The organism is Cytobacillus luteolus, from assembly GCF_017873715.1.
GTDB classification, from domain to species: Bacteria; Bacillota; Bacilli; order Bacillales; family Bacillaceae_L; genus Bacillus_BV; species Bacillus_BV luteola.
In genome coordinates this window covers 173,015-288,357 of sequence record NZ_JAGGKM010000002.1, presented here as the reverse complement: position 1 = coordinate 288,357, position 115,343 = coordinate 173,015, and the positions used below count along the sequence as shown (strand labels likewise).

The following is a 115,343-nucleotide window of genomic DNA, read 5'->3' as shown; positions in this document are numbered from 1 at the left end:
CCAGCTGAACCTATTTATCGAGGGAACCCAAAAAAGAAGATGGTTTCATTTATTATTAATGTTGCTTGGGGAAATGAGTATATACCAAGCATGCTTGAGACTCTAAAAAAGCACAATGTAAAAGCATCTTTTTTCCTTGAAGGTAGATGGGTTAAGGAAAATCCTGAAATTGCTAAAATGATTAGTGATGCTGGTCATGAAGTAGGTAATCACTCCTATACCCATCCTGATTTAAAAACGCTTCCATCAGAACAAGTTCGTGAACAATTAACGAAAACAAATAAAGTTATTGAAGCAACGATTGGAAAGCAACCTACCTTATTCGGACCACCAAGTGGGAGCTTTCGACCCGAGGTCGTTAAAATCGCATCTGAGTCAAATATGAGGACAATCCTCTGGAGTGTTGATACAATAGATTGGCAAAGGCCGCAGCCAAGTGTAATTATAAATCGAGTGACAGGGAAAATTCATCCTGGAGCACTCGTGCTAATGCATCCAACTGAATCTACTGCATCAGCTCTAGAGACATTGATTCTAGCACTTAAAAAGAAGGAATACTCTATTAGTAATGTATCCACTTTGCTGAGTGAAGAGAGATTAAGCGAATAACATTTGAATTAAAAATAGAAGGTCTATGTCAGGAGGCAATACATTGATAAAAAAGTACACATGCAATAATGGCGTTCGTATTGTATTAGAAAATATCCCTACCGTTCGTTCAGTCGCAATCGGTGTTTGGATTGGAACTGGATCAAGAAATGAAACGAGCCAAAATAATGGAATTTCACATTTTCTAGAGCATATGTTCTTCAAAGGAACCAGCACACGTTCTGCTAGGGAGATTGCTGAGTCCTTTGATAGTATTGGTGGACAAGTAAATGCTTTCACATCAAAGGAATATACATGCTATTATGCAAAGGTTCTTGATGAACATTCTAGCTATGCCTTAGAAGTGCTTGCTGATATGTTTTTCAACTCAACATTTGACGAAGAAGAGCTTAAAAAGGAAAAGAATGTAGTTTATGAAGAAATTAAAATGTATGAAGATACACCTGATGATATTGTGCATGACTTATTAAGCAAGGCGACTTATGAGCAGCATCCACTAGGATATCCAATTCTGGGAACAGACTCTACACTTGAAACTTTTAATGGTGATTCTTTAAGGCAATATATGAAAGAAACATACATTCCGGAGAATGTCGTTGTTTCAGTTGCTGGTAATATTGATGAAGGTTTTATAAAGGAAATTGAAAACTACTTTGGTACGTTTACTTCTAATCATAAGAAACAAGTGTTTGAAAAGCCAAGTTTTCATTCGAATCGTGTTGCAAGGAAAAAGGATACAGAACAAGCCCACTTATGTATTGGCTTTGATGGGCTTCAAGTTGGAGACAAAGACATCTATAATTTAATTGTGTTAAATAATATCTTAGGCGGTAGTATGAGCAGCCGTTTATTCCAAGAAGTTCGTGAGCAACGTGGATTAGCTTATTCGGTTTTCTCCTATCATTCCTCTTACCAAGACAGCGGAATGCTTACGGTCTATGGAGGTACTGGAAGCAATCAATTAGATTTATTGTTTGAAACAATCCAGTCGACACTAGATAAACTAAAAAAAGATGGTATCACGACGAAAGAGCTTAAAAACAGCAAGGAGCAAATGAAGGGTAATCTAATGCTTAGTCTAGAGAGCACTAATAGTAGGATGAGTCGTAATGGAAAGAATGAATTGTTACTAAAACAACATAGAACCCTTGATGAAATCATTGAAAAGCTAAACTTAGTTAATGAAGATAGCGTGAATGAACTATCTAATCGCATCTTTACAGATAATTATTCTGCTGCCTTAGTTGGTCCAAATGATCAATTACCAAAAGGAATGTAAATCTCTCCATTTACTTCTAAAAATTGGACTACTTCGATAGTATATAGTAATGACTATCGAGGAGGAAACAATATGAGGCTTAGTGAATTAAGTGGCAAGGAAATAGTTGATGTTAAGAGAGCAGAACGCCTTGGGGTATTAGGGCAAACTGATCTAGAAATTAACGAGCAAACGGGCCAAATAAACGCGTTAATTATCCCATCATTAAAGTGGTTTGGTTTTCGAAAACATGGGAATGAAGTAAGAGTCCCTTGGAAACATATTAAAAAAATTGGTACAGACATGATTATTATTGATATTCCTGATGAATACACGGCAAATAAAAACTTTAGTGAATAGATTCTTATAAGTTGACCCTTAGGGGTCAATTTTTTTTGTCCTCTTTTAATTCTCCTAACACCTCGACTTTCTATTCACCGATTATGTGCGTTTCTCATAAGATGTTTAAGTAAATGAATTTGATTAGGAAGATTTTTATAAAAGAGAAGGTGAAAACATGTTAACTGGTATGCACATTGCTGTTATTGGCGGGGATGCAAGGCAGTTAGAAGTTATTCGCAAATTATTAGAATTAGATGCGAAGATTTCGTTAATCGGCTTTGATCAATTAGATCATGGTTTCACAGGTGCTTCGAAAGAGCAAATTGATGAAGTTGATTTTTCAGATATAAATGCTATGATTCTGCCTGTTCCTGGAACGAACGGTGAGGGGCAAGTTGAAACGATATTTTCTAATGAAAAAGTAATTCTGACAGAGGAAATTATTGCAAAGACACCTGAAGATTGTGTTATTTTTTCCGGCATTAGTAACAGTTATCTAGATTCCATTGTAAGTAAGAACAATCGAAAGCTTGTTAAATTATTTGAGCGGGACGATGTTGCAATCTATAATTCCATCCCGACAGTTGAAGGAACCATAATGATGGTTATTCAGCATACCGATATAACAATTCATAATTCAAAGGTGGTTGTACTCGGTCTTGGAAGAGTTGGAATGAGTGTTGCACGTACATTTAGCGCACTAGGAGCAAAAGTAAAAGTTGGAGCTAGAAAGTCAGAACATATCGCTCGAATCACTGAGATGGGGTTAGAGCCTTTTCACTTAGATGATTTATCGGAAATTGTTTCGGATGCTGATGTGTGTATAAATACAATCCCACACCTTATTGTAACAGCCAGTGTTATCTCAAAAATGCCGGCTCATACCCTTATCGTCGACCTTGCTTCTAAGCCAGGTGGAACAGATTTTAGGTATGCAGAAAAACGTGGGATCAAGGCATTATTAGCACCAGGTCTTCCTGGTATCGTTGCACCTAAAACGGCTGGTCAAATTGTTGCCAATGTTTTGTCACAAATCCTTTTAGAGCACCATAAAAGAGAGGAGAAATAATATGAAATTTAAGGGAAAACGTATTGGTTTTGGTTTAACAGGTTCTCATTGTACGTATGATGAAGTAATGCCAGAGATAGAGAAGCTTGTAAAAGAAGGTGCAGATGTATTACCTGTTGTTTCAAATACAGTTAAAACGACGACAACACGTTTTGGAAAAGGCGAAGATTGGATTAAACGGGTAGAAGAGATTACCGGGAATAAAGTGATTGATTCAATCGTTGCAGCCGAACCACTTGGTCCAAAAATCCCTCTAGATTGTATGGTCATTGCACCATTTACTGGGAATTCAATGAGCAAGTTCGCAAATGCAATGACAGACTCTCCTGTCTTAATGGCTGCTAAAGCAACCCTAAGAAATCTAAGTCCAGTTGTACTTGGAATATCTACAAACGATGCACTAGGGTTAAACGGTGTAAATTTAATGCGTTTGATGGCTACGAAAAATATCTATTTTATCCCTTACGGCCAAGATGCACCAATGAAAAAGCCAAACTCGATGGTCGCGCGTATGGGATTGCTTCAAGACACTGTACTTGCTGCAATGGAAGGTAAGCAACTGCAGCCTGTTATTATTGAGAAATTTCGAGATAGCGAATAAGAAATTGAACTGTTACAATAAGAAGAGAAGAATGATTTTATTTATGTAGTAAAATTCTTCTCTTCTTTACTACGTGAATATGATAAAATATATTTTACTGGTAAAAAATGAACAACGTTTATTTTTGATTTTTGGAGGGGTAATAATAATGGCACAACCGAATGGGTTACATGTAGCAGTAGTTGGAGCAACCGGTGCAGTAGGTACACAAATGATTCAAACTCTGGAAAGCCGCGACTTCCCTATTGCAAAACTTACACTTTTATCATCAGAACGCTCCGCAGGAAAAACAGTACGATTCAAAGGCAAAGACCTAGTTGTGGAAGCAGCCACTCCGGAAAGCTTCGAAGGGGTAGATATTGCTTTATTTAGTGCTGGAGGAAGTGTATCAAAAGAATTAGCACCTGAGGCTGTAAAGCATGGTGCTATTGTTATAGATAATACAAGTGCGTTTAGAATGGATAAGGATGTACCTTTAATCGTACCTGAAGTAAATGAAGCAGAGCTTAAAAATCATAATGGAATAATTGCTAATCCAAATTGTTCAACAATTCAAATGGTTGTAGCACTTGAACCAATTAGACAAAAATTCGGATTAAAAAACATAATTGTGTCCACATATCAAGCAGTGTCAGGTGCCGGAGATGCAGCTATTACAGAATTAAAAGATCAGGCTCAAGCAATATTAGAGGGAAGAGAGTTTACTCCTCAAGTATTACCTGTTAAGTCTGACAAAAAGCATTACCAAATTGCCTTTAATGCTATTCCTCAAATTGATAAATTTGAAGACAATGGTTTTACAACAGAAGAAATGAAAATGATTAATGAGACTAAAAAGATTATGACTTATCCTGAGTTGCACGTAGCAGCTACTTGTGTACGACTACCAGTTGTAACAGGACACTCTGAGTCTGTTTATATTGAAATAGATGAAGAAAATGTGTCAGCAGTTGATATTAAGGAATTACTAAGCAAAGCTCCTGGAGTTGTATTACAGGATGATCCTTCGCAACAGCTTTACCCAATGCCTGCTGATTGTGTAGGGAAAAATGATGTGTTTGTCGGTAGAATTCGTAAAGACTTAGACCGTCCTACTGGTTTTCACATGTGGATTGTATCTGATAACCTTTTAAAAGGTGCTGCGTGGAATTCAGTCCAAATTGCAGAAAGCTTAGTAAAACTCGGTTTAGTAAAATAAATAATTAGTAGTGTCCTATAGACTTATTAATTATATGGGGTGTAAATATGAACATCATCGTCCAAAAATTTGGTGGAACATCTGTAAAGGATGAGAAAACAAGACATTTAGCTAGAAAGCATATACAAAATGCACTGGACGAAGGAAACAAAGTTGTTGTTGTTGTATCGGCTATGGGTCGCTTAGGTGATCCTTATTCAACGGATACCTTACTTGGGTTAATTGACAACAATCTTGCAAAAGTTAGTAACCGTGAAATAGATATGCTTTTATCTTGTGGAGAAATTATTTCAAGTGTTGTGTTCTCCGAAATGCTAAATAGTCATGGGATTAAAGCTACAGCTCTAACAGGAGCGCAAGCTGGTTTCCGCACATCAGATGACTATACAAATGCGAAAATTATTGATATGAAATGTGATCGTCTCCAAAATGAACTGGAGCAACACGACGTTGTTGTTGTGACTGGTTTTCAGGGAGTGGCTAAGAATGGGGATGTTACTACGATAGGCAGGGGTGGAAGTGATACTTCGGCTGCTGCGCTGGGGGCAGCGTTAAATGCAAAATGGATTGACATTTTTACAGATGTTGAGGGAGTAATGACTGCAGACCCTCGAATCGTAGAAGATGCCAGACCGCTATCTGTTGTAACATATACTGAGATCTGTAACATGGCCTATCAAGGAGCAAAAGTTATTCACCCAAGAGCTGTGGAAATTGCAATGCAAGCGAATGTTCCTATTCGTGTAAGATCAACCTATTCCGATTTGCCTGGGACGCTTGTCACTTCTATTGAAAAAGGAAGTAAAGGTAGAGATGTGAAGGAAAGGTTAATTACTGGAATTGCGCATGTTTCAGGTGTAACACAAATAAAGGTTCAAGCAAGCAAAGGTCAATATGATTTACAAACGAAAGTGTTTAAAGCTATGGCTAATGCAAAAATAAGCGTTGATTTCTTTAATATCACGCCAAATGGTGTTGTGTATACAGTATCTGGTGAGATGACTGAAAAGGCGATTGATGTATTGGAAAACCTTGGGTACGAACCTCTGGTTACAAGAAATTGTGCTAAGGTCTCGACTGTTGGAGCAGGCATGAACGGTGTTCCAGGAGTTACATCTAAAATTGTAACTGCTTTGTCAGATCAAGGAATTCAAATACTACAATCCGCAGACAGCCATACGACTATTTGGGTTTTAGTAAAACAAGAGGATATGACAAAAGCTGTAAATGCATTGCATAAAGCTTTCCAACTATCAGAGGAGACTCAAAATAGAAGTAGTACTGGAATTTAAAAGGGGGCAGGGTAAACGAATGATTAATTTTGGAAAAGTATCAACAGCAATGGTTACACCATTTGACAAAAAAGGAAATATTGACTTTAATAAGACAACTCAACTCGTTAACCATTTAATTCAGAATGGGAGTGACTCATTAGTAGTAGCAGGTACTACAGGTGAATCGCCAACTTTATCTTCTGAAGAAAAGGTTGCACTCTTTAAACATGTTGTAAAAGTAGTAGATGGAAGAATTCCAGTAGTTGCTGGTACAGGAAGTAATAACACGTATGCTTCTGTTGAATTAACAAAAAAAGCTCAGGAAGCTGGAGTAGACGCAATTATGATCGTTGCTCCGTACTACAATAAACCTAATCAAGAAGGCCTTTATCAGCATTTCAAGGTAATTGCAGAGAGCACAACGCTTCCTGTTATGCTTTATAACATCCCAGGACGTTCTGTAGTAAATATGTCTGTAGATACAATTGTAAAGATTTCAAAATTACCTAATGTGGTTGCAGTTAAAGAAGCAAGTGGTAATTTAGACGCTATGACTGAAATTATTGCAAATACAGATGAGGATTTTATGCTTTATAGTGGAGATGACGGTTTAACGCTACCAGTACTATCTGTTGGAGGTAACGGTGTAGTTTCTGTTGCATCACACATTGTAGGTCAGGAGATGCAAGAAATGATCGCTGCTTTTGAAACAGGAGATGTGTCTAAGGCTGCGAAAATCCATCAAGCTCTATTACCCCTAATTAAAGGATTATTTTCTGCGCCAAGCCCTTCACCTGTAAAAACTGCTTTACAATTAAAAGGCTTAGATGTAGGTTCAGTACGTTTACCAATGGTTCCACTAACAGAGCAAGAGCGTACACAACTTCAAGGTTTATTAAAGTAATGAAATGTTTAGAAGAGACACCTTTGTAGGTGTCTTTTTAATATTGTTTGAACTTTTTAGATTTCTGCTTTAAGAATGAAAATCGCGTTCTCGTTTCATACTACAAGTAACCTTGCTTGAAAGGAGAATGCTACATGACCGACAAATACATACAATCAGGTGATCAACCTGGTGGAGACGAAACTGATAAAAACGAAACTAAAGGATCAAGCCTTGTTGAGAAAATTCAACAATTGGGACAAACAAATATACCTCAAATGGCAAACGATACTAAAATACATTGCCTAACCATAGTAGGGCAAATCGAAGGCCATATGCAGCTTCCTCCACAGAACAAAACAACTAAGTATGAACATGTTATCCCACAAATAGTTGCAATTGAACAAAATCCTAAAATTGAAGGGCTACTCGTCATCTTAAATACCGTGGGTGGAGATGTAGAGGCTGGGTTGGCTATTTCAGAGATGCTTGCATCATTATCTAAACCATCTGTATCTATTGTGCTAGGAGGAGGGCACTCTATAGGTGTACCAATTGCAGTATCCTGTTCACATTCTTTTATTGCCGAAACAGCAACAATGACCATCCATCCTGTTCGATTAACAGGACTCGTAATTGGTGTACCCCAAACTTTCGAATATTTAGATAAGATGCAGGAGCGTGTTATCAACTTCGTTACCAAAAACTCTAATATATCAGAGGAAAAGTTTAAAGAATTAATGTTTTCAAAAGGGAATTTAACACGTGATATCGGTACCAATGTTGTTGGTGCTGATGCTGTAAAATATGGTTTGATAGACGAAGTAGGTGGAGTTGGTCAAGCCATCAAGAAGCTAAATGAGTTAATAGAAGAACGAAATAAATTAAGTGGAAGCGAGCAGATGTTACAATGATTCTTTACACCATGATGCCTGAGGAGCTAGTTTTTCCTATAAATGAAAATGACTTTGGAAAGCAAAGATATGTCGAACTCAATGGTGTTTCTATGCTTGTAAATGAACTTAGCCCACAGTGTTGTGAAATCGTAAGAATTGTAAGCACTGACCCGCAACACTATCTAGATGCACAATATTCACCAGGACAACGATTGATGGTTTCTTTTTCATGAAGATTGAAAAAGACAAGTCAGTATGCCACATGACGGAATAATATGTGATATAATTTAATATGCAATCCTAATAGCAGCCACGTAAGCATGGGCTGCTTTTCTTTATACTAGGCTTGTCCTATTTATTATCCGGTGGGGTGTCTATGGCGAAACAAAAAAGACGTACAAAGAACAAGACTGAGTGGAAAAAAACCTTTAAGTTTGAATTGATAGGTTTAACCCTATTAGCGTTAACCTGCATTGGAATTGCCAATCTAGGAGTCGTAGGAAATACGATTGTTGCCTTGTTTCGATTTTTTACTGGTGAATGGTTTATGCTTTGTTTACTTGGCCTTTTACTTTTATCTTTTTATGTCATCTGGAAACGAACTTGGCCGAACTTTTTTACCAGACCCTTAATCGGTACATATTTAATAACGATATCCGTTTTGCTGCTGAGTCACGTAACATTATTTAAGCTATTATCTAATGAAGGCGCATTTGCAAAACCAAGTGTTATTTTGAATACCTGGGAGTTATACTGGTTGGAACAAGCCGGTCAAATCAGTTCTTCTGATTTAGGTGGAGGGATGATTGGTGCCGTTGTTTTTGCTGCCTCATACTTCTTATTCGATGAGCCTGGAACGAAAATTATAGCTGTTTTTCTTATAGTATGCGGTGTTATTTTAGTAACAGGAAAATCACTTAATGAAACACTTATTAAAATTTTAAGACCAATTGGAACCTTCCTTAAAGGACAATGGATTGCCTTTATTGAAGATGTTAAAGAATGGTCAATTAATTTAAAGAGTAAGAAGAAGTCACCCAAAAGTGCAAAGAAGAAAACACCTATAAAAACATCGTCTCAAACAAATATAGTCGATGATGAAGATGAGCTAAAAGAAATCATTGAAATTGAGGTGGGTGAACCAGCACAACCACCTATCATTTCAAATTTTGCGGACAGAGCTTATGAACCAAAAACAAACACTGCGGAGAGTAAAAAACAAATAGTTGAAGATGTAGTTGATGAGAAAGTTCCACCTATTACTTTTACTGAAATAGAAAATGTGGATTATGAATTACCTCCTGTTCACTTATTAAATTCTCCCAAGCCCACTGACCAGAGTTCAGAGCATGAGAATATTTATGCGAATGCTAGAAAACTAGAAAGAACGTTCCAAAGTTTTGGAGTAAAAGCAAAAGTGACAAAAGTGCATTTAGGTCCAGCTGTAACGAAGTACGAGGTATATCCGGATGTAGGAGTGAAAGTTAGTAAGATTGTAAACCTAAATGATGACCTAGCTCTTGCGTTGGCTGCAAAGGATATTCGTATTGAAGCGCCTATTCCGGGAAAGTCAGCAGTAGGTATAGAGGTTCCAAACTCAGAAGTTGCGACTGTATCTCTTCGTGAAGTTCTTGAGGCGAAGGAAAATGATAAACCTGAAGCCAAGCTGCTGATTGGACTCGGAAGAGATATCTCAGGAGACGCAGTGTTAGCTGAATTAAATAAGATGCCACACTTACTTGTTGCAGGTGCTACAGGAAGTGGGAAAAGTGTATGCATAAATGGTATAATTACTAGTATCCTAATGAGAGCAAAACCTCATGAAGTAAAAATGATGATGATTGATCCAAAGATGGTTGAATTAAATGTATACAATGGTATACCTCATTTACTCGCACCTGTTGTAACAGACCCTAAAAAGGCGTCTCAAGCATTAAAAAAGGTAGTAAATGAAATGGAAAGAAGATATGAACTTTTCTCTCATACAGGTACAAGGAACATTGAAGGTTATAATGAGCATATCAAAAGACATAATGATGGAGAAGAAGCGAAGCAACCTTCACTACCCTATATTGTCGTTATAGTGGACGAGCTTGCAGATTTAATGATGGTCGCTTCATCAGATGTTGAGGATTCAATTACCCGTCTGGCGCAAATGGCTAGGGCTGCAGGTATTCACTTAATTATTGCAACCCAAAGGCCGTCAGTGGACGTAATAACAGGTGTAATTAAAGCTAATATCCCGTCAAGAATAGCCTTTAGTGTTTCCTCTCAAACAGATTCTAGAACGATTTTAGACATGGGTGGAGCGGAAAAGTTGCTAGGAAGAGGAGATATGCTATTCCTTCCTGTTGGGGCAAATAAACCTGTTCGTGTTCAAGGAGCTTTTCTTTCAGACGATGAGGTTGAAGAAGTTGTAGACTTTGTCATCTCACAGCAAAAGGCGCAGTATCAGCAGAATATGATTCCGCAAGAAGTATCAGAGGTTATCGAAGATGTAGAGGATGATCTATATGATGAGGCTGTCCAACTAATTCTTGAAATGCAGACCGCATCCGTATCCATGCTCCAAAGGCGTTTTAGAATCGGATATACAAGAGCTGCAAGGCTTATTGATGCAATGGAAGCTAGAGGTGTGGTTGGCCCTTATGAAGGTAGTAAACCAAGGGCAGTTCTTATTACAGCTCCAAAGGAAGAACTCGGTAGTTAAAAAGTAAGGGGAGCTTCCCTTACTTTTTTTACGATATTATGAAACTTTACAAATAACCCTTTCAAATTTCGACAATAATTTTATTTCTTATTTATTTCTTGGGTAAAAAGTGGTATAGTATTGACGATTGACTACCACTTGTCTAACATCAGACATCTGATTGTTAACTTATAGTTATACCTATTCTTTGGGGGTAAAGTCGTGTCTATTAAAAGTGATGCTCGTCATTTGTATTTACAAGTGATTGATAAAATAAAAAAAGATATAGAAATTGGGTATTACAAAGAAAAAGAAAAGCTACCATCAGAATTTTTATTAGCTAAGCAGCTTGGTGTAAGTCGTGCAACGCTAAGAGAGGCACTGAGGATACTTGAGGAAGAAAATGTCGTTATAAGAAGGCATGGAGTTGGAACGTTTGTAAGTAGTAGACCTTTATTTTCTTCAGGAATTGAGCAGTTAAATACGGTTACAGATATGATTATTGATGCTGGTATGAAGCCTGGGACGATCTTCTTAACATCCATGACACAGGCTGCTACCGAGGAAGATATTAAGCGGTTTCAATGCTCTGAAGAAGACGAGTTTATCTTAATGGAGCGTGTGCGAACAGCTAATGGTGACCCAGTGATATATTGTATTGATAAGATTCCAAGTAGTATTATGAATTCTGATTTTTCTCATCAAGAGGAATCTTTATTAGATTATATACATAAGAGAACCGGTAAACATATATCCTATGCAGTTACTCATATTGAACCACTCGGATATCACGAGAAGATTTCTCCGATTTTGGAGTGCGATCCTGAAACTGCATTATTGGTTCTTAAGCAAATGCATTTTGATGAAAATGATGAAGCAATCCTTCATTCAATAAACTATTTTAAAGCTGATAAATTTGACTTTTATGTAGTTAGAAAAAGAATATAATATTTTTTAATATTATTGAGCATTTTATTTAAGGAGGTGAAGTTTACTTCGTTCGTTGCACTTTTATATAACTAGCAAGGACAAGCTGTTTCTTTTGAACTATGTTTTTCAAAAAAAAATTATCAAATTGGGGGTACAATTATGAAAAAAGCTTTAATAATCCTACTTACTTTATCTTTAGTTAGCTTTCTAGCGGCTTGCGGTGGCGGCGGCGGAGCGAAGGATGGATTGAAAGTTGGAATGGTTACAGACGCAGGTACAATTGATGACAAATCATTTAACCAAGGTACATGGGAAGGTATTCTTCAAGCTAAAGAAGAATTAAACATTCAAGAAAAATATCTTAAGCCAGCAGGTACAACTGAAGCTGATTACTTAAAAGAAATCGGTAACCTATACGATGCAGGTTACAAGTTCATCGTTACTCCTGGTTTCAAATTCGAAACTGCTGTATTCCAAGCACAATCTAGATATGAAGATGCTAAATTCGTAATTATTGATGGTGCACCTCACTCTGGAGATTATAATCCAGTTGTAAATGAAAATACTGTTTCAGTATTTTTTACTGAACATGAGTCAGGTTTCTTAGCAGGTGTTGCTACTGCACTTGAACTAAATGAAGGTGAAGCTGGATTCATCGGTGGTATGGAAATTCCAGCTGTACAAAAGTTTAACTGGGGCTTCCAACAAGGTGTTCAATATGCTAATGAGAACTTAGGAACAAACATAAGCATTAAAGCTGAAAACGTTTTATATCAAGGTTCATTTGATAATGTTGCAGCAGGTGGACAAATTGCTGCTCAAATGTTTGACCGTGGTGTAAACGTAATCTTTACTGCTGCAGGTGGAGTTGGAGTTGGAGCTATCAACGAAGCTAAAAACCGCGCATTAGGTGGAGAACAAGTTTGGATCGTTGGTGTAGACGTTGACCAATATGCTGACGGAATTTATGAAGGCGATAAATCAATCATTTTAACTTCTGCAATGAAAAAGTTAGACCAAGTTGCTTTTGACATGGTTAAAGCTGAAATTGATGGAGAATTCCCTGGTGGAGAAACATTAACATTTGACGTAACAAATAACGGTGTAGGGATTCCAGAAGAAAATCCAAACTTAAGTGAAGACACAATAACTCAGGTTAAAGATGTTTTAGAAAAAATTAAATCTGGTGATATCACTGTCTCCGCTGAACAAGGAAATTTATTGAAGTAAAACGAGTGTAGACAAAAGAGACGGTTTCTACCGTCTCTTTTGTAATATTGGATAGACAAAATTTTACTTTAATAGGAATTTACTTTTTAAAAAAGGTGAGTGCTACGATGGATTATGTTGTTGAGATGCTAAATATCCGTAAGGAATTCCCTGGGATTGTTGCGAATGATAATATCACCCTAACATTAAGAAAAGGTGAAATTCATGCATTATTAGGTGAAAATGGTGCTGGAAAATCTACTTTAATGGGTGTTCTGTTTGGTATGTATCAACCAGAGCAGGGAGTTGTAAAGGTAAATGGTAAAGAAGTTCGTATCACCAGTCCAAATGTCGCTAACCGATTAGGAATTGGGATGGTTCATCAGCATTTTAAGTTGGTTGAGAACTTTACTGTAACTGAAAATATTATTTTAGGTAGTGAACCGTTAAAAGGCGGACTTGTACTTAATATTGATAAGGCTGCAAAAAGAATCGAAGAGTTATCTAAACATTATGGATTAAATGTGGATCCTCATGCGAAAATTCAAGATATTTCTGTTGGAATGCAACAAAGGGTAGAAATCATTAAAATGCTCTATCGTGAAGCGGATGTACTTATCCTTGACGAGCCTACAGCCGTACTAACCCCAAATGAAATTGATGAGTTAATGAATATCATGCGCAACCTCATAAAAGAAGGTAAATCCATTATTATCATTACCCATAAATTAAAGGAAATTAAAGCGGTAGCAGACCGTTGTACTGTTATTAGACGTGGAAAAGGAATTGGTACGGTCAGTGTTGCTGAATCTAGCGAAGCAACTCTTGCTGAAATGATGGTAGGAAGACACGTATCTTTTAAAGTTGAGAAAGAAGAGAGCAAGCCAGGAAATGTTGTTCTTGAAATAGATTCTTTATTTGTTAAGAATGCACGAAAAGTAATGGGACTTAAAAACTTTTCTCTAGAAGTAAGAGCAGGTGAAATCGTCGGTATTGCAGGTGTAGAAGGAAATGGACAGTCCGATTTAGTTGAGGGAATTACAGGACTTAGAAAAGTAGAATCTGGAAAAATTCTCTTAAATGGTGAGGACATTACAAATATTCCTATCCGTCAACGAATTGACAAAGGCATTGGTCACATTCCAGAGGATAGACAAAAACGAGGGTTGGTATTGGACTATACACTTCAGTCAAATATGGTACTAGAAGTATATAATAAACCACCTTTTTCAAAGTTTGGATTGTTAAATGAAAACGCTATGAAAGAGTATGCCAAGAAAATCCTTGAAAACTTTGATGTCCGTTCAGGGGAGGGAGCCATTTCTATTGCCCGAACTTTATCTGGAGGAAACCAACAAAAAGCAATTATCGGAAGGGAATTAGAGCTTGATCCCAATTTATTAATAGCTGTTCAACCTACACGTGGATTAGACGTTGGTTCGATTGAATATATTCATAAGCGTTTAATTGAGCATCGAGATAATGGTAAGGCAGTACTCTTAATATCATTAGAACTTGATGAAGTTCTTCAGCTATCAGATCGAATTGCCATTGTAAATAATGGTGAACTTGTCGGAATAGTGAATGCTTCTGAAACAGATGAAAATGAAGTAGGTTTAATGATGGCCGGAGTAAGTAAGGAGAGAAGTATATGAGACACACTATAATTTCACTCGTTGCCGTTTTGTTAGGTCTCCTAGCCGGTGCTATTCTTATGTTGGTTATAGGAAGTAATCCAATCGAAGGATACATGTATCTTTTTCAAGGCGGTTTAAGAAACATTGAACGAATTGGCAATACACTGGCAACGGCAACACCTTTAATATTCACTGGATTATCGGTTGCTTTTGCATTTAGAACAGGATTATTCAATATTGGTGCATCTGGTCAAATGTTAATCGGTGGATTATTTGCAACTGCTATAGGATTAAGTTTAGATTTATCTAGACCTATATTACTATTGGTAATGGTCATAGCAGGATTTTTAGGAGGAGCTCTTTGGGCTTTTGTTCCAGGCTTACTTAAGGCTAAATTTAATGTTCACGAAGTTGTATCCACGATCATGATGAACTGGATTGCATATTGGACTGTATATTACGTAATTCCAGGCTACTTTAAAGGTGAATTTCTGGAGACTGAATCGCGTAAACTATCGGCAGACGCAACATTACAAGTTCCATTTTTATCAGAAATGTTTGGCGGGTCATATGTAAATTTAGGACTATTTCTTGCTGTAATAGCAGTTATTGTTATTGGATTTATTATTAATAAAACTACTTTAGGCTTCGAGTTAAAGGCGGTTGGATTTAACAGACATGCAGCAGAATATGCAGGTATGAAAGTAAACCGAAATATCATCTTATCAATGGTTATATCAGGTGGATTAGCAGGACTTGGTGGAGTTGCGTTGTATACAGGTAATGCAACTAGTATGCAAATAGGTATTTTACCAACTCAGGGGTATGATGGAATAGCAGTAGCATTACTTGGAGCAAATGCTCCTATTGGGGTATTTTTTGCAGCACTTTTCTTTGGAATTCTGTATTCAGGTACTGGCTTTATGAATGCTATGATTGACATTCCACCAGAAATCGCGAATACAATTATTGCTATCATTATCTATTTTGCTGCTACCAGTGTTTTAATTGAGCGTTTAATTAAAAAGTTCTCTGGTCGCCGTTCAAATAAAGAAAACATCAATGGACCTGTTGCTAAGAAGGAGGAATCCTAAAATGTGGACGGTAATACAACAAATTTTTCCTTATGCAATAATATTTACGATCCCTCTTCTTATTACTGCATTAGGTGGTCTTTTTAGTGAACGAAGCGGAGTCGTCAATATTGCTCTTGAAGGATTAATGGTAATAGGTGCATTTTCTGGTGCTTTGACCATTTACTTTTTACAGGGCAGTATGCCAAATACTTGGGCTTTATGGATTGGGCTATTAGTAGCAGCACTTGTAGGTATGTTATTTTCAATACTACATGCTTTTGCAAGCATCAATTTAAGTGCTAATCAAATTATTAGTGGTACAGCAATTAATATGATTGCCACTGCATTAACTGTCTTTTTAGCAAGAAATATTACAGGTAGTGGGAATGTTAGGATAACGACTGGTTTCTTACCAAAAGATGCTACAATTTTTGGTATTAATCTTTCAAACATACCTATCTTAGGTGATTTGTTTTTTTCAAAGAGCGTACCTACAACTTGGTTCGTATTAGCAATTCTTTTAATAAGTACATTTGTATTATATAAAACGAAGTTTGGTCTTCGATTGCGTTCATGTGGAGAGTTCCCTCAAGCTGCTGAGGCGGCTGGTATAAATGTAAGACGTGTAAGATACAGCGGTGTATTAATTTCTGGAGCATTTGCTGGTCTAGGTGGTGGCTTAATCATTGTTACGTATGCTGGAGAATTTACAGGCACTGTATCAGGTTTAGGATTCTTGGCACTGGCTGCCTTAATCTTTGGACAATGGAAGCCGTTAGGGGTTTTAGCAGCTACGTTATTCTTTGGTCTTGCAAGTACGATTGCAAACGTGTCACAGGTTATCCCTGAATTGGCTGTGTTTCCGCCAATTATCTTAAAGATTTTCCCATATGTAGTGACATTGATTGCATTAGTGCTTTTCTCTAAATCTTCTCAAGCACCAAAAGCTGCTGGAGAACCATTTGACTCAGGTAAACGATAATCGCATTATGTAAACTTACTAAAGAGATGACAAGAGTCATCTCTTTTTTCAATACTCCTAAGACTTGAAAATATTGCTAATTTAAGGTTATATTGTTTTTAAGATTAAATCACGCAACTTAGTTGAAAACTAGTATGAGACCTAATTAATAAGGTGTATGTTTATTGATTCCGTTAAAGGAGGAATTCGGAGATGATGCTTTCTAAGGAAACACAACAGAGCATAAACGGTCTAACCCTTCATACGATAGAAAGTGATAAATACAAAACAAACACAATTGTATTAAAGCTTAAAGCACCGTTAGAAGCAGACTACGTTACACAAAGGGCACTATTACCTTACGTATTGCAAAGTGAGACTTCTAAACATCCTACATCTACACAATTACGAAGTTATTTAGATGAATTATATGGTGCAACATTACAGGTCGATTTATCAAAGAAGGGTGAATACCATATTATTACACTTCGTATGGAGATTGCGAACGAGAAATTTTTATCTGATCAAACCCCTTTATTGAATAAGGCACTTGAACTATTAAGTGAGATTATTTTCTCTCCAGTAGTTGAAAACGGATCTTTCTCTACCACTACATTAGATAAAGAAAAGAGAACTTTACGCCAAAGAATAGAAGCTGTATTCGATGATAAGATGAGATATTCAAACTTGCGATTGATACAGGAAATGTGCAAGGATGAACCTTATGAGTTACACGTCAACGGTCGAATTGAAGATATCGACGCAATTTCTCCCACTTCGCTATATGAGTATTATCAAAAAGTGTTACGGGAAGATCAAGTTGATTTATATGTAGTTGGTAATATCCAGTCAAGTGAAGTTGCTGAGGTTATTGAAAAACGGTTCCCTTTTGATAAGCGAGAATCCTATCAGGAGTTAAAACTAACCACAAAAACGATTGAAAAAGTAAATGAAGTTATTGAGGCTGATGATGTAAAGCAAGGAAAGTTAAATATCGGATATCGAACAAATGTATACTATGGAGACGATGATTATAATGCATTACAGGTTTTTAATGGATTATTTGGAGGATTCTCCCACTCGAAACTATTTGTAAATGTACGTGAGAAAGAAAGCCTAGCTTATTATGCAGCTTCAAGAGTTGAAAGTCATAAAGGTTTACTTATGGTTATGTCAGGAATTGAATTCAAAAATTATGAAAGAGCCGTTACAATTATAAATGAACAAATGGATGCAATGTGTCAAGGTGAATTCACAGACCAGGATATTGATCAGACAAAAGCTGTAATTAAAAATCAGCTACTTGAAACAATTGATACAGCAAGAGGTATGGTTGAAGTTTTCTATCAAAATGCTGTTACAGGAAAATCAAATCCAATCAATGAATGGTTAGAAGGTATTGATTCAGTATCGAAGAAACAAATAATAGAGGTTGCTAATAAAATACAACAGGATACAATTTATTTCCTAAAAGGATCGGAGGTTGCCGATTAATGGAAAAAATAACATTTGATCAATTAAAAGAAGAATTATTTCATGAAAAGTTACCAAATGGTTTAGAAGTTTATGTTTTGCCGAAAAAAGGTTTTAATAAAACATATGCAACATTTACTACAAAATATGGTTCCATTGATAATCAGTTTGTTCCTCTTAATCAAAACGAGATGACTAAAGTCCCAGACGGAATAGCACATTTTCTTGAGCATAAGTTATTTGAAAAAGAAGATGGAGATGTCTTTGGAGAATTTAGTAAACAAGGGGCATCTGCCAATGCGTTTACTTCCTTTACACGTACGGCATACTTATTTTCAGCTACATCTAATGTAGAAAAAAATCTTGAGACATTGATCGATTTTGTACAAAGTCCATATTTTACAGAAAAAACGGTCGACAAAGAAAAAGGGATAATTGGGCAAGAAATTACGATGTACGATGATAATCCAGATTGGCGCTTATATTTTGGAGTAATTCAAAATATGTTTCAGAACCATCCGGTTAAAATAGATATTGCAGGAACAATAGAGTCAATCAGTAACATTACAAAAGATATGCTTTATACTTGTTACGAGACTTTTTATCATCCGAGCAATATGCTTTTGTTTGTCGTAGGTCCAGTTGATCCAGAAAAAATATTAGATCAAATTCGTAGTAACCAAGCTAATAAAGATTATAAGGATCAGCCTGAAATTCAAAGACATTTTGATGAGGAGCCTCAGCAGGTTTCTGAAAAAAAACAGGTACTTCAAATGAATGTTCAATCCTCAAAATGTTTAGTCGGGGTAAAAGCAATAGATGCTACGCGTTCTGGTAACGAGTTATTGAAGAATGAGCTAACTTTAAATATAATTCTAGACCTCCTATTTGGTAAAAGCTCAGATCATTATGAAACACTCTACAATGATGGCCTAATTGATGAAACTTTTTCTTTTGATTATACTGAAGAAAGCGGTTTTGGGTTCGCTATTATAGGTGGAGATACTCATGACCCAGATCAATTAGCCGATCGGATTCAAAAGGTATTACTTGATGCAAGAAATATGACTTTTACCCAAGAACAGTTAGAACGAATTAAGAAAAAGAAAATTGGTGGTTTCCTAAGGTCTCTTAATTCACCTGAATATATTGCAAATCAATTTACTCGGTATGCATTTAATGATATGAACTTATTCGATGTAGTGCCAGTAATGGAGCAAATAACGACCGAGGATATGAAAGAGACCATTTCCTCATTCATAAATGAAGATTGCTTTACTGTTTGTCAGGTCGTTCCAAAACAAAAATAAGATAACGGGGTTATCCAAAGAGATCATATCCCTTTGGGTAGCCCTCTTTTTTAGGAAGTGGACTAAATGGAAAAATATGCGTTAATTACTGGAGCAAGTGGAGGAATTGGAAAGGCAATTGCTAGAAGGTTAGCTGCTGACGGTTACTCGCTTTATCTGCATTATAATAATAATGAAACAGAGATTATAGAATTACAAAAGGAACTTGTAAATGACTCTACATATGTTTATTTAGTCAAATCAGATCTTTCAGACCCTATTGGTGTCTCAGTTTTACTTAAACAGATTCATAATAAAATTGACACTATTATTTATTCATCTGGGACTAGTTATTATGGTTTAGTTACAGAGACTAATGAAGAAACGGTTGATAAACTTACACAACTGCATTTGAAAAGTCCATTTACTTTGATAAAAAGCTTATTGCCTAATTTAGTGTCAAATAAGAACGGTAGTATTGTCATGATTTCATCTATATGGGGATTAACAGGAGGTTCCTGCGAGGTATTATACTCCATGGTTAAAGGTGGTCAAATTGCGTATGTAAAAGCACTTGCAAAGGAAGTAGCTTTAAGTAATATTCGTGTTAACGCAATTGCTCCTGGTGCCATTAATACACCTATGCTACTAAATGATTTTACAGAAGAAGAGTTATCTCATCTAAGCGAACAAATTCCGATGGGACGGCCTGGGGAAGCTGAAGAAGTAGCAGAAGCAGTTGCTTTCTTAGTTTCCAGTAAGTCGTCCTATATTACTGGTCAAGTCTTGTCAGTTAATGGTGGATGGTATTGCTAATTAATGTTAAATATACAAATTAAATGTGCATAAATCCTTTCGAAATAGACAAACTAACCTTGTACTAATCATTATAGGAGGGGTAAATATGTCTGTATTAGACAACTGGGAACAATGGAAAGACTTTTTAGGAGATCGTCTTCACCAAGCTACTGCTGAAGGTATGAGCCAACAAGTTGTTTCAGATGTAGCTTATTCAGTGGGTGACTATCTTGCAAAGCAGGTTGAACCTAAAAATGCTCAAGAAAAAGTATTAGCTGACCTATGGAGTGTAGCATCAACAGAAGAACAGCATGCAATTGCTAATATGATGGTTAAATTAGTTCAAAACGATGGCAATATGCAGTAAAAAGGGAGAGGTACATACCTCTTCTTTTTCTGTTTTTTTATAAACCCCTTTAGAGAAAATAAAATTTCTTTCCATGTTTTTCTTCTTTTGGTTAAATTCCCTTTCTTATTAGATTAAAATCATTTATTATTAATTTATAGGTAGAATAATGAAGGAACTTGTCATTTTTTATCCTTTTTATCCTTTAAGAGGTTACCTAGTTTTTGTCAGAACCTTACTAGAGGGGGATGTATCTAGATATGGAAAAGAAAGAATGGTACTTAGAATATGAAATATCGAAAAACCGGCCAGGTTTATTAGGAGATATTTCCTCATTATTGGGAATGCTATCCATTAACATTGTTACCATTAATGGGGTAGACGATATGCGCAGAGGAATGTTATTACTTTGTGATAATAATGAACAAATTGAAAGACTTGAATCAATTTTAAACACGATGGATAATATAACAGTTACAAAGCTTCGTGAGCCTAAACTACGTGATCGCTTGGCTGTTAGGCATGGTCGTTATATTCAAAGAGATGCTGATGATAAAAAGACATTCCGATTTGTAAGAGATGAACTTGGTTTGTTAGTTGACTTTATGGCTGAACTCTTTAAGCAAGAAGGACATAAGTTGATTGGAATTCGAGGAATGCCACGTGTTGGTAAAACTGAATCAATTGTAGCATCAAGTGTTTGTGCAAATAAGAGGTGGTTGTTTGTGTCTTCAACTTTATTAAAACAAACAATTCGAAGTCAGCTTATTGAGGATGAGTATAGTGATAACAATCTCTTCATTATCGATGGGATTGTATCTACGAAAAGAGCGTCCGAAAAACATTTGCAGTTAGTTCGTGAAATTATGAGATTACCTGCTTGTAAAGTTGTTGAGCATCCTGATATCTTTGTTAGAAATACAGAATATACACTCGATGATTTTGACTATATCATTGAGATAAGAAATGACCCTGATGAGGAGATAACCTATGAGGTTGTTGATGAACCACAAATGTTTAATGGGTCGGACTTTTCGACGTTTGATTTTTAATTGGTAGGTGTTCTTATTGACTGATTTAGGATTGAGGCTAAAAGAGGCCAGAGAGGCAAAAAATATTAGTTTAGATGAATTACAATCTTTGACTAAAATTCAGAAACGATACTTAAAAGGAATCGAAGAAGGTAACTATTCAGTAATGCCCGGAAAGTTTTATGTTCGTGCATTTATTAAGCAGTACTGTGAAGCAATTGGATTAGACTCAGAGGAAATCTTTGAAGAATATAAACAAGATATTCCTGTCTCACATACTGAAGAACTGCCTTCACAGCTATCACGTGTTCGATCGAAAAAACAAATTTCGACGAAGGGTTCAAAGGTATTGGATGTAATACCTATGATCCTACTTACTGTTTTTATAGTAGGTGGGTTGGTTGCAATTTGGTTCTTTTGGCAAACAAAAGATATTGCAGACGAACCGTCGACGAATAGTCCTAACGAGCAAACTGAATTTGAGCAACCTGAAGATTCTAAGTTGAACAAGGAAGATGAGTCTCCAACTGGTACCGAAACAGATGAAACAGATATAGCTACAGATGAGGTAGCTAAAGAAGAAGAAACACCAGTAGAAGAACCTGAACCTGTGACAGAGATTATACTTAAAGAGAAGAGTGGAATGTCAGGAGTGTATGAGTTAAAAACCACGGATGTTTTTACTTTAGATATTTCTGCAATTCCAAATGGTGAAACTTGGGTTGGGATTAAAAATGCCAAGGGCAAAACGTTTTACTCTGGATTGATGAAAGATGGCCTTTCCCAACAGTTTGACTTCTCAAAAGAAACAGACATACGACTTAATATTGGTCGAACATTAGACACCGTAGTAAAAATAAATGGGCAAGTACTAGAATTTCCATTTGATCCAAATGAGAAGGTTCAGCAACGGATAACAATTTTATTTAGCCCAACGGTTCAGTAATTCAAAGTCATCAAATGATGGCTTTTTTTTTCGTATAAGTGTATCATCACTATTGTAAATAGTTTATAGTAATACTTAAATGACTTTTTTCTAGGTCAACCTTATTTCATTATTATCCTAGTTTCTTGGAGGTTTCAAAAGTGAATATACCTAATAAAATTACAGTTGCAAGGATCTTGTTAATTCCCTTATTTTTGTTTATCATGCTAGCACCATTAAATCTAGGAGGTTTAGTCATCGGCACGATGGTACTACCAGTCTCCCACTTAATCGGAGCATTGCTATTTATAGTGGCAGCATCTACTGATTGGGTTGATGGTTATTATGCAAGAAAATATAATTTAGTTACAAACCTGGGGAAATTCTTAGATCCCTTAGCTGATAAATTATTAGTCTCTGCAGCATTGGTAACACTAGTACAGTTTGATTTGGCTCCTGCTTGGATGGTTGTAGTAATTATAAGTAGAGAATTTGCTGTTACTGGTTTACGTTTGCTTCTGGCTGAGGGTGGAGAAGTGTCAGCAGCAAAGATGTTAGGTAAAATTAAGATGTGGGCACAGGTGGTTGCTATTTCAGCCTTACTACTGCACAACTTTCCTTTCGAATTTATTGGAATTCCCTTTGATATGATTTCACTATGGGTTGCAGTTATATTTACTGTAGTTTCAGGTTGGGATTATTTTGCAAAAAACAAGCAAGTTTTTGCACAATCAAAATAGACAATAACCAAAGGTGTAAATTTTGCACACTTTAAAACTAAAGCAGGTGGTCAAAATGAATGCAGAGATTATTGCTGTTGGTTCAGAATTACTTTTAGGTCAAATTGTAAACAGCAATGCACAGTTCCTATCAAAGCAGTTGGCTGAAATGGGGATAAATGTCTATTATCATACTGTAGTTGGCGATAATCCAAAGAGATTAAAGGATGCGATTTTAACCGCCAAACAAAGGTCAAACCTTCTAATTTTTACCGGAGGTCTAGGACCAACAAAGGATGATTTGACAAAGGAAACGATTGCTGAAGTGGTTAATAAATCTCTCGTGATGGACGAGGATGCTCTAAATAGCATAGAGGAATATTTCCGTAAAACAATGAGAACGATGACAGAAAATAATAAAAAACAAGCCTTAGTCCTTGAGGGTTCAACAATACTCAAAAATGATTTTGGTATGGCACCAGGAATGGCAACTGAAGCGGAAGGTTGTACGTATATGCTTTTACCTGGTCCCCCAAAAGAGATGAATCCAATGTTTATGACTTATGGCATTAAATACCTTTTAAAACAATTTGGTACTTTAGAAAAAATTGAATCAAGAGTTTTGCGGTTCTTCGGAATTGGTGAATCTCAACTTGAGACCGAAATAGAGGATCTTATTGACAAACAAAGTAACCCTACTATAGCTCCACTTGCTTCAGACGGTGAGGTTACTTTACGATTAACAGCAAAGCACCAATCAACAGAAATTGCCTATGAATTACTAGATGAAGTTGAAAAAGAAATTCTAACAAGGGTTGGGCAATATTTATATGGATACGATACTGATTCTTTATTTGGTCAGGTTTTAAAAAAGCTTAAAGCTTTGGAATATACAATAGCAAGTGCTGAAAGTTTAACGGGTGGATTATTCCAGGAGCAACTAACGAGTATCAGTGGAGCCTCTTCAGTTGTTCAGGGAGGAGTTGTTTGTTACTCGAATGAGATAAAAGAAAAGATTCTTCATGTAAAACCACAAACACTTATACAATCTGGTGCTGTAAGTGAAGAGTGTGCAAAAGAGCTGGCCGAAAATGTAAGGTCCATATTTAATACAGATATAGGAATAAGCTTTACTGGTGTAGCTGGGCCGAACGAATTAGATGGGCATCCAGTAGGTACAGTATATATAGGAATATCTTTGGAGAATGGGAAAACTACCGTTTATAAACACGTATTTGCAGGTTCTCGACAGGGAATTAGACAACGGTCTGTTAAATATGGTTGTTTCTATATACTTAATACACTTCAAACAGTTGATTAATATTTTCAACTGTTTTATCTTTTGTCTAATTTTAAATTTTTGAGTTGGAAATTTTATTGGAAAATGAATTTTGTGTAGGGGAAAATTGGATTTTACACCAATAAATATCATTAAAAATAAACGAATGAATGTTCGATTTTTTACTTGGCAAATAAGAAAAAACACGGTATAGTATAAATAGGGTTTTTAATAGAGGAGGAATATTAGGTGAGTGATCGTCAAGCTGCATTAGATATGGCACTAAAACAAATAGAGAAACAATTTGGTAAAGGTTCTATCATGAAATTAGGGGAACAAACAGATCGTAAAATCTCGACATCTCCAAGTGGTTCACTGGCACTGGACGTTGCATTAGGTGTAGGTGGATATCCTCGAGGCAGAATAGTTGAAATATATGGACCTGAAAGTTCGGGTAAAACAACTGTGGCTCTTCACGCAATTGCTGAAGTTCAACAAAATGGTGGACAAGCTGCATTTATTGATGCTGAGCATGCTCTTGATCCTGATTATGCTCAAAAGCTAGGGGTAAACATTGATGAATTGTTATTATCACAACCTGATACTGGTGAACAAGCATTAGAAATTGCTGAAGCACTAGTACGAAGTGGTGCAATTGATATTCTTGTTATTGACTCAGTAGCTGCATTAGTACCAAAAGCAGAAATTGAAGGGGAAATGGGAGACTCACACGTAGGGTTACAAGCACGTTTAATGTCTCAAGCTCTTAGAAAACTTTCTGGTGCTATTAATAAATCGAAAACAATTGCTATCTTCATTAACCAGATTCGTGAGAAGGTCGGTGTAATGTTTGGTAATCCGGAAACTACACCTGGTGGTAGAGCATTAAAATTCTATTCTTCTGTTCGATTAGAAGTTCGTCGTGCTGAGCAGTTAAAGCAAGGAAACGATCTTGTTGGTAATAAAACGAAAATTAAAGTTGTTAAAAATAAAGTAGCGCCACCATTTAGAACGGCTGAAGTCGACATCATGTACGGTGAAGGTATTTCTAGAGAAGGTGAAATCATTGATATTGGTTCTGAGCTTGATATTGTTCAAAAGAGTGGTTCTTGGTACTCTTACAATGAAGAGCGTCTAGGTCAAGGACGTGAGAATGCAAAGGTATTCTTAAAAGAAAACCTTGCTTTACGCAAAGAAATACAAGAAAAAATCCGTGCTCATTATGGATTAGACAAAGATATAACAATTCCTGATGCATCTCAAGAGGAATTAGATTTCTTAGAATAGATTAATATAGTTTCGGAGAAAGGGGCATTCTGTGCCTCTTTTTTGTATAAGAAATCAAATGAATATGAAAAAATAGTCGGAATTTCCATATTCATGTAAAGAATTAAGTGGACAGGTCTTGACAATAAAATTTCTCACATTTAAAATTAGTATGTATATCTTTTTAAATTAAGACTTTGTTAGAATTGAAACTGTTTTATGATGCCTTTTTTGCTGTATATTGAAACTATTGTAACAATGTACATGCCGACATTTTGATCTAGCAAGAAAAAAGTTCATAGCAAGAGGAGGTGAAACGATGGATCCATTACAAATAATCATCTCCGCTTTGCTTGGCCTAATCGTCGGTGCAGTTGTTGGCTTTTTTGTTCGTAAATCCATAGCAGAAACGAAAATTGCTGGTGCTAGAAGTGTAGCAGAGCAAATCGTAGAAGATGGAAAACGTGAAGCAGATTCCTCGAAAAAGGAAGCGCTATTAGAAGCGAAGGATGAAATTCACAAACTTCGTACTGAAGCAGAACGAGATATTCGTGATCGAAGAAGCGAACTGCAAAAACAAGAAAATCGTTTAATGCAAAAAGAAGAGAATCTTGATCGTAAGAATGAATCCTTGGATAAACGTGATTTAATGTTAGAAAAGAAAGAGGATTCTCTAAACGGAAGACAACAGCATATTGAAGAGATGGAAAGCAAAGTTGAAGAGATGGTTCGTAAACAGCAAACAGAACTAGAACGCATTTCTGGCTTAACACGTGATGAAGCTAAACAAATCATCCTTGAACGTGTCGAAAATGAACTGTCTCATGATGTAGCCTATATGGTGAAGGACTCTGAAAATCGTGCGAAGGAAGAAGCAGATAAACGAGCTAAAGAAATCCTATCACTAGCCATTCAACGATGTGCGGCTGATCATGTAGCAGAGACCACCGTTTCAGTTGTTAACCTACCTAATGATGAGATGAAAGGTCGAATTATTGGTAGAGAAGGAAGAAACATTAGGACACTTGAGACATTAACAGGAATCGATTTGATTATTGACGACACGCCAGAGGCAGTAATTCTTTCCGGCTTTGATCCGATTCGACGTGAAACTGCAAGAATCGCCCTTGATAAACTTGTTCAAGATGGACGAATCCACCCAGCTCGTATTGAAGAGATGGTTGAAAAGTCTAGAAGAGAAGTTGACGAGTATATCCGTGAAATGGGTGAACAAACAACGTTTGAAGTTGGTGTTCATGGACTACATCCTGACTTAATTAAGATTCTAGGTAGATTGAAATTTAGAACAAGTTATGGTCAAAATGTTTTAAAACATTCAACGGAAGTAGCTTACTTAGCAGGATTAATGGCTGCTGAACTAGGTGAGGATGAAACATTGGCTCGTCGCGCTGGTTTATTACACGATATTGGAAAAGCAATTGACCACGAAGTAGAAGGAAGCCATGTTGAAATCGGTGTAGAGCTAGCGACCAAGTACAAGGAACACCCTGTCGTTATTAACAGCATTGCAGCTCACCATGGTGATACGGAACCAACGTCAATAATTGCAGTATTAGTGGCTGCTGCAGATGCATTATCTGCTGCAAGACCAGGAGCTAGAAGTGAAACACTGGAAAACTATATTCGAAGACTTGAGAAGCTTGAAGAGATTTCAGAGTCTTACGAAGGTGTTGAAAAATCCTTTGCAATTCAAGCGGGGAGAGAGGTCCGTATCATGGTTAAACCTGATACTATTGATGACCTTGAAGCCCACCGTTTAGCGAGGGATATCCGTAAACGTATTGAAGAAGAACTGGATTATCCAGGACATATTAAAGTTACTGTTATACGTGAAACAAGAGCAGTTGAATATGCAAAATAAAGCGGTCAATTTTGACCGCTTTATTTTTTTATTTTTTGTATATTCATTTGCCCAATCCCGTTTTTTGTGACAAACTAAGATATAAAATGATTGAAAGATAATGAAGGTGTGAAAAATGAATATTTTATTTATTGGTGATGTGGTAGGTTCTCCTGGGAGAGACATGGTATCAGAGTACCTACCGAAATTAAGAGCAAAATATAGACCTACTCTTACTATCGTGAATGGTGAGAATGCGGCTAATGGTAAAGGTATAACAGAGAAAATCTATCGTAGTTTTCTCGAATCAGGGGCTCAGGTTGTAACACTAGGAAATCATACTTGGGATAATAAAGAGATTTTTGAGTTTATAGATTCTGCTAAGAAATTAATACGACCAGCAAACTTTCCTGATGAAACTCCTGGGACAGGGATTGTTTATATTAACTGCAATGGTCAAGAGGTTGCTGTTATAAATTTACAGGGAAGAACATTTCTTCCGCCAATAGACTGTCCTTTTAAAAAAGTGGATGAGTTGATAGAAGAAGCTAAGAAACGAACTTCATTTATCTTTGTCGATTTTCATGCAGAAGCAACAAGTGAGAAACAAGCAATGGGATGGTATTTAGATGGACGGGTTTCAGCAGTTGTAGGCACGCATACACATGTACAAACAGCTGATAACCGGATATTACCTAAGGGAACTGCCTATATAACGGATGTGGGAATGACTGGCCCGTATGATGGGATTCTAGGTGTGGAACGTGAAGCTGTATTGAAAAGATTTAAAACTACATTGCCAGTTCGCTTTGAGGTAACTGGAGGTCGCACTCAGCTTAATGGTGTTATAGTTGAACTAGATAAAACCTCTGGAGAAGCAAAAAAAATAGAACGAATTTTAATTAACGAAGATCATCCATTTTTTGACTAATGTGTTAATGTTTGAATTTTTAGATAAAAGAATTTGAACAAGCAGGAATACCTTGAACTCCTCGTGAATATAGTATCAGTGGAATCATTATTTTACTGACTGTTCTAATGAACACTCATGATACATTGTAGAGAACAAGGAGGAAACGAGGAATGGAAATATTAAAAGTTTCAGCAAAATCTAATCCTAACTCTGTAGCCGGTGCACTTGCTGGTGTATTACGTGAAAGGGGAGCGGCAGAAATTCAAGCAATTGGGGCTGGTGCCTTAAATCAAGCGGTAAAGGCAGTTGCGATTGCAAGAGGCTTTGTTGCACCAAGTGGCGTAGACCTTATTTGCATTCCTGCTTTTACAGATATTATTATTGATGGTGAAGAGCGAACAGCTATTAAGTTAATTATTGAGCCGCGTTAATAAAATAAGTTCCATCAGGAATAGCTACAATGTCATAATACCTGTTTGCAGATAATGGCGAACAGGTGTTTTTATGTCTTGATATCAGAAGGAGGAAGTAGGTTGAAAATCTTTGATGCACATAGCGATGTTTTATATAAAATGTGGTTAGACCCATCAATTTCCTTTGTGAGTTCGGATCATTTACATATCTCTTTAGATAAATTAATAAATACAAACAGTAAGGTGCAATGTTTTGCAATATATATACCTGAAACGGTAAAACACGAGCAAAGGTTTGATGTTGCCCTTGAGATGATTCAAATTTTTTATGCTAAGGTAATACCATGTTCTCCAAAATTAAAATTAGTGAGAAATAGATCGGATATTGAAGCATTATCTGATGATGAAATTGGTGCGATGCTAACTTTAGAAGGCTGTGATGCAATCGGGGCGAATATGGTAAAGCTTCAAACTTTAATCCGTTTAGGAGTTGCTTCAGTTGGATTAACCTGGAATTATGCGAATGCAGTGGCTGATGGCATACTGGAAGGGCGAGGGGCTGGGCTCTCCAGTTTTGGACATGAGGTAGTTCATGAGAATAATAAGCATTTCATAATGACTGACGTTTCTCACATTTCAATAAAGGGTTTTTGGGATGTAATAGAGCATGCTGATTATCCAATTGCTTCACATTCTAACGCATTTGCAATATGTAAGAATCCTAGAAATTTGGATGATGAACAAATCAGAAGTTTGATTTCTGTAGACGGAATGATAGGTGTAACTTTTGTACCACAATTTTTATCTGACAAAGGTACAGCCACGATATCTGATGTATTGAAGCATGTTGATCATATTTGCGGATTGGGTGGTGAATATAACCTGGGATTCGGATCTGATTTCGATGGTATAACACAAACGGTAAACGGGTTAGAAAACTACAATGGCTATGAAGGTTTGATTAATACTTTACTAAAGTATTATAAAGAAAACCAAGTAAAAAGGTTTCTTTTTGAAAACTATCTGAACCACCTTCCTATATAGAATTCGATAGTTTTTTATAATTATAAAAAAATATTCTCTTTTTCGTCATAATTTGACTTCTAAGGGTTGCAATTTTTGCTTTATAGGTCTAGAATTGAAAGCGTTTAGTACATATCCAACCACATTTTATTCAATGAATATTTCATATTAAATATAATGGACAAGTCATCTTTTACTAACAAAGGATAACTATTTACAGTTTATTCGATTTTTATATGTTAATTTCTAGTGATTTAGTTGGAAAAGTGCTACACTATTATACGTAATTACTTTCATAATAACGAACGTATTCCAAAGGGGTGTAAGACATGATCAATCAACTTTCATGGAAAGTTGGCGGACAACAAGGGGAAGGAATCGAAAGTACAGGGGAAATTTTCTCTATTGCACTAAATCGATTAGGTTACTATTTATACGGTTATCGCCACTTTTCATCTCGTATTAAAGGTGGACATACTAATAATAAAATTCGTGTAAGTACAACACAAGTTCGCTCAATTTCTGATGACCTTGATATATTAGTAGCTTTTGACCAAGAAACAATTGATGTGAACTATAGTGAATTACGTGAAGGTGGCATTGTAATCGCTGATGCGAAATTTAATCCAACTTTAGCTGCGGATTCAAAAGGTACATTATATGCAGTACCATTTACTGATATTGCAACTGACTTAGGTACTTCTTTAATGAAAAACATGGTAGCGGTAGGTGCTTCTAGTGCATTACTTGACCTTGATATTAAAGTATATCAAGAAGTAGTTGAAGAAATCTTTGGTAAAAAAGGTGAACAAGTTGTCGCTAAAAACATGGAAGCTGTGAAAGCTGGAGCAGATTTCATGAGAGAACAACTTGGTGAAAACGTTGGTGCGATGCAGCTTGAAAAAGCTGATGGCAAAAAACGTATGTTTATGATTGGTAATGATGCAATTGCTATGGGTGCTTTAGCAGGTGGAGCACGTTTTATGCCAGCTTACCCTATTACTCCGGCATCAGAAATCATGGAATACTTAATAGTAAAATTACCTCAATTTGGTGGAACTGTTATTCAAACAGAAGACGAAATTGCTGCTTGTACAATGGCAATTGGTGGTAACTATGCTGGTGTAAGAACTTTAACTGCTTCAGCAGGTCCTGGTCTATCACTTATGATGGAAGCAATCGGTCTTTCTGGTATTACTGAAACACCACTTGTTATTGTTGATACACAACGTGGAGGTCCAAGTACTGGATTACCTACAAAACAAGAGCAATCTGACTTAATGGCAATGATTTATGGTACACATGGTGAAATACCTAAAGTTGTAATGGCACCAAGTACTGTACAAGAAGCATTTTATGATGCTGTGGAAGCGTTTAATATCGCTGAAGAATATCAAGTGCCTGTTATTTTACTAACAGACTTACAGCTTTCTTTAGGTAAACAAACTGTAGAGCCATTAGATTACAGTAAAATTGAAATACGCCGTGGTAAGCTAGATCTTACAAAAGAACTTCCTGAAAGAGAAGACAAAGGCTATTTCAAGCGCTTTGAAGTAACGGAAGATGGTGTATCACCACGTATCATCCCAGGAACGAAAAATGGTATTTACCATGTGACTGGTGTTGAGCACGATGAAACAGGTAAACCATCCGAAAGTGCTCCAAACCGTAAAGCACAAATGGACAAACGTATGAGAAAGCTTAATAATATTAAGTTTGATAATCCAGTTCATATTAACGCAAAACATGATGAGGCCGACGTTTTAGTTATTGGTTTTAACTCAACTCGTGGAACAATTGAAGAGGCAATGACAAGAATTGAGAATGATGGTATTAAAGTCAACCATGCTCACATTCGATTACTTCACCCATTCCCAACAGCTGAATTATTACCTTTAGTTAAATCAGCTAAAAAAGTTGTTGTTGTGGAAAATAACGCAACTGGACAACTTGCAAATATCATCAAAATGAATGTAGGAAATGCTGAAAAAATTACAAATCACTTGAAATATGACGGAAATCCTTTCCTACCTCATGAAATTCACACGAAATGTAAGGAGTTGTTCTAAATGGCAACATTTAAAGAGTTTCGAAATAATGTAAAGCCTAACTGGTGCCCTGGTTGTGGAGATTTCTCCGTACAAGCAGCGATTCAGAGAGCAGCTGCAAATGTTGGATTAGAGCCTGAAGAATTAGCAGTAATTTCAGGTATCGGGTGTTCTGGTCGTATTTCTGGTTATATCAATGCTTACGGATTACATGGTATCCACGGAAGGTCTCTTCCTATCGCACAAGGTGTAAAAATGGCTAACAAAGATTTAACAGTTATTGCATCAGGTGGAGACGGAGATGGTTTTGCGATTGGATTAGGACATACAATCCATGCGATTCGTCGTAATATCGATGTGACTTACATCGTTATGGATAACCAAATCTATGGTTTAACAAAAGGTCAAACATCACCTCGTAGTGATGTCGGCTTCAAAACAAAGAGTACTCCAAAAGGATCGATTGAGTCAGCACTTTCTGTAATGGAAATGGCATTAACTGCTGGAGGAACATTCGTTGCACAAAGTTTCTCAACTGACCTTAAGGATCTAACAGCCCTAATTGAAGCGGGTATTAATCACAAAGGTTTCTCTTTAATTAATGTTTTCAGCCCATGTGTAACGTACAATAAAGTAAACACATATGACTGGTTTAAAGAAAACTTAACTAAATTAAGTGATATCGAAGGTTACGACCCACACAACCGTATGACGGCTATGAAAACTTTAATGGAGCATAAAGGTTTAGTTACAGGTCTAATCTATCAAAACACTGAGCAAAAGTCTTATCAAGAACTTGTTCATGGTTATAGTGAAACTTCTTTAGCTCATGCTGATTTATCATTAAGCGAAGATAAATTTAATAAATTAGTTTCTGAGTTTATGTAAGTTTTTTAAATGGTCCTCTTCTTCATAAGAAGAGGGCTTTTTTTAACGATTATACATTGAAAAAATGTACAGAGCTTATTGTGTTGTCCGCGAACCAACATTGTGTTTAACAGGTTTTTTTATTAAAATTACAAACGCTTACATAAAAATTTTTGAAATTTTATACCAGGTGCTCAAGTGTTCGCGTGGAGTGGACTGACTCCTTTACTGAAAATCAAAACGGTGATAACATGTAATTATATCAGTATCTTGTTAAGAATGGAGTGTTCATGATGAATGGAAAGATGAGAGCGATTGTTAAGCATCACCGTGGTGTAGGTGCTGAACTTCAAATGGTTGATATTCCTCAAATTAAAGATAATGAAGTACTAATAAAAGTAAAAGCTACATCAATTTGTGGTACAGATGTTCATATATACACTTGGGATGAGTGGTCCCAAAGCCGTGTAAATCCACCGTATGTTTTTGGTCATGAATTTGCAGGTGAAGTTGTTGAAGTAGGTTCTAAGGTTACAAATCTTCAAATAGGAGATGCAGTATCTGCTGAAACACATTTAGTTTGTGGAGAATGTCCACAATGTTTAACTGGTCAGTACCATATTTGTAAAAATACAAAAATAATCGGTGTTGATACGAATGGTTGTTTTGCGGAATATGTAGCTTTACCTGCTACAAACTTATGGAAGAATCCTAAAGAAATGCCTTTTGACGTTGCGTCTGTTCAAGAACCTATGGGAAATGCCGTGCATACAGTTCTCTCAGGAGATGTTGCAGGAAAAACTGTAGCGGTAATTGGCTGTGGACCGATTGGTATTATGGCGGTTGGAGTAGCAAAAGCTGCTGGAGCTTCCCAAGTAATTGCCTTCGACTTAAACGATTACCGACTCGATTTAGCGACACAAATGGGTGCAACTACTGTTGTGAATTCTAAGAATGAAGATCCGCTTGAGGTAGTTTCTAAGCTTACAGATGGTAATGGAGTAGATATAGTTTGTGAGATGTCAGGACATCCAGTTGCTATGAACCAAGGCTTCAAAATGGTAACAAATGGCGGACGTGTTTCAATTCTTAGTTTGCCAGTTCGTCCAGTTGAAATTGATGTGACGAATGATATTGTATTTAAAGGGATACAAGTTCATGGAATCACCGGAAGAAAAATGTATGAAACTTGGCAACAAGTCTCTCGTCTATTAAAATCTGGACAAGTAGATGTTAAACCGATGATTACACACCACTTCCCACTTGAAGATTTTGAAAAAGGCTTTGATCTTATGATTCAAGGGAATTGCGGAAAAGTCGTGTTAATTCCTTAATTTACTTTCACGCAAGCGTCTAGTTACTAGTAATGTGTCTAGACGCTTGTTATTATAGTAATAGTAAATTGTATTTACATAACAAGGAGGGGTTCCATTGAAGGGATTTGAATATTTACAAGAAGAACTTAATGAAATGAAACAAAAAGGTACATTTCGTAAGCTTGTACCATTAGAGTCAGATCAAAGTTCTAAAGTTAAGATTAATGGTAAAGAAGTGATCCAGCTATCGTCTAATAACTACCTAGGATTAACGACACATCCAAGATTACGTAAAGCAGCTCTTGAAGCGGTTGAACACTATGGTGCTGGAACGGGTTCTGTTCGTACAATTGCTGGTACATTTTCTATGCATGAAGAACTTGAACAAAAGCTTGCAAAATTTAAACATACTGAAGCAGCTTTAGTTTTTCAATCAGGCTTTACGACAAACCAGGGCGTTTTATCTGCCATATTAACACCTGAGGATGTGGTTATTTCAGATGAGTTAAATCATGCTTCAATTATAGACGGAATTCGTTTAACAAAATCTGGACGTAAGGTATACAAGCATGTTGATATGGAAGACCTTGAAAAAGCATTACAGGAAACACAAAACTATCGTAAACGTCTAATTGTTACAGACGGTGTTTTCTCAATGGATGGAAATATCGCTCCACTTCCTAAAATTGTAGAATTAGCTGAAAAATATGATGCTCTAATTATGGTTGATGATGCTCATGCTTCTGGTGTACTAGGGAAAAATGGACGTGGTACAGTGAACCACTTTGATCTCGATGGACGAGTACACATTCAAGTGGGCACTCTAAGTAAGGCAGTAGGTGTGTTAGGTGGTTACGTAGCAAGTACACAAACACTAATCGATTATTTAATTCATAAAGGTCGTCCGTTCTTATTTAGTACTTCACATCCACCTGCTGTAACTGCGGCATGTATTGAAGCAATTAATGTATTGTTAGAAGAACCGGAACTAATAGAAAAGCTTTGGGATAATACGTCTTTCCTTAAGGAAGGCTTACTAAAACTAGGCTTTAATACAGGACATAGTCAAACTCCTATTACCCCAGTTATCGTAGGAGATGAAGCATTAACTCACCAGTTCTCAGATAAGCTATTAGAATATGGAGTGTTTGCCCAAGGTATAGCTTTCCCAACAGTTGCAAAAGGACTAGGACGTGTACGTACCATTGTTACAGCTGAACACTCAAAAGAAGAATTACAACAAGCTCTTAATAGCTTTGAAAAAGCTGGAAAAGAACTAGGGATTATTTAAATTTTTAGAGAGGATTTGACTCCTCTCTTTTTTGACGGAAAATAATGTTTTACATTTCTTTCAAGTAGTAAGCAGGGGCAAAAAATTGTACAATTTTCTACAAATTGCTTATTTTATTGTTTAAAATTCTATTAACCTATATACTATGATAATGTGTATCAATATTAAGTGGGTCACCACTTCACCGAAAGGAGTATCCTAAATGAATGAAAAACAAAGATTAGAAACAAGTGCTCAAATAAATCCAGCGGACAAAAAATCCGTGAAGGATTATAGCCAATACTTCCAATCTGTTTATCAACCACCTTCTTTACAAGATGCTAAGAAACGTGGAAAAGAAGAAATTAAGATTGACCGTGGTTTCATCATTCCTGAAGATATGCTCAATTTAGGAGTAGGCCGAAAGTTCTATATTCGAACATACGGATGTCAAATGAATGAACACGATACCGAGGTTATGGCTGGTATATTAACAGAGATGGGATATGAGCCTACCGATTCAGTCGAAACAGCTGATATTGTCTTGTTGAATACCTGTGCGATTAGGGAAAATGCGGAAAACAAAGTTTTCGGTGAAATTGGACACCTGAAAACTTATAAAAAACGCAATCCTAATCTATTAATAGGTATTTGTGGATGTATGTCGCAGGAAGAATCAGTGGTAAATAGAATTCTTCAAAAACATCAGTTTGTTGATATGGTCTTTGGTACACATAATATTCACCGTTTACCTCAAATTGTGAAAGAAGCAATGTTTAGTAAGGAAATGGTTGTTGAAGTGTGGTCTAAAGAAGGTGACGTAATCGAAAACCTTCCTAGGGTTCGAAAAGGAGAAATAAAGGCATGGGTTAACATTATGTATGGATGCGATAAGTTCTGTACGTATTGTATTGTACCGTACACTCGTGGTAAGGAACGTAGTCGACTACCTCAGGATATTATTGAGGAAGTACGTCACCTTGCTCGAAATGGATATCAAGAGGTAACTCTTTTAGGTCAGAATGTGAATGCGTATGGAAAAGACTTCACTGATATGAAATACGGACTAGGTGAATTAATGGACGAGCTTCGTAAAATTGATATACCTCGTATACGATTTACGACAAGTCATCCACGTGATTTTGATGACCGCTTAATTGATGTGTTAGCCAAAGGTGGAAATTTGATGGAGCATATTCACTTACCGGTGCAATCAGGTAGCTCTGAGGTTCTCAAATTAATGGCTCGTAAATACGATCGTGAGACATATTTAGAGCTTGTTCGTAAAATGAAGGAAAGAATACCAAATGCTTCATTTACAACCGATATTATTGTTGGTTTCCCAAATGAAACAGACGAGCAATTTGAAGAAACAATGTCCTTATATCGTGAAGTTGAGTTTGATACAGCATATACATTTATTTACTCTCCTCGTGAGGGTACACCTGCAGCAAAAATGGAAGATAATATCCCAATGGAAGTGAAGAAAGAACGTTTACAACGTCTAAACGCTCTTGTTAATGAACTTGCAGTTCAGAAGAATTTAGCTTTACAAGATCAAATTGTTGAGGTACTTGTTGAAGGAGAAAGCAAAAAGAATCCTGAAATACTTGCTGGATACACTAGTAAAAACAAACTAATAAACTTCAAAGGTCCTAAATCAGCAATTGGTAAAATTGTTAAGGTTAAAATTACTCAGGCTAAAACTTGGTCTTTAGATGGAGAAATGATAGAAGAAGCGGTAGAGGTGAATTAATATGGCAACTTATACAAAAGAAGAAATCGTTGCTCGCGCAAAAGAGCTTGCAAAAATGATTGCAGAAACAGAAGAAGTAGATTTCTTTAAGCGTGCTGAGGCACAAATTAATGGAAACCAAAAAGTAAAAGAGAATATCGCTAATATTAAGAACTTACAAAAACAAGCGGTGAATTTCAAGCAATTTGGTAAAGTTGAGGCTTTAAAAAAGGTTGAAGAGAAAATTGATCAACTTCAGGAAGAAATTGATAGTATTCCAGTTGTTCAAGAATTTAAGAGCTCGCAAATAGAGGTAAATGATTTACTTCAATTAGTAGCACATACAATCTCTAATAATGTAACGAATGAAGTGATTGCTTCTACTGGTGGAGATGTATTACGTGGAGAAACAGGATCAAAATTAAATAAAGATGGCGGATGCGGTTGTCACTAAATCAATCTACCTATAGACCTGAACTGTCTAAACAGTTTGGGTCTTTTTATTTATCATGAGTTAGAGGCTTTTTTATTGATGTTTTAATAGTTTGTCCTACATATATTTACAAATTTCTAGGTAATTTAGGTACATATCTGGGCGTAGCCGCATACAATTAATTATACGGTTTCATTGTTTCTGTTTATTTACTTTCCATAAGAAAGGGAATGATGGCCTTACTAGGTAGTTACTGTGAAAACATGAGGAAAAAGAATTCCAATGTTTTAAAAAAGAGTAGCACACTAGTCATTTGACCCGCATAGGATGAAATGAAGATTGATTGAGGAGGGTATGCTCGAATGTCTGAATACAGAGAGATTATAACGAAAGCTGTTGTAGGAAAAGGTCGTAAATTTACTCAATGCACACACACGATTTCTCCATCTCATCGCCCTACAAGTATTTTAGGTTGCTGGATTATTAACCACAAATACGAAGCGAAGAAATGTGATAACACAGTAGAGGTACACGGTCGATACGATATTAACGTTTGGTATTCTTACAACGATAATACAAAGACCGAGGTTGTCACTGATACAGTAACATACACAGATGTTGTCAAGTTAAAATATAGAGATGATAACTTCTTAGGCGATGACTGTGATGTAATTGCAAGAGTTCTTCAACAACCAAACTGCTTAGAAGCAACAATTTCACCTAACGGTAATAAAGTTGTAGTTCAAGTAGAAAGAGAATTCCTTGTAGAAGTGATCGGTGAAACGAAAGTATGTGTAGCAGTTAATCCTGATGGTTGTTATGATGACGATAAGGACTTTGATTGCGACGTAGACGATGAAGAATTTGAAGATCTAAATCCTGACTTTTTAGTTGGCGATTTCGAGGAATAAGAGTAAGCTAGGAGGGTTATCTTCCTAGTTTTTCTTTTTGTCTTCTAGATGCTTTTTCGTTAATTCTTTATGTTATAATAATTGCATGTAATAAAAGAAATGGATGATTTTTGGGGGATAATTATGGCAGAGTATACGCCTATGATACAGCAATATTTAAAGATAAAGGCAGAGTACCAGGATGCCTTTTTATTTTTTAGACTAGGAGATTTTTACGAGATGTTCTTTGATGATGCAATTAAAGCATCACAAGAATTAGAAATCACCCTTACAAGTAGAGAGGGTGGATCTGAAGATCGCATCCCAATGTGTGGTGTACCTCATCACTCAGCTCCTGGATATATTGAGCAGCTCGTGGAAAAAGGCTTTAAAGTTGCTATTTGTGAGCAAACTGAAGACCCAAAGCTTGCAAAGGGAGTTGTAAGACGTGAAGTTGTACAACTTATTACTCCAGGCACGATGATGGAAGGTAAGGGATTAGTAGATAAAGAAAATAACTTTTTAGCTTCGATTAGCGAGTACTCAGACTCGTTTGGTATTGCGTTTAGCGATTTAACGACAGGTGAAAGTAAAGTTACGAAACTATCACTACAAATAGATGAACTCATTAATGAAATCTATGTGAATGGTGTTAAAGAGGTGGTTGTTGATCCGACTCTAGCTGAAGAAGTGAAGAAAAAGCTTATTGAACGCTGTCAGGTCACACTATCTATTGAAACTGAAACTTCTATCCCAAGTGATTTTGAAAGAAGTGTGGAAATATTAGAAAATGATTCGCAATTATTATCGACTTTTGGTCGTCTGGTAAATTATTTGCAAAAAACACAGAAAAGAAGTTTAGAGCATCTTCAGCCAGTTCAGGTCTATCATGTTCATCAATTTATGAAAATTGATTTTTATTCAAAGAGAAATTTAGAATTAACAGAAACCATTCGATCTAAAGGAAAGAAAGGTTCTCTACTCTGGTTGCTAGATTCAACCATGACAGCAATGGGGGGACGTAGGCTAAAACAATGGATAGACAGGCCTCTTATTCAACAAAGTGATATAAATAATCGCTTAAATATGGTTGAAACACTACTAAATCAATTCTTTGAACGACAAGAGTTGCGTGAACTATTAAAGGAAGTCTATGATTTAGAAAGATTGGCTGGAAGAATCGCTTTTGGGAATGTAAATGCTAGAGACTTAGTACAATTAAAAAAGTCTCTACAGCAAGTACCTCATATCCAAGAGGTAGTTCAAAGACTTCAAAATGAAAATGCTAGTTCTATTGCGAAAAGGATTGACCCTTGTGATGATTTAACCGAGCTGCTTGATCAATCTATTGAGGATAATCCACCTCTCTCGGTTAAGGATGGTGACATCATTAAGGATGGCTATAATACTATATTAGACCAGTATCGCGATGCTAGCAGAAATGGAAAGTCTTGGATTGCTGCTTTAGAAAAACAAGAAAGAGAACGAACTGGGATAAAGACGCTTAAAATAGGCTATAACCGGGTATTTGGTTATTATATCGAGGTAACAAAAGCCAATATTCATCTCATCCCCGAAGGTTTATATGAGAGAAAACAGACTTTATCTAATGCTGAAAGATACATCACGCCTGAGTTAAAAGAGAAGGAAGTTTTAATACTAGAGGCTCAAGAGAAAATCATTGAACTAGAATACAATATCTTTACTGATATAAGAGAAACAGTTAAGCGCTATATTACAAGAGTTCAAGAATTAGCTAAGATGATTAGTGAATTAGATGTCTTGCAGTGCTTTGCTACGGTTAGTGAAGAAAGGCATTATTCAAGACCGATATTCACAAATGGAGAACTCCAACTCATTGATGGGCGCCATCCAGTTGTTGAAAAGGTGATGAACGCACAAGAGTATGTTCCGAATAATTGCCAAATGGATGATAATCGATCGATTTTATTAATAACTGGTCCAAACATGTCAGGTAAAAGCACATATATGAGGCAGGTGGCATTAACCTCAATTCTTGCCCAAATTGGTTGTTTCGTACCTGCATCAGAAGCGAGATTACCAATCTTTGATCAAGTGTTTACTAGAATCGGGGCAGCTGATGACTTAATATCAGGTCAAAGTACGTTTATGGTTGAAATGCTTGAAGCAAGAAATGCCATTGTTAATGCGACAAGCAATAGCTTAATTTTATTTGACGAGATTGGTCGAGGCACCTCTACTTATGACGGAATGGCCTTAGCACAAGCGATTATTGAGTATATTCATAATAACATTGGAGCTAAGACGCTGTTCTCAACACACTATCATGAGCTAACATCATTAGACCAGCAGTTAAGTCAATTGAAAAATGTGCATGTTAGTGCGATCGAAGATCAAGGAAAAGTAGTCTTCCTTCATAAGATTAAGGAAGGCCCTGCTGATAAGAGTTATGGAATACATGTAGCAGAGCTGTCGGATTTGCCGAAGCCATTGATTGCTCGAGCTCAAGAAATACTAAGCCAACTAGAGGCTGGGAACAAGCAGGAAAGTAAACCTGAGTCCACACTTTCAGTCCAGGTGGGACAAGCTGATAAGCAGCTATCGTTCTTTACAGATACTAAGCCGGTAGTTGTAAAAGAAACTAATGAACTACCTCGAAAAGATAAACAATTACTAGATTCAATTAAGGCATTAGATTTATTAGATATGACACCATTAGATGCGATGAATAAACTTTATGAAATCCAGAAAAAACTTAAAGCTTAAAATCACGCTTTAGAAAGGGAGGTTGGTCAAATGGGGAAAATAATCAAACTTGTTGATCAGCTTTCTAATAAAATTGCTGCAGGTGAAGTCGTTGAACGACCTGCATCTGTTGTGAAGGAATTAGTTGAAAATGCAATTGATGCTAAAAGTACGATCATTGAAATCGAGGTTGAAGAAGCTGGACTTTCAAAAATTAGAATCATAGATAACGGTGAAGGTATTGAGGAGGATGACTGCTTGAATGCTTTCCACCGTCATGCAACTAGTAAAATTAAAGATGAAAATGATCTTTTTCGTATCCGTACCTTAGGTTTTAGAGGAGAAGCTCTGCCGAGTATTGCTTCTGTATCGGAATTAGAAATGAAAACGAGTACTGGGGATAGTTTCGGGACTCATTTAATTCTAAAAGGTGGCGATATAATTAAACAAGAACGGACAAATAGTAGAAAAGGGACAGACATTACTGTATCAAACCTTTTCTATAACACCCCAGCCCGTTTAAAGTATATGAAAACCGTTCACACAGAGCTTGGAAATATCACGGATATAATCAATCGAATTGCAATGGCACACCCAGGAATTTCATTTCGTCTATCTCATAATGGTAAACGGATGCTTTATACTTCTGGTAATGGAGATGTACTACAGGTTATTGCTGCGATTTATGGAATGTCTATTGCTAAGAAAATGATTCCAATTGACATACAGTCACTAGATTTTCAGGTGAAAGGGTATGTATCCCTTCCTGAAGTAACAAGGGCATCGAGAAACTATATGTCGCTCATTATTAATGGAAGATTTATTAAGAACTATTCGATTGCTAAGGCCATCCAGCAAGGCTACCATACTCTTTTGCCAATTGGAAGATATCCTATTGTCTTCCTTGAAGTCGAAATGGATCCATTAATCGTAGACGTCAATGTTCATCCGGCGAAAATGGAAGTCCGACTAAGTAAGGAAGCGGAGTTAAATGAATTAATTGAAGCTGGTATAAAGGCCGTCTTCAAGAAAAAAAGCTTGTATCCAGATATTACACCAACCCAACCTAAGAAAAAACAAGTCAATCCCCTAGAGCAGCAGCAGTTTAACTTTGAGCATAGGGAAACACAAAAGAAAGGTTATGAGTTATATTCAACCTTTGATGACGATTCAATAGATACACTAGATAAAGACACGGTTAGCGTAGATACCTTTAGCTTTTCTCAAGAGGAAACTTTACAATATCCAGTTAAAACTACTCCTATAGATTTAGCACATAACTCTATCGTCGAAAAACAGGAATTGGATCTTGAAAAGCATGAGGAATTTATAGAAAAAGTTGAAAGTAAGCAACTAATACAGCCGGTTGAGAAGAAAAGAATTCCTCCACTATATCCTATTGGACAAATGCATGGAACCTATATATTAGCTCAAAATGAAAATGGCTTGTTTATTGTGGACCAACATGCTGCTCAAGAAAGAATAAAGTACGAGTATTATAAAAATAAGGTCGCAGAGGTAATTTCAGAGGTTCAGGAGATGCTCGTTCCAATTACATTAGAATATTCGACTGATGAGACAATTTTAATATCAGCACATGTAGAAGATCTTGCAAAGGTTGGAGTATTTTTAGAGCCTTTTGGTCATAATTGTTTTATTGTAAGATCACATCCTCGTTGGTTCCCTCGAGGTCAAGAGGTTTTTGTAATCGAAGAGATGATTGAACAAGTATTAAATTATAAAAAAATTGATATTAAAAAGCTAAGAGAAGAAGCAGCGATAATGATGAGTTGCAAAGCCTCTATAAAGGCTAATCACCATCTTAGAAATGAGGATATGTTTACACTACTTGAAACCTTGAGAGGTACTTCTGATCCATTTACTTGCCCTCATGGTAGACCCATTATCATTCATTTTACGACTTATGAGATGGAGAAATTATTTAAACGTGTTATGTAAAAGTGAAAAACATTATCGTTTTTCACTTTTTTATTAAATATCTGATATTTTTTGAAATAAAATGGATATACTAGTTTGGTGTTCGCCATTATAGAGCGTTTACTATCGCTAGACTACCTTTTAATTGAAAGTAGTGATGGTTATTGGGAGAGAAAAAGAGAGAAAAGCTTGTGGTGCTGATTGGTCCAACAGCTGTTGGTAAAACAAAGCTAAGCATAGAATTAGCAAAAATACTAAATGCTGAAATCATTAGTGGAGATTCAATGCAGATATATAAAGAGATGGATATAGGAACAGCTAAAATTTCAAGTGCAGAAATGGAAGGAATTCCACACCATCTAATAAATATAAAAGAACCGGATGAAGACTTTTCTGTTGCAGAATTTCAACAGTTAGTTAGAAATCTAATTACGGAGATTACCTCTCGAGGAAAACTTCCTATGATCGTGGGGGGAACAGGCCTATATATTCAATCCGTTATTTATGATTATAAGTTTTCAGAATCACCTTCAGATGACAATTACCGAAAAAGTTTAGAGCAAATGGCCCTAACAGAAGGTATTGAAGTTGTACATAATCTTTTGAAACAGGTTGACCCACAAAGTGCTGACAAGATTCATCCAAACAATGTCCGTAGGGTGATTAGAGCATTGGAAGTGTATCATAGTTCTGGAAAAACTGCTTCTGAAACTCAAGAAACGCAGGAAGGGGAGTTGATCTACGATACAGCCCTCATAGGATTAACGATGGACCGAAACATCCTCTATGAACGAATAAATTTTCGAGTAGATGAAATGATGAATATGGGATTACTTCGAGAAGTAACGTCTCTTTATGAGAGAGGCTTTAAAGATTGCCAATCAATCCAAGCAATTGGTTATAAGGAAATTTATCAATATATTGATGGGAAAAGTAGCTTGGAGGAATCTATTGAGCAATTGAAGCAAAATTCTAGGCGTTACGCCAAAAGGCAATTAACATGGTTTAGAAATAAGATGGATGTTCAATGGTTCGATATGACAGGTGTTGGAAGTTCAATGCTTGATGAAAAGATAAATGAAATTTTCAAATATATAGCAGGAAAGCTAAGAATTTAATCGAATACTAATCAATATAGAGAATAGAGGAGGACGAATTCATGAAACAAGCAATCAATATTCAAGACCAATTTTTAAATCAGCTTCGAAAAGATAATACATTTGTAACAGTATTTCTTTTAAACGGGTTTCAACTACGTGGTTTGATTAAGGGATTTGACAATTTTACGGTATTGCTCGAAACAGAGGGTAAACAGCAGTTAATTTATAAGCATGCTATTTCCACATTTTCACCACAAAAGAATATTCAATTAGAACTTGAATAAATGATTCCCTTAAAAGTGGCCTTTTCTCCTTAAAGGCTGCTTTTTTATTTTTTTTAGTAAGAACCTCTCATAAATCTCATAAAAACTCTATATGTTGTAAGAGGAAAATATTTCTTGGGAAAGCGCAAAATTAGACAAGAAGTCTGATTTCGACATGGAAAAAGTAAAGATTTTGAAGAATTTTGATAGAAAAAGACAGACTGTAAACCTAGTTTTCTTGCCTAACCTACAATCTATGGAATTTACATCACTTTACTAAAATGGTGACCAGCCGAAACATAGGCATTTGTCACAATTTTATAAGCTATACGTATAATGGTAAAGACTGAGAGGTGAGAGCTTTTGGATCAACCAATAACAATGAAAAATAATGGACAAATAAATGTAATTTTAAATGGCCAAAAGAAAAAATTGAAAGTTGTTAATCCCTCTTCCCCGGAACCCGTCCCTAAGAGGTCTCATGTAAAACATGCGGCTCTTAAAGAGATCGAAGATGAAATGAATGCGCTTGTTGGAATGGATGAAATTAAGCGTGTTGTAAAGGAAGTCTATGCATGGATTTATATTAATAAAAAACGTGAAGAACAGGGGTTAAAACCTGGGAAACAAGCGCTTCATATGATGTTTAAAGGTAATCCTGGTACTGGTAAGACAACTGTAGCTAGACTCCTAGGAAAGCTCTTTTTTCAAATGAATGTTTTATCAAAAGGTCATTTGATTGAGGCTGAACGTGCTGACTTAGTTGGTGAATATATTGGCCATACAGCTCAAAAGACCCGTGATTTAATTAAGAAGGCATTAGGTGGTATCTTGTTCATAGACGAAGCTTATTCCTTAGCTAGAGGTGGAGAGAAGGATTTCGGAAAGGAAGCGATAGATACTTTAGTAAAGCATATGGAGGATAAACAGCATGATTTTGTGCTGATTCTTGCCGGTTATTCTAAAGAGATGAATCACTTCCTGTCATTAAATCCGGGCTTATACTCTAGATTTCCACTTGTTGTTGATTTTCCAGACTATACCGTTGATCAGTTAATGGATATTGCCTCTAGGATGCTAGTAGAGCGAGAGTATGTGTTTAGTAAAGAGGCAGAATGGAAGTTTAGAGATCATTTATATTCAATCAAACAAGATAGTCCTGGGACCTCATCATTCAGTAATGGACGATATGTACGAAATATTATCGAAAAATCAATTCGAGCCCAAGCGATGAGGCTTTTACTAAGCGAGTCAGAAGAACGCGAGGAATTAATGACAATAAAGAATCAGGACTTAATTCTTAAAGACTAAACTTACTTAAAAAAAGAGGCTGCTTAGCAGCCTCTTAAAAGTGTAGAAATGATCTTGAAGGTTTCATTGGTTTGTGTGGTAGTTTCCAGTTATACGTGAAAGATAATACCCTAAGAACAACAATAATAATAAATAATGAGTAAAGTTCAAATGGTGAACTTGCAAAACCAAGTCCAACTGCCAAACCAGCCAAAATGGCCCAAACCCCATATATTTCAGAACGTAAAACAAGTGGTTTTCTTCCGGCGAGAAGGTCACGAATTATGCCTCCACCACTACCAGTTAAAACGGCTGCTACAATAGTTGCACTTAATGGGTGCTCCATATTTGTCGCAAATAATGCTCCTTGTATGGCAAAGGCAGCAAGACCAATTGCATCAAAAAAATTTCCCCACTTTCTCCACTGCTTAAGTAATCCGGCAGGAAACAAAAATACAATTGTAATTGCAAATAATGCAATTTGAAATAATAGGCCTTGTTCCCAGAGTGCTGATACAGGAACACCTATTAATAAATTTCGTATTGCTCCGCCACCAAACGCAGTTACAATTCCTAGAATATAAATACCTAGAATGTCATACTCTTCCTCTAATGCAACAATAGCTCCACTTACAGCAAACGCAATTGTTCCAATAATACTTAGTACATCCCAAGTCATCACAATTTTCCTTTCCGATACACTCATAGATGTCGATTCCATATTAGATAATATCTACAAAGACATTATATTGCAACAGTTTATTATATATATATATATAATTAGTTTATTTGCCTTAGTTTTGTTAAGATGTTTATATGAATTTTATAGGAAAGAAGGAAAGTCTGTGAATCAAGTACAAAACACTGAGCAAGAGAGGGTAATCTTAGTTGGATGTCAATTAGCCGATATGGATGAAACACGTTTTGAATATTCTCTTGAGGAACTTCAATCATTAACTAAGACAGCAAAAGGTCAGGTAGTGGCAATTCTTACTCAAAAGAGAGAGAGAAGGCATTCTGCTACATATATAGGGAAAGGAAAGGTTGAAGAATTAGTCAACCTAGAAAGTGAACTACAACCAGATATCATAATTTTCAATGATGAGCTTTCTCCAAGTCAGGTGAGAAATCTGTCGGAAAAGTTACAAGCTCGTGTTATTGATCGGACACAGTTAATATTAGATATTTTTGCTTCAAGAGCGAATTCCAAGGAAGGTAAACTGCAGGTAGAGCTTGCTCAACTACAGTATTTACTTCCGCGTCTCGTAGGTAAGGGGCTTCAGTTGTCTCGTTTAGGGGGAGGTATTGGTACAAGAGGTCCAGGTGAAACTAAGCTTGAATCTGACAGGAGGCATATTCGTAGACGGCTTGATGATATTAAACAACAGTTATCCGTCATAGTTGAGCATAGAGAACGATATCGTGAGCGCAGGAAGAAAAATAATGCCTATCAAATTGCCCTAGTTGGATATACAAATGCAGGAAAATCAACAGTGTTTAATCGGATAACAGAAGCGGGAACATTTGAAGAAAACCTCTTGTTCGCAACACTTGATCCGATGACAAGAAAGATGATCCTACCATGTGGATTAACAACCTTATTGACAGATACGGTAGGATTTATTCAAGACTTGCCTACGGCATTGGTAGCAGCCTTTAGATCAACCTTAGAGGAGGTTAAAGAGGCCGACTTAATCCTCCATGTTGTTGATTCGTCAAATCCAGATTCATTTAATCATGAAAAAACAGTATATGAGATTTTGGATGAACTTAAGGTTGAGGGAATACCTATTGTTACTGTCTATAATAAAGCAGACAAGAAACACCCTGATTTTGTCCCGAGTTCGACTAGTGATTCGATTATTATAAGTGCATTTGATCAAAATGATCTCCTTGACCTTAAGTTAAAGGTAGAAGATGAAATGATTCATATGATGAACGAATACCGAGTTTCATTACCTAGTACAGAAGGAAAATTACTAGCTAGCTTAAAAAGTGATACGATTCTTAAGGATTTACATTATAATGATAGTACTGAAATGTACGAGTGTAATGGATTTATTTTGCCTAGTCACTCACTAACTGGACAACTAAAGAATTTTCAAGCGTAAAAGGAGAAAATGATGTTTGCACAATTAAATAATGGGGAATTTTTAAAACGTTTAGTATCAAAGGTAGAAGAAAAAATTGTCGAGCAACACAAACAGGTAGATCAAAGAATAGAGGTAAATCAGTATCGAGTAATAAAAAGTTTACAAAAGTATAAGGTGAGCGACTCACACTTCATTCCGTCTACAGGATATGGGTATGATGATATTGGGAGAGATACACTTGAGAAGGTGTACGCAGATGTGCTTGGAGGGGAAACTGCTCTTGTTAGACCCCAAATTATCTCAGGGACTCATGCTATTTCCATCTCCTTATTCGGAATTTTGCGCCCTAATGATGAATTGCTATATATTACAGGCCGGCCTTATGATACACTCGAGGAAATTGTGGGGTTACGTGGTACTGGTGTAGGTTCGTTGAAGGAATTTAATATTAGCTATAATACGGTTTATTTAACAGAAGAGGGCACTGTAGACTTTGAAGCTGTTCAAAAGGCAATGAAGAGTAATACAAAAATGATAGGAATTCAACGATCAAAAGGATATGCGACAAGACCATCCTTTACAATAGAGCAAATAAAAGAAATGATATCATTCGTTAAAGAAATAAATCCTGATGTTGTCGTTTTTGTTGATAACTGCTATGGAGAATTCGTGGAAGAGCTTGAACCTTGTCATGTTGGAGCTGATTTGATGGCGGGCTCACTTATTAAAAACCCAGGTGGCGGTCTTGCTAAAACAGGGGGTTACATTGTAGGGAAGAAAGAATATGTTGAAGCGTGTTCCTACCGAATGACCTCACCGGGCATTGGTGCAGAAGCGGGTGCGTCTCTATATAGCTTGCAGGAAATGTATCAAGGATTTTTTCTTGCACCACATGTTGTGGGACAAGCATTAAAAGGAGCAATCTTTACCTCTGCAATTTTAGAGGAAATTGGCCTAAATACCCATCCGAAATGGGACAGTGAGAGAACAGACTTGATACAATCTGTGCAGTTTAATGACAGAGACATGATGGTTGCCTTTTGTCAGTCAATTCAATATACTTCGCCTATCAATTCTCATGTAACACCTTACCCTGCGTACATGCCTGGTTACGAAGATGACGTTATAATGGCAGCTGGTACCTTCATTCAAGGTGCGAGTATCGAACTAACTGCAGACGGACCACTTCGACCACCATACGTAGCTTATGTACAGGGGGGATTAACATATTCCCATGTGAAAATTGCAATATGTACTGCAATAGATCAATTAATTTCTAAAAAGTTAATAAAAATTTAAGGAAAAGGATAACTTAAGTTGTCCTTTTTATTTTTTTAAAAAACCATGTTAGATTTCCTTACATGATGTTGACACTTTTTCTGACATGACATATAATGTGGTTATACAAGGAAAAAGGAGGAACTGCTGTGAGTGACGACATGAGACGATCTATGCCTTTGTTTCCAATCGGAATAGTGATGCAATTAACAGAGTTGTCTGCTCGGCAAATCCGCTACTATGAAGAAAATAAATTAATTTTTCCGGCAAGGACAGAAGGTAATAGAAGGATGTTTTCCTTTAATGATGTTGACCGTCTCCTTGAGATTAAGAAATTAATTGAGCAAGGGGTAAACTTAGCTGGAATCAAACAACTCTTTGAAATGAAAAAGCAAGTAGAACAACAAAAAATGATTGAAGATAAGCCAGTTAAAAAAGACCTATCTGATATCGAATTGAGGAAACTATTAAAAGCAGAATTAATTGATGCAGGAAGGTTTAACAGATCTACCTTAAGACAAGGTGATATGTCTAGATTTTTTCATTAATTGATTACGCAATACATTTTAAAATTTTTAAGGGGGAAGTATTAATATGGCAAAGTTTTCTAAAGAAGATATTTTTCGCATTGTAAAGGAAGAAAATGTTAAGTATATTCGTCTACAATTTACGGATATCCTTGGGACAATTAAGAATGTTGAGATTCCAGTTAGCCAACTTGAAAAAGCACTTGATAATAAAATGATGTTTGATGGTTCATCAATTGAAGGATTTGTTAGAATTGAAGAATCTGATATGTATCTATTTCCAGATTTAGATACTTGGGTAATCTTCCCTTGGACTGCCGAAAAAGGGAAGGTAGCACGACTAATTTGTGATATCTATAATGCAGATGGAACACCATTTGCAGGTGATCCACGTACGAATTTAAAACGCATGTTAAAAGAGATGGAAGAATTAGGATTTACAGATTTTAACTTAGGGCCAGAGCCAGAATTCTTCTTATTCAAATTAGATGCAAAAGGTGAACCTACTCTAGAATTGAATGATAATGGTGGTTATTTTGACCTTGCTCCAACGGACTTAGGTGAAAATTGTCGTCGTGATATCGTACTGGAACTAGAAGAGATGGGCTTTGAAGTTGAAGCTTCTCACCACGAAGTAGCACCTGGTCAACACGAAATTGATTTTAAATATGCAAATGCATTAAAAGCATGTGATGATATTCAAACTTTCAAATTAGTAGTAAAAACAATTGCTCGTAAACATGGGCTTCATGCTACGTTCATGCCAAAACCATTATTCGGAGTGAATGGATCAGGAATGCACTGTAACGTTTCATTATTTAGTAACGGAAAAAATGCATTCTATGACACTTCAGGTAATTTAGAACTTAGTGATACTGCTCGTCAATTTATTGCTGGTGTCCTTAAGCATGCACCTGGATTTACAGCTGTAACAAACCCTACTGTAAATTCATATAAGCGTTTAGTTCCTGGTTATGAAGCACCTTGTTATGTAGCGTGGTCTGCTCGTAATAGAAGTCCACTTATTCGTATTCCTGCTTCACGTGGAGTAAGTACTCGTGTTGAGGTTAGAAGTGTAGACCCTGCAGCGAACCCATATTTAGCTATGGCAGTACTTTTAGCTGCTGGCCTTGATGGAATTAAGAATAAATTAACTCCTCCAGCACCTATTGATCGTAATATTTATGTAATGAACAAAGCAGAGCGTCTAGAAGCAGGAATTGAAGATCTTCCAGCGACTTTAGCTCAAGCTCTTGATCAGCTTAAAAAAGACGAAGTTATCATAAATGCACTAGGCGAACACTTATTCGAACACTTTGTAGAAGCTAAAGAGATTGAATGGGATATGTTCCGTACGCAGGTTCATCCTTGGGAAAGAGAACAATATATGTCAATGTACTAAAAAATATCTGCCTCCTGACTATGTTAGGAGGCCTTTTATAATATAATCTCATAAACCATAAAAAAGGAAGACCGCATGATTATAGCAGTCTTCCTTTTTGCTTAGTGAACTGTACGATATACACCAATTACCTTTCCTAAGATTGAGACATTTCGTAGGATAATAGGTTCTAAACTTGAATTCTCAGGTTGCAAACGAATATAGTCCTTCTCTTTAAAGAAACGCTTAACCGTTGCCTCATCATCCTCAGTCATAGCTACAACAATATCTCCATTATTGGCTGTTTGTTGTTGGCGTACGATAACTAAATCTCCATCAAGAATTCCGGCTTCAATCATACTTTCCCCCATAATTTCTAACATGAATACATTGTCGTCAGGAGATACAAACCGATCTGGTAGTGGGAAAAACTCTTCGATATTTTCAACGGCTGTTATAGGGAGCCCTGCAGTAACCTTACCGATAATTGGAACGTTTATTACGTTGCTTTTGGGAATATGGCTAGATGAGTCTAGTTCTAGTATTTCAATTGCTCTAGGTTTGGTAGGATCTCTACGAATCAATCCTTTACTTTCTAACCTAGATAAATGACCATGAACTGTTGAACTAGACGCTAGACCGACTGCCTCTCCAATTTCACGAACAGAAGGCGGATATCCTTTTGCTTTAACTTCTTCTTTAATAAAGTTTAAGATATCCTGTTGCCTCTTTGATATTTTTGTCATACGCTTGCACCTCGTATCTTCTATTAATTAACTAGATTATAGCATGATTTTCCTATTAGTACAAACATAAGTTCGAAAAAAGACGTTGACTCAAAACGTTTGTTCGTATTATACTGTAAATATAAACATACGAACAAATATTCGTGTTGGGGGTAATTAATATGAAAGAAAGAAAAATATCAGGAATCTATTATGTTTTATTTACATTTTTATTAATCGCTATGTCTTTTGCAATTAGTGATTCTACTATAAAAACACATAACCAAGAGAGTTATCTAGAGATTACAATAAATCATGGTGATACTTTATGGGAAATAAACAACGCATTTAAAGAACAGCACAACCTTAGTTTTTCTGACTTTGTTATTTGGGTAGAAACAAATAACGGGGTAGACTCAAATCAATTAAAGCCAGGCGATACACTTTTCATTCCAATTAAATCCATCGAAGATCTTGATAAACTTCATACATATGCAAGTGAATAAGCTATTACAAAGTATAGTTAAAATTTGAGGGCAAAAGAATTCTATAAGTCTGATAGCTTGTAAACCCCACCTTACTTTAGTAAGATGGAAACTATCCATAAATGTTCTAAGAGGGGTTTTCAACATGCTATCAAAAGAAAAAATTGCTCGAATTAATGAGCTTTCAAAAAAATCAAAAAATGAAGGCTTAACTCCTGAAGAAGTGGTTGAGCAGCAAGGATTACGTAAAGAATATATACAAACCTTTAGAAATTCAATGACAGATACTCTTCATACCGTAAAAATTGTTGATCCAACTGGTACAGACGTTACTCCTGAAAAGCTAAAAAAGAGTAAAAATCAACGATTAAATTAAATTATTTATTGGAAGAATACATAGGTATTATGCTATGTATTCTTATTTATTGTGCATACTACTCATATTGGCGATGAAATTAAATCTTGACAATTCAGTGAAGAAGAGTTGTGCATTTTTCTTCGTCAATATATGATAGTAGAGTATACATAGAGGTTTTATTAGAAAGGATGAACGTTACAAATGACACATACTATTGAAGATTTGGCAATTGGTTCGATTCGTACACTATCAATTGACGCGATTGAAAAGGCAAATTCAGGTCATCCGGGAATGCCGATGGGTGCCGCGCCTATGGCATATTCACTATGGACACAACACATGAACATTAGTCCAAGCAACCCTGAATGGTTTAATCGTGACCGATTTGTATTATCTGCTGGCCATGGTTCAATGTTACTTTATAGTTTATTACACTTAAGTGGATATGAGCTTTCGATTGACGATTTAAAAGGATTCAGACAATGGGGTAGTAAAACGCCTGGACATCCTGAATTTGGTCATACCCCTGGAGTAGATGCAACAACTGGTCCACTTGGACAAGGTATTGCGATGGCGGTTGGTATGGCGATGGCAGAACGTCACTTGGCTAAAACCTATAATAAAGAAAGTTTTGAAGTAGTTGATCATTTTACATATAGTATTTGTGGTGATGGTGATTTAATGGAAGGTGTTTCTGCTGAGGCTGCGTCACTAGCTGGCCACCTGAAATTAGGAAAATTAGTTGTTTTATATGATTCAAATGACATCTCTTTGGATGGGGATTTAGATCGCTCATTCTCAGAGAGTGTTCAGAAGCGTTTTGATTCATATGGCTGGCAATATATCCGTGTAGAAGATGGAAATAGTATTGAGGAGATTTCAAGGGCAATTGAAGAGGCAAAAGGGGATCTATCCCGTCCTACTTTAATTGAAGTTAAGACTACAATTGGATACGGATCGCCAAACAGAGCTGGTACATCAGGAGTTCATGGCGCACCTTTAGGAGTAGATGAGACAAAACTTACCAAAGAAACCTACAATTGGACTTTTGATAATGATTTTCATGTTCCTGAAGAGGTTTACTCACATTTCCATTCAACAATCCTTGAGCCAGGTAAAAAGAAAGAACAAGAATGGAATCAATTGTTCTCTCAGTATAAAGAAAAATATCCCGAGCTAGGTAATCAATTAGATGCAGCGATTTCCGGAAAACTACCAGAAGGCTGGGAAACTCAATTACCCACTTATGAGGTAGGAAAGAGCCTTGCTTCGCGTGCATCCTCTGGTGAAGCATTAAATGCTATCGCCAATCATGTTCCACAATTCTTTGGGGGATCAGCAGACCTTGCTGGATCTAACAACACAATGATTAAAGGTGCAAATGATTTCACTCCAGAAGATTATAGTGGCCGTAACATTTGGTTTGGTGTTCGTGAGTTTGCGATGGGTGCTGCTCTTAACGGAATGGCACTACATGGTGGGGTGAAAGTTTATGGAGGTACATTCTTCGTATTCTCTGATTACTTACGACCTGCTATTCGATTGGCTGCTTTAATGAAACTTCCGGTTACTTATGTATTCACACATGACAGCATTGCAGTTGGAGAAGATGGACCTACTCATGAGCCTATTGAGCAGCTTCCTTCATTGCGTGCAATGCCACACCTTGGAGTTATTCGTCCAGCAGATGGTAATGAAACAGTTGCTGCTTGGAGATTAGCTGTGGAGTCAACGGATAAGCCAACCGTACTAGTCCTAACGCGTCAAAATTTGCCGACACTTCCTGGTACAAGGGAAAAGGCCTATGAGGGTGTTAAAAAAGGTGCTTATGTTGTTTCAGAGGCACAAAATAATAACCCTGAAGGGATTTTACTCGCTTCTGGTTCTGAGGTAAATCTTGCGGTCAGCGCTCAACAAGAACTAGCAGGCCAGGGAATTCACGTATCAGTTGTAAGTATGCCTTCATGGGATCGTTTTGAACAACAAACTCAAGAATATAAAGACTCAGTAATACCTAAGTCAGTTAAAAAACGTCTTGGAATTGAAATGGCATCATCGCTTGGCTGGGAAAAGTATACTGGTGATGAGGGGGAAGTGCTGGCAATTAATGACTTTGGCGCTTCCGCTCCTGGACCGAAAATTATGGAAGAGTATGGATTCTCAGTGCAGAATGTTGTAGCACGAATGAGAAAAATTTTAAATAAATAGGATTTCCTTTAAAAAGTGCCAATTATTACTTACATTAAGCATGTTTAAATCAAACGGACCTTGATGATAGAGTAAATAGTTGGCACTTCTTTCGCTTTCGGGTGTTTTCGACAAAAGTAGTGCTATATTTTCTCCATTTTCAGACAATATCAATTTTTCTTGTCCTGTATAATGGAAGTACTATACATTACCGGGGAGCGATGGGAATGCGACGATATCATATTTATTTGATAGAAGAGGAAATTGCTAGTCATTATTTCGGTCGTGAAACGAAAATTTATGAACTTTTCCGTGAATGTGAAAATGCTGAAAATAAACATAAGGCTCAATTACGAAAGCAAATCGACTATGTGACTAGACCAATTCCTACTTTACATATCCACCAATGTATTGATAGCCTTTTAAGAAAACGAACAGATTACCTGAATGAGCGAAATGTACATAAACTGATGATAAATAGTAACAATAGTGAGGCGAGACTAGTAGTACATGACCGATATCTTTTGCTAGAGTCATCTGGCAGTTATGAAGCTGAAACCATTTTCTTTGAAGTATTAAGAAAGTATGACTCCTGCTTTTTGGCGATGGATTTCACATTACAACGCCATGGTTGGTTAAACCCTATTAAAGAAAGAAAATTTGTGTGAAAACATGTTATAAAATATAGAGAAATTAGTAAACAAATATTGTATAATTACACTTGGTCTAGTACACTGTAATGTAGACAACATGAAGGAGGAAGAAATATGGGTATTTGGGTACCGATTCTAGTAGGTATTCTAGCACTTCTTGCTGGGGTAGCCCTAGGATTTTTCATTGCACGTAAATACATGATGAACTACTTAAAGAAAAATCCACCGATCAATGAGCAAATGCTTAAGGTAATGATGATGCAAATGGGAATGAAACCATCGCAAAAGAAAATCAATCAAATGCTAAAAGCAATGAACGGTCAAATGGATAAGTAAGATGGACAGGCACTCGTCACTGAGTGTCTTTATTTTTTTCTTTCTTGTTTTCTAAATATTTGATAAACTATTTAAGCGTTTAAAAGTTGTTGTGGGGGAAAGTTTATGCGAGTTTTTAAAGATTTAATGTGGTTTTTTAAACAAGAAAAGAAATCGTACTTGATAGGAATTTCTTTATTGTGTGTCGTAGCTTTATTAGAGCTAGTCCCTCCATTTGTCATTGGGAAGGTCGTAGACTTAATTGTTGAAGGTCAGTTAACAACGAAGATTCTTACTAACTGGCTTGGACTATTGTTGGTTGTAGCAACTACTGTTTATATCGTTCGATTTTTTTGGAGAATTATGCTATTTGGGGCTTCAGTTAGGTTAGCTCGATTGTTAAGAGAAAAATTATATAGCCACTTCACTAAGATGTCTCAATCCTTCTACCAAAGGCGTAGAATTGGTGATCTTATGGCCCATTCGACCAACGATATTCAAGCTGTTCAGCAGACAGCGGGTGCAGGTGTACTGACCTTGGTCGATTCTTTAGTTACTGGTGGATTTGTATTAATTATGATGGCTGCAACGATTAGTTGGAAGCTTACACTCATTAGTTTAATTCCAATGCCATTAATGGCACTATCTACAAGTTGGTATGGTACATTGTTACATAAACGATTTCATAAGGCTCAGGAGGCTTTTTCATCTTTAAATGATAAAGTTCAGGAAAGCGTAAGTGGTATCAAAGTGTTAAAAACGTTTGGATATGAGCAGGATGATGTTGATTCTTTTCGTGAGGAATCCGCTGAAGTTGTTAGAAAGAATATGAAAGTAGCTAAAATTGATGCCTTATTCGATCCGACAATTTCATTGATTGTGGGGTTCTCTTTTTTCCTTGCAGTTTCCTTTGGTTCTTATTTTGTACTTACTGATGAAATGACATTAGGCCAACTTATTTCGTTTACAACATATTTGGGTTTATTAATATGGCCAATGTTAGCTTTCGGATGGCTGTTTAATATTGTTGAACGTGGGAGAGCCTCCTATGATCGTGTTTCTAGCCTTTTAAATGAGAAGGTAGATATTAAAGATAGTGAAGAAGTATTGAATGAACAACCTTCCGGTAATATTATCTATGCTATCAAGGAATTTGCTTTTTCGGACGAACAGATCACCTTAAATGATATACAAATAACGTTAAGACAGGGTGAGACATTAGGGATTGTTGGTAAGACAGGTGCAGGAAAGACAACACTGCTTAAACTATTAATTAGAGAGTTCGAAGGGTATAAAGGAGAAATAACATTTGGTAAGCATTCAATTTCTACTTATTCATTAGAAGCATTAAGAAAAGGAATCGGTTATGTCCCACAAGATCACTTCTTATTTTCTGCAACAATTGCTGATAATATAGCTTTTGCTAAACCAAATGCAACCTACCAAGAGATAATACAGGCAGCAGAACTTGCTTCAATCCATGAGGATATCGTCAGTTTTACAGAAGGTTACGAGACAATGGTAGGAGAAAGAGGTGTTTCTCTTTCAGGTGGACAAAAACAGCGTATATCCATCGCTAGAGCACTTATAGTAAATCCAGAGGTTTTGATACTAGACGATTCATTGTCAGCAGTTGATGCAAAAACAGAAGAAATGATATTATCTGCCCTAAAACAAACGAGAGAGGGTAAAACAACTATTATCACATCTCATCGTTTAAGTGCTATTGCGCATGCAAATGTAATAGTTGTATTAGAAGATGGTAGAATTGTTCAAAAGGGCACACATGATGAATTAATGAATGAACAAGGATGGTATAAAGAAATGTATCATCGTCAACAATTAGAAGCACTTGTAGAACATGGAGGTATGTGATCATGAATAAAACATTAACTTCAAAACAACAACGACAAGTGCTTTTTCGACTTCTTTCCTATACAAAGAAATATAAGAAAGAGTTTTTCATTGCGTTTACACTTTTATTAATAGGAACGATAGGTGAGATAATAGGGCCTATATTCGTGAAGGTTTTTATAGATGATTACTTAACTCCAAGAAATATAGAGGCACAACCACTAATTATATTGGGTGTTTCATATATCCTTGTCCATTTTATTAAGGTTATTGTTAACTATTTTCAGTTAGTAAAATTTCACGAAATATCATTAAACATTATTCAGGATTTACGGATTGATGTCTTTACTAAGGTTCATGCATTGGGCTTAAAGTTTTTTGATAAAACACCAGGAGGCAGCATTGTTTCTAGAGTAACAAATGATACAGAAGCAATAAAAGATATGTTTATAAGTGTAATAGCAACCTTCGTGCAAAATGCTGTGTTGTTAATAGGTGTATTTATTGCAATGTTTATCTTGAATGTTAAATTAGCATTCTTTTGTTTATTTCTGATTCCGGTTATCTTTCTCATTATGAAAACTTATCGACATTTTAGTTCAAAATTTTATCAAGATATGAGGGAGAGGCTTAGTCAATTAAATGCAAAGATAAATGAGTCCTTGCAAGGGATGGCAATTATTCAAGTATTTAGACAAGAACGACGTCTCCAAAAAGAATTTGATGAAATAAATGAAGCTCATTATAAAGCTGGGATTAAAAATATCAAGCTAGATGGTTTATTATTAAGACCCGCTATTGATTTTGTTTATATTCTTGCACTAATACTGGTATTAAGTTTTTTCGGAATAACTTCGATTAATAATGTCGTAGAAATAGGTGTCCTATATGCATTTGTAAACTATTTGGAAAGATTTTTTGAACCCATTAACCAAATGATGATGCGACTTTCATTATTACAGCAAGCAATTGTTGCATCTGATCGTGTGTTTTCACTTATGGATAATGATGAATTAGCTCCAGTGAAGGTTGGAAAAGAAAATCCTAAGATTGATACTGGAACTATTGAGTTTAAGAATGTAAGTTTTTCATATGATGGTAAGAGAGATGTGTTGAAAAACATTTCGTTTAGTGCAAAAAAAGGTGAAACGATTGCCTTAGTTGGGCATACGGGTAGTGGGAAAAGTTCAATTATCAATTTATTAATGCGCTTTTATGAGGTTGACCGTGGTGATATTTTACTAGACGGTCATTCGATAAAGAGTTTTAAAGATGATGAGTTAAGGAAGCATACTGGATTAGTTTTGCAGGATCCGTTTTTATTTGTTGGTACAGTCAAGGAAAATATACGATTATTTAACAAAGATATTACGGACGAAGAGATTGAAGAAGCGGCGAGGTTTGTTCAAGCAGATTCGTTTATTCAGAAACTACCTAATCAATATGACTATCAAGTTACTGAGCGGGGATCAACATTCTCGAGTGGTCAGAGACAGCTCATTGCTTTTGCAAGAACGATAGCTGCGCTTCCTAAGATTCTCGTATTAGATGAAGCTACAGCTAGTATTGACACAGAGACAGAAGAAGCTATACAAATTGCACTAAGGAAAATGAGAGAAGGAAGAACAACCATTGCGATCGCACATCGATTGTCAACTATTCAAGATGCAAATGAAATCCTAGTATTACATCAGGGAGAAATTGTTGAACGTGGTACACATCAAGAACTGTTATCTATAAAAGGACTTTATTATAAAATGTATCTTCTACAAAATGGACATCCAGATGGTTTGGAAAAGGTTGTTGGAGAATAGCAAAGGAAAAAAAGAAAGCCTCTTATGTATTTGAGAGGCTTTTTTGTCTGAAGTTTGAATAATTATTATATTGATTTAGTAATGCATCCAATTCTTGACTATGTTTAATAGAAATGGAAGAAGATAGTCCGTTTTTAAGGACAATATCAATAAGTTCGGCTCTTTTTTGTTCTATGGTTGCAAGCATTTCAGTTTTTGTCACAACAGCCTGTCCCTTCATCTTAAATCTATGTAATTATTATACTGTAAAATGGTAATTAATTCAAAGGAAAAAAGCTGGTAGATTTTAATAGTATTCCAGTATATATCATTTTATACTTAGGGAGCATACTCTAATATAAGGGAAGGCACAAAATTGTAACATTCTTTCATGCAATGTATATGATACTTTGCTAAAATAGAAAGGAACTATAGAGTTTTAGTTTTAGGAGTTGTTAAATAATGGCTGATGTAAATTTATTCTTAGCATTTGGTGCTGGCTTTCTTTCGTTTATCTCACCCTGCTGTTTACCGCTGTATCCAGCATTTTTATCTTATATAACAGGAGTATCTGTTGGGGAATTAAAGTCTGATAATGCTATGTTACAGAAAAGAAGTGTACTACATACAATCTTCTTTCTATTAGGTTTCTCATTAATTTTTGTCATGTTAGGTTTCGGAACGTCCTTTTTAGGGCAATTCTTTAACGATTATCAAGATTTAATTAGACAGATTGGTGCTATCCTAATAATCTTCTTTGGTTTTGTTATTATTGGAGTGCTATCTCCTAAATTTTTAATGAAGGATCATAAATTCGAATTTAAAAATAGACCTACAGGGTACCTAGGTTCTATTTTAATTGGTATGGCATTTGCCGCGGGCTGGACACCTTGTACTGGACCAATCTTAGCTTCAGTTATTGCTTTAGCCGCTTCAAATCCAGGATCAGGGATGGTATATATGATTGCTTATTCTCTAGGTTTTTCAATTCCATTTTTAATCCTTTCATTCTTCCTAGGGAAAATGCAGTGGATTCGAAGAAATAGTGCTAAGATTGTTAAAGTTGGTGGATATACAATGATTATAATGGGGGTTGTACTATTCTTTGATTGGATGACAAAAATTATCGTTTACTTAACTCCTATTTTTGGTGGTTTCACTGGTTTTTAATTTGCGTCAAAGAAAATTATAGTTTTATGAGACTATTTTACTATATCTCTTCAGTGATTTTTGTTATAATCTAAACAAGCTATTCTTCTTTGTAAGTCTGAGGAGGTATTATTTTGGCAAAAATTCTTGTAGTTGATGATGCAAAATTTATGCGATTAACGCTTTCAAGTATCTTAAGTAAAGCTAATCACGAGGTTATTGGTGAAGCAGAAAACGGCAAGGAAGCGGTTGAATTATATCGACAACTTAACCCAGACTTAGTCACTATGGATATTACCATGCCAGAAATGAACGGATTAGATGCTGTTAAATTAATAAAAAAAGAGAATCCAAGTGCAGTGATTATTATGTGTTCTGCAATGGGACAGTCCAAAATGGTCGTTGAAGCCATTGAAGCTGGTGCCAAGGACTTTATTGTCAAACCCTTTGATGAGGGAAGGGTATTGGAGGCAATAAATAGAGTACTTACGTAAATAAACAAAACCATTTACGGGTTTCGTCGTAGATGGTTTTGTTTATTCCTGTTTTCTTTTATGATATATATAGGGAAGTAGGGAAGTGGAAATTGAAAGGGACTGATTCTATGGTAATTGCTTCATCGATTGTTGCAGTGTTTATGGCAACTCTAATGATGTTTGTCAGGATGCGAGCAGCAAAAAAACCTACAAATGTTAAAAAAATCATACTGCCACCACTTTTTATGAGCACAGGGGCTCTTATGTTTGTTCATCCGATGTTTAGAGTGACTACTCTTGAGCTTCTTGAGGCACTGACTGTAGGTTTCCTGTTTTCTATACTGCTAATCAAAACTTCCAACTTTGAGATTAAGGGAAATGATATTTATCTTAAAGCATCGAAAGCCTTTATCTATGTTTTAGTAGGATTATTGGTAATAAGGATTGTGTTGAAATATCTTTTGAGCTCAACCATTGATTTTGGGGAATTGAGCGGAATGTTTTGGATTCTTGCATTTGGCATGATTGTTCCTTGGAGAATTGCAATGCTGTACAAGTTTAAAAAACTACAAACAGAAATGGTGGTTTCAAGTCGTCATATCTAATAAAAAGCGTCAGATGCCATAAAAAATGGACACCTGACGCTTTTTTTAAAATAATTGCTGATAAGGAGTTACATCAATTTTTTGTTCACGTAATGTTTTAAGTAAAAATTTATGATCACGCTTAGGCGTAGCGATAATATATCCTCTGACTACAAGATCTTGTGTTATAGCTTTCGCTTTTTCCTCTAAAGCTAGCTTACCGATTGTGCCAGCAATCTTCTGCCTTGCAACATCTCTAAAAAGCTCCGGAACAGGTTTAACTAACTCTTCAAGTAAGGCCTTCTCTTCTTTTTTCCATAACGCAATTGTTTCTTTTAAATAATGTTCCTCCCAGTCCAGATCAGATTTGCCATCCTCCTTTGGGAGTCTTTTCAAGAACTTTCGAAACATAAAAAAGCCACCAATAGACATCATTGTTGGTAGGAATATAACCCAAAATAATATAAGCCATAAAAACCATCCATCTAACTTCACCATTTGTTCACCCCAAAACCCTAAAACATTAATTTCTCTGTTTACATTATAGCCGATGTTGTCCATTAGATAAAATAAATTATTTTCAAATAGTGGATTTATTGGACAAACACTGCATGTCTTCTTTAGATAGGATTTTTCTCCATATTCAGCTATTAGCCGTTATTTTCAAGCCTGAGAAAGGATTATGGAAATTTATCGTTAATTGATAACGCTTACACTAACTAATTGGCCGATATCCACATGACATGTTCAAAAAGCCTTGAATAACCATTTCAATCTGCTACTATAAAGTCATTGTAAAAAAATGAAACTAAGGAGAGGTTAGATGCTAAAGCATAAAAAGGTTGCTTTTTTAGGTGCAGGATCAATGGCAGAAGCAATGATTGCTGGTATTGTAAATGCAAATAAAGTTCCATCTAAACAAATTATCGTTACGAACAATAGTAATCAAACTCGCTTAAAAGAGCTTGAAAATAAATATGGAATTACAGGATTGACTCGTGAACAGTTAAGTCTTAATGAAATGGACATTCTTATTTTGGCTATGAAGCCTAAGGATGCTGAAAAAGCCTTATTATCAATTAAAGATAAAATTACCCCAAATCAATTAGTTTTATCCGTACTAGCAGGGATTTCTACTTCTTTTATGGAGCAAAACTTAAAATCTGGTCAACAGGTGATAAGAGTGATGCCCAATACTTCAAGTATGATTGGAGAATCGGCAACTGCTATTTCTAGAGGCAAATTTACTGAGGACGATCAAGTCGAGCTTGCAAAAGATCTTTTAGAAGCAATTGGAGAAGTATATTTAATTGAAGAAGATAAAATGGATATCTTTACTGGAATCGCTGGAAGTGGTCCAGCCTACTTTTATTACCTAATGGAACATATGGAAATTGCCGGTAAAGATGCGGGTCTAGATGAAGAGACTTCCCGAAAAATTGCTTCACAAACGATACTTGGTGCAGCCAAAATGATGATGGAAAATGATACAACACCCGCTGACCTACGAGAAAAGGTTACGTCACCTAATGGAACAACAGCGGCCGGATTAGAGGCGCTTGCCAAACATGGCGGCGGTAAGGCAATTAAGCAGGCTATCCAACATGCTGCAAAACGCTCAAAAGAAATTAGTGCACAAATGAAAAATAAAACAATTGTATTAAACTAATTAAAGTTGAAAAAAAGTCATCAAACAGAGAGAAATAGGAGTGATAGAATGACCTCATGCACCGAGAATAAGCGAATCATTGTTAAAATAGGTAGCAGCTCATTAACTAGCCAACATGGAGAAGTTAGTCGGCGGAAACTCGAAAAACTAGTTGATGAAATCGTGCAATTGAAAGATGAAGGTCATGAAGTACTCGTCGTTTCATCAGGTGCAGTAGCAGCAGGATATCGTAAGCTTGGGTGTTTAGAACGACCAACTTCCTTACCCGAAAAGCAAGCTGCAGCATCCATTGGGCAAGGGTTATTAATGGAGGCTTACTCTGAATTATTATTGTCCCATGGTTACGTCGCTTCTCAAATTTTAATTACACGAAGTGATTTTTTAAATGAGAATCGCTACAACAATGTAAGAAACACCTTAAATGTATTGTTAGAGAGAGGAATCATTCCTATCGTCAATGAAAATGATACAGTGACAGTTGATCGCCTGCGTTTTGGCGATAATGATACACTTTCTGCAAAAGTAGCTGGTCTTGTTGATGCTAACATGCTTATTATCCTTTCTGACATTGAAGGTCTATATAATGCAGATCCGAGAACAAACAGTGATGCTAGTCTAGTTGAGAAGGTGCATAAGATTACACCAGCTATTGAGGCGGCTGCAGGTGATTCAGGAAGTTCGGTAGGCACAGGTGGCATGCGTTCAAAAATTGATGCAGTTAAAATTGCAATGGCTTCTGGAATATCTACGTTTCTAGGTAAGGCAGGAACAAAAAATATATTAGTAGATGCAGTTAATGAAAGTGCAAAAGGAACTTATTTTGTACCTAAAACAGATAACACTAACTTGGATCAGAAGAAGCAGTGGATTGCTTTTAATTCCGGACCAGAGGGAGAAGTCTATATCACTGAAGACGCAAAATCAAAAATGATCAACCAAAAAACAGGTCTATTACGTGAGGGTATTGTTGAGATAAATGGTGAATTTAAAAAAGGTTCTGTTGTGCGAATTATGGATCATGAAGGTAATTCCGTTGGGTTGGGTGTTATCAATTGTTCTTATGAGCAGTTAAAGGTAAAGCTTGAAGAAACAAAACAACTTCATTCGAAAAATGAAAAAGTAGTAGATCATGATGACTTAGTATGTCATTGCGAATTTTCAATTCCAGCAGGATTATAGGTTTTACGTAATATAATCAATTTTTTAAGGGGGAATTTGATGACTTTATTAACATCAAACGAAATTAATGTAGAATCACAAGCTATCCAAGCAAAGAAGGCGGCTAAAATACTAAGTGCTTTAACCACAGAAGAGAAAAATGAAGCATTGACTATTTTAGCCGATAAGCTTGAAGCTGAATATAAAACCATTTTAAAGGCAAATGAATTGGATCTAGCTAACGGAAGAGAACAAAATTTCGAAGAAGCCTTTATGGATAGACTTTCACTCACAAAGGAGAGGATATACGATTTCTCTAAAGGACTAAGAGAAGTTGTAGAATTAGAGGATCCAACTGGAGATGTTTTATCTAATTGGACACTCGAAAATGGTTTAAAGGTAGAACAGGTCCGGGTGCCACTCGGAGTTATTGGTATGATCTATGAGGCACGACCAAATGTTACAGTGGATGCAACAGGTCTTGCGCTAAAGTCTGGAAATGCAATTGTCTTAAAAGGTGGTTCCTCTGCCATTAACACCAATAAAGTTATTGTTGATGTGATTCACCAAGGATTAGAGGAGACGAAAATACCTAAGGACGCTGTTCAGTTTATTGCTAGTACTGATCGTGCAGCTACAAAGCAATTGTTTACATTGAAAGAGCATATTGACGTGTTAATTCCACGTGGTGGAGGTGCTTTGATTAACGCAGTTGTTAATAATGCTACTGTACCTGTACTAGAAACAGGAGTAGGAAATTGTCATATCTATATCGATCGCGCAGCAGACGTAAATAAAGCATTATCGATTCTAATCAATGCAAAAACCGACCGACCTGCTGTGTGTAATGCGGCAGAAACAGTAATTGTTCATGAAGATTGGTTTGAATCCAATGTAGCTGCTCTTCTTTCAACATTAAATGATCATGGTGTAAGCATTCGAGGAGATAAGAGAGTGCTTGATGAAATACCAGGTGCTACACTTGCAGAGGAAAAAGATTGGGCAGAGGAGTTTTTAGGCTTAACTATTGCGATGAAAATCGTAAAAAATATAGATGAGGCGATTGAACATATCGATCAATACGGTACTAAGCACTCAGAAGCAATTATTACTGAAGATAAGGTAGCTGCCTCTACATTTATGAAGCATGTCGATGCAGCTGCATTATACCATAATGCTTCAACAAGATTTACCGATGGTGGAGCATTAGGCTTTGGTGCTGAAATAGGAATTTCCACGCAAAAGCTTCATGCACGTGGTCCCATGGGACTTCCAGCATTAACGACTTGCAAATATTTAATGACTGGTGACGGTCATATCCGTTAAAGTCACTTTGAACCGAACCCAAGCATATATGCTTGGGTTTTTACTTTTTTAAAATTATGTAATACAATCTTTATAGTCGGAAAATTAAAAACTTTTTTAGAGGTGAGCATTAGTGTTTAAAAAGGTAATCGACCCTCGAGTTTCGGAGACAGATGGAGCAGGACATATCAACAACACAACCATACCAGTTTGGTTTGAGTCAGGCCGTGATCAGATTTTTCGTGTATTTACACCGAGTTTATCCTTTCAGGAATGGAAGTGTGTCATTGTAAAAATGAATGTAGAATATGTAGGACAAATCTACTATGGTAGCCCAGTCACTGTTATGACTTGGATCTCTAGAATTGGCAATTCTAGTTTCGAGGTGTATGAGGAAATACATCAGGACCAAAAACTATGTGCAAAGGGTAATGCTACATATGTTAATTTTAACTTTGTTACTCAAAAGTCAGAACCGATACCTGACGAAATTAGAAATGAATTAAAGCCCCATTTATTGGTTATTAAAGACTAAAAAAGCTAAAACACAATGTGTTTTAGCTTACAGATTTAGCTTTATAAGTATGTTCTATAGTTAATTCTTGTTTAACAATAGGAAAGTTAATTGTAAATTGTGTTCCTTTTCCTATTTCACTTGTTACATCAATACTCCCACTCATTGCCTTAATAAGACTATAAACTACCATCATTCCTAACCCAGTACCCTTATAGCCTTTAGTGGTGAAGTAGGGTTCTCCAAGGCGTTTTAGCTGTTCATTTGTCATGCCAATTCCTGTGTCACTAATGGATAATCTATACTGCCCTTCAATAACTTCCGATTGTATTGTTAAAAAACCACCTTGTGGCATCGCCTCAATACTATTCTTTAAAATATTTACAAGACATTGTTGAAGATAACTGCGATCGCCTTTTATGTGACTGTTAGCGGTATTATTTTCTATAACAACGGAATGACGATTTGCCAATGGAGTGATAAGCTCTGTTGCCTTTTTAATTTCTAAACCGATATCTAAAACTTCTACATTTGATATATCCGGTTTGGCAAATGTTAGGTAGTCAGAAATAATGGTTTCTGCACTGTCTAATTGCTCCATTGCAATCTGTAGAAACTCTTGCCTCTTTTGAAATGGAAGATCTTTGTCAGTTTGTAATAACTGTAAAAATCCTCTAGTCACTGTTAGCGGATTCCTTATTTCATGTCCCACACTAGCTGCTAAATGACTTACAGCCTCTAGCTTCTTTGCCCTAATTATTTTTTCTCTAATGAGTAATGTTTTTTTCGTGGTTTCGATTAGTAAGGTTATTAAACCAACACTAACCGTTTGAATCCCTGCAAACCCAATCCATATCTCCAATGATACATTTACATTAAAGTAATAATGAATAACCAGTAAAGTGGATGTTGTAACGACAAGTGATAGGGTGGTTGCCATTATTACCTTTTGGTATGTTCGAATAATAATAAAAAATTGATGTAATAGTATAGATAGCAGAACTGTGCCACCAGAATTGATTAGTGTTGCATAAAATCCGCTACCACCGTACCAAAAACGAATCGCTATACAAATTACTAAAAGGGGTAGTCCAACACGGAAGCCACCGTACAATGTAGCCAAGATTAATGGAATGTACCTATAATCAAAGCGCATTCCAGATGAATCCTCAAACGGATTAATCATCACAAGGATCATTGAGAGAGTTGAAAATAAGAAAAAGGTAAGAGGAGATGGTTTCTTATCATACCAATCATTATATATTTGAAAAAGAAATAGCAACGTAAAGATAAATAGCAACCCAATTAATAACTCCATTATGGCTAATGGCATGTATACCTCCAATACCTTGTTTGGATTTGTTATGTTGTACTTTATTATATATGGAATAAATAGGCATTGACAATAAAAAAATGTCGAAATAGAGAGGTGAGGAGTAAATTTTGTAAAATGATGCTAACCTATCTAGTACATATTTAACTCAAAAATATGCAAATTATGAAGGAACGGAATTGTAATTTAAAAGGGTAGGTTACAACTGAAAGGAGGACAAGTACATGCCAAATGTAGAAGTAAGTTGTTCTATTTCAAATTGTACGTTTTATGGGGAAGGAAATGTCTGTCGTGCGGAAAAAATCATGGTAGATTTAGACCGTCATTCAAGCTATAACTCAGAGTTTGGAGAGGAATTAGGATATAAGGATCATATAGACGAAGCAGTGAAATCAGCTCAAACTTGTTGTAGGACGTTTAAACCTAAAGAATCGTAAAAGTAAGGTAGTAAAGATAAAAGGACAATCCCTCTTATCTTTACTACTTTTTAATTCGGTTTAATGTAGACTTTACGCTTTCCAATCGATTGAACAGGCCGACTGTTTGATATAAATAATGTTTCTAGCTTATTGAGTTGATCTGCTGACATTTCTATAGATTGGTTTAGAACTAGCCACTTAACATCTTCAGAACAAGGTGGTGTAGTTAACGACCCATCATAACGAAAATACACTGTTTTTTCAGGTAACAGGTTTTCTACGTTTATATCTTCTTTTACCTTCTGATCCTTCTCAATCTCTCTCGGAAGTTCTCGGAAAAATTTCTTGATTACTTGGTTTTCCTTGCCTTTTTCTACGAAAAGACCAATAACAGCTAATTGCCCTGACCGATTTTGGTGAACAAGATGTATCTCAGCAGGAAACTTTTTGCCGTTTAGCGTATGTTCGCTTGGATAGTGAAAATGAATTTGTTTTAAGACATATTCTTTTTCTCCTATATAGAGAGAGTTATTCTTATCCTCTGGGAGAAGTTCTAGAGTGAGTTGTTTCTTTGTTATTGAAAAACTAGACTTTGTATAATTGAGGCTAATGTCTTTTAATTCTGAGTGTTCGATGACCTTTGAAGTGTCAATATTAATAGGTGACTGAGAGGCCCCTTTTTCACATTGTACGAAAGAAGGGTCTAAAGAGCCCCAATAATCAGGTCCAGTTTTTTCTTGATAAGACCAGTCCGAGTTCTCTTGTGGTGGAGATGAGTAAACTTTGTCTACTTGCAGTGTATAGAGACATAATAAAGCTATTAAAAGATAAGTAAAACAGGTGACACTATTTCTGTTCAGAGTTACCAATCCCTTCATCGATTAATTCAAGTACAACAAAAAACCTCCTTAACTATGGGTATTTTTTCCGCATAGTTAGGAGGTCATACAAGTTATTAGTTAATTTTTTTGGCGGGACTGCCTGGGAATCGAACCCAGCTATCCTGGCACGCAGGACACAAGTGGTTTTGAAGACCATGGAGGACACCAGTACCCCAATCAGCCCCGTAGAAATGTAACTCCTATTATACAAGTATAACATTAAACAAATCAAGCAAAATGTGTCTTCTGGGGCCTGACCCCCAGTGCGGTAATGTGTTAAAGTGTCAAGTTCAGGTTTGTTTCCTTTAAAATTGGTGGGAACAGACGTATAATGGATAAAAGATAGTTGATGTTTTGGTAAAGAAGGTGGAGTAATGGAGAAGAGGTCTTTCACAATAGGTATGGCAGGCCATATAGATCATGGAAAAACGACGTTAACAAAAGCTCTAACAAATGTTGATACAGATCGTTTAAAGGAAGAAAAGGAACGACAAATTTCTATTGAATTGGGGTTTGCTCCCTTACATATAAATGAGGAAATGCAAATATCTGTGATTGATGTTCCAGGTCACGAACGTTTTATTCGTCAAATGATTGCAGGAGTAGCGGGGATTGATTTGGTTATTTTAGTTGTGGCAGCGGATGAGGGTGTGATGCCACAAACGAAGGAGCACCTAGAAATACTATCCTTTCTAGGTGTTAAACGAGGGATCGTTGCTATTAGTAAGATTGACCGAGTAGAAGAAGAATTTACTGAATTAGTGAAAGAAGAAATAGCTGAGCAATTACAGGGAACGTTATTTGCAGATGCACCAATTGTACCAATTAATAGTCTATCAAAAATGGGAATAGATGAACTCAAAAGTACAATACTTAATCAATTGTCTCATATAGAAGCACGTAATTCATTGGGAAGCTTTCGACTTCCAATTGATCAGGTATTCACTGTGAAGGGGCAGGGAACGGTTGTAAGAGGTACTGTTTACGAAGGCACTATCTTCGAAGGAGATCAGCTTACTATTTTACCTTCCTTTCATGAGACAAAAGCCAGGCAATTGCAGATACACCAAATACAAATGGACAAAGCCACTGCTGGACAAAGAGTGGCCATTAATCTTTCTAATGTCACAACAGATGATGTTACTAGAGGAGATGTGCTAGTTTCTTCAAAGCATTATGTCGTTACCCAAACAATGGATGTTGTCATCCGATTTGTTTCAGATTTAGAGCACCTTGTTAAGCAAAGAGCGCTGGTCAAATGTCACATTGGCACTTCAGAAGTGATGGGGCAGATCGTATTTTTTGACCGGAATGAAGTGAAGGATGAGCTTGATGAGGTAGTCTGTCAGATTCGACTTGATCAGCCTATTGTTACAAAGCGAGGGGATCGATTTATATTAAGAAGGCCTACTCCATCGGAAACGATTGCCGGTGGTTGGGTGATTGATCCACTTGGTGGAAAATATAAGTTTGGTAAAGACACTGTTTCAATGCTCCTTCAGAAAAAAGAAGGAAGTCCATTTGACCGTTTAACAGAGGCTTTACAAAGGGAAAAACTGCTTTCGAAAGCGGAGATTATAAAGGCAACTTCTCTTGCTAAAGAGTCTGTAGAGGAATTACTTTCACACCAGGAAGTTATAGAGGTTAAGGCAAATATTTATACGTTAAAAACAGTCGTATCTGAACTACACATTAAAATAGAAGAACTATTACAAAACTATCATCTTGGAAATTCTTTGAGACTAGGACTTAATAAAGCAGAAATTTCTCAGGAACTTTCAAGTAAGTTTCCTAAGACGTTATTGGATTTTGTAATTGAGGGTATGATTACTGAGGGTAAAATAAAGAAAAATGGGCAATTCATAGCACTCGATCATTTTAAACCCAGTTTCCCATCTCAGTGGGCTAAGCGTATGGATAATCTTATTAACTCACTAATAGAAGATAATTTACAAGTCAAAACCTGGGATGAATATGTTTCTCAGGCAGGGTTACCCGATAAAGAGGCCAATGAACTTAAATGGTTCTTAACGAATTCAAATCTTCTGTACCAACTGGATGAAAAACACGTTATACATAAAAACGTAGTTGATAAAGCATTAATTAATCTTAGAGCCTCCACAGGTGAGTCTTTCGATTTAAAGGATGCAAAGGACACATTACAGCTCTCAAGAAAATATCTAGTACCATTGTTAGAGCTACTGGACACTTTGAACCTTACAAAACGAGAAGATAACAAAAGGATATGGGTTGAAAAATAGAAATGGCCTAGCCCATACTGAATTTTTAACCATCCATTATAAAATTCAAAAGTTTTGCTAAAATATAATGCTTATACTAAAATGAAAGTAGTCTGATCAAAGAATCTGTTTTTAGGAGGTACTCTTATGAATGAATATAAAGTAACTGTTGAATTTTGTATGATGTGAAACTTCGCACCCAAAGCCGCGAGTTTCGCGGAAGGACTATTCAGCCATTTTAGGCATGGTATTAAAAACTTGGAACTAATCCCTGCATCAGGTGGGGCATTTGAAGTGACTGTAAATGGTGAAAAAGTGTTTTCAAAATTAGAGGTAGGAAAATTTCCTACAGCAGAAGAAGTTATAGCTAAAATGGAGCAAATGTAATTAGGAGAGGCTGTTAAAATGACAGCCTCTTTTCATTTGGAAGTTAAAAAATTAGGCTATAATGTAGATAAGAGATTTATTCTGGAGGAAACAAGCATGAAAGAATATGTAAGACAATTACCACCGATTCATGAAATGCAAAAGGACAATCGTTTTCAACAACTGGTCTCAACCTATAAACTACATCATGAACTTGTTACTGAGCTTATTCAAAATCAAATACAGCAGGTTCGAAGTAATCTATTAAATGGTAACTTTAATGGACCAAGTACAGCTAAAACTGAATTTATTGATTTACTGTTTACACATGTTGAAAATGATTGTATTAGAATAAGTGAGTATTACTTACAACCCGTTATTAATGCAACTGGCACTGTGTTACATACTAATTTGGGCAGGGCAAGACTTAGTGAAAAGGCTATCGAGCAAGTGGTAAATGTAGCAAGGAATTATTCAAACTTAGAATATAATTTATCATCTGGTAAGAGGGGCTCAAGGCACGATATCATTGAAGAATTGATAATAAATGTTACGGGTGCTGAAGCTGCAATGGTCGTAAACAATAATGCTGCTGCTGTTTATTTGATTTTACGGGCCCTAGCAAAAGATAAAAATGTAATTGTTTCAAGAGGACAATTAGTAGAAATTGGTGGTTCATTTCGGGTGTCATCTATTATGGAAGAGAGTGGAGCAAACCTGATTGAAATAGGTACCACGAATAAAACACATCTCTATGATTATGAGAATGCAATTGATGAAAATACAGCAATGATTATGAAAGTGCATACAAGTAATTTTAAAACAATTGGGTTTACAAAAACTGTTGAGAGTGATGAACTTGTTTCTCTAACTAAAAAGAATGATGGAGTTATTTTCTATGAAGATTTAGGAAGTGGTTCGCTTTTTGACTTCAAAGGTAATTCTATTGGAGATGAACCAGTTGTTGCTGACATTATAGATCAAGGAGTCGATATCGTTTCATTTAGTGGAGATAAATTACTAGGAGGTCCTCAAGCTGGTATTATCGCAGGTAAGAAGATCCTCATAGATAAGCTAAAAAAACACCAGTTAGCACGAGTGTTACGAGTAGATAAAATGACTTTTGCTGCTCTTGAAGCTACTTTAAAAGCATACCTTCAAGATACGGAAAAAATCATATCTATTCCAACAGTCAGGGATATTCTTTTGACTCCAGAAACAATAAAAGAACGTGCTAATCAATTTGTCGCCAAAATGAATGAAGCAACAATTGGATTTGAATGTGAGGTCACTGAGGATTTCTCCCAAGTCGGCGGTGGAACGATGCCAGAAGTTCTTTTACCTACCTATGTAGTCACTCTTCATAAAAATGGACAGTCAGCAGATACAATTGCAACATTACTTAGACAGTCAAAGCCTAGTGTAATTACACGGATAAAAAATGAACAAATAATTCTTGATTTTAGAACAATAATGGAAGATGAATCAGCTACTTTAATTTCTATCTTGAAGAATCTATAAAGAAAGCCGCTAAATGTAGCGGCTTTAATTCATTCTATTTGTTTACATATCATGTCCTTGGTTATTCTTTTGTCTAGTATGGTTTCGGTTTTTAACCTTTTTTGAACCACTCAAAGGCTCAGGTTGACCCGGGTTATTACCTTTAGGAGAATTTTTACGGATATCCTTGTAGGTATTTTTTTCTGCCATCAGTATCCCTCCTTCTAACAATAGGATGATATAAAAGACTATTTTTATTCTAAAAAGAACTTCGAATGTTTTATTCATTTTAAGGAAAGATAGTAAATGTAGATTTCACCTAGAAGGAGATGACAGTAGTGCCTTATAGTAAGGATAAGCAACAAGCATTTCAAGCTGCACAGCAGGGAACTGAACAGGCTAGAGATATTTATGAGAACATTGTAAAAGATGACCCTGATTATGGTGCACATCTAAAGCGTCTAAAAAATGAGGTTAATGAAGCTGTTCAACAGATTAATAATGCTCTTGAAGTAGCTTCGGATAGTCAACGAGATCAATTACAACAATTTCAGGATGATCTTCAGTCTATCGTCTCTGAAGTAAATAACGACTAAAAAACCCGCAAATTTGCGGGTTTCTTCTTTGCTACGTCTAGCTCCAGCGCCTAGCCCCTCGAGGTCAAATAACCTGAGGCATAAAAAGTCAAAGAGCAGACTTCTTTTTCCACAGAACATTTGCTTGTCGGGGCTGAACGAGGCGCTTCCGCTTTTGTAATTTACTGGTTCTTTTTACGTTTTTTATTGTTTTGTTTTTGCTCAGCAGATAGAGGTTCATTTGAAAACTCCTCATTAAAACCAGCACCAATGCCTTGAGATTTTGCAGCATTCATACCTGGTATAACGTGATTTGACTTTCTTTTTGCCATGAGAATCACCTCCATGCTAGTAGTTTTGAGTAATTAGAGAGGAAATATGTATAATAAATTGTGTGCTCTTTGATTTGAATTTAAGATAAGAAAAACTTATTATAACCAATAACTTTCTTGTTATTTACTTATGTATATCAATGTATTAAGATATTCAAGTAGGGAATTTCATAATAAAGGTTCATTTTCGACATTTTGTTGAAATTATACTACTATTATTCAAGAGGGGGTAATACATATGGCAAAACAAGATGTTTTTAATGCACGTTCATCTTTTACAGTGAATGGCAAAACTTATAACTTCTATAACTTACAAGCACTTGAGAACGCAAATATTGGTAAAGTTTCACGTTTACCTTATTCAATTAAGGTGTTACTTGAATCCGTATTACGTCAAGTTGATGGAAGAGTAATTACAAAAGAGCACGTTGAAAACTTAGCGAAATGGGGAACTGACGAAGTTCGTGAAGTAGACGTACCTTTCAAACCATCTCGTGTAATTTTACAAGATTTCACTGGAGTACCTGCAGTTGTTGATTTAGCTTCTTTACGTAAAGCTATGGCTGATATCGGTGGAAATCCAGATAAAATTAATCCAGAAATTCCTGTTGATTTAGTAATTGACCACTCAGTGCAAGTAGATAGAGCGGGTACTGCTGACTCATTAGCATTCAACATGGATCTTGAATTTGAAAGAAACGCTGAGCGTTACAAATTCTTAAGCTGGGCTCAAAAATCATTTGATAACTATCGTGCAGTACCACCAGCAACTGGTATCGTTCACCAGGTTAACCTTGAGTTCCTAGCGAACGTTGTTCATGCTGTTGAAGGTGAAAATGGTGAATTTGAAACATTCCCTGATTCATTAGTTGGTACTGACTCACATACAACAATGATCAACGGTATCGGTGTTTTAGGATGGGGTGTAGGTGGTATTGAAGCGGAAGCTGGAATGCTTGGTCAACCTTCATACTTCCCAGTTCCTGAAGTAGTTGGGGTTCGTCTTGTTGGAGAACTTCCAAACGGAACTACTGCAACTGACTTAGCACTTAAAGTAACTCAAGTTCTACGTAAAGAAGGCGTAGTTGGTAAATTCGTAGAGTTCTTCGGACCTGGAATTTCACAATTACCATTAGCTGACCGTGCTACAATTGCGAACATGGCTCCTGAGTATGGTGCAACCTGTGGGTTCTTCCCAGTTGACGGTGAAGCACTAGAATACCTACGTCTAACTGGCCGCGATGAAGAGTTAGTAAAAGTAGTTGAAGAGTATTCTAAAGCAAATGGTTTATTCTACACTCCTGATCTTGAAGATCCAATCTTCACAAATATTGTAGAAATCAACCTTTCTGAAATTGAAGCAAATCTTTCTGGTCCGAAGCGTCCACAAGATTTAATTCCTCTTTCAGCTATGAAAGAATCTTTCACAAATGCACTTACAGCTACTGGAAACCAAGGATTCGGTTTAGCTGCTGATGACATTAATAAAGAAATCACTGTTAAATTTAACAATGGTGATGAAACAACAATGAAAACAGGTGCGGTTGCAATTGCTGCAATCACAAGCTGTACAAATACATCAAACCCTTACGTTATGTTAGGTGCAGGTCTTGTTGCGAAAAAAGCAGTAGAAAAAGGCCTACAAGTTCCTAAATACGTAAAAACTTCTTTAGCACCAGGATCAAAAGTTGTTACTGGTTACCTAGAAGATGCAAAATTACTTCCATACCTTGAGCAATTAGGCTTCAACACAGTTGGTTTTGGTTGTACAACTTGTATCGGTAACTCTGGTCCGTTAGCTGACGAAATCGAAAAAGCAGTTGCTGAAAGTGATTTACTAATCACTTCTGTTCTTTCTGGTAACCGTAACTTTGAAGGACGTATCCATCCGCTAGTTAAAGGTAACTACCTTGCATCACCACCATTAGTTGTGGCTTATGCTCTTGCTGGTACGGTTGATATCGATCTACAAAACGATCCTATCGGTAAAGACAAAGACGGAAATGATGTATTCTTTGGCGACATCTGGCCTTCAATGGACGAGGTTAAAGAAGTTGTTAAAAATACTGTTACACCTGAACTATTCCGTAGAGAATATGAAAATGTATTCAATGACAATGCTCGTTGGAATGAAATTGAGACAAGTGAAGACGCTCTTTACACTTGGGATGATGAATCTACTTACATTGCTAACCCACCATTCTTTGAAGGGTTATCTGCTGAGCCAGGCGAAGTTACGCCATTAAGCGGACTACGCGTTGTTGGTAAATTCGGTGATTCAGTTACAACTGACCACATCTCTCCTGCAGGTTCAATCGGTAAAGATACACCAGCTGGTCGTTACCTACAAGAGCGTGGCGTTACTCCTCGTGACTTTAACTCTTATGGTTCACGTCGTGGACACCATGAAGTTATGATGCGTGGTACATTTGCAAACATCCGTATCAAAAACCAAATCGCTCCTGGTACAGAAGGTGGATACACTACTTACTGGCCAACTGGCGAAGTAACATCAATTTATGATGCTTGTATGAAATACAAACAAGATAACACAGGTTTAGTTGTACTAGCTGGTAATGACTACGGTATGGGAAGCTCTCGTGACTGGGCAGCAAAAGGAACAAACTTACTTGGAATTAAAACAGTTATCGCTCAAAGCTTCGAGCGTATCCACAGAAGTAACCTTGTATTAATGGGTGTTCTTCCTCTTCAATTTAAAGATGGAGAAGGCGCTGAATCACTTGGTTTAACTGGTAAAGAAACAATCGAAGTTGCAATTGATGAGAACGTAAAACCACGTGACTTTGTAAAAGTTACAGCTACTGACGAAGCAGGGAACAAAAAAGAATTTGAAGTACTTGTTCGTTTTGATAGCGAAGTAGAAATAGATTACTACCGTCATGGTGGCATTCTACAAATGGTATTACGTGATAAATTGAAAGCATAATTATAAAACCAAAAAGGCAGAGATGTGATTGTTCACATTTCTGCCTTTTTCCTTTGGTCAAATAATTACTAAAATAACAAGAAGTGTGTTTTAATAATAAATATGTACGAACAATAGTCAGGTAGGAGAATAGTATATGTTATACGATAGTATTACAATTGGACCCTTTTTAATAAAGAATTTGTGGATTGTTTTATTTATAGCTGGGCTTGTCTCATATATTGTAATGGAGATAAGAATTAGAAAATTTCCTGATCTTCAACCATTGTTACTCAATGAAATTGGAAATGGTTTAGTCATTTGCTTACTACTATATAAATTCAGTATAGTCCTATTTAGACCCAGCATTCTTTTTACAAATCCTCAAGGAATTCTATTTTTCACAGGTGGAATAAAAGGTCTTGTGCTAGGTTTACTAATAGGTATTCTTTATTTAGGATGGCAGATTAAGAAAAACAAATTTAAGGTCAAGAATGTCTTTGATGTTCTAGGTTTTGGTATGCTAACCTCACTTACCACGTACTATTTATTGGTTACATTTCTTTACGAACAATAGGAGGCTTTATTACATATGAAGAAAAAAATAATTGCAATAGCCGTATTACTTGTTCTTGGTGGTTACGCGTTATATCAATCTGTTCTTAATAAACCAGTGACAACTGGTATAGAAATTGGAGAAGCAGCCCCCGATTTTGAATTACAATTATTAAACGGAGATAGTGTTAAGTTATCAAGTTTTCAAGGTAAAAAAGTTATTTTAAATTTCTGGGCCTCATGGTGTGGTCCTTGTCAAGCAGAGATGCCAGAAATGCAGGAGTTTCATGAGACCTATGGTGATGAAACAGTCATCCTAGCGGTAAATATGACAACAACTGAGAAAAGCTTGGATACAGTAACTAATTATGTAAGTGATAAAGAATTAACTTTTCCTGTACTACTAGATGAAACGAATAATGTGAGTACTTCCTATCAGGTATACTCAATTCCTACCTCATATTACATTGATACAGAGGGAGTAATTAGATACAAATACATTGGGGCTATGTCATTAGATATGATGAAGAGCGAAACCAAGAAAATGAATTAAGGTGATTTGAAACAAGAGTTTCTTTAGCTCTTGTTTTTATTTTTCAATAAATTTTCAAAAAGTTGTAATAATTACAACGTATTTTGGGAATTATTAATATTACAATAGTGTTAAAAGGGGTGAGAAAATTGAGAAAAATCAGAAAACAGTCATTTGAAGAATTAGTATTAGAAAATAAAAAGCAGTTACTTAAAGACCAAGAAGCTATGGATAAAATAGAAGCAAGGTTAGAACAAAAGATGCTTGGTAAGGCAGAATAGATACTACAAGAAGCCACTCCAAATATCTCCATACATGAAGACCTTATTGACTGGTGATAATGTATTATAGGAGGGGATTATTGCATGTCTAATCAAAACAACCAATACAACCAATTTAAAAACAATAAAATTGGAACTCAACCACGTGGCTTTGGAGGAAACAAAGGGAAAAAGATGCAGGATAAATCTGGGCATCAACCACAAGTTATTCAAACAAAAGGTGAATAATTAACTTAGTTAAAAGGGCGTGCTTTACGTCCTTTTATTTAATTTAAAAAATCCTCATAATTGTCTATCCTTTGTTGCAAAATATCTATGTAAATAAACGTCAATTAATAAGGAGGATACATATGACAAATCACCAAGCAAAACCAGATAACCGCAATGATAATGTAGAAAAGCTACAAGATATGGTTCAGAACACAATTGAGAATATCGAAGAATCTCATGAGACAATGCAATTTGCTTCAACAGAGGAAAGAGCAGCAATTGAAGCAAAAAACCAACGTCGTGAAGAGAGCATTGAAGCAATGAGAAATGAGATTCGTGATGAGGCTCAGGCAAGAGAAAACGGCAATATCTAATTTGTTCAAAAGACCAAACTTTAAAAGTTGTGGTCTTTTTTATTGGTATTTACTTCTTTTATCTCGTAAAATGAATGGTATACAAGCAGTACATAGGGGGAGAAAGATTCGTGCTAGTAAGTAAAAAAGAAGTAGAAGTAAGATATGCAGAAACAGATCAAATGGGTGTGGTATACCACGGAAACTATTTAGTGTGGTTAGAACTAGGACGTACACAACTTATTAAAGATTTGGGGTTTAGCTATGCAGCGATGGAGGAGGAAGGAATCATTTCTCCAGTTATTGATATTCAAGTATCTTATAAGAAACCTTTACGTTATGGGGATATAGCTGTAGTTAATACGTGGATTGAGCATTACGACGGGTTACGTGTGATTTATGGCTATGAAATACTAACCCCAACAAATGAGCTTGCTGTGAGTGCTATTTCTACTCATGTGTGTGTAAAAAAGAATTCATTCCGTCCAATACAAATTCGTAAAGTTTATCCAGATTGGCATGAAGCATATGAAAAAGCAAAAAAATCGGAAGTGAAGTAAATGGCATTCGGAATAAAAAAACGTGAACTAGAGGAGTGGAAAGAAAGCGTACGTTCTGGACAAATATCTTTTATAACACATTACTGGTATGACCCTCGTTTTCCTCAATGCAATACGGTGACAAAGGTTGGTTGCTCGGACATTGATAAGTTAATCAACTGGGGTAACCAATATGGTTTAAAAGCAGAATGGGTCCACGTAAGAGACACATATCCTCATTTTGATTTATTAGGTGACCGCCAACGCAGTATACTTCAAGAGGAGGGTATGCATGAGCAAATTGAACGTTTCATACAGCAAAAGAAGTGATTCCGCTCACGACGAATCACTTCTTTCATTAATATTAAGATATATATTCAAATTCCGGTTCTTCTTTTTTCTCATCAAAAGCTACTTTGAGATTATGATTGTCAAAATACCAAATATCAGCTTCTTCAACAAAAAATGTTATACCTTCTTCTTCAACCTTTATTGCTGATTCTACAGGTTTCTCAATACTAACACCAAGTGAAAAGCCACTTTGTAAGGAATTAAACCCACCATAACGTACAAAAAAACGAACACCGTCACCAGATTGTAAATTTAGTTCATCCTTATACCATTTCGCAGCCTTGTCAGACACCATTAATTCCATAAGTAACACCTTCCTTAAGGGGTATAGCCTTATTATACATTTAGGTATGTAGAGTATCCAATGAACAATAGGTGAATTTTAATCAAGCCACTGCTTCATATGGCTAGCCATTTCTTCAAATATAGAAGAAGAGTATCTTGTGCCAGAGGCTGCTGCAACCTCTAGTGGTACTACTTGAAATCTCCTGACATTTGTATTTGTTACATACGTAGGTGTAAATTGTGGATTGTGAATTGTTACCACTGATTTATTGTCTACCAGTTGTTTTGTAATATTAATCTCTAAGATGCCACCAATATCCTTATAATTTTTTACTTGTCCAGATAAAAAGTTACCTAGCGAATATACAACAAAGGTCTTGCTGCCATCATCCCTTGTAATCCATTCCATAGGTTGCAGAACATGTGGGTGATGTCCAATAATTAAATCAACACCTTCATTTGCTAGCATTTTGGCTAAGGATTTTTGCTCATCATTTGGGAAGAGTTGATATTCATTCCCCCAATGCATACTAACAACAAGTACATCTGCAACTTGTTTAGCGGCTGCTATGTCTGCTTTCATGTTCTCAGGTTCAATTAGATTGACGAGATACTCTTTTCCTTTGGGAACTGGAATGCCATTTGTTCCATACGTATAAGATAGGAAGGCAATCCTGATTCCATTACGGTTAAGAACTCTGATTCGCTCTTTATCTTCCTTATCACGATAGCCTCCAACATACTCCATCCCAATTTTATCAAAATAGGAAGTTGCATTTAGGACCGCTTTTTCTCCTCGATCTAATGTATGGTTATTGGCAATGGAAACGATATCAACTCCAGCATCTAAAAAGGCATCTGCAACCTCATAAGGACTATTAAACAGAGGATAAGTAGATAGGCCGATATCTATTCCACCGATGATTGTTTCTTGATTTGCTATAGTAATATCAGGACTTTGAAGCAGGTGCTTTACACTTGCTATATTCGGCTTGAAATCATAGCCAGTAGCGGTCTTTGCATCCTTGTAAACAGTGCCATGAATCAAGATATCACCAACTGCAGCAAGTGATATCGTTGCAGAATAGGATTTAAAAACAAATTCGGATTGTTTTGTAGAGTGGTCTGATATAGATTTAATTGTTGTGCTAGAAACTGCCTGTTCTCTTTCAAAATACATGGAGAAAAGTAAATAAGATATAGTGATTAGTAAAGTTAAACTTATAATAGACGCAAACAAGGTTAATTTTTGCTTCGATTTTTTCACTCACGTTAACTCCTTAAGTTCATTTAATCTTACTATATAATAAATTTGGAAAATTTACTCATATTTTGTGAAAAAAACAAGAATTTTAGCAGGAATAGCAGAAAAATATTTCAATAGCCGAAATAAAATACAAGGATTTTTCTTATTCATAGCGAATATTGTAAATAGAAATGCAATTTCATAGAAAGAGGGTCAGTACATGATTACTTTTAAAAAACCAGATGTAGAACAATTTTTTAGAACGTTTGCAATTCAAAATTTTGCAGTAAGTCCCGATGAGACACAATTAATCTTTAGTACGAATTTAAGTGGAAAGTATAATCTTTGGGCAATGGATTTGCCTAATCAGTTTCCTTATCCCCTTACGTTTATTGATCAAAGTAATCAAGAGCTTGTGTATGATAAGGAAGGTAAATTTATTATTGCTGGCTTTGATAAAGATGGAGACGAAAATACCCAATTATATGCTCTTCAAACACAGGGTGGAGAATTAAAACCACTTCGTACATTAGAAGGTCATCGTCATATGGGACCAATTCTTTCAAAGGATGGAAAGAGATTATTTTACACTTCAACTAAAGAAAATCCTATGTATTTAAATACATATTGCTACAATCTTGAAAACGGTGAAGAGTCAGTTATAAACGAAGGAAGTGAATCGGCTACCTATTTAATGGATGTGAGTCCAAATGAAGACAGCCAAATTTATTGGAGACACTTCGCTAATACGAACACGCGTGCGTATGTGTTGAATAATGGCACCTTCATTCAACTAACACCAGAAACCGATAAACAGCACACTGTTACAGGTGTAGTATTTACAAGTGATACGGAAACTTATTTACTTACAAACCACGAGGAAGATTTAACATACTTGGCAAAATATGATCTCACTTCTGGAGAATTTACAAAAGTTTTAGCTTTTGACAAAGAAGACTTGAATAACGTGAAGTTCAATAAAGAGCAAAATAAACTATACCTTACGAGTTCAAAAGGTGTTGTAGATTTCTTATATGAATATGATCTAGCTACAGGAGAGACAAATCCTATTGATACACCTACTAGTGTTATTGAAAAGCTAGTTGTATCAAAAGCTGGTAACTTATATATTCTTGGTCGTTCTGCAACACGCCCGTTCAATATTTACAAAAGAACTTCTACAACTAAAGCATGGCAAGCGTGTACAAATTACGGAGTTCCAGGGGTAGCTGAAGAGGAGTTAGTTGAGCCTGAAGTACTTACATATCCTTCATTCGATGGATTAGAAATCGAAGCTCTATTCTTTAAAGCAAAAGAAGAAGTTAGCAATGGACATGTCATTTTATGGCCTCACGGTGGCCCTCAAGCTGCCGAGCGTAAGTCATTCAGAGCACTATTCCAATTCTTAGTCAACCGTGGTTATAGTCTATTTGCTCCAAACTTCCGTGGTTCATCTAACTATGGGTTATCATTTATGAAAATGGTCGAAGGTGACTGGGGATATGGTCCAAGACTAGATAATATTGAAGGATTAGAATACCTTATTAAAAACGGCTACGCAGATCGTGAGAAAATTTTATTAATGGGTGGTAGCTTTGGTGGCTATATGGCCTTACTATTACATGGTCGTCATGCGGAGTATTTTAAGGCGGTTGTAGATATATTTGGACCAAGTGACTTATTCTCTTTTATTGATTCAGTACCTGAGCACTGGAAGCCTGCAATGGCACAATGGGTAGGAGACCCAGTTAAGGATAAAGAGAAGCTAATTGAATATTCTCCAATTACTCATTTAGATGGTATGATCAAACCTATGCTTGTTATTCAAGGTGCAAATGACCCTCGAGTTGTTAAGGCTGAATCAGATAAAATCGTTCAAGCGCTTCAAGATAAAGGAATCAATGTAGAATACCTCGTTTTAGAAGATGAGGGACATGGCTTCTCGAAAAAAGAAAATGAAATAAAAGTAAACAGAACGATTCTTGAGTTCTTCGATCGTTTTATTTAATAAAAAGAAATAAAAAAAAGACGTGCAACCTACCTCGGTTGTACGTCTTTTTCGTCTTCTAATTCGTCAATTATCAATAATAGTTCATCAAATGTAGAGATTTTCTTGCATGGTTCTCCACTACATTCTAAGTTAGAGCTGTAATCAAATAGTTCTAATGCAAACTCATTATTATGTTCAGAAGGGCTTACAGTTGCTTCATATATAAAATTACGTGGGTTGAGTTTTTGCATGCTCATCAACCTTTCATGTAGTTCTTATTTATATCATATAGCAAAATCCATGGAATTAACCCTTGAAATTTGACAAAACTGAAAACGTTTACACGATTTTAGAGGGCAGTAAGTACTCGAACCTCTTAGAATAGAAAAAACACACCCTGATAGGATGTGTTTAGAGCCACTTAATTTTAGGTTCTGTTTTGTTGATAATTCGTTTAATGTTAGCGGTGTGTTTAAAAATCACAAACGCCGCAAGTAAGGATAGGACAATAATTAAAGGAAGGTCTCCAAAGAATATACTATAGATGACACCATAGATACCTGTTAGCATGGATGAAAGTGAGACGTACTTTGATATGTATAAACAGATAAAGAAGACAAGTAGCATCGTTATAAAAAGAATAGGGCTATAAAATAAGAGCAATCCACCGGATGTTGCTACTGCTTTTCCACCTTTAAATTTTGCAAAAACAGGATATACATGTCCAATGACGGCAATGACCCCAACAAGTAATGGATGAAGGTCTGCACCTACTAGTATAGGTAATGCTGCTGCCAATGTGCCTTTTAGTATATCAGCTATTGTTACAATTAATCCCGCTTTCACACCTAAAGTACGAAACGTATTTGTTCCCCCTAAATTCCCGCTACCATGTTCACGAATATCAATCCCGTACCCAATCTTCCCAACAATTAGTGCAGAGGGTATTGAACCTAGTAAGTATGCAAGGATAATTACGAAAACTTCAAGTATCATTTACTTTTCCCCTTTTAAATCCAGCATGTCTTCCTATAATTGTACCACGTCAATACGAAAAAACATAACAATTATTCAATCAGCAAATCCTGTTAATTTGCAAATATATCTTTTCATTTGTCAAAAAATTTCGTAGTATGTCGGTAGGAGGTGTAGTATGTCGAGAATCGAAACGCATAAACAGAATGGAATAAAAACTTCTACAATCGTAGTGGGGTTAATTGCTTCACTCGTACTGATATCTACAAGTCTATTTTTCTTTATCTATCCATTTCCATCAGAAGAAAAAGTGATCTATACAAGCAAAGAGCACCCAATAATATATAAGGGAGAAATGATAGAGGAAGAAGCTTTAATAAAAGATAACATTGTTTATTTACCTCTTACATTTTTTAAAGAACATATTGATGACTCATTCGTAATGGATGTAGAAACGAATTCGATTATTATTACAACAACTGACAAAGTTATTCAAATGCCTACGGATTCATTAACCTATCTAGTTAATGAACAACCTTTCAAGGTAGAGATACCAATTCTACTAGAAAACGAGGAGATTCCATATATTGCTTTAGAGCTGCTTAAAAATCTATATCCGGTTCAAATAGAGCACCTTGAAGATTCGGGAGTAGTTATTGTAAGAACACATGGTGAACCTATCCTTTATGGAACAGTAGATGCGGAACAAAAAGTAGAAGAACTTCGACTTAGATCAAAAACTAGTTTAACTAGTCCTTACGTTGCAGAGGTTACCGAGAAAGAGCAAATTGAAATAATTAGAGAAGAAAACAGTTTTTATTATGTTCGTAAAAACAATGGTGTAGCAGGTTATTTACCCAAAGATTCTATCACTCTAGCAAACACAAGAATTGTTACAGTGGAATATGAAAGGGTAAAAAAAACACATCCTGCAATTCAGTGGCCAATTAATGTAACCTGGGAAGCTGTTTATTCAGTGAATCCAGATGTGAAAAAGCTTCCTCAAATGCCGGGTGTGAACGTTGTTTCTCCTACTTGGTTCCATTTGGAAAACAATGAAGGGGATATCTCAAATCTTGGTTCACTTGATTATGTGAATTGGGCAAAATCTCGAAACTATCAGGTCTGGGGTCTCTTTTCGAATGATTTTGATCCTGATAAAACCCATGAAGCCTTTAAAAATTATGAAACTAGAATGAAGATGGTGAGGCAGCTCCTTCAATATGCTGAAATGTATAAGTTAGACGGTATAAATATAGATATTGAAAATGTTCGTTCAGCTGACGGACCACTTGTCACTCAATTTGTTAGAGAGGCAACACCCTACTTCCACCAAGCTGGATTAATTGTTTCGATGGATATTACCTTTATATCAGGTAGTGAAATGTGGTCCAAGTTTTATGAACGAGAAAAGCTAGCGGAAATTGTCGACTATATCATGGTTATGGCCTACGATGAACATTGGGGGACGTCTCCTGTGGCGGGTAGTGTAGCAAGTTTACCATGGGTTGAAAACAATCTTAAGGAGCTTTTAAAAGTTGTCCCACACGATCGACTCATCCTAGGTGTGCCTCTATATGCAAGGATTTGGAAAGAACAAGAAACAGAAGGTGGAAACATTGAAGTTTCTTCCAAGGCTTATAGCATGGATGTGATTCGGGAGTGGATAGAAGAGCGAAATTTAACCCCGAACTATGATGAAGCCACGGGTCAAAATTATGTAGAATATCGAAATGAAGAAGAGAAAGCGACCTATAAGATTTGGATTGAAGATGAGCTTTCACTTCAAAAAAGAGGACAGCTTGTTCATAAGTATAATCTTGCAGGTGTTGCGACCTGGTCCCGTTTTTTTGCAAATGACTTGGGATGGATTACACTTGATGAGTCGTTAAATAAGCTAGAGGCAACAACTGAAAAAAGTAATTAATAAACTGGCCAAATCTATAAAAGATTTGGTTTTTTTTTGTAGTATTGACTTTTTAATCTAAATAAGTAAAAATATAGTTAATTTCATAGAAATCTAGACTGATAAACCGTGGCTAATGTCGCCCTTATGTTTTTTCATAAGCCGGTCTTGTATCTTTAGTAGAGATATGAGACCGGCTTTTTTGTATTAACCAACATTCGTGTTACAAGAAGGAGAGTTATTCAAGGTGATCAAATTATTGCTGAAGCTTCATCCAATTATTTCAGTACTACTTATTGGTTCATTATTTTCTAGAATTGCCAATTCAATGAGCTTACCTTTTTTGGCAATTTATTTAGCAAAACAGACTGATTTAACTCCACTTATGATAGGTGTGGTCATTGGTGCAGCTCCATTGGCAAGTACATTATCTGGTATCCTAGGAGGGTATTTGTCGGATAAGTTTGGTAGAAAACAAATTATGCTTTTATCTATTTATTCTTGGGGATTTGTATTTATAGGTTTTGCACTTGCCAAAGACCCTATTATTTTTCTCCTATTAAGTATTCTTAATGGTATATGTAAGGCATTTTTTGAACCTGTATCTCAGGCTCTTATGGGAGACTTAACAGAGCAGAAATTGAGAGCAAAGGTATTCTCACTACGCTATACGGTTATTAATGCTGGGGTTGCAATTGGTCCATTACTTGGTGTGTTTATTGGGTTATCATCCAGTGGAATTGGATTTATGATTACAGGGCTTTTTTATTTCGTTTATTCTATTGTCTTACACCTGTTTACAAGTAAAGTTTCAATACCAGTACAAAAGAATAAGACCGTTTATTCTATGAAACAATCTCTTATAATTATAAAAAGAGATAAAGTTTTAATGTATTTTATTTTAGGAGCATGTATTACGCAAATCGGTTTTGCTCAATTTGCACCATTATCTCATCATATGAGTACAACTTTTGAAAAGGGTGTTATCTATTTTGGCTGGATGATGACAACAAACGCATTGGTAGTAGTCCTTGCACAACTACCTCTTTCTTCAATATTTGAACGTTTTTCTACCATTACAGGGGTATATGTTGGTAACGGACTATATGCTATCGGAGGTTTAGGATTTGCATTTTCAAATAGTTTAACTGAGATGATCCTCTCTATGATTATTTTTACTTTAGGCGAGGTTTTATGTTTTCCTGCTGGTACCATTTTAATAGATAATTTAGCACCGGATCACTTACGTGGTAGTTATTATGGGGCAATGAATTTTACCGAATTAGGAAGGTTTCTTGGACCTACATTGGGAATGTTCCTATACTCAACTTTAAATATATCCTGGCTATTCAGCATTATTTTCATTTTATTATTAGTAAGTAACTGCATTTATATGGTAGGTAATCGTTTATGGGAAAAGCAATCAAAGCAGGATTCCTTATCTGAGGAGAATCCTCTAACTCCATACAATAAAATAGGTACTGTATAAATAAACGAACTGTAATATCTAAAAGTAGTTACATTGATAAAAGTACTTTTAATGCGAAACTAATATAACTCTGTGATATAATAACTTAATTATACAACTAGTTTTAATTTGTTAATAGGGGGCTAGTTAACAGTGTCACAGCAACTTACAAAATTTGAACAGTTTAAACAACGACTTTATTTATGGGTCATACCAATATTAGTCTTGGCCCTTTTAAGCATTTTTTTGGATTGGGATGGAAACCTTGGCTTCTTAGAATACATTGGTGTATTTTTAATAGTCTGGTATGTTTGTATATGGATTTTAATCTTTAAAGGAAAGGCTTTTCGTATCATTGAACTACTAACCTTGGTGATAAATAGTGTAATTCATCTTATTACTACCTTTACGGTTACGTATACAGCTGCTATCGAAAAGCATGATATGACGGGTAGTATTGGCTACTGGACGACACTAACATATATTTATATTTTTATTACTATTTATGGTAGAGTTGGAGCGATATATTCTTTCGTGCTTTGGTTATTAACTTTATTTATAACTTTATCGTTTTGGGATAGTTTGTTAGGAGGATTTAAGAGTAATTTTTCACAATATATGTTAGCGAATTTAGTTTATATAATCTTTCTTTTTTCTGCTCGGAAGTTGATCAGAAATTATACAAAAGCTGAAATCCTTGAAGAAATGGCTTATCAGGATCAATTAACGGGTATAGGAAATAGAAGACAACTATATATGTGGATTGAAAGCTTTATTCAGAAGAGCAATACAAATTTTTCAGTTATTTTCTTTGATATTGATCGGTTTAAGAAAGTGAATGATGAATTCGGCCATAAGACAGGCGACCAAGTTCTTGTTGAGTTTACCACTGTTATCTCAAAGGTATTAAGTAAAGAAGACTACTTTGGACGTTGGGGTGGAGAAGAATTTGTCATTGTATCAAAACGTACATTTGAACAAACTGTTCAATTAGCCGAAAAGTTAAGAAAGAATGTAAAAGAACATTCTTTTACTGAAATAGGTAACTTAACCTCAAGCTTTGGTGTTGAGAAATATAAAATGGGTGATAATGCAGAAACAATATTAGATCGTGCTGATAAAGCATTGTATAAAGCAAAACAAGAGGGACGTAATAGAGTTTGTGTATATAAGGATAAGTGAGGATAGTGAAGTGAATAAAATGCTCCACTATTTTTTTTCGACAAAAACTGTTAAATGCAGAAGGAATAATGAACCATATTACCGAAATACTAGTGTAAGAAGATGTATGGTATATGAAAGGAGAAATCGATCCATGGCAATAAACATCCCTACTAGAGAAGAGATTGGAAAAATACTTAAGGATAGTAAGCGAATTGCTGTCGTTGGACTATCTGAAAATCCAGAGAAAACGTCTCATATGGTTAGCAAAGCAATGCAAGATGCTGGCTATGAAATTATCCCTGTGAACCCGACAGCTGATGAAGTGCTCGGAGTAAAAGCAGTGAAATCGCTTAAAGAAATTGAGGGTCACGTGGATATTGTTAACGTATTTCGCAGATCCGAACATTTATTCGATGTAGCTAAGGAATTTGCAGAAATTGATGCCGATGTATACTGGGCTCAATTAGGGCTTGTGAATGAAGAGGCATATCATTTCTTGAAAGAAAAAGGGTACACAGTAATTATGGATCGTTGCATAAAAGTAGAGCACGCACTGACGAAATAGCATTTATAGGTAGAGAAAATAGCTAGTTGAGCAGGTTTTCCTTACATAATGAATCGTTCAAAAGTCCTTGTTTCTACAAGGATTTTTATTTTTTCCCTAAATGAGGGTTTGCTAAATTTCGATAAACATATAAAATATAGCTTGGACAATCTTTTTTAAAAGAGAAGCTTAGCGCAATAAGCTTCATTTTTTTCGGTTACTTTCATGGGGAAAAGCCGAATTTATGACATTAATTTATTGCAAGTCAACTGCTAGTTGGCTGTTATATGATAAAATAGAAACAGATGTTCTTGTGGGGAGTTAACAACAAATCAACTTTGTTGTTAACCGGAAAACATTTTGTCACTTTTTGTTTTCCGGAATAGAAAGGGGTATGTTCTTTGGCTAAGCAGCAAACGTTTGACTATAATGATGATGCGATACAGGTCTTAGAAGGGCTGGAGGCAGTTCGAAAAAGACCGGGAATGTATATTGGAAGCACAGATAGCCGCGGATTACACCATTTGGTTTATGAAATCGTAGATAACTCTGTTGACGAAGCATTAGCAGGTCATGGAGATCACATTATTGTCAAAATTCATAAAGATAATAGTATAAGTGTTCAGGATAAGGGAAGAGGAATGCCAACTGGAATGCATAAGCTTGGTAAACCAACACCAGAGGTTATTTTAACAGTATTACATGCAGGTGGAAAATTTGGACAAGGTGGGTATAAAACGAGTGGAGGGCTACATGGTGTAGGTGCCTCTGTTGTAAATGCATTGTCTGAATGGTTAAAAGTGACAATTAAGCGTGATGGAAGCATTTACGAACAAAGATTTGAAGATGGTGGAAAGCCTGCTACAACACTGGAAAGAATTGGCAATACGAATCAAACAGGGACAACAATACACTTTAAACCGGACCCAACGATTTTTAGTTCAACGGTCTATAACTATGAAACGCTATGTGAAAGACTTAGAGAATCTGCCTTTTTATTAAAAGGTTTAAAAATAGAGCTAATTGATGAACGTCATGACCAAAAGGAAGTTTTCCATTACGAAAACGGAATTGAGGCATTTGTTAGTTACTTAAATGAAGAAAAAGATGCGTTACATCCTGTTGTTTTCTTTGAAGGTACACAAAACAGTATTGAAGTAGAATATGCCTTCCAATTTAATGATGGGTATTCAGATAATGTACTGTCCTTTGTAAACAATGTTCGTACAAAGGACGGAGGTACACATGAAGCAGGTTCAAAGACGGCTTTAACTCGTGTCATTAATGAATATGCAAGAAAGGTCGGCTTACTAAAGGAAAAGGATAAAAACCTTGAAGGTTCAGATATTCGTGAAGGTTTAACCGCAATTGTGTCTGTTCGTATTCCAGAGGAGTTACTTCAGTTTGAAGGGCAAACAAAAGGCAAGCTTGGAACAAGTGAAGCAAGATCGGCGGTTGATTCAGTTGTGTCCGAAAAACTTAACTACTTCTTCGAAGAGAACCCAGAGACAAGTGGACTACTCGTTAAAAAAGCAATTAAAGCATTCCAAGCTCGAGAGGCTGCTAGGAAAGCGAGAGAAGAAGCAAGAAGCGGGAAAAAAAGAAAACGTTCTGAAGCGATGCTAAGTGGAAAATTAACGCCTGCGCAGTCACGTAATCCACAGAAAAATGAGCTTTATTTAGTCGAAGGAGATTCTGCTGGTGGATCGGCTAAACAAGGTCGTGACCGCAGGTTTCAAGCTGTTCTACCTTTACGAGGTAAAGTTATAAATACAGAAAAAGCTAAGCTATCAGATATCTTTAAAAATGAAGAAATCAATACAATCATCTATGCAATTGGTGGCGGTGTTGGCCCCGAATTTTCAGTAGAGGATATTAACTATGACAAAATTGTTATTATGACCGATGCTGATACGGATGGAGCGCATATTCAGGTCTTACTTTTAACATTCTTTTACCGCTATATGAGACCACTGGTTGAAGCTGGGAAGGTCTTTATTGCACTACCTCCTCTTTATAAGGTAAGCAAAGGTACTGGTAAGAAGGAAGTCATTGAATACGCTTGGTCTGATGACGAGCTTAAGGGTGCGATTGCTAAGATTGGCAAAGGGTATATTATTCAGCGTTATAAAGGTTTAGGTGAGATGAATGCCGACCAATTATGGGATACGACAATGAATCCTGAGACGAGAACGCTTATTCGTGTGCGTATTGATGATGCAGCTAGAGCAGAACGTCGAGTGTCTACATTAATGGGTGATAAGGTTGAACCTCGTCGTAAATGGATTGAGTCAAATGTGGCATTTAGCCTTGCAGACGAAACAAATATTTTAGATAATGAGAACTTATCGGTCGTAGAGGAGGAACAACAATAGATGGAACAAGTAGAGAAATTTAGAGACTTACCTCTTGAGGATGTACTCGGCGACCGTTTTGGACGTTATAGTAAATATATTATTCAGGAGAGGGCATTACCTGACGCAAGGGACGGTCTGAAACCTGTTCAACGAAGGATTCTTTATGCGATGCATGTGGAAGGTAATACGGCGGATAAAGGGTTCCGTAAATCAGCAAAAACAGTCGGTAACGTTATCGGTAACTATCATCCACACGGTGACAGCTCGGTCTATGAGGCAATGGTTCGTATGAGCCAGGATTGGAAGCTTCGCAATCTACTAATTGAGATGCACGGAAACAATGGTAGTATTGACGGTGACCCACCTGCAGCGATGCGTTATACAGAGGCCAGATTATCTGCAATCGCATCAGAACTGTTACGTGATATTGATAAACGAACAGTAGAACTCGTTCCAAACTTCGATGACACAAGTAAGGAGCCGACTGTTCTTCCTGCGATGTATCCAAACCTTTTGGTTAATGGTTCAACAGGTATTTCCGCTGGGTATGCAACCGAAATTCCACCGCATAACTTAGGTGAGGTTATTGATGGTGTAATTATGCGCATTGATAATCCTGTATGTACAGTGGATGACCTAATGAAGGTAATTAAAGGACCTGACTTTCCAACGGGTGGGATTATTCAAGGTGTAGATGGAATCCGTAAAGCGTTCGAAACAGGAAAAGGGAAAATCATCATTCGAGGACTAGCTGAAGTTGAAGAGACACGAGGAGGCAAGCAGCAAATTGTCATAACTGAAATTCCCTTTGAGGTAAATAAAGCGAATTTGGTTAAGAAGATTGATGAGTTCCGTCTTGACCGTAAAGTTGAAGGAATTAGTGAAGTTCGTGATGAAACGGATAGAACTGGTCTACGTATTGTCATTGAACTAAAAAAGGACGCTGATGCAAATGGTGTTCTAAACTATCTTTATAAAAATAGTGATCTTCAAGTACCTTTTAATTTTAATATGGTTGCGATCTACAATAAACGACCGACGTTAATGGGCATCTCACAATTTTTAGATGCGTATATTAACCATCAAAAAGAAGTGATAACAAATCGTTCTAATTACGATTTAGAGAAAGCTCGTGAGCGTCACCATGTTGTTGAAGGGTTAATGAAGGCATTATCTATTTTAGATCAAGTTATTGCAACAATCCGTGCTTCTAAGGACAAACGAGATGCGAAAAACAACTTGATGGAGCAATATCAGTTTACAGAGCCACAATCTGAAGCGATTGTTTCTTTACAGTTATATCGATTAACAAATACTGATATTACAGCATTACAACAGGAAGCAGAAGAATTGGATAAGAAAATTGCTGAGTTACTTTCTATACTAAACAATGAAAGTAAGCTATTAACGGTTATCAAAAATGACTTAAAGAAAATAAAGAAAACATATGCAGATGATCGTCGATCAAAAATAGAGGATGAAATTGAAGAAATCAAGATTAATCTTGAAGTAATGATTCCTTCTGAGGACGTGATTGTGACTGTTACTCAAGATGGTTATGTTAAACGTACAAGTCTACGGTCGTATGCAGCTTCAAATGGCCAAGATTTCGGCATGAAGGACACAGATACGTTAATCAGACAGATTGAGATTAATACAACCGATGTTGTCCTGTTCTTTACGAATAAGGGGAACTATTTATACTGTCCAGTTCACGAATTACCAGATATTCGTTGGAAGGATCTTGGGCAGCATATCGCGAATATCATCAGTATTGATCGTGATGAACGGATCATTGAGGCCATCCCAATTAGGAGCTTTGAAACGGAAGAATTCCTATTGTTTGTAACTAAAAATGGTATGGTTAAGAAAACCGAACTATCACAATACAAAGCAACAAGGTATTCAAAGCCACTAGTTGCTATTAATCTTAAAAATAATGATTCGGTAATAGATGTTTTTGTAACAAATGGTAACCAAGATGTATTCCTGACAACCTCCTATGGTTATGCACTTTGGTTTAGTGAAGACGAAGTGAGTATCGTGGGTGCAAGGGCAGCTGGAGTAAAAGGGATTAACCTAAAAGATGGCGATCATATTGTTGGAGGAAAGGTATTTGACCCAGCTGAATCCCCAGACATCGTTGTGGTCACTCAACGTGGAGCCGTTAAGAAGATGAAGTTAACTGAATTTGAAAAAGCATCAAGGGCAAAACGTGGAGTTATTATGCTTCGAGAATTAAAAGCAAATCCACATCGAATTGTTGGGGTTGCGTTCGTCTCTAAACATGATGAACTACTCTTGAAAACGAGAAATGGAACAACTGAGAGTATTAACCCAGAAGATTTAAGGCCAAATGATCGCTACAGTAACGGATCTTTTGTTGTTGATACTAATGAAACTGGAGATGTAGTGGAGTTATTAAAACTTACAAATAAAGAGAAACAAAGTGAATAAAAAATAGAGCTGTTAAGGGTTTAGCCCTTAACAGTTTTTTAAATGGACCGTATTAGATTTTGATTTAAATAAACATGTGTATGTTGTAAAATAGAGCTAGTTTAAAATTTTTCACATTAAAGTAAGATAGTAAATTAGTTTCCCTGAGAGAAGGTACAGCCGCTTGATGAAAAAGCAGTATATAGTAATAGCTATTCTTACAGCACTTATTCTTTTTCTAATACCGTATTCAGTTCCACTTATTTTAGCTTTTCTTACGGCAGTCGCACTTGAACCACTTGTTCGGTATATTCATACAAAACTAAATGTAAAGCGGATATATTCTGTAACAATTACATTTTTCCTATATTTAATTGTACTTTCATTCTTATCTTATATCAGCATAACAGTGATAGTTGATCAGTTGATCATGTTTGTTCGAAACATACCATTTTTTATTGCTTCCTTCGATATCAGTAGAATCGAGTCATTGATGGTAAGATGGGGAAATTTCTCAGAAAGTTTACCGATTGAGTTGGTAGAATCCATTGAAAGTGCAGTCATTTCACTTAAAGCAATTTTAATCGATATTGCAAAACGGTTAACGGAAGGGCTATTTACAATTTTATCGAGTATTCCAGAATTTTTATTTCAATTTCTTGTTTATGTAATCGCTGTTTTCTTATTTTTAAATGAGCTGCCTAGAATCTATCAAAAAATAAATCAATCGTTAGAGAAAGAGACAAAAGCGAAAGTAACAATTCTTTTATCTCAATTAAATAAAGTATTAGTTGGATTTCTAAGAGCACAGATTATACTAAGTGGGGTTACATTTGCAATTGCTTATATTGGGTTAATATTGCTTGATAGCAGTTATCCAGTTGTTTTATCATTGTTGATTGTTCTAGTTGATTTACTTCCAATCTTAGGTACTGGTTCATTTATCGTGCCATGGGCGGTTTATTGCTATATCGATGGTGATGGTGCTACAGCAATTGGATTAATCATCTTATTTTTAGTCATTACAGTTGTTCGAAGAGTTATTGAACCTAAGATCTTCTCAAATAATCTTGGCATTAGCGCATTGGCTGCACTTGTAAGCATGTATATAGGCTTCCAATTGCTTGGATTTATCGGTCTCTTAGCTGGTCCAGGACTTATTCTCCTATACGATGCTTTAGTTAAAGCTGATATCATTAAGAATCGATTTAAATTTGTAAAAAGCTGAAAGAGCATAACCTTTCAGCTTTTTTGTTATTTTAATTTAAATTATGTTAACACTAATCAATATCTATCATTGTGAGAGGTTAGTGTATTATGCTTTGTTACAAGAAAAAAGAAAACAAAATTACTGATTTAAAATCTTTTCATGCACCCGGTAAAGACGAGCAAATTTGGTTTCATTCACGTGACGAGAATGAACTTAAAGCGTGTTACGAGAAAGCAAATATTCATCCCTTAGCTAGAAGAGCGATGAAGTCTAAAGATGGCGAGCCAAGGGTTGATGTTTACAAAGATCATGCTTTTATTTGCGTGAAAATCATTCAAGATGATTTTAGTTTTGTATCATTAAATATAGTAGTAGCTGACAGTTTTATCATTTCAACCGTAATGAAGGATATAAAAGATATAGAAGAGATTCAGAAACAATTCAAAACGCATCCTGAACAAATGGTGTCAACCGGACATATTCTGTATCATATCATGGATGCTATTTCATCTGATTACCTAGAAATGGTCGATATTATTGCTGATGAAATCCAACAAATTGAAGAAAAGGTATTTATAAAGCCATTTTCAAATGAAATTGGTCATGAAATACATAACAAAAAATTTAAACTCCATGAAATGCGACAAATCATTGAAGCACAAGAAAATGTTATAAAGGATATTGGTCATACTGAATTCCCTTATGTTAATGAGGAATCCGGCTTTTATATGAACGATTTAATTCAAAGCTTTTCTCGCGTGACAGGTGCATTTGATTCTTTTAAAGAAAATTTGACGAGTATTTTTGATTTGCAAATGTCGTTGAAATCAGATCACATGAATATCATTATGAAAACATTAACCCTAGTTAGTGTAATTTTTATTCCAATGACTTTTATTGCTGGATTATATGGGATGAACTTTGAAAAAATGCCGGAGTTAAAATGGGAATTCGGTTATTTATATGGAGTATTGCTAATGTTTGGAATAGGGGGAGCAACAGCAACTTATTTTAAGAAAAAAGGATGGTGGTAAATAAAAAGGAAAGTCTTTGTGAATTAGTCACAATGGACTTTCCTTTATAACCAGTAGTACTCCTTTGTAAGATGCAATTATCTATCGTTTTCAATGATTCTTTTTTCTAAAAAAGTAACAAACTGAGTCATTAAATCACAAGAGTTAAAAGCTCCTTGAGCAGAACTAGCATTTCCTCCACCTTTCCCATTAAAAGAAGGGAGGTGCTCCTTAAATAATTGACCGCAATGTATAGTTTGAGTGCCACTATGCGATAATAATACCTTTTTTTCACTTGTAGAAATTAATAGCAGTAACTTATCAGTCCTGTTTACAACCTTTTTGCTTAAGCTCTGTAATTCTTTAAATGTTTTTTCCTCAAACGTTTGAATGATCATGGCGTTGTGGGTATTATTTAGTAAATCTTGAGCAAGAAATTCATCATTTTTTTCTCTTAGTTGCTCTAACTCTTTCTGCAACTGTTTATTTTCGTTTTCTAGTTTGGTAACCGTGTCAGTTAGTTGACTACGATTAGTACTAAATTTGCTTGATAGTTTTTGGAGAATCATACTGGATTCTTGATAATCCATAAGTGCACGTTTACCACATTTAAAATGTAATCTCATATTACCCTTTTGCTTTTCTGTTTTCAGTAATTTCATAACCCCTAATTGTCCTGTTGACATGACGTGCGTTCCACAGCAAGCAGAAGTATCGATACCTTTTATTTCTACAATTCGAATTTCTTCTGAAACTTCGGGCATTTTTCTCAGGGGAAGGGAAGTTAGCTGATCCACAGTTACTATATATTTATCAATTGGAAGATTCTCATAGATGTATTCATTAACTTTATTTTCAATAGAATTCATTTGTACTTCAGTTAATTCTGAAACGGATAAGTCAATCGTCACAGTATCTTCACCAAGGTGAAAACTTACTGTATGGGCATCATATAATTCAATACAAACTGCTGACAATAAATGCTGACCTGTATGCTGTTGCATATGATCAATTCTTCGGTTATAGTCGATTTTACATGAAACAGTAGAGTTGGATGGAGGATGTGGGAGAATGTGATAGATTTCATCACCTTTTTCAACTACATCTAACACTTGAATACTATCTATATAGCCGTGGTCAGCTGGTTGACCGCCACCTTCAGGATAAAATGCAGTTGCAGCCAATGTTACAAGATACTTTTCATTTTCTTCAATTACTTCTTTTACCTCTGTATCCCAGCTTGATAGAAGGGGAGAAGTGTAATACAGTCTGTCAGTCAAAAGTTTCATTCCTTTCTTACAATCGTGTACTAATATTACTGTAAAAATGCTGAAATTTCCATTTTTAAAAAGATTACCATAATAATATTATGTAAACCAAGTGTTAAAAATATAAATGATAGAAGAGACCCTCAAAAAAATTTTCAAAAATTTTTCAGTCTTTTTGGTCTAAATGATCCTTACATTCAATATTTTTAATAGAGAAGATAGATTATATTTCTTTATTTTTTCTTCTTCAAAAAATATTGAATGTAAAGGGGATAAAACAATGGCTGTCGTACATTTCTTAGAAAACAATTCGGTTGTATTAACACAATTATTACAAAATATTCCTTCAATTAATCAGGATGTAAAAATTAAAGGTCGAAAAGGTAAAGTTGTAAATGTAAGCCAAGTTGAAGAGAACGTTATTAATGTGTATGTTGAGCTAGAAAAATTGCTTAAAAACCAACCAGTCCTTAATGATAAAAAGAAGAAAAAATAGATAGCCTACTGTTCATAAAAATCATCTTTTGGAATGTCCATTCGATCCACGGCACTTTTTAGGTCATCATTTTTAATATGCGTATATATCATTGTTGTTTGAATAGATGAATGACCTAATTGCCGTCTAAGTTTTGGAACATCGTTAATTTCAGAATGATACCTTGTGGCAAATGAATGTCGTAGTTTGTGTACAGATAGAGCTGGTTTGCCAAAGGCAATTGCATATTTTTCGATTAGCTTCTCAATTGAACGAGCAGTAAGACGTCTTGATTTTCCTTTAGGTCCCATTGGAGCTGCTACGAATAACGCTTTGTTATTCTTATCTACCTGATATCGGGTTTCTCTTATTTTAAGGTACTCTTTTAGGTCATCCATAGCAATCCTACTGAAGAAAACATACTGCTCTTTATTTCCTTTACGAATAACACGTGCTGAGAATTTGTTAAAATCGATATCGTCTAAATCCAAATTCACCACTTCTGATAAACGTAAGCCAGAGCCCAATATTAGTGAAACAATCGCTGTGTCACGTTCATGGTTCAAAAGATAAAAGTTTAATAGTTTCTTATTATCTTTGCTAAGTTCCCCGTAATCATATGCAATAAATCGTCTGAACTTCTCATATTCATCTCCAAGCAAGATTTTCCCTTCCATTTTGTTCGCAAGGGTTTCCATACTTTGTTTAAGTTCATTAAATTCAACTTTAGCCATCACATTTCGTTTTAGATAAGGCTGTAAATCACGTGTTTCTGCAATGTTTTGAAGATAGTTGAAGAGGGACTTTAAAGCAGATAACTTTCGGTTTACAGTAACTTCTTTATTATTTAGTTCAAACTGAAGAGCATTTAAGAAACCTTCAACCTGTTGGATTGTTAGTTTTTCTAATAGTTCTAAAGGGACGTCTTTTATAACTCCATTATGTAGTTGCTCTGATAATACCCAATTGAAGAAGATCTTATAATCGTGACAATAATTTAGTAAAGAAGCGGCCGAAAGTTTTCTGCGTTTGTGGTTGATGTATTCTTCAACATACCAAGGGAGTTCCTTAAGGATTATTTGTAATTTCTTATTATGTTGTTGCTGAGCTTCATTAGCCATGAAATTTCACCTCAATAATACTAATTCTACAAACTAAGCTTTATTCCTTCTTTTATTACGTCAAATTTATATTTTACGTAATAATCTAAAATGTTTATTTACGGTACCTTCTCCTCATTCTATAATGTTCAATTGATAAAAAACATTCTTTTAGCCCTCTCTCTTTTATTTAACATAAAAAATGACCTTAATTATAGTGATACACGAACGATATTTATTTACATGTAATTAAAGTTCGTATATAATCATCTTTGGAGTTAAAAATCTATTGTTTAATGCATTCGTATATTCTTAGAATTATGGTCTAAGAGTTTCTACTAGGAACCGATAAATCCTAACTACGAATGGGTGGTATTTATCTACCCATTTTTAAGTAGGATTTTTTAGTTCGATCAAAATACGAACATTCAATTTCCCTCTTACAATTTAAAATCGTAATTTTTAGGAGTGTGTATTTATGGAAAATGTATTTGATTATGAAGATATTCAGTTAATTCCTGCAAAATGTGTCGTTAACAGCCGTTCAGAGTGTGATACAACTGTTACACTTGGAGGTCGTCAATTCAAACTTCCTGTAGTGCCAGCTAATATGCAAACAATCATTGATGAAAAAATTGCCTTATATCTTGCTGAAAATAATTATTTCTATATTATGCACCGTTTTGAGCCTGAAAAAAGATTAGGATTTATAAAAGAAATGCATTCAAAAGGTCTGTTTGCTTCTATTAGTGTTGGTGTAAAAGAAGAAGAATACCTGTTCATTGAGAAGCTTGCAAACGAGCAACTTACACCTGAATATATCACGATTGATATAGCTCATGGTCATTCAAATGCTGTAATTAATATGATTCAACATATTAAAAAACACCTACCTAAGAGCTTTGTGATTGCTGGTAATGTTGGTACTCCCGAAGCAGTTAGAGAACTTGAGAATGCTGGTGCAGATGCGACAAAAGTTGGTATTGGACCTGGTAAAGTATGTATTACCAAAATTAAGACAGGATTTGGGACTGGAGGCTGGCAGTTAGCAGCCCTTCGTTGGTGTTCTAGAGCAGCGAGTAAGCCGATTATCGCTGACGGTGGTATTCGTACACACGGTGATGTAGCAAAATCCATTCGTTTCGGTGCAACAATGGTTATGATAGGTTCTCTCTTTGCTGGTCATGAAGAATCTCCAGGAGAAACTGTTGAGCGAGATGGAAAATTGTTTAAAGAATATTTCGGATCTGCGTCTGAGTATCAAAAAGGTGAAAAAAAGAACGTAGAAGGTAAGAAAATGTTTGTTGAGTATAAAGGTTCATTACAAGATACGTTAACCGAAATGGAACAAGATCTACAATCTTCTATTTCATATTCTGGAGGAAAAACTCTCGAAGCGATCCGCCACGTAGATTATGTCATTGTGAAAAACTCAATTTTTAATGGTGATAAAGTATTCTAACCTAAAAGACAGTTCTCTAATATGAGAGCTGTCTTTTATTTAGGGAATAAAACTAATTTTTATGACTCTACACGAATGTCTATACACAAAAGACCACGGTTCATATATATGTAGTAAGAGTAATAATTTGATTTGCTCTAAATCATCTCTAAGGAGGTGAATTGCATGGGCTACGGATATGGTGGCGGCTATGGTTACGGCGGTGGATTCGCTCTAATCGTAGTATTGTTCATCTTATTAATAATCGTTGGTGCTACTTGGACTTACTAAGTATAAGAAATTTCCTATTGTAACAAAGGTAGCTATTTTTAGCTACCTTTGTTTTTATTTAAACAACAATTTTTGCTTTTTTATTTAACCATATATTTTTTACTATCTTTAGTTAGGTCATCAAAATTTCACGAATATCTTCTTCTGTTAATGCTGAATTTGTCTTATCATCAGAATCGATGATATCAGCGATGAGATCTTTCTTCTTCTCCTGAAGCTCATTCATTTTTTCTTCAATTGTGCCACGTGCGACCAGTTTGATTACCTGTACAACATTCTTTTGTCCGATGCGATGAGCCCGATCTGAAGCTTGTTCTTCAACTGCTGGATTCCACCAAAGATCATATAAAATGACAGTGTCTGCACCAGTTAAGTTTAAGCCGGTACCTCCTGCTTTTAACGAAATGAGAAACAGATCACGCTCACCATTATTGAACCGATTGCAAAGTTCCACCCTTTCGCCTGAGGGTGTTTGCCCATCTAGATAAAAAAAGGTCTGACCTCTATTTGTTAACTCTCTTCCTATAATTTGAAGCATTTTCGTGAATTGTGAAAAAATCAACACTCTTCTACCTGACAATCTCGACTCTTCCAAAATTTTTAATAATTGCTCATATTTTGCTGAGCTCCCCTTATATCCATCTACAAAAAGTGCAGGATGACAGCAAATTTGTCGTAAACGAGTTATTCCCGCTAAAATTCGAATTTTGTTTTTACGAATCGTATCTTTATTGAGGTGCTTTAACGTATCTTCTCGTAACTTTGCTAAATAAGCTGCATAAAGCTTTTTTTGATCTGGCAGTAGCTCAGAAGATTCAAGTGATTCGATTTTTTCTGGTAGCTCATCAAGTACGTCTTCTTTTACCCTGCGAAGTAAAAATGGGCGGACTCTACGTGAAATTGTTTTTCTATTAAGATTACTATATGCCTTTAACCCCTGAAAAAGTTGTGGGAAAACCACGTGATAAATTGACCATAGTTCTTCAGATGAATTTTCAATGGGTGTACCTGTTAGGCCAAACCGATGTTCTGCTTCGATTCGTTTAACCGCCCTTGATGTCTGGGTAGTTGGATTTTTAAAGGTTTGTGCCTCATCAAAGAATACCGTATGAAACACTTGGCTCTCATACCACTTAATATCCCGTCGCAGTAACGGATAGGACGTAATTATAACATCTAGCCCCTTGCTATCTTTCTGTAGTTCTTCTCGGCTTTCTTTATTTCCGTCTATTACGATTGCTTGAATATCAGGAGAAAACTTCATAATCTCTTGTAACCAGTTATAGGTTAAGGAAGATGGACAAACAATGAGTACTTGTTTACCACTCTCTCGTAACTTTTCAAGTTCAGAAGAGATAAAAGTGATGCTTTGCAATGTTTTACCAAGTCCCATATCATCGGCTAAAATCCCCCCAAAACCGTAGCTTGAAAGTGTCTTCATCCATTTATACCCAATTTTTTGATAATCTCTTAGGATGGGATCCAACTTTTTGGGCACCTCAATATCTATTTTCCCTGGATTTCGTACTACATCCAGAAAGCGTTGGAATGTTTCCTCTACCTTAAAGAGATTATTTTTATCAAATTGGTCAAACAATTGGATACTTTGAAGGATTGGCATATCTAATGTTGCTTCAAAATCTTCTTTCTGTATCGGAACGGCTTTTAAAAAGCGCTGGATCTCTTCCATTTCCTTGGTTTCAAGAGACATGAGTGAACCATTTTTAAGTCGAAAGTACTTCCTTTTTTCTTCTAATGCAGCTAAAAGCTCACGAATTTGTATGTCAGCAATACCGTTCAACTCAAATTTAAATTCAAGCCAATTTGTCCGTTCTTTTTTAATTCTTATTCGAATGATAGGATGGGCATCTTTTTTGACAATACGATTTCGAACAGCGGTAGTTGCATAGATTTGAACAAGTTTTTGCAATTTAGGGATCACATGATACAAAAACTCATACTCAAGAGCTTCATTCTGCATGTAATAGCCGCCATCTGTTTGTGAAAGTTCACTTTCCTTCAAAATTTCTAGTATTTCCTCTTCTCTTTCAAGATCCCTAATAATCGCAGGTCCTGTTGGAATATCACGATTTTCAGAAGGATGAATAATAACATTGTCATAGTGGAATTCCAAACCGACCAGTAAACGATTTTTCAAGCGATCTAGATAAAGCTTTGCAACAAGTGGAGTTTTCATAAATTCTTGTGAAACACTTCTTGCGAGTTGAAACTCACCTATTCTCTTCAGACTGGGCACAATTTTTTTAAGAAAAAATTCCATTTGATTATGTAGAATAAGGATATGTTCTGCACCAGGTGATTCAAGCATTTGCTTAAGTTCAAACAACCGTTCACAATCCTGCTCTTGAAGTTGAAAAACATTGCCGTCACATAGGACGGAATGGTAAAAAGGCAAAACTAACATTCTGTTAAAACCTTTAATCGTTAGCTTGTATTGTCCATCCTCGAATTTGTCTACCAAAAATGTCAACGGTGGTGGTGTATTTACGACTTTAAATTGTTCGTACAGATGACTCTGATGTTTGATCCTAACTACCGTGTTATCTGTTAGTAATGAGGCCAGTCCTACCCATGATGATGGTGGGATGAGTAAGGTATGGTTGCTTTGGCTGTAATTAAAAAGGTTTGGCAAGGCATTTAGAAAAGCTTGCTCATCATGGATAACTCGAATAAGGTGATGAAGCACGGCATCAGATTGATTTACAAAGCAGTGAAAACTAGGATCATATGTAAATGTAGGAGATAACCTACTTACCCTCCCTTGTTTCACATCATTTAGAAATCCTCTTATATTTTTTATCCTCGTCTGTTCTATAGCGATTTCAATTCCTATTAAATAGTGATCGTTACCGATTGAAACCGGCTTACAACAGAATAAGACATCGAGTATTTGCCGATTTTCAAAATGAAGTTGATGACGACTTGACTGATTGGGCTTATCATTAAAAAGTGTCATAAAACCTTCTGTTAAATCATCTAAACCCGGTTGGTTGCCTGTGATAAAAAGAGAATCATTTTCTTTTCGTTGTTTATCCTGTATTGCAAGTAAGACAGCTGCCACGTGCTGACAATCCTTTTGGAAGTTTGCAAGCGTCGGGCAACTACATGTAGTTTGGATTGTCCCTATACCATTATTTTTTTTTATGGTGACTTGGAAGTCTTCTACTACATTTACGGTTGCTTTACAAATATCAGGGCTATATTCATTAATTGTAACTTTATTGGCTTGATAAAAAGAGTCTCCTCTTTTGAAGGAGACGGTACCGCACATTTCTTTTATCATCTTGGAAGTCACTTTTATATCCATGTAGTCCCGCTCCTCCTCTATTTGAAGATAGAACCTTTGTTCTTCATTTATTCCTTTTTATTTTAACATAGATTTTGTGATTTTGAACTAAGGATACCATAAATACCAAAAGGACCAAATCATGACGAGTTGGCCTTGGTTAACTACTAATTATGAGCCTTTAGCATATCACTAGTAATTTCATATTTAACTTTTGAAAAGTTTTTAATAAGAAGTGTTTCATCAATGATGTTTCCTGTTCGTTTGTCGACTGTTTTTCTCCAAATTTCATTTTGTCTAAAGTTTTCTCCATTATTTTGGATGAATTTATGGTTTTTTTCTTCGATATGATAAGAGTATTTCCATTCCTCACTACTATAAATGGCTCCTTTTAAATGTTTATCCGTTAACCATACTCGGATTTGAAATGAGTGGTCAGTAGGATTTTTAAACCTTAAATCTATATAGTTATAAAAAACGCCAGCTCCACTTCCAAAAGGTAGTACTCTTCCTTCATCTGGGAAAGGATCAAAACTGTGATGGTGTCTTTCAACAACCTGTAAAGGTGTATGGATAGCCATCCAATATAAAAGATTGGCTAATTGACATATTCCCCCGCCAGTTCCTGTCTTAACTTCACCCATTGATAACTGCATACCTTCTATGTATCCCTTTTGTTTTGTTGTCTTTCCAACCAGGTTCCAAAATGAAAATATTTGTCCAGGTTCTATGATAATACCATCAATCTTATTAGAGGAAATACGAAGATTTGTAATCTTATTTTCTTGTAATTGTGGGTCGCTATCACCTAACCTTCTTCTTAATAAGGACTGGTGTTTCTTACATGAATATCGGAATGAAGTTTTACTTTTTTTGTTTGCAAGTTTTGTTAAGTCTTTAAGATTAATAATATATCTAAAAAAGCGTTTTTGATTGATTCGTGTATGATATAAAATTGGATGTAATTCAGAAATTCTCAAGAGTAAATACCACCCTTCATTAACTTTTGTTTATTTTCTGACTTCTTCCTCTTTTTCTACGTTTTAGTTTATGAGAATAGACCAAATCATGATGATTTGGTCTGGCTTATTTTAGTTATTTTAATCCGTCACCTGTAGGTATTACTGTTCTAGCAATCGCCCATAAACTAGGTGCTACACCTTCAGCTGCTTCTTTATGTGGCATAAAGAAAGTGAATTGGAATTTCTCTCCGTGCATATCGGAAACGATATAAATTACATCCAATTTCGTTTGGAGGTCTTGAATCAAGATATGGAAATCAGCGTTATGAAATTCTTCAATGAAAAGGTCAGTTGGTGGTACATCATGTATCCCGATTTGCTTATTACCTTCATATGCACTCATGATGTTCTTTTTCATTTCTTCGGTATTTGCTTCTGCATCCAATTTTTCGATACGTACGAAGTATTCAGGATCAAAATTAGAGTGAATAATATCTTTATTTGGTTCCTCTGCTTCAAACGTGAAATCTTCTAATACATATACTGCATAGCCATTTTCACTCATTGATAGAGTGGCAGGTCTAAGTTCGTTTCCACCTTCTACAAATACTTCAATATCTATGTTAGCTGCTAACTTTTGCGAACTAGAACCTTCTGTTTTCGTATCTTTGTTCTCTTTAGTTTCTTTAGATGATTTGTCATTAGTTTTGTCTTCTGGCTTATTACTATCAACCTCAGTATTTGCTGGTGCACTTCCATTCGTAGTCCCGCTTTCTGTAGATCCACAGGCTACTAATAAACTACTCAAAAGGACAGTTGTCGCTAAAACTTTGTAATATGCTTTCATCATGATCTTCTCCTTATAACGCTGTTTAATAAATTCATAGGAGTAGACGTGAAGATAACAAAAAGGTTACAGCAAAATTTAGTAATTTATATAAAATTTAGAAACATTATTTATCATCAACAATTACATAATATGCCTTGATTGGACCATGTACCCCAACAACTAGATTCATTTCGATATCTGCACTGTTACTAGGTCCTGAAATAAAGTTTATACAGGAAGGGAGTTTTCCTTCCTCCTCTTGAATACGGTGAATATAAGTTGTAGCCTGTGTCATGCGGGCAACAATTGAACTCTTAGGGATAATTGCAATATAGTAGGTTGGCAATAAACTAACTGCTCTTCCTTTACCTTTATCACTAAATAGAACAACCGTTCCTGATTCTGCTAAGGTCATATCGGCAAATGTAATCCCTATATCCGCTCTTTCAGCAATGACTATGTTATCTTCGTTGAAACTAGGGTCCCATCGATGAACGTCAATACCGTTAGTAGAAACTCTATCAAGGAACTCAGTCACTCTGAATTCTTCAAACCTAGGGTCATCCCAATGAACGATTGATTTTGCCCTCCATTGGGAAATGATGTTCTCTAACGCTGCATTCAATGACTGACTTGTTACTTGTTCTACCTGTGTATGAATGTTAGTACATTGTAGCTTCAACACATCGACAAGTTGGTCCTTGGTATATCCTTTAAACACGTCATGCTGTGGCTGGTGGTTCCAGGTTGGTTTTCTAACAGGAGTGATTATTCTTTCTCTCCCTAAGTTTTTTGCAACCTGAGCTAAAAAGCGATCTTTATTTTGAATCGTGCCACTCATCACTTCTTTTTACCTCCTTCTCCCTCTTTTTAAACCAATCTCGAAAACTTTCTTTACTAGGCTCGGGGAAATCTCGTATATCCGTCCATGGTTTAATAGGTCCTGGCCCCCCTTGAATTTTTCCTTCTTTTGCAAAAGGACCCATCATCGTTGGAGCAACTCTCGAACCCATACGGTAGAGTGTGGGAGAACTAGCAGCAAGAGAAAATCCTTTCATGGCTAGCTTTTCACCAAAGGCACCGAATCCTTGCTTTTCGACTATGTTTTTACGGTGTTTTATTAACAGGTCATGTAAAGGGATTTTTACAGGGCAAGCTTCTGTACAGGCCCCACATAAACTAGATGCATAAGGTAACTCCTTATAATCCTCATAGCCACCTAGTAATGGTGAAAGAACTGAACCGATTGGACCAGGATAGATTGAACCATAGGAGTGACCACCAACATGACGATAGATTGGACATACATTGATACAGGCAGCACAACGAATACAATGAAGGACTGATTGGAACTCAGTGCCTAAAACAGCAGAACGACCGTTATCAACGATGACAAGGTGAAATTCTTCGGGGCCATCAACATCCCCTTCGCCTTTAGGACCGGTTAAACCTGTTATATAGCTTGTTAATTTTTGGCCAACTGCGCTTCGACAGAGTATACTTACTAAAATATCAAGTTCTTCCCATGTAGGAACAACCCGCTCCATCCCCATAACGGTTATTTGAGTTTTGGGTAGAGTTGTAGCAAGCCTCGCATTTCCTTCATTCGTCACGAGTGTAATACTACCTGACTCCGCTACCGCAAAGTTACAACCAGTAATTCCAATATCAGCAGTTAAAAATTCTTTTCGTAGTTGCTCTCTTGCAAAAAGGGCTAGTTCCTCGGGTTTAGAAGATTTTGTGTAACCCTTTTTATCTTTAAATGTTTCTCGGATTTGTTCTTTATTTTTATGGAGTGCCGGGGCGACGATGTGAGATGGTGGGTCATGATCGTCGATTTGGAGGATGTATTCTCCCAAGTCTGATTCAATTACTTCACAACCAGCCTTTTCCAACGCTTGGTTCATACTAATCTCTTCTGTTACCATTGACTTGGACTTAATAACCTTTTTCGCATTCTTTTGTTTGGCAATGTTCGTAATGTATTCATTTGCTTCTTCAGCCGATTGAGCAAAAAAGACATGTCCGCCTCTATTCATGACGTTTTCTGCTAACTGATCTAGATAGTAGTCTATATTCTCAAGTGTATGCAGTCTTATTTCTTCAGCTAACGACCGCCAATCTTCCCAATTACCAAGTTCTTCTTGGGCATCTAACTTTCTACCTTTTAATCTTTCTTGAGCTGAAACCATCGCATTTCTCATGAAATCGTTTTTTAGACCTTTATCAACTCGGTCGAAAAACTTATCCTCACTAATCTTCATAGGCATAATCTCACCCCCTATCTACTATTTAACACTTGTGCAATGTGCATTACTTTGATTGGTTTTCCTTGGCGGTCGATTCTCCCACCGATATTCATAAGACAACCACAATCTGCACCAATTAAAACTTCAGCACCTGTTTCTTCAATATGTTCAATTTTTTCGTTCACCATCTGTTCTGAAATAGGTACCATTTTTACAGAGAATGTTCCGCCAAATCCACAGCATAATTCTTTATTTGGAAGACTTGTAAATTCTAAGTCTTTCACATGTTCTAGTAACTTCATCGGAGCATCCTTCACACCCAGTAGTCTCGTCATATGACAGGAAGTATGGTAGGTGGCTTTCCTTGGTAAACTAGCCCCAACATCCTCTATTTTAAGAACATCTACTAGAAATTGAGTGAATTCATAGGTTTTATTTTTAAATTGAATGGCTCTTTCTTTCCAACTTTTATCTTTTTTAAATAAATTTACATACTCATGAATCATTGCAGCACAAGACCCTGATGGAGTCACAACATAATCTGAATGATGGAAGGTTTCAATCATATGTTTTGCAACATCTATTGTTTCCTTATGATAGCCGCTGTTGTAGGCTGGCTGACCACAGCAAGTTTGATTCACTGGGAAGTCAACTTCACATCCATTTCTCTCTAAAATCTCAACAACATCTTTACCAACCCCTGGGTAAAAAACGTCTGCTAGGCACGTAATAAATAAAGATACTTTCATGGAAGTTCCTCATTTCATTTGCAAAATTTATTACTCTACCCTTTTATTGTAGACCGAAAAGTACGGTAAATAAAGAAAGAATTAAGCGAATAGATAAGGCTAAAGGACAACATCCTTTAGCCTTTAATTTCCCCTTTTTTATGTAGGTAAGATTATACAATTAGGTCAAAGCTATCGTTATAAACATTAAGACACCTTATTAATCTAATAAGGTGTCTTTTTTTAGTAGCCTTTTTTTATTACTCTGGTCCTAAAAATCACTATGGAAGTATTTGTATGAATGAAATAAAGAATAATTCAAACGATAAGATTAACCAATTCATTCTAATTATGGTAGGTGATAGTTTGAACAAGTTATTTAAAGCAATCATTATTTTATTTTTTGTTAGTGGCTGCACTTCCGAAGAACCCAATCGGAATTCAGTTACCCCTTTTACCGAAAATAACCCTGAAGGAATATTAACTGAAAATGACTTAAGTGAGTCAGAAATTGTAGATGAACCTAATAATAAGACAGATGAGGAAGTACCAGAAAATCTTTTGCCGTCTGAACAGCCTAACCCGAATACAGAAATGAACGAAGAGCATGAATTCCCTCAACAGGAACGGGATTCGTTACAAAAAGTGATCCCGGAAGAAGAAGATTCTTTGGAATCCTCCGTTATTTCTACTCACCTTCCTTTCTTTGATTTTAAGGCAAGGTGGAATGCGATATCAGACGAACAGTTTTCGAACTTATATATAAGCTCATTAGAAAAAGGTACAGATGAAGGACAATATCGTACAATTCTTGTCCCAAAATTGGAACTTTATGTTTATGTAAAAGAAGATTATATTCAAACACTTGAAATGATAAGTAAAGATAAAACAGTGAATACTACTCAGCAAATGCTAACCGGCTGGAACCAGATAATCAATATATTACATCCTAACATCGCGATTTATGATGTAGATAGCTTTTTTCATAAAATCGGTGTAGGACCGAATGCGAACTTATCGGAGATTAAGTACACTCGTTTTTCACATTCTAATATCGGTTATGAAGTAGAACCAACTTCAGTTGGTTATACCTTTCGAGCCTTCTATCAATCAAACTAAGAGCATACGGAGGTACAAATATGAACAAGTATAAGCTCTTATTAATACTTACTCTCATGCTTTGCATACTACTTCAAAATAGTGATTCAACAAACTCTCAGACAAGGTTGTTTAATATGTCTTATTTGTACTTTGGTTCTTTAAGCAGTTATATCCATCAAGTTGACAAGACAAAAGGTAGCTTGAATGTTGTAGCACCTAATTACTTCGATATTACAAAAGAAGGACAATTGGATATTACTTGGAGACTACAATCTTCCTTTATAGCTGAAATGCATAAACGCGGTGTAAGAGTTGTACCCTTTTTAGCGAATCATTGGGACCAAACAGCTGGTATAAATGGCTTAATAAATCGAGAAAAGTTAGCTAAGGATATTGCCCTAGCGATTGAGCAGTACAATTTAGATGGCGTCAATGTTGATATTGAAGGTGTAGGGCATGGTTATCGAGATGCACATACAGAATTAGTGAGACTTTTACGTGAATATATACCCAGCCATAAAGAAGTATCTGTAGCTGTTGCTGCAAATCCAAGTGGTTGGAATACGGGATGGCATGGTTTTTATGATTATCAAAGGTTATCGAATCACGCAGATTATTTAATGATTATGGCATATGACGAAAGCTGGGAATCACCAGAAAGTCCAATTGGCCCAGTTTCAAGTCTTTCATTTTTTGAAAGGTCAATTAAATACGCAATCAATCAAGGGGTTCCTAAGTCTAAGATAGTGGCAGGTCTCCCTTTTTACGGCCGAATCTGGAAATTAGATGGCCCCACTCTAGAAAATCGTTCAATTACAGGACTTGGACTATCAAGCTTACGTGTAGACCCGTTGATTCAAAAATTTAATGGGAAGCTACTATTTGATGATAAAACACAATCTGCCTATGCAACCTTTAAGATACCAACAGGACAGAGTTTCTTCTTAGGTAGTGCGAAGCTAACCGAAGGAGACTATGTAATCTGGTATGAAAACGAGCAGTCAATTAAAGCAAAACTAAGGGTACCTAATCAATACGGTATCAAAGGTACCGGTTCATGGGCGTTATATCATGAAACCCCAAACACTTGGGACTACTATACCTTATGGCTTAACAGCACATATTTTACGGATGTTCCGATTGGTAATTGGGCCGAAGCGAATATTAATCATGTATCACAAAAAGGTTGGATGAAAGGAACGACAAGTACTACATTTTCACCTAACTCTACGCTTACACGTGCTCAAGGAGCAGTTATTTTGGTTAGAGCTTTAGAAAATGAAAATTATGAACCAAAGAGCTATCAATTCAAGGATACTGTTAGACATTGGGCTCAAAAAGAAATAGAGACTGCTCGTGAACTTGGTTATCTACATGGCAAGACCTCAGTGAAATTTGATCCCAATAGTCCATTAACAAGAGAGCAATTAGCAAAAATTTTGTATAACATTTTTGATTATCCTCTAAATGAGAATATTCAGGTCCCTTTTACAGATGTTCCAATAGAGCATTGGTCCTATGAGCCGATTTTGGCTATATATCAGCAAGGTCATATTAAAGGATATGATGATGACACCTTTCGGCCTAGAGGTTTATCAACTCGAGCACAAATGGCAGCACTTATGGATAGAATGTCCGCGGATTTTGAAAATAGATTAAAATAACCAATTAGTTTAGCTTCCCTACACTATTTATTAAAGGAGTACATTCATGGAGATGTCTAATCTATACCGTAAAGAAAACGATACATTAGGAGAAATCAAGGTACCAGCGTCGGCTTATTATGGTTCACAAACCCAGAGGGCTGTTGAAAATTTTCAGATTAGCGGAATTCGACTTCCTAGATCGTTCATTAAGGCTCAAGGAATTATTAAAGCAGCTGCTGCAACCGTCAATATGCAACTTGGGAAACTGCCAACGGACAAAGGAAAAGTAATCGTTCTTGCCTCAGAAGAAGTTGCACAGGGTAGATGGGATAAGCACTTTGTAGTCGATGTGTACCAAGCGGGTGCAGGTACCTCACAAAATATGAACGTCAATGAAGTTATTGCACATCGAGCCACAGAGTTGCTTGGAGGGTCATTAGAAGACCACCTTGTTCATCCCAATGACGATGTAAATATGTGCCAGTCTACAAATGATACCTTTCCCTCAGCTTTGAATATGGCGGCTGCAGAAAACCTTGTTCAAAGGCTACTCCCTGCTATTCAACAGCTACAACAGGAACTAGAAAAAAAGGCTGTAGAATTAATGCCTATTCTCAAAAGTGGACGAACCCACTTACATGATGCTGTACCGATACGGTTAGGACAGGAATTCTCTGGCTATGCGGATACGATAAAACAATCGTACCAAGCCATTGATTCAGCACTCGATTCACTTTATGAGATCGGGTTAGGTGGAAGTGCAATAGGTACAAAAATGAATGTACATCCAGAGTACCCTAAAAAAGTACTACAGGAAGTATGTAGGCGAACAAACCTTCCTTTTCGTCAACCAACCAATCTCTTTAGATTTCAGCAAAACACGGGAGCTGCAATACGTACCATGTTAGCTCTCAAGGAGTTAGCTATTCATTTAATAAAGATAACTAGCGACTTACGTTTATTAAGTTCAGGTCCTAGAACAGGTATAGCCGAAATCACCCTTCCTTCTGTTCAACCAGGATCAACGATTATGCCTGGGAAAGTAAACCCAGCGATTTTAGAGATGACACATATGGTTTGTTGCCAAATTATCGGATATGAAACGGCCATCAGTACAGCTGGTACAGGAAGTCAACTCGAGATAAATGTATTTATGCCTGTCATTGCCCATACGCTTCTTCATTCAATTGAACTGTTATCCAACACCATTCCAACACTTGTGGTGAAGTGTATCAGTGGAATAAAGGCAGATGAAATGATGTGTGAAAAGTCATTAGAGGAAAGTCTAGCCTTAGTGACTGCACTTAGCCCTAAATTGGGATATGACCTCTCATCTCAAATAGGTAAACAAGCAGATGAACAAAAGAAAACTATTAAACAAGTTCTCCATGAAAAAGGATTATTAACACCGGAGATTGAACAGCTCTTAAATCCTAGGAGCATGGTTTAATCGTAATGAAAAAGGTGGGTTATCTTCTTCATCAAGACGACTCGCCTCTTGAATTTCAGAAAGATTCTCCTACGAATTTATGGACAAAGGTCATAGCTTGATTTTCCTGACATAAAATGTACAAGTTATATATTTTGTCGGGAGTGGATTACATTGAGTGTAAGTATTTTAATAAGTTATATATTTTTGGGGTTAACGCTTGCTGCTCCGATCGGACCGGTTAATTCAGCGCGTTTGGACAAGGGGATTAAAAATGGTTTCTGGCATGCATGGATTGTCGGTGCAGGATCAATGATTGCAGATGCTTTTTTTATGTTATTAGTGTATATGGGAATGGTTCAGTTTTTAGATATACCTTTTGTACAAGTTTTCCTTTGGTTATTTGGCGGTTTCATATTAATCTATTCTGGAATCGAAAGCATCTTAGGGGTTAATTCATTAACCGTATCCTATAGTAGACAAAAAGAATCGCTATTTAAGTGTTTTATGACTGGGTTTATTATGTCAATTACAAGCCCCCTTTCAATTCTATTTTGGTTAGGAATTTATGGATCGGTCTTGGCTAAAACAGCCCAGGTAAATGGGACCACAGAGTTGCTATTATACAGTTCGATGATTTTTATCGGTCTCACCCTGTGGGATATCTTTGTAGCTGCTTTATCTAGTAGTTTCCGAAAGTTCCTTAATAGTAGAATTTTAATCTCTATTTCAATTATATCTGGTCTGTCATTGATAGGCTTTGGTGTATATTTTGGATATCAAGGTCTTGTTGCATTATTTGGATAAATCAGAAGGAATCTATAAGGATGCCTAATTAGCATAATACATAAAAAAGGAGACTAATCAATATAGTCTCCTTTTAATCTATATTCAAGTTTACGATAATCAAATTATCGTAAACTATTAGCAACATAGATTGAGATTGTTAATCCTGACAAACTAAAGCGATAACTTTGCCATTTTCATTACAACCTCATATTTGTATAAAATTCGTATATGTTTGTATATAAAATAATACAAAAATTATACATAATGTGCAAGTGTTTTTTAACAAAATTGGTGGAATTTTCTTTTGATAACGATTATAGCTAGCCTTTTTGTATAATTTATGTATAATTACTTAGAGGAGGCGATGTTATGTACACAATAAAAAAGGTTTCAGATTTAGTTGGTATACCTTCTGTAACGATACGAGCATGGGAGAATAGATATCATATCATCACTCCGCATCGAACCGAGGGTGGTCACCGGTTATATAGTCAAAATGATATTGATACATTAATATGGTTGAAAAAACAAATTGAAGAAGAAGGCTTGAAAATAAGCGATGCCATCCGTTTATTAAAGCAATCTCCTGAATTAGAAATAAGTCCCACAAATCAAGTGAATGAAATTAAACATACAACCTTTAAGGAACTAACGGAAAAATTGTACGACTATTTAATGATATTCGATTCGAATAAGTCAAATCAGATTATTGATTTTGCTTTTTCCATGTATCATTATGAGGATGTTTTCCATAAAGTGTTTGTACCGATATTGTACCGTGCAGGTGATGATTGGGAGTCAGGTAAAATAACTGTTGCTCAAGAACATTTTTCAAGTGAATTGATTCTCCGACGCTTTACTCAATTCTTCCGTATTCTTCCGATTAATAAAAATCTACCTAAGGTATTGGCTTTTTGTCCGGAAGGGGAAAATCATCAATTAGGATTAATGCTTTATAGTTTATTTCTAAGGAAAAAAGCTCATGATGTGGTCTACCTAGGGCCAAATACTCCATTATCGGATCTGACAGACTTGATTATAGGTAATAATATTTCAATCGTGGCTATATCGCTTACCAATTCGAGGTATGAAGAACAAGTAACTGCTTGGATAGATGACTGCTTACAAGTGAACAAGGATATCATGTTCATACTAGGTGGAAAGGGATTTGAAAAGTCTAAAACGCCGCAGAACTCTTATATCCTAAATGCAGATAGTGACTGGGAAAAAGTGTATGATTCAGTTATTAAAAAGAAATAGACCTATGCTTTCATAAAGCAAGGGTCTATTTTTATCTACTTATAAATGAGCTCATTGTCTAATGTTACTATCGGAGCGGGTTGAGGTTTTGAGAAATAATACCCTTGAAATAGATCATATCCCAATTCAATT

110 protein-coding genes, 1 tRNA gene and 1 riboswitch (2 of these 112 running past the window's edge) are annotated in these 115,343 nt (G+C 36.0%); of the genes, 89 read left to right on the top strand and 22 right to left on the bottom strand.

Annotated features, from left to right (window positions below):
- From J2Z26_RS06255 to spoVK, 41 genes are all read left to right on the top strand, one after another.
- Positions 1-609, top strand: the 3' portion of a protein-coding gene (locus J2Z26_RS06255) for a polysaccharide deacetylase family protein (RefSeq protein WP_406565555.1). It extends 321 nt beyond the left edge of the window; 609 of the gene's 930 nt are visible here — the last part of the coding sequence; the start codon falls outside the window, past its left edge; the stop codon is at positions 607-609.
- Positions 610-652: 43 nt separating this feature from the next.
- Positions 653-1,888, top strand: a complete 1,236-nt coding sequence (locus J2Z26_RS06250; protein ID WP_193536578.1) for a M16 family metallopeptidase — start codon at positions 653-655, stop codon at positions 1,886-1,888.
- A gap of 72 nt (positions 1,889-1,960) precedes the next feature.
- Positions 1,961-2,227 (top strand): YlmC/YmxH family sporulation protein, encoded by a 267-nt coding sequence (locus J2Z26_RS06245; RefSeq protein WP_193536576.1) that lies wholly within the window; start codon positions 1,961-1,963, stop codon positions 2,225-2,227.
- A 157-nt stretch (positions 2,228-2,384) separates the two neighbouring features.
- Positions 2,385-3,278 (top strand): dipicolinic acid synthetase subunit A, encoded by an 894-nt coding sequence (gene dpaA, locus J2Z26_RS06240; protein ID WP_193536574.1) that lies wholly within the window; start codon positions 2,385-2,387, stop codon positions 3,276-3,278.
- A gap of 1 nt (position 3,279) precedes the next feature.
- Positions 3,280-3,879 (top strand): dipicolinate synthase subunit B, encoded by a 600-nt coding sequence (locus J2Z26_RS06235; protein WP_193536572.1) that lies wholly within the window; start codon positions 3,280-3,282, stop codon positions 3,877-3,879.
- A 148-nt stretch (positions 3,880-4,027) separates the two neighbouring features.
- Positions 4,028-5,077, top strand: a complete 1,050-nt coding sequence (gene asd, locus J2Z26_RS06230; RefSeq protein WP_193536570.1) for an aspartate-semialdehyde dehydrogenase — start codon at positions 4,028-4,030, stop codon at positions 5,075-5,077.
- A gap of 47 nt (positions 5,078-5,124) precedes the next feature.
- Entirely contained in the window at positions 5,125-6,369 is a 1,245-nt protein-coding gene (gene dapG / locus J2Z26_RS06225; protein WP_193536568.1) for an aspartate kinase, read from the top strand.
- 19 nt (positions 6,370-6,388) lie between these two features.
- The gene (dapA, locus tag J2Z26_RS06220; RefSeq protein WP_193536566.1) at positions 6,389-7,255 is read left to right on the top strand and encodes a 4-hydroxy-tetrahydrodipicolinate synthase; all 867 of its coding nucleotides are present in this window, start codon (positions 6,389-6,391) and stop codon (positions 7,253-7,255) included.
- Positions 7,256-7,389: 134 nt separating this feature from the next.
- The gene (locus tag J2Z26_RS06215) at positions 7,390-8,148 is read left to right on the top strand and encodes a ClpP family protease (RefSeq protein ID WP_193536564.1); all 759 of its coding nucleotides are present in this window, start codon (positions 7,390-7,392) and stop codon (positions 8,146-8,148) included.
- Positions 8,145-8,363 (top strand): YlzJ-like family protein, encoded by a 219-nt coding sequence (locus J2Z26_RS06210; RefSeq protein ID WP_193536562.1) that lies wholly within the window; start codon positions 8,145-8,147, stop codon positions 8,361-8,363. Before J2Z26_RS06215 ends, J2Z26_RS06210 begins: the two co-directional genes overlap by 4 nt.
- A gap of 143 nt (positions 8,364-8,506) precedes the next feature.
- A complete protein-coding gene (locus tag J2Z26_RS06205; RefSeq protein ID WP_193536560.1) occupies positions 8,507-10,840 on the top strand; it encodes a DNA translocase FtsK in 2,334 nt (777 codons plus the stop codon).
- Positions 10,841-11,041: 201 nt separating this feature from the next.
- The gene (locus tag J2Z26_RS06200; RefSeq protein ID WP_193536558.1) at positions 11,042-11,767 is read left to right on the top strand and encodes a GntR family transcriptional regulator; all 726 of its coding nucleotides are present in this window, start codon (positions 11,042-11,044) and stop codon (positions 11,765-11,767) included.
- A 141-nt stretch (positions 11,768-11,908) separates the two neighbouring features.
- Positions 11,909-12,979: a BMP family lipoprotein gene (locus tag J2Z26_RS06195; protein ID WP_193536556.1), complete on the top strand. Its 1,071-nt coding sequence runs from the start codon at positions 11,909-11,911 to the stop codon at positions 12,977-12,979.
- 107 nt (positions 12,980-13,086) lie between these two features.
- Complete coding sequence (locus J2Z26_RS06190; RefSeq protein ID WP_193536554.1) at positions 13,087-14,613, top strand: ABC transporter ATP-binding protein; 1,527 nt, start codon at positions 13,087-13,089, stop codon at positions 14,611-14,613.
- The gene (locus J2Z26_RS06185) at positions 14,610-15,689 is read left to right on the top strand and encodes an ABC transporter permease (protein ID WP_193536552.1); all 1,080 of its coding nucleotides are present in this window, start codon (positions 14,610-14,612) and stop codon (positions 15,687-15,689) included. Before J2Z26_RS06190 ends, J2Z26_RS06185 begins: the two co-directional genes overlap by 4 nt.
- A gap of 1 nt (position 15,690) precedes the next feature.
- Positions 15,691-16,653, top strand: a complete 963-nt coding sequence (locus tag J2Z26_RS06180; RefSeq protein ID WP_193536551.1) for an ABC transporter permease — start codon at positions 15,691-15,693, stop codon at positions 16,651-16,653.
- Between the two features lie 192 nt (positions 16,654-16,845).
- Positions 16,846-18,126 carry an EF-P 5-aminopentanol modification-associated protein YfmF gene (gene yfmF, locus J2Z26_RS06175; protein ID WP_193536549.1) on the top strand — a complete coding sequence of 427 codons (1,281 nt, stop codon included), beginning with the start codon at positions 16,846-16,848 and terminating at the stop codon, positions 18,124-18,126.
- A complete protein-coding gene (gene yfmH, locus J2Z26_RS06170) occupies positions 18,126-19,415 on the top strand; it encodes an EF-P 5-aminopentanol modification-associated protein YfmH (RefSeq protein WP_193536547.1) in 1,290 nt (429 codons plus the stop codon). The genes yfmF and yfmH overlap by 1 nt, the downstream gene beginning before the upstream one ends.
- 66 nt (positions 19,416-19,481) lie before the next feature.
- Positions 19,482-20,210 carry an elongation factor P 5-aminopentanone reductase gene (ymfI, locus tag J2Z26_RS06165; protein WP_193536545.1) on the top strand — a complete coding sequence of 243 codons (729 nt, stop codon included), beginning with the start codon at positions 19,482-19,484 and terminating at the stop codon, positions 20,208-20,210.
- Positions 20,211-20,298: 88 nt separating this feature from the next.
- Positions 20,299-20,559 (top strand): DUF3243 domain-containing protein, encoded by a 261-nt coding sequence (locus J2Z26_RS06160; RefSeq protein ID WP_193536543.1) that lies wholly within the window; start codon positions 20,299-20,301, stop codon positions 20,557-20,559.
- Positions 20,560-20,798: 239 nt separating this feature from the next.
- Positions 20,799-21,590 carry a YmfK family protein gene (locus J2Z26_RS06155; protein WP_193472843.1) on the top strand — a complete coding sequence of 264 codons (792 nt, stop codon included), beginning with the start codon at positions 20,799-20,801 and terminating at the stop codon, positions 21,588-21,590.
- A gap of 16 nt (positions 21,591-21,606) precedes the next feature.
- A complete protein-coding gene (locus tag J2Z26_RS06150) occupies positions 21,607-22,515 on the top strand; it encodes a helix-turn-helix domain-containing protein (RefSeq protein ID WP_193536541.1) in 909 nt (302 codons plus the stop codon).
- A gap of 140 nt (positions 22,516-22,655) precedes the next feature.
- Positions 22,656-23,234, top strand: coding sequence for a CDP-diacylglycerol--glycerol-3-phosphate 3-phosphatidyltransferase (pgsA, locus tag J2Z26_RS06145; protein WP_193536539.1), 579 nt, complete (start codon positions 22,656-22,658; stop codon positions 23,232-23,234).
- Positions 23,235-23,289: 55 nt separating this feature from the next.
- On the top strand, positions 23,290-24,534 hold the full coding sequence (locus tag J2Z26_RS06140) for a competence/damage-inducible protein A (RefSeq protein ID WP_193536537.1): 1,245 nt from the start codon (positions 23,290-23,292) through the stop codon (positions 24,532-24,534).
- Positions 24,535-24,741: 207 nt separating this feature from the next.
- On the top strand, positions 24,742-25,779 hold the full coding sequence (gene recA / locus J2Z26_RS06135; RefSeq protein ID WP_193536535.1) for a recombinase RecA: 1,038 nt from the start codon (positions 24,742-24,744) through the stop codon (positions 25,777-25,779).
- 298 nt (positions 25,780-26,077) lie between these two features.
- Positions 26,078-27,640 carry a ribonuclease Y gene (gene rny / locus J2Z26_RS06130; protein ID WP_193536533.1) on the top strand — a complete coding sequence of 521 codons (1,563 nt, stop codon included), beginning with the start codon at positions 26,078-26,080 and terminating at the stop codon, positions 27,638-27,640.
- A gap of 115 nt (positions 27,641-27,755) precedes the next feature.
- The gene (locus J2Z26_RS06125) at positions 27,756-28,550 is read left to right on the top strand and encodes a TIGR00282 family metallophosphoesterase (RefSeq protein ID WP_193536531.1); all 795 of its coding nucleotides are present in this window, start codon (positions 27,756-27,758) and stop codon (positions 28,548-28,550) included.
- A 152-nt stretch (positions 28,551-28,702) separates the two neighbouring features.
- Entirely contained in the window at positions 28,703-28,963 is a 261-nt protein-coding gene (spoVS, locus tag J2Z26_RS06120; RefSeq protein ID WP_193536530.1) for a stage V sporulation protein SpoVS, read from the top strand.
- Positions 28,964-29,017: 54 nt separating this feature from the next.
- Positions 29,018-29,989 carry a dipeptidase gene (locus J2Z26_RS06115; RefSeq protein ID WP_193536528.1) on the top strand — a complete coding sequence of 324 codons (972 nt, stop codon included), beginning with the start codon at positions 29,018-29,020 and terminating at the stop codon, positions 29,987-29,989.
- Between the two features lie 308 nt (positions 29,990-30,297).
- Positions 30,298-32,037: a 2-oxoacid:acceptor oxidoreductase subunit alpha gene (locus tag J2Z26_RS06110; RefSeq protein WP_193536526.1), complete on the top strand. Its 1,740-nt coding sequence runs from the start codon at positions 30,298-30,300 to the stop codon at positions 32,035-32,037.
- Positions 32,038-32,904 carry a 2-oxoacid:ferredoxin oxidoreductase subunit beta gene (locus J2Z26_RS06105; RefSeq protein WP_193536524.1) on the top strand — a complete coding sequence of 289 codons (867 nt, stop codon included), beginning with the start codon at positions 32,038-32,040 and terminating at the stop codon, positions 32,902-32,904. It abuts the gene before it with no gap.
- 272 nt (positions 32,905-33,176) lie between these two features.
- A complete protein-coding gene (gene tdh / locus J2Z26_RS06100; RefSeq protein WP_193536522.1) occupies positions 33,177-34,217 on the top strand; it encodes an L-threonine 3-dehydrogenase in 1,041 nt (346 codons plus the stop codon).
- A gap of 97 nt (positions 34,218-34,314) precedes the next feature.
- Positions 34,315-35,490, top strand: a complete 1,176-nt coding sequence (locus J2Z26_RS06095; RefSeq protein WP_193536520.1) for a glycine C-acetyltransferase — start codon at positions 34,315-34,317, stop codon at positions 35,488-35,490.
- 202 nt (positions 35,491-35,692) lie between these two features.
- The gene (miaB, locus tag J2Z26_RS06090) at positions 35,693-37,225 is read left to right on the top strand and encodes a tRNA (N6-isopentenyl adenosine(37)-C2)-methylthiotransferase MiaB (RefSeq protein ID WP_193536518.1); all 1,533 of its coding nucleotides are present in this window, start codon (positions 35,693-35,695) and stop codon (positions 37,223-37,225) included.
- Position 37,226: 1 nt separating this feature from the next.
- A complete protein-coding gene (gene ricA, locus J2Z26_RS06085) occupies positions 37,227-37,658 on the top strand; it encodes a regulatory iron-sulfur-containing complex subunit RicA (RefSeq protein ID WP_193536516.1) in 432 nt (143 codons plus the stop codon).
- A 341-nt stretch (positions 37,659-37,999) separates the two neighbouring features.
- Entirely contained in the window at positions 38,000-38,548 is a 549-nt protein-coding gene (locus J2Z26_RS06080) for an outer spore coat protein CotE (protein WP_193536514.1), read from the top strand.
- 123 nt (positions 38,549-38,671) lie between these two features.
- Entirely contained in the window at positions 38,672-41,275 is a 2,604-nt protein-coding gene (gene mutS / locus J2Z26_RS06075) for a DNA mismatch repair protein MutS (protein WP_193536512.1), read from the top strand.
- Positions 41,276-41,305: 30 nt separating this feature from the next.
- Complete coding sequence (gene mutL / locus J2Z26_RS06070; protein WP_193536510.1) at positions 41,306-43,213, top strand: DNA mismatch repair endonuclease MutL; 1,908 nt, start codon at positions 41,306-41,308, stop codon at positions 43,211-43,213.
- A gap of 143 nt (positions 43,214-43,356) precedes the next feature.
- On the top strand, positions 43,357-44,310 hold the full coding sequence (gene miaA, locus J2Z26_RS06065) for a tRNA (adenosine(37)-N6)-dimethylallyltransferase MiaA (protein WP_193536508.1): 954 nt from the start codon (positions 43,357-43,359) through the stop codon (positions 44,308-44,310).
- 41 nt (positions 44,311-44,351) lie between these two features.
- On the top strand, positions 44,352-44,576 hold the full coding sequence (gene hfq, locus J2Z26_RS06060; protein WP_193472874.1) for an RNA chaperone Hfq: 225 nt from the start codon (positions 44,352-44,354) through the stop codon (positions 44,574-44,576).
- Between the two features lie 360 nt (positions 44,577-44,936).
- On the top strand, positions 44,937-45,866 hold the full coding sequence (spoVK, locus tag J2Z26_RS06055; RefSeq protein ID WP_406565558.1) for a stage V sporulation protein K: 930 nt from the start codon (positions 44,937-44,939) through the stop codon (positions 45,864-45,866).
- 34 nt (positions 45,867-45,900) lie between these two features.
- Here spoVK and J2Z26_RS06050 read toward each other — a convergent pair whose 3' ends face one another.
- Positions 45,901-46,524, bottom strand: a complete 624-nt coding sequence (locus J2Z26_RS06050; RefSeq protein ID WP_193536504.1) for a trimeric intracellular cation channel family protein — start codon at positions 46,522-46,524, stop codon at positions 45,901-45,903.
- A 166-nt stretch (positions 46,525-46,690) separates the two neighbouring features.
- On the opposite strand from J2Z26_RS06050, the gene hflX reads away from it, so the two are divergent.
- From hflX to glnA, 4 genes are all read left to right on the top strand, one after another.
- Positions 46,691-47,956, top strand: a complete 1,266-nt coding sequence (gene hflX / locus J2Z26_RS06045) for a GTPase HflX (protein ID WP_319638054.1) — start codon at positions 46,691-46,693, stop codon at positions 47,954-47,956.
- 12 nt (positions 47,957-47,968) lie between these two features.
- A complete protein-coding gene (locus tag J2Z26_RS06040) occupies positions 47,969-49,237 on the top strand; it encodes a methionine gamma-lyase family protein (RefSeq protein WP_193536500.1) in 1,269 nt (422 codons plus the stop codon).
- A gap of 128 nt (positions 49,238-49,365) precedes the next feature.
- Complete coding sequence (locus tag J2Z26_RS06035; RefSeq protein ID WP_193536498.1) at positions 49,366-49,764, top strand: MerR family transcriptional regulator; 399 nt, start codon at positions 49,366-49,368, stop codon at positions 49,762-49,764.
- A gap of 46 nt (positions 49,765-49,810) precedes the next feature.
- Entirely contained in the window at positions 49,811-51,145 is a 1,335-nt protein-coding gene (gene glnA, locus J2Z26_RS06030) for a type I glutamate--ammonia ligase (RefSeq protein WP_193536496.1), read from the top strand.
- A gap of 101 nt (positions 51,146-51,246) precedes the next feature.
- Here the strand turns inward: glnA and lexA are convergent, their stop codons facing one another.
- The gene (gene lexA / locus J2Z26_RS06025) at positions 51,247-51,870 is read right to left on the bottom strand and encodes a transcriptional repressor LexA (protein ID WP_193536494.1); all 624 of its coding nucleotides are present in this window, start codon (positions 51,868-51,870) and stop codon (positions 51,247-51,249) included.
- A 161-nt stretch (positions 51,871-52,031) separates the two neighbouring features.
- Here lexA and yneA point away from each other — a divergent pair, with 161 nt between their 5' ends.
- The 7 genes from yneA to J2Z26_RS05990 all read left to right on the top strand — a co-directional run bounded on the left by yneA (position 52,032) and on the right by J2Z26_RS05990 (position 59,515).
- Positions 52,032-52,355 (top strand): cell division suppressor protein YneA, encoded by a 324-nt coding sequence (gene yneA, locus J2Z26_RS06020; protein ID WP_193536493.1) that lies wholly within the window; start codon positions 52,032-52,034, stop codon positions 52,353-52,355.
- Between the two features lie 124 nt (positions 52,356-52,479).
- On the top strand, positions 52,480-52,710 hold the full coding sequence (locus J2Z26_RS06015) for a DUF896 domain-containing protein (protein WP_193536491.1): 231 nt from the start codon (positions 52,480-52,482) through the stop codon (positions 52,708-52,710).
- 183 nt (positions 52,711-52,893) lie between these two features.
- Positions 52,894-54,900, top strand: coding sequence for a transketolase (tkt, locus tag J2Z26_RS06010; RefSeq protein WP_193536489.1), 2,007 nt, complete (start codon positions 52,894-52,896; stop codon positions 54,898-54,900).
- Between the two features lie 206 nt (positions 54,901-55,106).
- On the top strand, positions 55,107-55,547 hold the full coding sequence (gene sirA / locus J2Z26_RS06005; RefSeq protein WP_193536487.1) for a sporulation inhibitor of replication protein SirA: 441 nt from the start codon (positions 55,107-55,109) through the stop codon (positions 55,545-55,547).
- A 99-nt stretch (positions 55,548-55,646) separates the two neighbouring features.
- A complete protein-coding gene (locus J2Z26_RS06000) occupies positions 55,647-55,868 on the top strand; it encodes a YneF family protein (protein WP_193472894.1) in 222 nt (73 codons plus the stop codon).
- Positions 55,869-55,973: 105 nt separating this feature from the next.
- Positions 55,974-57,722, top strand: coding sequence for an ABC transporter transmembrane domain-containing protein (locus J2Z26_RS05995; protein WP_193536485.1), 1,749 nt, complete (start codon positions 55,974-55,976; stop codon positions 57,720-57,722).
- Positions 57,723-57,724: 2 nt separating this feature from the next.
- On the top strand, positions 57,725-59,515 hold the full coding sequence (locus J2Z26_RS05990; RefSeq protein WP_193536482.1) for an ABC transporter ATP-binding protein: 1,791 nt from the start codon (positions 57,725-57,727) through the stop codon (positions 59,513-59,515).
- A 22-nt stretch (positions 59,516-59,537) separates the two neighbouring features.
- Here the strand turns inward: J2Z26_RS05990 and J2Z26_RS05985 are convergent, their stop codons facing one another.
- Complete coding sequence (locus tag J2Z26_RS05985) at positions 59,538-59,702, bottom strand: aspartyl-phosphate phosphatase Spo0E family protein (RefSeq protein WP_319638053.1); 165 nt, start codon at positions 59,700-59,702, stop codon at positions 59,538-59,540.
- A 254-nt stretch (positions 59,703-59,956) separates the two neighbouring features.
- Here J2Z26_RS05985 and J2Z26_RS05980 point away from each other — a divergent pair, with 254 nt between their 5' ends.
- From J2Z26_RS05980 to J2Z26_RS05970, 3 genes are all read left to right on the top strand, one after another.
- Positions 59,957-60,664, top strand: coding sequence for a cytochrome c biogenesis CcdA family protein (locus tag J2Z26_RS05980; protein ID WP_193536480.1), 708 nt, complete (start codon positions 59,957-59,959; stop codon positions 60,662-60,664).
- A 113-nt stretch (positions 60,665-60,777) separates the two neighbouring features.
- Positions 60,778-61,137 carry a response regulator gene (locus tag J2Z26_RS05975; RefSeq protein WP_193536478.1) on the top strand — a complete coding sequence of 120 codons (360 nt, stop codon included), beginning with the start codon at positions 60,778-60,780 and terminating at the stop codon, positions 61,135-61,137.
- Positions 61,138-61,247: 110 nt separating this feature from the next.
- On the top strand, positions 61,248-61,724 hold the full coding sequence (locus J2Z26_RS05970; protein WP_193536476.1) for a CcdC family protein: 477 nt from the start codon (positions 61,248-61,250) through the stop codon (positions 61,722-61,724).
- 45 nt (positions 61,725-61,769) lie between these two features.
- Here J2Z26_RS05970 and J2Z26_RS05965 read toward each other — a convergent pair whose 3' ends face one another.
- Entirely contained in the window at positions 61,770-62,201 is a 432-nt protein-coding gene (locus tag J2Z26_RS05965) for a DUF2621 family protein (RefSeq protein ID WP_193537343.1), read from the bottom strand.
- Positions 62,202-62,526: 325 nt separating this feature from the next.
- On the opposite strand from J2Z26_RS05965, the gene proC reads away from it, so the two are divergent.
- From proC to J2Z26_RS05945, 4 genes are all read left to right on the top strand, one after another.
- Entirely contained in the window at positions 62,527-63,372 is an 846-nt protein-coding gene (gene proC / locus J2Z26_RS05960) for a pyrroline-5-carboxylate reductase (RefSeq protein WP_193536474.1), read from the top strand.
- A gap of 48 nt (positions 63,373-63,420) precedes the next feature.
- The gene (gene proB / locus J2Z26_RS05955) at positions 63,421-64,551 is read left to right on the top strand and encodes a glutamate 5-kinase (RefSeq protein WP_193536472.1); all 1,131 of its coding nucleotides are present in this window, start codon (positions 63,421-63,423) and stop codon (positions 64,549-64,551) included.
- Positions 64,552-64,590: 39 nt separating this feature from the next.
- Positions 64,591-65,856: a glutamate-5-semialdehyde dehydrogenase gene (locus tag J2Z26_RS05950; protein WP_193536470.1), complete on the top strand. Its 1,266-nt coding sequence runs from the start codon at positions 64,591-64,593 to the stop codon at positions 65,854-65,856.
- A 112-nt stretch (positions 65,857-65,968) separates the two neighbouring features.
- Positions 65,969-66,370 (top strand): acyl-CoA thioesterase, encoded by a 402-nt coding sequence (locus tag J2Z26_RS05945; RefSeq protein ID WP_193536468.1) that lies wholly within the window; start codon positions 65,969-65,971, stop codon positions 66,368-66,370.
- A 22-nt stretch (positions 66,371-66,392) separates the two neighbouring features.
- Here the strand turns inward: J2Z26_RS05945 and J2Z26_RS05940 are convergent, their stop codons facing one another.
- Positions 66,393-67,682, bottom strand: a complete 1,290-nt coding sequence (locus J2Z26_RS05940) for an ATP-binding protein (RefSeq protein ID WP_193536466.1) — start codon at positions 67,680-67,682, stop codon at positions 66,393-66,395.
- Between the two features lie 224 nt (positions 67,683-67,906).
- Between J2Z26_RS05940 and J2Z26_RS05935 the strand changes: the two genes are divergently transcribed.
- On the top strand, positions 67,907-68,119 hold the full coding sequence (locus tag J2Z26_RS05935; RefSeq protein ID WP_193536464.1) for a DUF1540 domain-containing protein: 213 nt from the start codon (positions 67,907-67,909) through the stop codon (positions 68,117-68,119).
- Positions 68,120-68,169: 50 nt separating this feature from the next.
- On the opposite strand, the gene J2Z26_RS05930 is transcribed toward J2Z26_RS05935, so the two are convergent.
- Both J2Z26_RS05930 and J2Z26_RS05925 read right to left on the bottom strand, forming a co-directional pair.
- Complete coding sequence (locus J2Z26_RS05930; protein WP_193536462.1) at positions 68,170-68,979, bottom strand: carbonic anhydrase; 810 nt, start codon at positions 68,977-68,979, stop codon at positions 68,170-68,172.
- Positions 68,980-69,070: 91 nt separating this feature from the next.
- Positions 69,071-69,167: transfer RNA gene (locus J2Z26_RS05925), tRNA-Sec, on the bottom strand.
- Positions 69,168-69,356: 189 nt separating this feature from the next.
- Between J2Z26_RS05925 and selB the strand changes: the two genes are divergently transcribed.
- The 3 genes from selB to selA all read left to right on the top strand — a co-directional run bounded on the left by selB (position 69,357) and on the right by selA (position 73,109).
- The gene (gene selB / locus J2Z26_RS05920; protein ID WP_193536460.1) at positions 69,357-71,243 is read left to right on the top strand and encodes a selenocysteine-specific translation elongation factor; all 1,887 of its coding nucleotides are present in this window, start codon (positions 69,357-69,359) and stop codon (positions 71,241-71,243) included.
- Between the two features lie 126 nt (positions 71,244-71,369).
- Positions 71,370-71,609 (top strand): Rdx family protein, encoded by a 240-nt coding sequence (locus J2Z26_RS05915; RefSeq protein ID WP_406565554.1) that lies wholly within the window; start codon positions 71,370-71,372, stop codon positions 71,607-71,609.
- A gap of 18 nt (positions 71,610-71,627) precedes the next feature.
- The gene (gene selA / locus J2Z26_RS05910; RefSeq protein WP_319638052.1) at positions 71,628-73,109 is read left to right on the top strand and encodes an L-seryl-tRNA(Sec) selenium transferase; all 1,482 of its coding nucleotides are present in this window, start codon (positions 71,628-71,630) and stop codon (positions 73,107-73,109) included.
- Between the two features lie 42 nt (positions 73,110-73,151).
- On the opposite strand, the gene J2Z26_RS05905 is transcribed toward selA, so the two are convergent.
- Positions 73,152-73,298: a small acid-soluble spore protein P gene (locus J2Z26_RS05905; RefSeq protein WP_193536458.1), complete on the bottom strand. Its 147-nt coding sequence runs from the start codon at positions 73,296-73,298 to the stop codon at positions 73,152-73,154.
- Positions 73,299-73,426: 128 nt separating this feature from the next.
- Here J2Z26_RS05905 and J2Z26_RS05900 point away from each other — a divergent pair, with 128 nt between their 5' ends.
- Complete coding sequence (locus J2Z26_RS05900) at positions 73,427-73,684, top strand: hypothetical protein (RefSeq protein WP_193537339.1); 258 nt, start codon at positions 73,427-73,429, stop codon at positions 73,682-73,684.
- A gap of 161 nt (positions 73,685-73,845) precedes the next feature.
- Here J2Z26_RS05900 and sspO read toward each other — a convergent pair whose 3' ends face one another.
- A complete protein-coding gene (gene sspO / locus J2Z26_RS05895; RefSeq protein WP_193536456.1) occupies positions 73,846-73,995 on the bottom strand; it encodes a small acid-soluble spore protein O in 150 nt (49 codons plus the stop codon).
- A gap of 238 nt (positions 73,996-74,233) precedes the next feature.
- Here sspO and acnA point away from each other — a divergent pair, with 238 nt between their 5' ends.
- The 8 genes from acnA (at position 74,234) to J2Z26_RS05855 (ending at position 79,721) form a co-directional block, all read left to right on the top strand.
- Positions 74,234-76,942, top strand: coding sequence for an aconitate hydratase AcnA (acnA, locus tag J2Z26_RS05890; RefSeq protein ID WP_193536454.1), 2,709 nt, complete (start codon positions 74,234-74,236; stop codon positions 76,940-76,942).
- 136 nt (positions 76,943-77,078) lie between these two features.
- The gene (locus J2Z26_RS05885) at positions 77,079-77,498 is read left to right on the top strand and encodes a hypothetical protein (RefSeq protein WP_193536452.1); all 420 of its coding nucleotides are present in this window, start codon (positions 77,079-77,081) and stop codon (positions 77,496-77,498) included.
- Between the two features lie 15 nt (positions 77,499-77,513).
- Positions 77,514-78,029, top strand: a complete 516-nt coding sequence (locus J2Z26_RS05880) for a peroxiredoxin family protein (protein WP_193536450.1) — start codon at positions 77,514-77,516, stop codon at positions 78,027-78,029.
- 128 nt (positions 78,030-78,157) lie between these two features.
- The gene (locus tag J2Z26_RS05875) at positions 78,158-78,289 is read left to right on the top strand and encodes an FbpB family small basic protein (RefSeq protein ID WP_193536449.1); all 132 of its coding nucleotides are present in this window, start codon (positions 78,158-78,160) and stop codon (positions 78,287-78,289) included.
- A gap of 84 nt (positions 78,290-78,373) precedes the next feature.
- Positions 78,374-78,517 carry an acid-soluble spore protein N gene (locus tag J2Z26_RS05870; protein WP_193472931.1) on the top strand — a complete coding sequence of 48 codons (144 nt, stop codon included), beginning with the start codon at positions 78,374-78,376 and terminating at the stop codon, positions 78,515-78,517.
- 122 nt (positions 78,518-78,639) lie between these two features.
- Positions 78,640-78,873: a small acid-soluble spore protein Tlp gene (gene tlp, locus J2Z26_RS05865; RefSeq protein WP_193536447.1), complete on the top strand. Its 234-nt coding sequence runs from the start codon at positions 78,640-78,642 to the stop codon at positions 78,871-78,873.
- Positions 78,874-78,983: 110 nt separating this feature from the next.
- Positions 78,984-79,412 carry an acyl-CoA thioesterase gene (locus J2Z26_RS05860; RefSeq protein ID WP_193536445.1) on the top strand — a complete coding sequence of 143 codons (429 nt, stop codon included), beginning with the start codon at positions 78,984-78,986 and terminating at the stop codon, positions 79,410-79,412.
- Positions 79,413-79,721: a hypothetical protein gene (locus J2Z26_RS05855; protein WP_193536443.1), complete on the top strand. Its 309-nt coding sequence runs from the start codon at positions 79,413-79,415 to the stop codon at positions 79,719-79,721.
- A gap of 34 nt (positions 79,722-79,755) precedes the next feature.
- Here the strand turns inward: J2Z26_RS05855 and J2Z26_RS05850 are convergent, their stop codons facing one another.
- Positions 79,756-80,046: a HesB/YadR/YfhF family protein gene (locus J2Z26_RS05850; RefSeq protein ID WP_193536441.1), complete on the bottom strand. Its 291-nt coding sequence runs from the start codon at positions 80,044-80,046 to the stop codon at positions 79,756-79,758.
- 78 nt (positions 80,047-80,124) lie between these two features.
- On the bottom strand, positions 80,125-81,294 hold the full coding sequence (locus J2Z26_RS05845) for a CapA family protein (protein ID WP_319638051.1): 1,170 nt from the start codon (positions 81,292-81,294) through the stop codon (positions 80,125-80,127).
- A gap of 199 nt (positions 81,295-81,493) precedes the next feature.
- Here J2Z26_RS05845 and J2Z26_RS05840 point away from each other — a divergent pair, with 199 nt between their 5' ends.
- Positions 81,494-83,281, top strand: a complete 1,788-nt coding sequence (locus tag J2Z26_RS05840) for a S9 family peptidase (RefSeq protein WP_193536439.1) — start codon at positions 81,494-81,496, stop codon at positions 83,279-83,281.
- 29 nt (positions 83,282-83,310) lie between these two features.
- Here the strand turns inward: J2Z26_RS05840 and J2Z26_RS05835 are convergent, their stop codons facing one another.
- Positions 83,311-83,514 (bottom strand): hypothetical protein, encoded by a 204-nt coding sequence (locus J2Z26_RS05835; protein ID WP_193536437.1) that lies wholly within the window; start codon positions 83,512-83,514, stop codon positions 83,311-83,313.
- Between the two features lie 160 nt (positions 83,515-83,674).
- On the bottom strand, positions 83,675-84,259 hold the full coding sequence (gene plsY / locus J2Z26_RS05830) for a glycerol-3-phosphate 1-O-acyltransferase PlsY (RefSeq protein WP_227413711.1): 585 nt from the start codon (positions 84,257-84,259) through the stop codon (positions 83,675-83,677).
- Positions 84,260-84,416: 157 nt separating this feature from the next.
- Here plsY and J2Z26_RS05825 point away from each other — a divergent pair, with 157 nt between their 5' ends.
- From J2Z26_RS05825 to J2Z26_RS05790, 8 genes are all read left to right on the top strand, one after another.
- Positions 84,417-86,165: a glycosyl hydrolase family 18 protein gene (locus J2Z26_RS05825; RefSeq protein WP_193536435.1), complete on the top strand. Its 1,749-nt coding sequence runs from the start codon at positions 84,417-84,419 to the stop codon at positions 86,163-86,165.
- Positions 86,166-86,391: 226 nt separating this feature from the next.
- Positions 86,392-87,633, top strand: coding sequence for an MDR family MFS transporter (locus J2Z26_RS05820; RefSeq protein ID WP_193536433.1), 1,242 nt, complete (start codon positions 86,392-86,394; stop codon positions 87,631-87,633).
- Between the two features lie 132 nt (positions 87,634-87,765).
- Positions 87,766-88,794, top strand: coding sequence for a GGDEF domain-containing protein (locus J2Z26_RS22385; protein ID WP_193536430.1), 1,029 nt, complete (start codon positions 87,766-87,768; stop codon positions 88,792-88,794).
- 133 nt (positions 88,795-88,927) lie between these two features.
- Complete coding sequence (locus J2Z26_RS05810; protein ID WP_193536428.1) at positions 88,928-89,341, top strand: CoA-binding protein; 414 nt, start codon at positions 88,928-88,930, stop codon at positions 89,339-89,341.
- Positions 89,342-89,721: 380 nt separating this feature from the next.
- Complete coding sequence (gene parE / locus J2Z26_RS05805) at positions 89,722-91,695, top strand: DNA topoisomerase IV subunit B (protein ID WP_193536426.1); 1,974 nt, start codon at positions 89,722-89,724, stop codon at positions 91,693-91,695.
- On the top strand, positions 91,696-94,134 hold the full coding sequence (gene parC, locus J2Z26_RS05800) for a DNA topoisomerase IV subunit A (RefSeq protein ID WP_193536424.1): 2,439 nt from the start codon (positions 91,696-91,698) through the stop codon (positions 94,132-94,134).
- Between the two features lie 166 nt (positions 94,135-94,300).
- Complete coding sequence (ytvI, locus tag J2Z26_RS05795) at positions 94,301-95,341, top strand: sporulation integral membrane protein YtvI (protein WP_227413710.1); 1,041 nt, start codon at positions 94,301-94,303, stop codon at positions 95,339-95,341.
- A gap of 89 nt (positions 95,342-95,430) precedes the next feature.
- A complete protein-coding gene (locus J2Z26_RS05790; RefSeq protein ID WP_193536420.1) occupies positions 95,431-96,357 on the top strand; it encodes a magnesium transporter CorA family protein in 927 nt (308 codons plus the stop codon).
- Between the two features lie 77 nt (positions 96,358-96,434).
- On the opposite strand, the gene J2Z26_RS05785 is transcribed toward J2Z26_RS05790, so the two are convergent.
- Complete coding sequence (locus J2Z26_RS05785) at positions 96,435-97,616, bottom strand: alanyl-tRNA editing protein (protein WP_193536418.1); 1,182 nt, start codon at positions 97,614-97,616, stop codon at positions 96,435-96,437.
- Between the two features lie 268 nt (positions 97,617-97,884).
- Here J2Z26_RS05785 and J2Z26_RS05780 point away from each other — a divergent pair, with 268 nt between their 5' ends.
- Entirely contained in the window at positions 97,885-98,100 is a 216-nt protein-coding gene (locus J2Z26_RS05780) for a hypothetical protein (protein ID WP_193536416.1), read from the top strand.
- 5 nt (positions 98,101-98,105) lie between these two features.
- Here J2Z26_RS05780 and xerS read toward each other — a convergent pair whose 3' ends face one another.
- Positions 98,106-99,200 (bottom strand): tyrosine recombinase XerS, encoded by a 1,095-nt coding sequence (gene xerS, locus J2Z26_RS05775; protein WP_193536414.1) that lies wholly within the window; start codon positions 99,198-99,200, stop codon positions 98,106-98,108.
- A 261-nt stretch (positions 99,201-99,461) separates the two neighbouring features.
- Positions 99,462-99,561: riboswitch (purine riboswitch) on the top strand.
- 96 nt (positions 99,562-99,657) lie between these two features.
- On the opposite strand from xerS, the gene guaC reads away from it, so the two are divergent.
- Complete coding sequence (guaC, locus tag J2Z26_RS05770; protein ID WP_193536412.1) at positions 99,658-100,641, top strand: GMP reductase; 984 nt, start codon at positions 99,658-99,660, stop codon at positions 100,639-100,641.
- A 165-nt stretch (positions 100,642-100,806) separates the two neighbouring features.
- Positions 100,807-100,911, top strand: coding sequence for a YjcZ family sporulation protein (locus tag J2Z26_RS05765; protein WP_193536410.1), 105 nt, complete (start codon positions 100,807-100,809; stop codon positions 100,909-100,911).
- A gap of 112 nt (positions 100,912-101,023) precedes the next feature.
- On the opposite strand, the gene J2Z26_RS05760 is transcribed toward J2Z26_RS05765, so the two are convergent.
- From J2Z26_RS05760 to J2Z26_RS05735, 6 genes are all read right to left on the bottom strand, one after another.
- The gene (locus tag J2Z26_RS05760; RefSeq protein WP_193536408.1) at positions 101,024-104,239 is read right to left on the bottom strand and encodes a DEAD/DEAH box helicase; all 3,216 of its coding nucleotides are present in this window, start codon (positions 104,237-104,239) and stop codon (positions 101,024-101,026) included.
- A 146-nt stretch (positions 104,240-104,385) separates the two neighbouring features.
- The gene (locus J2Z26_RS05755; RefSeq protein ID WP_193536406.1) at positions 104,386-105,198 is read right to left on the bottom strand and encodes a VanW family protein; all 813 of its coding nucleotides are present in this window, start codon (positions 105,196-105,198) and stop codon (positions 104,386-104,388) included.
- 115 nt (positions 105,199-105,313) lie between these two features.
- The gene (locus J2Z26_RS05750; protein ID WP_193536404.1) at positions 105,314-106,030 is read right to left on the bottom strand and encodes a hypothetical protein; all 717 of its coding nucleotides are present in this window, start codon (positions 106,028-106,030) and stop codon (positions 105,314-105,316) included.
- A 103-nt stretch (positions 106,031-106,133) separates the two neighbouring features.
- Positions 106,134-106,853 (bottom strand): LutC/YkgG family protein, encoded by a 720-nt coding sequence (locus tag J2Z26_RS05745; protein ID WP_193536402.1) that lies wholly within the window; start codon positions 106,851-106,853, stop codon positions 106,134-106,136.
- Positions 106,828-108,279 carry a LutB/LldF family L-lactate oxidation iron-sulfur protein gene (locus J2Z26_RS05740; protein WP_193536400.1) on the bottom strand — a complete coding sequence of 484 codons (1,452 nt, stop codon included), beginning with the start codon at positions 108,277-108,279 and terminating at the stop codon, positions 106,828-106,830. The genes J2Z26_RS05745 and J2Z26_RS05740 overlap by 26 nt, the downstream gene beginning before the upstream one ends.
- 11 nt (positions 108,280-108,290) lie before the next feature.
- The gene (locus J2Z26_RS05735) at positions 108,291-109,007 is read right to left on the bottom strand and encodes a (Fe-S)-binding protein (protein ID WP_193536398.1); all 717 of its coding nucleotides are present in this window, start codon (positions 109,005-109,007) and stop codon (positions 108,291-108,293) included.
- Between the two features lie 276 nt (positions 109,008-109,283).
- On the opposite strand from J2Z26_RS05735, the gene J2Z26_RS05730 reads away from it, so the two are divergent.
- The 5 genes from J2Z26_RS05730 (at position 109,284) to J2Z26_RS05710 (ending at position 115,211) form a co-directional block, all read left to right on the top strand.
- Positions 109,284-110,105, top strand: coding sequence for a hypothetical protein (locus J2Z26_RS05730; RefSeq protein WP_193536396.1), 822 nt, complete (start codon positions 109,284-109,286; stop codon positions 110,103-110,105).
- A 20-nt stretch (positions 110,106-110,125) separates the two neighbouring features.
- Positions 110,126-111,751, top strand: coding sequence for a glycosyl hydrolase family 18 protein (locus J2Z26_RS05725; protein WP_193536394.1), 1,626 nt, complete (start codon positions 110,126-110,128; stop codon positions 111,749-111,751).
- A 46-nt stretch (positions 111,752-111,797) separates the two neighbouring features.
- Positions 111,798-113,183 (top strand): class II fumarate hydratase, encoded by a 1,386-nt coding sequence (locus tag J2Z26_RS05720; protein WP_193536392.1) that lies wholly within the window; start codon positions 111,798-111,800, stop codon positions 113,181-113,183.
- A gap of 153 nt (positions 113,184-113,336) precedes the next feature.
- Complete coding sequence (locus J2Z26_RS05715; RefSeq protein WP_193536390.1) at positions 113,337-113,969, top strand: LysE family transporter; 633 nt, start codon at positions 113,337-113,339, stop codon at positions 113,967-113,969.
- Between the two features lie 351 nt (positions 113,970-114,320).
- Positions 114,321-115,211, top strand: a complete 891-nt coding sequence (locus tag J2Z26_RS05710; RefSeq protein WP_193536388.1) for a MerR family transcriptional regulator — start codon at positions 114,321-114,323, stop codon at positions 115,209-115,211.
- A gap of 35 nt (positions 115,212-115,246) precedes the next feature.
- Here the strand turns inward: J2Z26_RS05710 and J2Z26_RS05705 are convergent, their stop codons facing one another.
- A protein-coding gene (locus tag J2Z26_RS05705; protein ID WP_193536386.1) for an EAL domain-containing protein crosses the window boundary here: on the bottom strand, positions 115,247-115,343 show its 3' end. Its footprint extends 947 nt past the window's final position; only the last 97 of its 1,044 coding nucleotides appear in the window; the start codon falls outside the window, past its right edge; it ends in the stop codon at positions 115,247-115,249.

Bases quoted from the DNA above. Each gene is read 5' to 3' on its own strand.
- J2Z26_RS06245 (WP_193536576.1), top strand. From the start codon at position 1,961: ATGAGGCTTAGTGAATTAAGTGGCAAGGAAATAGTTGATGTTAAGAGA.
- dpaA (WP_193536574.1), top strand. From the start codon at position 2,385: ATGTTAACTGGTATGCACATTGCTGTTATTGGCGGGGATGCAAGGCAG.
- J2Z26_RS06235 (WP_193536572.1), top strand. From the start codon at position 3,280: ATGAAATTTAAGGGAAAACGTATTGGTTTTGGTTTAACAGGTTCTCAT.
- asd (WP_193536570.1), top strand. From the start codon at position 4,028: ATGGCACAACCGAATGGGTTACATGTAGCAGTAGTTGGAGCAACCGGT.
- dapG (WP_193536568.1), top strand. From the start codon at position 5,125: ATGAACATCATCGTCCAAAAATTTGGTGGAACATCTGTAAAGGATGAG.
- dapA (WP_193536566.1), top strand. From the start codon at position 6,389: ATGATTAATTTTGGAAAAGTATCAACAGCAATGGTTACACCATTTGAC.
- J2Z26_RS06215 (WP_193536564.1), top strand. From the start codon at position 7,390: ATGACCGACAAATACATACAATCAGGTGATCAACCTGGTGGAGACGAA.
- J2Z26_RS06210 (WP_193536562.1), top strand. From the start codon at position 8,145: ATGATTCTTTACACCATGATGCCTGAGGAGCTAGTTTTTCCTATAAAT.
- J2Z26_RS06205 (WP_193536560.1), top strand. From the start codon at position 8,507: ATGGCGAAACAAAAAAGACGTACAAAGAACAAGACTGAGTGGAAAAAA.
- J2Z26_RS06195 (WP_193536556.1), top strand. From the start codon at position 11,909: ATGAAAAAAGCTTTAATAATCCTACTTACTTTATCTTTAGTTAGCTTT.
- J2Z26_RS06190 (WP_193536554.1), top strand. From the start codon at position 13,087: ATGGATTATGTTGTTGAGATGCTAAATATCCGTAAGGAATTCCCTGGG.
- J2Z26_RS06185 (WP_193536552.1), top strand. From the start codon at position 14,610: ATGAGACACACTATAATTTCACTCGTTGCCGTTTTGTTAGGTCTCCTA.
- J2Z26_RS06180 (WP_193536551.1), top strand. From the start codon at position 15,691: ATGTGGACGGTAATACAACAAATTTTTCCTTATGCAATAATATTTACG.
- yfmF (WP_193536549.1), top strand. From the start codon at position 16,846: ATGATGCTTTCTAAGGAAACACAACAGAGCATAAACGGTCTAACCCTT.
- yfmH (WP_193536547.1), top strand. From the start codon at position 18,126: ATGGAAAAAATAACATTTGATCAATTAAAAGAAGAATTATTTCATGAA.
- ymfI (WP_193536545.1), top strand. From the start codon at position 19,482: ATGGAAAAATATGCGTTAATTACTGGAGCAAGTGGAGGAATTGGAAAG.
- J2Z26_RS06160 (WP_193536543.1), top strand. From the start codon at position 20,299: ATGTCTGTATTAGACAACTGGGAACAATGGAAAGACTTTTTAGGAGAT.
- J2Z26_RS06155 (WP_193472843.1), top strand. From the start codon at position 20,799: ATGGAAAAGAAAGAATGGTACTTAGAATATGAAATATCGAAAAACCGG.
- J2Z26_RS06140 (WP_193536537.1), top strand. From the start codon at position 23,290: ATGAATGCAGAGATTATTGCTGTTGGTTCAGAATTACTTTTAGGTCAA.
- rny (WP_193536533.1), top strand. From the start codon at position 26,078: ATGGATCCATTACAAATAATCATCTCCGCTTTGCTTGGCCTAATCGTC.
- J2Z26_RS06125 (WP_193536531.1), top strand. From the start codon at position 27,756: ATGAATATTTTATTTATTGGTGATGTGGTAGGTTCTCCTGGGAGAGAC.
- spoVS (WP_193536530.1), top strand. From the start codon at position 28,703: ATGGAAATATTAAAAGTTTCAGCAAAATCTAATCCTAACTCTGTAGCC.
- J2Z26_RS06115 (WP_193536528.1), top strand. From the start codon at position 29,018: ATGGCGAACAGGTGTTTTTATGTCTTGATATCAGAAGGAGGAAGTAGG.
- J2Z26_RS06110 (WP_193536526.1), top strand. From the start codon at position 30,298: ATGATCAATCAACTTTCATGGAAAGTTGGCGGACAACAAGGGGAAGGA.
- J2Z26_RS06105 (WP_193536524.1), top strand. From the start codon at position 32,038: ATGGCAACATTTAAAGAGTTTCGAAATAATGTAAAGCCTAACTGGTGC.
- tdh (WP_193536522.1), top strand. From the start codon at position 33,177: ATGAATGGAAAGATGAGAGCGATTGTTAAGCATCACCGTGGTGTAGGT.
- miaB (WP_193536518.1), top strand. From the start codon at position 35,693: ATGAATGAAAAACAAAGATTAGAAACAAGTGCTCAAATAAATCCAGCG.
- ricA (WP_193536516.1), top strand. From the start codon at position 37,227: ATGGCAACTTATACAAAAGAAGAAATCGTTGCTCGCGCAAAAGAGCTT.
- J2Z26_RS06080 (WP_193536514.1), top strand. From the start codon at position 38,000: ATGTCTGAATACAGAGAGATTATAACGAAAGCTGTTGTAGGAAAAGGT.
- mutS (WP_193536512.1), top strand. From the start codon at position 38,672: ATGGCAGAGTATACGCCTATGATACAGCAATATTTAAAGATAAAGGCA.
- mutL (WP_193536510.1), top strand. From the start codon at position 41,306: ATGGGGAAAATAATCAAACTTGTTGATCAGCTTTCTAATAAAATTGCT.
- hfq (WP_193472874.1), top strand. From the start codon at position 44,352: ATGAAACAAGCAATCAATATTCAAGACCAATTTTTAAATCAGCTTCGA.
- spoVK (WP_406565558.1), top strand. From the start codon at position 44,937: ATGAAAAATAATGGACAAATAAATGTAATTTTAAATGGCCAAAAGAAA.
- J2Z26_RS06050 (WP_193536504.1), bottom strand. From the start codon at position 46,524: ATGACTTGGGATGTACTAAGTATTATTGGAACAATTGCGTTTGCTGTA.
- J2Z26_RS06040 (WP_193536500.1), top strand. From the start codon at position 47,969: ATGTTTGCACAATTAAATAATGGGGAATTTTTAAAACGTTTAGTATCA.
- glnA (WP_193536496.1), top strand. From the start codon at position 49,811: ATGGCAAAGTTTTCTAAAGAAGATATTTTTCGCATTGTAAAGGAAGAA.
- lexA (WP_193536494.1), bottom strand. From the start codon at position 51,870: ATGACAAAAATATCAAAGAGGCAACAGGATATCTTAAACTTTATTAAA.
- yneA (WP_193536493.1), top strand. From the start codon at position 52,032: ATGAAAGAAAGAAAAATATCAGGAATCTATTATGTTTTATTTACATTT.
- J2Z26_RS06015 (WP_193536491.1), top strand. From the start codon at position 52,480: ATGCTATCAAAAGAAAAAATTGCTCGAATTAATGAGCTTTCAAAAAAA.
- tkt (WP_193536489.1), top strand. From the start codon at position 52,894: ATGACACATACTATTGAAGATTTGGCAATTGGTTCGATTCGTACACTA.
- sirA (WP_193536487.1), top strand. From the start codon at position 55,107: ATGCGACGATATCATATTTATTTGATAGAAGAGGAAATTGCTAGTCAT.
- J2Z26_RS06000 (WP_193472894.1), top strand. From the start codon at position 55,647: ATGGGTATTTGGGTACCGATTCTAGTAGGTATTCTAGCACTTCTTGCT.
- J2Z26_RS05995 (WP_193536485.1), top strand. From the start codon at position 55,974: ATGCGAGTTTTTAAAGATTTAATGTGGTTTTTTAAACAAGAAAAGAAA.
- J2Z26_RS05990 (WP_193536482.1), top strand. From the start codon at position 57,725: ATGAATAAAACATTAACTTCAAAACAACAACGACAAGTGCTTTTTCGA.
- J2Z26_RS05985 (WP_319638053.1), bottom strand. From the start codon at position 59,702: ATGCTTGCAACCATAGAACAAAAAAGAGCCGAACTTATTGATATTGTC.
- J2Z26_RS05980 (WP_193536480.1), top strand. From the start codon at position 59,957: ATGGCTGATGTAAATTTATTCTTAGCATTTGGTGCTGGCTTTCTTTCG.
- J2Z26_RS05970 (WP_193536476.1), top strand. From the start codon at position 61,248: ATGGTAATTGCTTCATCGATTGTTGCAGTGTTTATGGCAACTCTAATG.
- J2Z26_RS05965 (WP_193537343.1), bottom strand. From the start codon at position 62,201: ATGGTGAAGTTAGATGGATGGTTTTTATGGCTTATATTATTTTGGGTT.
- proC (WP_193536474.1), top strand. From the start codon at position 62,527: ATGCTAAAGCATAAAAAGGTTGCTTTTTTAGGTGCAGGATCAATGGCA.
- proB (WP_193536472.1), top strand. From the start codon at position 63,421: ATGACCTCATGCACCGAGAATAAGCGAATCATTGTTAAAATAGGTAGC.
- J2Z26_RS05950 (WP_193536470.1), top strand. From the start codon at position 64,591: ATGACTTTATTAACATCAAACGAAATTAATGTAGAATCACAAGCTATC.
- J2Z26_RS05940 (WP_193536466.1), bottom strand. From the start codon at position 67,682: ATGCCATTAGCCATAATGGAGTTATTAATTGGGTTGCTATTTATCTTT.
- J2Z26_RS05935 (WP_193536464.1), top strand. From the start codon at position 67,907: ATGCCAAATGTAGAAGTAAGTTGTTCTATTTCAAATTGTACGTTTTAT.
- J2Z26_RS05930 (WP_193536462.1), bottom strand. From the start codon at position 68,979: ATGAAGGGATTGGTAACTCTGAACAGAAATAGTGTCACCTGTTTTACT.
- selB (WP_193536460.1), top strand. From the start codon at position 69,357: ATGGAGAAGAGGTCTTTCACAATAGGTATGGCAGGCCATATAGATCAT.
- selA (WP_319638052.1), top strand. From the start codon at position 71,628: ATGACAGCCTCTTTTCATTTGGAAGTTAAAAAATTAGGCTATAATGTA.
- J2Z26_RS05905 (WP_193536458.1), bottom strand. From the start codon at position 73,298: ATGGCAGAAAAAAATACCTACAAGGATATCCGTAAAAATTCTCCTAAA.
- sspO (WP_193536456.1), bottom strand. From the start codon at position 73,995: ATGGCAAAAAGAAAGTCAAATCACGTTATACCAGGTATGAATGCTGCA.
- acnA (WP_193536454.1), top strand. From the start codon at position 74,234: ATGGCAAAACAAGATGTTTTTAATGCACGTTCATCTTTTACAGTGAAT.
- J2Z26_RS05885 (WP_193536452.1), top strand. From the start codon at position 77,079: ATGTTATACGATAGTATTACAATTGGACCCTTTTTAATAAAGAATTTG.
- J2Z26_RS05880 (WP_193536450.1), top strand. From the start codon at position 77,514: ATGAAGAAAAAAATAATTGCAATAGCCGTATTACTTGTTCTTGGTGGT.
- J2Z26_RS05870 (WP_193472931.1), top strand. From the start codon at position 78,374: ATGTCTAATCAAAACAACCAATACAACCAATTTAAAAACAATAAAATT.
- tlp (WP_193536447.1), top strand. From the start codon at position 78,640: ATGACAAATCACCAAGCAAAACCAGATAACCGCAATGATAATGTAGAA.
- J2Z26_RS05855 (WP_193536443.1), top strand. From the start codon at position 79,413: ATGGCATTCGGAATAAAAAAACGTGAACTAGAGGAGTGGAAAGAAAGC.
- J2Z26_RS05850 (WP_193536441.1), bottom strand. From the start codon at position 80,046: ATGGAATTAATGGTGTCTGACAAGGCTGCGAAATGGTATAAGGATGAA.
- J2Z26_RS05840 (WP_193536439.1), top strand. From the start codon at position 81,494: ATGATTACTTTTAAAAAACCAGATGTAGAACAATTTTTTAGAACGTTT.
- J2Z26_RS05835 (WP_193536437.1), bottom strand. From the start codon at position 83,514: ATGCAAAAACTCAACCCACGTAATTTTATATATGAAGCAACTGTAAGC.
- plsY (WP_227413711.1), bottom strand. From the start codon at position 84,259: ATGATACTTGAAGTTTTCGTAATTATCCTTGCATACTTACTAGGTTCA.
- J2Z26_RS05825 (WP_193536435.1), top strand. From the start codon at position 84,417: ATGTCGAGAATCGAAACGCATAAACAGAATGGAATAAAAACTTCTACA.
- J2Z26_RS05810 (WP_193536428.1), top strand. From the start codon at position 88,928: ATGGCAATAAACATCCCTACTAGAGAAGAGATTGGAAAAATACTTAAG.
- parC (WP_193536424.1), top strand. From the start codon at position 91,696: ATGGAACAAGTAGAGAAATTTAGAGACTTACCTCTTGAGGATGTACTC.
- ytvI (WP_227413710.1), top strand. From the start codon at position 94,301: ATGAAAAAGCAGTATATAGTAATAGCTATTCTTACAGCACTTATTCTT.
- J2Z26_RS05790 (WP_193536420.1), top strand. From the start codon at position 95,431: ATGCTTTGTTACAAGAAAAAAGAAAACAAAATTACTGATTTAAAATCT.
- J2Z26_RS05780 (WP_193536416.1), top strand. From the start codon at position 97,885: ATGGCTGTCGTACATTTCTTAGAAAACAATTCGGTTGTATTAACACAA.
- xerS (WP_193536414.1), bottom strand. From the start codon at position 99,200: ATGGCTAATGAAGCTCAGCAACAACATAATAAGAAATTACAAATAATC.
- guaC (WP_193536412.1), top strand. From the start codon at position 99,658: ATGGAAAATGTATTTGATTATGAAGATATTCAGTTAATTCCTGCAAAA.
- J2Z26_RS05765 (WP_193536410.1), top strand. From the start codon at position 100,807: ATGGGCTACGGATATGGTGGCGGCTATGGTTACGGCGGTGGATTCGCT.
- J2Z26_RS05760 (WP_193536408.1), bottom strand. From the start codon at position 104,239: ATGGATATAAAAGTGACTTCCAAGATGATAAAAGAAATGTGCGGTACC.
- J2Z26_RS05750 (WP_193536404.1), bottom strand. From the start codon at position 106,030: ATGATGAAAGCATATTACAAAGTTTTAGCGACAACTGTCCTTTTGAGT.
- J2Z26_RS05740 (WP_193536400.1), bottom strand. From the start codon at position 108,279: ATGCCTATGAAGATTAGTGAGGATAAGTTTTTCGACCGAGTTGATAAA.
- J2Z26_RS05735 (WP_193536398.1), bottom strand. From the start codon at position 109,007: ATGAAAGTATCTTTATTTATTACGTGCCTAGCAGACGTTTTTTACCCA.
- J2Z26_RS05730 (WP_193536396.1), top strand. From the start codon at position 109,284: ATGAATGAAATAAAGAATAATTCAAACGATAAGATTAACCAATTCATT.
- J2Z26_RS05725 (WP_193536394.1), top strand. From the start codon at position 110,126: ATGAACAAGTATAAGCTCTTATTAATACTTACTCTCATGCTTTGCATA.
- J2Z26_RS05720 (WP_193536392.1), top strand. From the start codon at position 111,798: ATGGAGATGTCTAATCTATACCGTAAAGAAAACGATACATTAGGAGAA.
- J2Z26_RS05710 (WP_193536388.1), top strand. From the start codon at position 114,321: ATGTACACAATAAAAAAGGTTTCAGATTTAGTTGGTATACCTTCTGTA.